Origin of the sequence: Polaromonas vacuolata (genome assembly GCF_012584515.1) — a bacterium.
Classification (GTDB): domain Bacteria; phylum Pseudomonadota; class Gammaproteobacteria; order Burkholderiales; family Burkholderiaceae_C; genus Polaromonas; species Polaromonas vacuolata.
On the sequence record NZ_CP051461.1, the window covers coordinates 537,672 to 653,014 of the forward strand.

103 protein-coding genes and 2 pseudogenes (2 of these 105 cut by a window edge) are annotated in these 115,343 nt (G+C 52.6%); 66 read left to right on the forward strand and 39 right to left on the reverse strand.

What is annotated here, in order from left to right:
* Together HC248_RS02580 and HC248_RS02585 are read right to left on the reverse strand one after the other, a co-directional pair.
* On the reverse strand, positions 1 to 221 hold the beginning of the coding sequence (locus tag HC248_RS02580) for a lytic transglycosylase domain-containing protein (protein WP_168921135.1). 421 nt of this gene lie to the left of the window's left edge; only the first 221 of its 642 coding nucleotides appear in the window; it begins with the start codon at positions 219 to 221; the stop codon falls past the left edge of the window.
* A gap of 42 nt (positions 222 to 263) precedes the next feature.
* Positions 264 to 2,012, reverse strand: coding sequence for a proline--tRNA ligase (locus HC248_RS02585; RefSeq protein ID WP_168921136.1), 1,749 nt, complete (start codon positions 2,010 to 2,012; stop codon positions 264 to 266).
* A 125-nt stretch (positions 2,013 to 2,137) separates the two neighbouring features.
* Between HC248_RS02585 and HC248_RS02590 the strand changes: the two genes are divergently transcribed.
* Entirely contained in the window at positions 2,138 to 2,815 is a 678-nt protein-coding gene (locus HC248_RS02590; RefSeq protein ID WP_168921137.1) for an RNA pyrophosphohydrolase, read from the forward strand.
* Positions 2,812 to 3,339 carry a CNP1-like family protein gene (locus tag HC248_RS02595; RefSeq protein WP_238342699.1) on the forward strand — a complete coding sequence of 176 codons (528 nt, stop codon included), beginning with the start codon at positions 2,812 to 2,814 and terminating at the stop codon, positions 3,337 to 3,339. Before HC248_RS02590 ends, HC248_RS02595 begins: the two co-directional genes overlap by 4 nt.
* 112 nt (positions 3,340 to 3,451) lie before the next feature.
* On the opposite strand, the gene proB is transcribed toward HC248_RS02595, so the two are convergent.
* The 4 genes from proB to rplU form a co-directional block, all read right to left on the reverse strand.
* Entirely contained in the window at positions 3,452 to 4,588 is a 1,137-nt protein-coding gene (gene proB, locus HC248_RS02600) for a glutamate 5-kinase (protein WP_168921138.1), read from the reverse strand.
* A 91-nt stretch (positions 4,589 to 4,679) separates the two neighbouring features.
* Positions 4,680 to 5,753: an Obg family GTPase CgtA gene (gene cgtA, locus HC248_RS02605; protein ID WP_168921139.1), complete on the reverse strand. Its 1,074-nt coding sequence runs from the start codon at positions 5,751 to 5,753 to the stop codon at positions 4,680 to 4,682.
* A 124-nt stretch (positions 5,754 to 5,877) separates the two neighbouring features.
* A complete protein-coding gene (gene rpmA / locus HC248_RS02610) occupies positions 5,878 to 6,135 on the reverse strand; it encodes a 50S ribosomal protein L27 (protein ID WP_168921140.1) in 258 nt (85 codons plus the stop codon).
* Between the two features lie 20 nt (positions 6,136 to 6,155).
* Positions 6,156 to 6,476 (reverse strand): 50S ribosomal protein L21, encoded by a 321-nt coding sequence (gene rplU / locus HC248_RS02615; protein ID WP_168921141.1) that lies wholly within the window; start codon positions 6,474 to 6,476, stop codon positions 6,156 to 6,158.
* A gap of 194 nt (positions 6,477 to 6,670) precedes the next feature.
* Between rplU and HC248_RS02620 the strand changes: the two genes are divergently transcribed.
* The 9 genes from HC248_RS02620 (at position 6,671) to HC248_RS02660 (ending at position 14,918) form a co-directional block, all read left to right on the forward strand.
* Positions 6,671 to 7,654 (forward strand): polyprenyl synthetase family protein, encoded by a 984-nt coding sequence (locus HC248_RS02620; protein WP_202882408.1) that lies wholly within the window; start codon positions 6,671 to 6,673, stop codon positions 7,652 to 7,654.
* A 261-nt stretch (positions 7,655 to 7,915) separates the two neighbouring features.
* On the forward strand, positions 7,916 to 9,649 hold the full coding sequence (pilB, locus tag HC248_RS02625) for a type IV-A pilus assembly ATPase PilB (RefSeq protein ID WP_168921142.1): 1,734 nt from the start codon (positions 7,916 to 7,918) through the stop codon (positions 9,647 to 9,649).
* 85 nt (positions 9,650 to 9,734) lie between these two features.
* Positions 9,735 to 10,952: a type II secretion system F family protein gene (locus HC248_RS02630; protein WP_168921143.1), complete on the forward strand. Its 1,218-nt coding sequence runs from the start codon at positions 9,735 to 9,737 to the stop codon at positions 10,950 to 10,952.
* A gap of 36 nt (positions 10,953 to 10,988) precedes the next feature.
* Entirely contained in the window at positions 10,989 to 11,900 is a 912-nt protein-coding gene (locus HC248_RS02635; protein WP_202882409.1) for a GNAT family N-acetyltransferase, read from the forward strand.
* 57 nt (positions 11,901 to 11,957) lie between these two features.
* Positions 11,958 to 12,848 (forward strand): prepilin peptidase, encoded by an 891-nt coding sequence (locus tag HC248_RS02640; RefSeq protein ID WP_168921144.1) that lies wholly within the window; start codon positions 11,958 to 11,960, stop codon positions 12,846 to 12,848.
* Between the two features lie 3 nt (positions 12,849 to 12,851).
* Positions 12,852 to 13,496, forward strand: a complete 645-nt coding sequence (coaE, locus tag HC248_RS02645) for a dephospho-CoA kinase (protein WP_168921145.1) — start codon at positions 12,852 to 12,854, stop codon at positions 13,494 to 13,496.
* A gap of 39 nt (positions 13,497 to 13,535) precedes the next feature.
* The gene (zapD, locus tag HC248_RS02650) at positions 13,536 to 14,291 is read left to right on the forward strand and encodes a cell division protein ZapD (RefSeq protein WP_168921146.1); all 756 of its coding nucleotides are present in this window, start codon (positions 13,536 to 13,538) and stop codon (positions 14,289 to 14,291) included.
* Positions 14,292 to 14,310: 19 nt separating this feature from the next.
* A complete protein-coding gene (locus HC248_RS02655) occupies positions 14,311 to 14,514 on the forward strand; it encodes a DNA gyrase inhibitor YacG (RefSeq protein ID WP_168921147.1) in 204 nt (67 codons plus the stop codon).
* Between the two features lie 104 nt (positions 14,515 to 14,618).
* Complete coding sequence (locus HC248_RS02660) at positions 14,619 to 14,918, forward strand: hypothetical protein (RefSeq protein ID WP_238342700.1); 300 nt, start codon at positions 14,619 to 14,621, stop codon at positions 14,916 to 14,918.
* A 77-nt stretch (positions 14,919 to 14,995) separates the two neighbouring features.
* On the opposite strand, the gene grxD is transcribed toward HC248_RS02660, so the two are convergent.
* From grxD to ugpB, 9 genes are all read right to left on the reverse strand, one after another.
* Entirely contained in the window at positions 14,996 to 15,319 is a 324-nt protein-coding gene (gene grxD, locus HC248_RS02665; RefSeq protein WP_168921148.1) for a Grx4 family monothiol glutaredoxin, read from the reverse strand.
* Between the two features lie 120 nt (positions 15,320 to 15,439).
* Complete coding sequence (prmC, locus tag HC248_RS02670) at positions 15,440 to 16,279, reverse strand: peptide chain release factor N(5)-glutamine methyltransferase (protein ID WP_168921149.1); 840 nt, start codon at positions 16,277 to 16,279, stop codon at positions 15,440 to 15,442.
* A gap of 3 nt (positions 16,280 to 16,282) precedes the next feature.
* Positions 16,283 to 17,401, reverse strand: coding sequence for a peptide chain release factor 1 (gene prfA, locus HC248_RS02675; protein ID WP_168921150.1), 1,119 nt, complete (start codon positions 17,399 to 17,401; stop codon positions 16,283 to 16,285).
* A 91-nt stretch (positions 17,402 to 17,492) separates the two neighbouring features.
* Positions 17,493 to 18,788, reverse strand: a complete 1,296-nt coding sequence (hemA, locus tag HC248_RS02680) for a glutamyl-tRNA reductase (protein WP_168921151.1) — start codon at positions 18,786 to 18,788, stop codon at positions 17,493 to 17,495.
* A gap of 386 nt (positions 18,789 to 19,174) precedes the next feature.
* Positions 19,175 to 19,918 carry a glycerophosphodiester phosphodiesterase gene (ugpQ, locus tag HC248_RS02685; RefSeq protein ID WP_168921152.1) on the reverse strand — a complete coding sequence of 248 codons (744 nt, stop codon included), beginning with the start codon at positions 19,916 to 19,918 and terminating at the stop codon, positions 19,175 to 19,177.
* Positions 19,915 to 20,940, reverse strand: coding sequence for a sn-glycerol-3-phosphate import ATP-binding protein UgpC (locus HC248_RS02690; protein WP_168921153.1), 1,026 nt, complete (start codon positions 20,938 to 20,940; stop codon positions 19,915 to 19,917). Before HC248_RS02690 ends, ugpQ begins: the two co-directional genes overlap by 4 nt.
* 18 nt (positions 20,941 to 20,958) lie before the next feature.
* On the reverse strand, positions 20,959 to 21,810 hold the full coding sequence (gene ugpE / locus HC248_RS02695; RefSeq protein ID WP_168921154.1) for a sn-glycerol-3-phosphate ABC transporter permease UgpE: 852 nt from the start codon (positions 21,808 to 21,810) through the stop codon (positions 20,959 to 20,961).
* Positions 21,811 to 21,834: 24 nt separating this feature from the next.
* Positions 21,835 to 22,722: a sn-glycerol-3-phosphate ABC transporter permease UgpA gene (ugpA, locus tag HC248_RS02700; RefSeq protein ID WP_168921155.1), complete on the reverse strand. Its 888-nt coding sequence runs from the start codon at positions 22,720 to 22,722 to the stop codon at positions 21,835 to 21,837.
* Positions 22,723 to 22,845: 123 nt separating this feature from the next.
* On the reverse strand, positions 22,846 to 24,159 hold the full coding sequence (gene ugpB, locus HC248_RS02705) for a sn-glycerol-3-phosphate ABC transporter substrate-binding protein UgpB (protein ID WP_168921156.1): 1,314 nt from the start codon (positions 24,157 to 24,159) through the stop codon (positions 22,846 to 22,848).
* A 241-nt stretch (positions 24,160 to 24,400) separates the two neighbouring features.
* Here ugpB and HC248_RS02710 point away from each other — a divergent pair, with 241 nt between their 5' ends.
* From HC248_RS02710 to HC248_RS02790, 17 genes are all read left to right on the forward strand, one after another.
* A complete protein-coding gene (locus tag HC248_RS02710) occupies positions 24,401 to 28,318 on the forward strand; it encodes a DUF3683 domain-containing protein (RefSeq protein WP_168923630.1) in 3,918 nt (1,305 codons plus the stop codon).
* Between the two features lie 27 nt (positions 28,319 to 28,345).
* Complete coding sequence (locus HC248_RS02715; protein ID WP_168921157.1) at positions 28,346 to 28,759, forward strand: gamma-butyrobetaine hydroxylase family protein; 414 nt, start codon at positions 28,346 to 28,348, stop codon at positions 28,757 to 28,759.
* A gap of 118 nt (positions 28,760 to 28,877) precedes the next feature.
* Positions 28,878 to 29,609, forward strand: coding sequence for a bifunctional demethylmenaquinone methyltransferase/2-methoxy-6-polyprenyl-1,4-benzoquinol methylase UbiE (gene ubiE / locus HC248_RS02720; protein WP_168921158.1), 732 nt, complete (start codon positions 28,878 to 28,880; stop codon positions 29,607 to 29,609).
* 70 nt (positions 29,610 to 29,679) lie between these two features.
* Positions 29,680 to 30,657 carry a Tim44 domain-containing protein gene (locus tag HC248_RS02725; RefSeq protein WP_420371995.1) on the forward strand — a complete coding sequence of 326 codons (978 nt, stop codon included), beginning with the start codon at positions 29,680 to 29,682 and terminating at the stop codon, positions 30,655 to 30,657.
* Positions 30,658 to 30,725: 68 nt separating this feature from the next.
* Positions 30,726 to 31,277: a hypothetical protein gene (locus HC248_RS02730; RefSeq protein ID WP_168921159.1), complete on the forward strand. Its 552-nt coding sequence runs from the start codon at positions 30,726 to 30,728 to the stop codon at positions 31,275 to 31,277.
* Positions 31,274 to 32,827 carry a ubiquinone biosynthesis regulatory protein kinase UbiB gene (gene ubiB / locus HC248_RS02735; protein ID WP_168921160.1) on the forward strand — a complete coding sequence of 518 codons (1,554 nt, stop codon included), beginning with the start codon at positions 31,274 to 31,276 and terminating at the stop codon, positions 32,825 to 32,827. Before HC248_RS02730 ends, ubiB begins: the two co-directional genes overlap by 4 nt.
* A 99-nt stretch (positions 32,828 to 32,926) precedes the next feature.
* Positions 32,927 to 33,295, forward strand: coding sequence for an FmdB family zinc ribbon protein (locus HC248_RS02740; protein WP_168921161.1), 369 nt, complete (start codon positions 32,927 to 32,929; stop codon positions 33,293 to 33,295).
* Positions 33,295 to 33,915, forward strand: coding sequence for a DUF502 domain-containing protein (locus tag HC248_RS02745; RefSeq protein ID WP_168921162.1), 621 nt, complete (start codon positions 33,295 to 33,297; stop codon positions 33,913 to 33,915). The genes HC248_RS02740 and HC248_RS02745 overlap by 1 nt, the downstream gene beginning before the upstream one ends.
* Before the next feature lie 99 nt (positions 33,916 to 34,014).
* Positions 34,015 to 35,817, forward strand: coding sequence for an aspartate--tRNA ligase (gene aspS, locus HC248_RS02750; protein ID WP_168921163.1), 1,803 nt, complete (start codon positions 34,015 to 34,017; stop codon positions 35,815 to 35,817).
* 58 nt (positions 35,818 to 35,875) lie between these two features.
* Complete coding sequence (gene clsB, locus HC248_RS02755) at positions 35,876 to 37,135, forward strand: cardiolipin synthase ClsB (RefSeq protein ID WP_168921164.1); 1,260 nt, start codon at positions 35,876 to 35,878, stop codon at positions 37,133 to 37,135.
* An 11-nt stretch (positions 37,136 to 37,146) separates the two neighbouring features.
* On the forward strand, positions 37,147 to 38,229 hold the full coding sequence (locus HC248_RS02760; protein ID WP_168921165.1) for a ligase-associated DNA damage response exonuclease: 1,083 nt from the start codon (positions 37,147 to 37,149) through the stop codon (positions 38,227 to 38,229).
* Positions 38,226 to 40,049, forward strand: a complete 1,824-nt coding sequence (locus HC248_RS02765) for an ATP-dependent DNA ligase (RefSeq protein ID WP_168921166.1) — start codon at positions 38,226 to 38,228, stop codon at positions 40,047 to 40,049. The genes HC248_RS02760 and HC248_RS02765 overlap by 4 nt, the downstream gene beginning before the upstream one ends.
* 48 nt (positions 40,050 to 40,097) lie before the next feature.
* Complete coding sequence (gene folE / locus HC248_RS02770; protein WP_168921167.1) at positions 40,098 to 40,826, forward strand: GTP cyclohydrolase I; 729 nt, start codon at positions 40,098 to 40,100, stop codon at positions 40,824 to 40,826.
* A 10-nt stretch (positions 40,827 to 40,836) separates the two neighbouring features.
* The gene (locus HC248_RS02775; protein ID WP_168921168.1) at positions 40,837 to 41,259 is read left to right on the forward strand and encodes a BLUF domain-containing protein; all 423 of its coding nucleotides are present in this window, start codon (positions 40,837 to 40,839) and stop codon (positions 41,257 to 41,259) included.
* A gap of 34 nt (positions 41,260 to 41,293) precedes the next feature.
* Positions 41,294 to 42,139 carry a DUF429 domain-containing protein gene (locus HC248_RS02780; RefSeq protein WP_168923632.1) on the forward strand — a complete coding sequence of 282 codons (846 nt, stop codon included), beginning with the start codon at positions 41,294 to 41,296 and terminating at the stop codon, positions 42,137 to 42,139.
* A 148-nt stretch (positions 42,140 to 42,287) separates the two neighbouring features.
* Positions 42,288 to 42,485, forward strand: coding sequence for a CsbD family protein (locus HC248_RS02785; RefSeq protein ID WP_168921169.1), 198 nt, complete (start codon positions 42,288 to 42,290; stop codon positions 42,483 to 42,485).
* Positions 42,486 to 42,548: 63 nt separating this feature from the next.
* Positions 42,549 to 43,028, forward strand: coding sequence for a BON domain-containing protein (locus HC248_RS02790; RefSeq protein ID WP_168921170.1), 480 nt, complete (start codon positions 42,549 to 42,551; stop codon positions 43,026 to 43,028).
* 95 nt (positions 43,029 to 43,123) lie between these two features.
* Here the strand turns inward: HC248_RS02790 and HC248_RS02795 are convergent, their stop codons facing one another.
* The 6 genes from HC248_RS02795 to HC248_RS02820 all read right to left on the reverse strand — a co-directional run bounded on the left by HC248_RS02795 (position 43,124) and on the right by HC248_RS02820 (position 46,776).
* Positions 43,124 to 43,438, reverse strand: coding sequence for a BON domain-containing protein (locus HC248_RS02795; protein ID WP_168921171.1), 315 nt, complete (start codon positions 43,436 to 43,438; stop codon positions 43,124 to 43,126).
* A gap of 155 nt (positions 43,439 to 43,593) precedes the next feature.
* Positions 43,594 to 44,079 (reverse strand): hypothetical protein, encoded by a 486-nt coding sequence (locus HC248_RS02800; protein WP_168921172.1) that lies wholly within the window; start codon positions 44,077 to 44,079, stop codon positions 43,594 to 43,596.
* 9 nt (positions 44,080 to 44,088) lie between these two features.
* A complete protein-coding gene (locus tag HC248_RS02805; protein WP_168921173.1) occupies positions 44,089 to 44,454 on the reverse strand; it encodes a hypothetical protein in 366 nt (121 codons plus the stop codon).
* Positions 44,455 to 44,590: 136 nt separating this feature from the next.
* Positions 44,591 to 44,980: a DUF883 C-terminal domain-containing protein gene (locus HC248_RS02810; RefSeq protein ID WP_168921174.1), complete on the reverse strand. Its 390-nt coding sequence runs from the start codon at positions 44,978 to 44,980 to the stop codon at positions 44,591 to 44,593.
* Between the two features lie 63 nt (positions 44,981 to 45,043).
* Entirely contained in the window at positions 45,044 to 45,208 is a 165-nt protein-coding gene (locus tag HC248_RS02815) for a DUF1328 domain-containing protein (protein ID WP_168921175.1), read from the reverse strand.
* A 224-nt stretch (positions 45,209 to 45,432) separates the two neighbouring features.
* Positions 45,433 to 46,776 (reverse strand): sensor histidine kinase, encoded by a 1,344-nt coding sequence (locus tag HC248_RS02820; protein ID WP_168921176.1) that lies wholly within the window; start codon positions 46,774 to 46,776, stop codon positions 45,433 to 45,435.
* A 148-nt stretch (positions 46,777 to 46,924) separates the two neighbouring features.
* Between HC248_RS02820 and HC248_RS02825 the strand changes: the two are divergent.
* Positions 46,925 to 47,557, forward strand: a pseudogene (locus HC248_RS02825) (response regulator).
* Positions 47,558 to 47,602: 45 nt separating this feature from the next.
* Here HC248_RS02825 and HC248_RS02830 read toward each other — a convergent pair.
* A complete protein-coding gene (locus tag HC248_RS02830) occupies positions 47,603 to 47,983 on the reverse strand; it encodes a response regulator transcription factor (protein ID WP_168921177.1) in 381 nt (126 codons plus the stop codon).
* Positions 47,984 to 48,281: 298 nt separating this feature from the next.
* Here HC248_RS02830 and HC248_RS02835 point away from each other — a divergent pair, with 298 nt between their 5' ends.
* Positions 48,282 to 50,267, forward strand: coding sequence for an AsmA family protein (locus HC248_RS02835; protein WP_168921178.1), 1,986 nt, complete (start codon positions 48,282 to 48,284; stop codon positions 50,265 to 50,267).
* 63 nt (positions 50,268 to 50,330) lie between these two features.
* On the opposite strand, the gene HC248_RS02840 is transcribed toward HC248_RS02835, so the two are convergent.
* The 3 genes from HC248_RS02840 to gpmA all read right to left on the reverse strand — a co-directional run bounded on the left by HC248_RS02840 (position 50,331) and on the right by gpmA (position 53,557).
* Positions 50,331 to 51,110, reverse strand: coding sequence for a HesA/MoeB/ThiF family protein (locus tag HC248_RS02840; RefSeq protein ID WP_168921179.1), 780 nt, complete (start codon positions 51,108 to 51,110; stop codon positions 50,331 to 50,333).
* A gap of 29 nt (positions 51,111 to 51,139) precedes the next feature.
* Entirely contained in the window at positions 51,140 to 52,579 is a 1,440-nt protein-coding gene (locus HC248_RS02845; RefSeq protein ID WP_168921180.1) for a S41 family peptidase, read from the reverse strand.
* 234 nt (positions 52,580 to 52,813) lie between these two features.
* On the reverse strand, positions 52,814 to 53,557 hold the full coding sequence (gpmA, locus tag HC248_RS02850; RefSeq protein ID WP_168921181.1) for a 2,3-diphosphoglycerate-dependent phosphoglycerate mutase: 744 nt from the start codon (positions 53,555 to 53,557) through the stop codon (positions 52,814 to 52,816).
* 127 nt (positions 53,558 to 53,684) lie between these two features.
* Here gpmA and HC248_RS02855 point away from each other — a divergent pair, with 127 nt between their 5' ends.
* From HC248_RS02855 to HC248_RS02870, 4 genes are all read left to right on the forward strand, one after another.
* Positions 53,685 to 54,095 (forward strand): rhodanese-like domain-containing protein, encoded by a 411-nt coding sequence (locus HC248_RS02855; RefSeq protein ID WP_168921182.1) that lies wholly within the window; start codon positions 53,685 to 53,687, stop codon positions 54,093 to 54,095.
* A gap of 161 nt (positions 54,096 to 54,256) precedes the next feature.
* On the forward strand, positions 54,257 to 54,514 hold the full coding sequence (grxC, locus tag HC248_RS02860; protein WP_168921183.1) for a glutaredoxin 3: 258 nt from the start codon (positions 54,257 to 54,259) through the stop codon (positions 54,512 to 54,514).
* A 142-nt stretch (positions 54,515 to 54,656) separates the two neighbouring features.
* Positions 54,657 to 55,124, forward strand: coding sequence for a protein-export chaperone SecB (gene secB, locus HC248_RS02865; protein ID WP_168921184.1), 468 nt, complete (start codon positions 54,657 to 54,659; stop codon positions 55,122 to 55,124).
* A gap of 18 nt (positions 55,125 to 55,142) precedes the next feature.
* Complete coding sequence (locus HC248_RS02870; protein ID WP_168921185.1) at positions 55,143 to 56,162, forward strand: NAD(P)H-dependent glycerol-3-phosphate dehydrogenase; 1,020 nt, start codon at positions 55,143 to 55,145, stop codon at positions 56,160 to 56,162.
* 62 nt (positions 56,163 to 56,224) lie between these two features.
* Here the strand turns inward: HC248_RS02870 and panC are convergent, their stop codons facing one another.
* From panC to metG, 5 genes are all read right to left on the reverse strand, one after another.
* The gene (panC, locus tag HC248_RS02875; protein ID WP_168921186.1) at positions 56,225 to 57,073 is read right to left on the reverse strand and encodes a pantoate--beta-alanine ligase; all 849 of its coding nucleotides are present in this window, start codon (positions 57,071 to 57,073) and stop codon (positions 56,225 to 56,227) included.
* Positions 57,074 to 57,210: 137 nt separating this feature from the next.
* Entirely contained in the window at positions 57,211 to 58,131 is a 921-nt protein-coding gene (panB, locus tag HC248_RS02880; RefSeq protein WP_168921187.1) for a 3-methyl-2-oxobutanoate hydroxymethyltransferase, read from the reverse strand.
* Between the two features lie 151 nt (positions 58,132 to 58,282).
* On the reverse strand, positions 58,283 to 59,116 hold the full coding sequence (locus HC248_RS02885) for a segregation and condensation protein A (protein ID WP_238342778.1): 834 nt from the start codon (positions 59,114 to 59,116) through the stop codon (positions 58,283 to 58,285).
* Between the two features lie 140 nt (positions 59,117 to 59,256).
* Entirely contained in the window at positions 59,257 to 59,487 is a 231-nt protein-coding gene (locus HC248_RS02890) for a DUF3460 family protein (RefSeq protein ID WP_168921189.1), read from the reverse strand.
* A gap of 148 nt (positions 59,488 to 59,635) precedes the next feature.
* Positions 59,636 to 61,750: a methionine--tRNA ligase gene (gene metG / locus HC248_RS02895; protein WP_168921190.1), complete on the reverse strand. Its 2,115-nt coding sequence runs from the start codon at positions 61,748 to 61,750 to the stop codon at positions 59,636 to 59,638.
* A gap of 259 nt (positions 61,751 to 62,009) precedes the next feature.
* On the opposite strand from metG, the gene apbC reads away from it, so the two are divergent.
* The 17 genes from apbC (at position 62,010) to HC248_RS02980 (ending at position 84,216) form a co-directional block, all read left to right on the forward strand.
* The gene (gene apbC / locus HC248_RS02900) at positions 62,010 to 63,101 is read left to right on the forward strand and encodes an iron-sulfur cluster carrier protein ApbC (RefSeq protein ID WP_168923633.1); all 1,092 of its coding nucleotides are present in this window, start codon (positions 62,010 to 62,012) and stop codon (positions 63,099 to 63,101) included.
* 207 nt (positions 63,102 to 63,308) lie between these two features.
* The gene (locus HC248_RS02905) at positions 63,309 to 64,937 is read left to right on the forward strand and encodes an OFA family MFS transporter (protein WP_168921191.1); all 1,629 of its coding nucleotides are present in this window, start codon (positions 63,309 to 63,311) and stop codon (positions 64,935 to 64,937) included.
* A gap of 87 nt (positions 64,938 to 65,024) precedes the next feature.
* Positions 65,025 to 66,836 carry an NADH-ubiquinone oxidoreductase-F iron-sulfur binding region domain-containing protein gene (locus tag HC248_RS02910; RefSeq protein WP_168921192.1) on the forward strand — a complete coding sequence of 604 codons (1,812 nt, stop codon included), beginning with the start codon at positions 65,025 to 65,027 and terminating at the stop codon, positions 66,834 to 66,836.
* A complete protein-coding gene (fdhF, locus tag HC248_RS02915; RefSeq protein ID WP_168921193.1) occupies positions 66,833 to 69,751 on the forward strand; it encodes a formate dehydrogenase subunit alpha in 2,919 nt (972 codons plus the stop codon). The genes HC248_RS02910 and fdhF overlap by 4 nt, the downstream gene beginning before the upstream one ends.
* Positions 69,752 to 69,975: 224 nt before the next feature.
* Positions 69,976 to 70,563 carry a DUF3305 domain-containing protein gene (locus HC248_RS02920; RefSeq protein ID WP_238342701.1) on the forward strand — a complete coding sequence of 196 codons (588 nt, stop codon included), beginning with the start codon at positions 69,976 to 69,978 and terminating at the stop codon, positions 70,561 to 70,563.
* The gene (locus HC248_RS02925) at positions 70,556 to 71,359 is read left to right on the forward strand and encodes a DUF3306 domain-containing protein (RefSeq protein WP_168921194.1); all 804 of its coding nucleotides are present in this window, start codon (positions 70,556 to 70,558) and stop codon (positions 71,357 to 71,359) included. Before HC248_RS02920 ends, HC248_RS02925 begins: the two co-directional genes overlap by 8 nt.
* Positions 71,289 to 73,424: a 4Fe-4S binding protein gene (locus tag HC248_RS02930; protein ID WP_238342702.1), complete on the forward strand. Its 2,136-nt coding sequence runs from the start codon at positions 71,289 to 71,291 to the stop codon at positions 73,422 to 73,424. The genes HC248_RS02925 and HC248_RS02930 overlap by 71 nt, the downstream gene beginning before the upstream one ends.
* A gap of 2 nt (positions 73,425 to 73,426) precedes the next feature.
* Complete coding sequence (locus HC248_RS02935; protein WP_168921195.1) at positions 73,427 to 74,047, forward strand: TorD/DmsD family molecular chaperone; 621 nt, start codon at positions 73,427 to 73,429, stop codon at positions 74,045 to 74,047.
* A 170-nt stretch (positions 74,048 to 74,217) separates the two neighbouring features.
* Positions 74,218 to 74,421 carry a formate dehydrogenase gene (locus HC248_RS02940; RefSeq protein WP_168921196.1) on the forward strand — a complete coding sequence of 68 codons (204 nt, stop codon included), beginning with the start codon at positions 74,218 to 74,220 and terminating at the stop codon, positions 74,419 to 74,421.
* Between the two features lie 70 nt (positions 74,422 to 74,491).
* Positions 74,492 to 77,479, forward strand: a complete 2,988-nt coding sequence (locus HC248_RS02945; RefSeq protein WP_168921197.1) for a formate dehydrogenase subunit alpha — start codon at positions 74,492 to 74,494, stop codon at positions 77,477 to 77,479.
* 89 nt (positions 77,480 to 77,568) lie between these two features.
* Complete coding sequence (fdh3B, locus tag HC248_RS02950) at positions 77,569 to 78,189, forward strand: formate dehydrogenase FDH3 subunit beta (RefSeq protein WP_168921198.1); 621 nt, start codon at positions 77,569 to 77,571, stop codon at positions 78,187 to 78,189.
* Positions 78,186 to 78,425 (forward strand): hypothetical protein, encoded by a 240-nt coding sequence (locus tag HC248_RS02955; protein WP_168921199.1) that lies wholly within the window; start codon positions 78,186 to 78,188, stop codon positions 78,423 to 78,425. The genes fdh3B and HC248_RS02955 overlap by 4 nt, the downstream gene beginning before the upstream one ends.
* 14 nt (positions 78,426 to 78,439) lie before the next feature.
* Positions 78,440 to 79,627 (forward strand): formate dehydrogenase subunit gamma, encoded by a 1,188-nt coding sequence (locus tag HC248_RS02960; RefSeq protein WP_168921200.1) that lies wholly within the window; start codon positions 78,440 to 78,442, stop codon positions 79,625 to 79,627.
* Between the two features lie 49 nt (positions 79,628 to 79,676).
* The gene (locus HC248_RS02965) at positions 79,677 to 80,057 is read left to right on the forward strand and encodes a hypothetical protein (protein ID WP_168921201.1); all 381 of its coding nucleotides are present in this window, start codon (positions 79,677 to 79,679) and stop codon (positions 80,055 to 80,057) included.
* A 63-nt stretch (positions 80,058 to 80,120) separates the two neighbouring features.
* Positions 80,121 to 81,032 carry a formate dehydrogenase accessory sulfurtransferase FdhD gene (locus tag HC248_RS02970; RefSeq protein ID WP_168921202.1) on the forward strand — a complete coding sequence of 304 codons (912 nt, stop codon included), beginning with the start codon at positions 80,121 to 80,123 and terminating at the stop codon, positions 81,030 to 81,032.
* Between the two features lie 135 nt (positions 81,033 to 81,167).
* Positions 81,168 to 83,756, forward strand: a complete 2,589-nt coding sequence (locus HC248_RS02975) for an ABC transporter permease (RefSeq protein ID WP_168921203.1) — start codon at positions 81,168 to 81,170, stop codon at positions 83,754 to 83,756.
* A 25-nt stretch (positions 83,757 to 83,781) separates the two neighbouring features.
* On the forward strand, positions 83,782 to 84,216 hold the full coding sequence (locus HC248_RS02980) for a group II truncated hemoglobin (RefSeq protein ID WP_168921204.1): 435 nt from the start codon (positions 83,782 to 83,784) through the stop codon (positions 84,214 to 84,216).
* Positions 84,217 to 84,418: 202 nt separating this feature from the next.
* Here the strand turns inward: HC248_RS02980 and HC248_RS02985 are convergent, their stop codons facing one another.
* Positions 84,419 to 85,021, reverse strand: coding sequence for a hypothetical protein (locus HC248_RS02985; protein WP_168921205.1), 603 nt, complete (start codon positions 85,019 to 85,021; stop codon positions 84,419 to 84,421).
* Complete coding sequence (locus HC248_RS02990; protein ID WP_168921206.1) at positions 85,011 to 85,643, reverse strand: HupE/UreJ family protein; 633 nt, start codon at positions 85,641 to 85,643, stop codon at positions 85,011 to 85,013. Before HC248_RS02990 ends, HC248_RS02985 begins: the two co-directional genes overlap by 11 nt.
* 883 nt (positions 85,644 to 86,526) lie before the next feature.
* Between HC248_RS02990 and HC248_RS02995 the strand changes: the two genes are divergently transcribed.
* Both HC248_RS02995 and HC248_RS03000 read left to right on the forward strand, forming a co-directional pair.
* Positions 86,527 to 87,507 carry an IS30 family transposase gene (locus HC248_RS02995; RefSeq protein ID WP_168920864.1) on the forward strand — a complete coding sequence of 327 codons (981 nt, stop codon included), beginning with the start codon at positions 86,527 to 86,529 and terminating at the stop codon, positions 87,505 to 87,507.
* Between the two features lie 600 nt (positions 87,508 to 88,107).
* A complete protein-coding gene (locus tag HC248_RS03000) occupies positions 88,108 to 88,746 on the forward strand; it encodes a glutathione S-transferase family protein (protein WP_168921207.1) in 639 nt (212 codons plus the stop codon).
* Positions 88,747 to 88,816: 70 nt separating this feature from the next.
* On the opposite strand, the gene HC248_RS03005 is transcribed toward HC248_RS03000, so the two are convergent.
* From HC248_RS03005 to HC248_RS03030, 6 genes are all read right to left on the reverse strand, one after another.
* Positions 88,817 to 92,008, reverse strand: coding sequence for a hypothetical protein (locus tag HC248_RS03005; RefSeq protein ID WP_168921208.1), 3,192 nt, complete (start codon positions 92,006 to 92,008; stop codon positions 88,817 to 88,819).
* Positions 92,009 to 92,644: 636 nt separating this feature from the next.
* Positions 92,645 to 94,102, reverse strand: coding sequence for a hypothetical protein (locus HC248_RS03010; protein ID WP_168921209.1), 1,458 nt, complete (start codon positions 94,100 to 94,102; stop codon positions 92,645 to 92,647).
* A gap of 84 nt (positions 94,103 to 94,186) precedes the next feature.
* Positions 94,187 to 94,705: a hypothetical protein gene (locus HC248_RS03015; protein ID WP_168921210.1), complete on the reverse strand. Its 519-nt coding sequence runs from the start codon at positions 94,703 to 94,705 to the stop codon at positions 94,187 to 94,189.
* A 1,123-nt stretch (positions 94,706 to 95,828) separates the two neighbouring features.
* The gene (locus HC248_RS03020) at positions 95,829 to 96,617 is read right to left on the reverse strand and encodes a class II aldolase/adducin family protein (RefSeq protein ID WP_168921211.1); all 789 of its coding nucleotides are present in this window, start codon (positions 96,615 to 96,617) and stop codon (positions 95,829 to 95,831) included.
* Positions 96,618 to 96,924: 307 nt separating this feature from the next.
* Entirely contained in the window at positions 96,925 to 97,947 is a 1,023-nt protein-coding gene (locus HC248_RS03025; protein WP_168921212.1) for a PDDEXK nuclease domain-containing protein, read from the reverse strand.
* A 248-nt stretch (positions 97,948 to 98,195) separates the two neighbouring features.
* Complete coding sequence (locus HC248_RS03030) at positions 98,196 to 99,218, reverse strand: hypothetical protein (RefSeq protein WP_168921213.1); 1,023 nt, start codon at positions 99,216 to 99,218, stop codon at positions 98,196 to 98,198.
* Between the two features lie 33 nt (positions 99,219 to 99,251).
* Here HC248_RS03030 and HC248_RS03035 point away from each other — a divergent pair, with 33 nt between their 5' ends.
* The 12 genes and pseudogenes from HC248_RS03035 to HC248_RS03090 all read left to right on the forward strand — a co-directional run bounded on the left by HC248_RS03035 (position 99,252) and on the right by HC248_RS03090 (position 110,956).
* Complete coding sequence (locus tag HC248_RS03035; RefSeq protein WP_168921214.1) at positions 99,252 to 100,508, forward strand: lipoprotein-releasing ABC transporter permease subunit; 1,257 nt, start codon at positions 99,252 to 99,254, stop codon at positions 100,506 to 100,508.
* Positions 100,501 to 101,196: a lipoprotein-releasing ABC transporter ATP-binding protein LolD gene (gene lolD, locus HC248_RS03040; RefSeq protein ID WP_168921215.1), complete on the forward strand. Its 696-nt coding sequence runs from the start codon at positions 100,501 to 100,503 to the stop codon at positions 101,194 to 101,196. Before HC248_RS03035 ends, lolD begins: the two co-directional genes overlap by 8 nt.
* Positions 101,197 to 101,333: 137 nt before the next feature.
* The gene (locus HC248_RS03045; protein WP_168921216.1) at positions 101,334 to 101,633 is read left to right on the forward strand and encodes a J domain-containing protein; all 300 of its coding nucleotides are present in this window, start codon (positions 101,334 to 101,336) and stop codon (positions 101,631 to 101,633) included.
* 19 nt (positions 101,634 to 101,652) lie between these two features.
* On the forward strand, positions 101,653 to 102,246 hold the full coding sequence (locus HC248_RS03050) for a hypothetical protein (protein ID WP_168921217.1): 594 nt from the start codon (positions 101,653 to 101,655) through the stop codon (positions 102,244 to 102,246).
* A gap of 13 nt (positions 102,247 to 102,259) precedes the next feature.
* On the forward strand, positions 102,260 to 103,015 hold the full coding sequence (locus HC248_RS03055) for a hypothetical protein (protein ID WP_168921218.1): 756 nt from the start codon (positions 102,260 to 102,262) through the stop codon (positions 103,013 to 103,015).
* A 14-nt stretch (positions 103,016 to 103,029) separates the two neighbouring features.
* Complete coding sequence (locus tag HC248_RS03060) at positions 103,030 to 104,346, forward strand: hypothetical protein (protein ID WP_238342703.1); 1,317 nt, start codon at positions 103,030 to 103,032, stop codon at positions 104,344 to 104,346.
* Between the two features lie 151 nt (positions 104,347 to 104,497).
* The gene (locus tag HC248_RS03065) at positions 104,498 to 105,358 is read left to right on the forward strand and encodes a TatD family hydrolase (RefSeq protein ID WP_168921219.1); all 861 of its coding nucleotides are present in this window, start codon (positions 104,498 to 104,500) and stop codon (positions 105,356 to 105,358) included.
* On the forward strand, positions 105,355 to 105,894 hold the full coding sequence (locus HC248_RS03070; RefSeq protein WP_238342704.1) for a DNA-deoxyinosine glycosylase: 540 nt from the start codon (positions 105,355 to 105,357) through the stop codon (positions 105,892 to 105,894). Before HC248_RS03065 ends, HC248_RS03070 begins: the two co-directional genes overlap by 4 nt.
* A 172-nt stretch (positions 105,895 to 106,066) precedes the next feature.
* Entirely contained in the window at positions 106,067 to 106,834 is a 768-nt protein-coding gene (locus HC248_RS03075) for a class I SAM-dependent methyltransferase (RefSeq protein WP_168921220.1), read from the forward strand.
* Positions 106,835 to 106,901: 67 nt separating this feature from the next.
* A pseudogene (gene tfpB / locus HC248_RS03080) lies at positions 106,902 to 108,714 on the forward strand (type IV pilus assembly ATPase TfpB).
* 229 nt (positions 108,715 to 108,943) lie between these two features.
* The gene (locus HC248_RS03085) at positions 108,944 to 109,432 is read left to right on the forward strand and encodes a tripartite tricarboxylate transporter TctB family protein (RefSeq protein ID WP_168921221.1); all 489 of its coding nucleotides are present in this window, start codon (positions 108,944 to 108,946) and stop codon (positions 109,430 to 109,432) included.
* A 12-nt stretch (positions 109,433 to 109,444) separates the two neighbouring features.
* Entirely contained in the window at positions 109,445 to 110,956 is a 1,512-nt protein-coding gene (locus tag HC248_RS03090) for a tripartite tricarboxylate transporter permease (RefSeq protein ID WP_168921222.1), read from the forward strand.
* A 273-nt stretch (positions 110,957 to 111,229) separates the two neighbouring features.
* Here HC248_RS03090 and HC248_RS03095 read toward each other — a convergent pair whose 3' ends face one another.
* Positions 111,230 to 114,109 carry a bifunctional diguanylate cyclase/phosphodiesterase gene (locus HC248_RS03095; RefSeq protein WP_168921223.1) on the reverse strand — a complete coding sequence of 960 codons (2,880 nt, stop codon included), beginning with the start codon at positions 114,107 to 114,109 and terminating at the stop codon, positions 111,230 to 111,232.
* A 270-nt stretch (positions 114,110 to 114,379) separates the two neighbouring features.
* Here HC248_RS03095 and HC248_RS03100 point away from each other — a divergent pair, with 270 nt between their 5' ends.
* Positions 114,380 to 115,343: the 5' portion of an IS30 family transposase gene (locus tag HC248_RS03100; RefSeq protein WP_168921224.1), read on the forward strand. 17 nt of this gene lie beyond the right edge of the window; only the first 964 of its 981 coding nucleotides appear in the window; the start codon lies at positions 114,380 to 114,382; the stop codon falls past the right edge of the window.

Sequence of the window (115,343 nt, forward strand, 5' to 3'; positions counted from 1 at the left end):
AGGTAATGAATACGCTCTTCGGTACTGCGAAACTCTGGGCTGGGCGGCACATGGTTGGCGACTGCCGCGCTAAGCGCTGTACGTACCGAGTCAATCAAAGGCTCTTCGAGTTGCCCACCAGCCTCTGCTTGGCTAATGAGCAGACTGGGGGCTAACAAGCTGGTGAAAGCCTGTAGACATTTTCTTCGTGAGAGCGTAGGTATAACGCGGTTCTGTTTCATTGGCCTTTGGATTTGATTAAAGTCACTCAATGCGCAAAACTTTTATGCCAGACCTAATTTGGTTTTAAGAAAAGCCAGCGCCTCGCCGCTGGCGATTTGGCTGGACGCGCTATCCCTACGGTGCTGATATTCAATATGACCATCTTTCAGCCCACGGTCGCCAATCGTCACACGGTGCGGTATGCCGATTAACTCCCAATCCGCAAACATGGCGCCTGGGCGCTCGTTACGGTCGTCCAGTATCACGTCCACACCTGCGGCTAGCAAGTCGGCGTAGAGCTGGTCTGATGCTGTTTTGACGTCGGGAAACCGGTCTGGGCTGATCGGGCACAGCACCACCGTGAACGGCGCAATCGCGTCGGGCCAGATGATGCCGCGCTCGTCATGGTTTTGTTCGATGGCCGCGGCGGGCAGGCGTGTGATGCCTATGCCGTAGCAGCCCATTTCAAAAAATTGCGGCTTGCCGTTATCGCCCAGAAACGTCGCGTTCATGGCGCGGCTGTATTTGGTACCCAGATAAAACACATGTCCAACTTCGATGCCGCGCTCAATGGCTAATTCGCCCTTGCCGTCGGGCGATGCGTCGCCCACTACTGCGTTGCGCAAGTCGGCTACCAATGCTGGCTCGGGCAGGTCGCGCCCCCAGTTCACGCCGGTCATGTGAAAGCCTTCTACGTTCGCCCCGCAGACCCAGTCAGCCATGACGGCGACGTCCCGGTCTACCAGCAATGTGACGGGTTTGAGCAGGTTGAACGGGCCTAGGTAGCCGGGCTTGCAACCGAAATGTTCTTCGATTTCGGTCAGGGTGGCAAAGCGAAAGCTTTTGTCCAAGCCGGGAATTTTTCCGACCTTGATCTCGTTCATGTCATGGTCACCGCGCAGCAGCAGCAGCCAGACGGTGGACTTGGCGATGCTGCCGTCTTCACCTAACTGGTCGGTCGCCAGAACTAAGGATTTGACGGTGGCTGACAACGGCATATCGAGTAGGGCGGCGACATCTGCGCAAGTCGATTTGTCTGGGGTTGCCGTTTTTGTCAAGGCTAAGCTCGGCTCAAGTCGGGGCTGGCTGGGCGCTAGCGCTTCGGCTTTTTCCATGTTCGCTGCGTAGTCGCTTTGCGGGCAGTAAACAATCGCGTCTTCACCGGTCGAAGCAATCACCTGAAACTCTTCGCTCAGGTCGCCGCCAATCGCGCCGCTGTCCGCCGCAACCGCGCGGTAACGCAAGCCAAAACGGTCAAAAATTCGGCGATAGGCTTGGGCCATGTTTTTGTAGCTGGCTTTGGCCGCTTCTGGACTCCGGTCAAAGCTGTAGGCGTCCTTCATGATGAATTCGCGCCCGCGCATCAGACCGAACCGTGGCCGACGTTCGTCGCGAAACTTGGTTTGTATTTGGTAGAAGTTTTTCGGCAGTTGTTTGTAGCTGCGAATGTCTTGGCGAATCACGTCGGTGATGACTTCTTCGCTGGTCGGTTGAACCACAAAGTCGCGTCCATGGCGGTCCTTGATGCGCAGTAGCTCTGGGCCCATTTGCTCAAACCGACCGGTTTCTTGCCACAACTCGGCGGGTTGAATCACCGGCATGCTCATCTCGATGGCACCGGCTTTGTTCATTTCTTCGCGAACAATCGCCTCGACTTTTCTCACCACCCGCAGGCCCATGGGCATGTAGTTATAAATGCCTGCGCCCAACTTTTTAATCATGCCGGCGCGCATCATCAGTTGGTGGCTGGCGATCTCAGCGTCTGCTGGGGCTTCCTTGAGGGTGGAGATAAAGAACTGTGAGGCTTTCATGGGCTTTTATTTCGGCTTTTATGCGGGGTTTGTGGGGCTACTGGCGATTGGCACAGTGCTGAGACGCGGATGAGTCCACTTCGCTGTGCATAATGGACTCAGTTTAAAAATTTTGAGGTTTGATTATGCTCGACCGGGACGGCTTTAGGCCCAACGTCGGCATCATCTTGCTCAACCAGAGAAGTCAGGTATTTTGGGGTAAACGCATACGTACTCACTCGTGGCAGTTTCCGCAGGGTGGCATTGATCGGGGCGAGCATCCCGAGCAAGCCATGTTCCGCGAGTTGCATGAAGAAGTCGGTCTGTTTCCGCAGCATGTTCACGTGCTGGCCAGAACCCGCGACTGGTTGCGTTATGAGGTGCCTGACCGGTTCATTCGCCGCGATGCGCGTGGACATTACAAAGGCCAGAAACAAATCTGGTTCTTACTGCAACTGGTCGGTCACGACTGGGACTTAAACCTGCGCGCGACGGATCATCCCGAGTTTGACGCTTGGCGCTGGAATGATTATTGGGTCCCGCTAGACGCAGTGGTTGAATTCAAACGTGGTGTGTATGAAATGGCCTTAACTGAGTTAGCGCGTTTCGTGCCGCGTGCGGATTTTCGACTAGACCTTCGACATAAACCGGCGCGCGACGGCTTGCCAACGCATTGTGGACCGAGCTTGGCGGTGGCTGCTGAACAGCACTTGCTGCGCAGCCGCATTGGTTCAGCTTTCGAGTTGCCGCCAGGCGCTACTTTTGACCCCGATCCGCAAACCAGTTTGGATGCGGAGATTCAGAATCAAATTAATAAATCATGATGTTTACACCTGGCTATAAGCCAATGTTCATTCTTGCCTTGCTCGTCGGCATGGCGCCTGCGCTGTATGCGGCTGAAATAGGCGAGAACCGATTTTCTGATGAGAAGGAGTGGAAAGAGTCCGAGGTGCCACCACCTCCTGCATTTGACCTGGCTAAGTTGCTGACTTTTCCCGGTTTTGTGAACTCTCCTTTTGTTTACGGCGTCGATCCAGCATCGGTTAATTTGTCACCTAGTGACGGCTTGGTGCGCTATGTGCTGGTGGCAAGTGTGCCGGGTGGGGCTAAAAACGTAATGTATGAGGCCATACGCTGCGCGACGGGAGAGTTCAAAACCTATGCCCGTCAGTTTTCCGACGGCGTGTGGCGTCAAAGCAGTGACCCGCAGTGGGAGTCTATGTTCGACGCGCCTTCCCGGCATGCGTTTTATTTTGCCCGCGCAGGTGCATGTGATTTGTCCTCGCCGCCCAGCTCGGTCAGGTCACTGGTTAACAAGCTCAAGAATCCAAGCGCTTTTCTTCGTTAATTAGCGGCATGAATGAGGTTTGCGAATGGGCTTTATGAAAGATACTTGGCTGACTCGATAACCGCACTGCTAGAGGCTTTCCTCACGCCGGTTAAAACGCGTTCATATAGCTTTAGCGCGTCAATACCAAATTAGTCCGATGCAACATTTCTGGCTCGGCAATATAGCCGAGTAACTTTTCAAATTCACTAGACGGCTTACGACAAATTAGTCTGGCTTCAGAGCTAGAGTAGTTGGCCAGTCCACGCGCGATTTCCGCGCCGCTCGCGTCTCTGACTGCGATCACATCGCCGCGGGAAAAATCACCCGATACGCGTGTCATGCCTATGGGTAGCAAACTCTTTCCTGCGTCGCGCAGCATGCTGGCCGCACCGTCGTCTACGCTGACCGAGCCGCGTAGCTGCAAGTGGTCGGCCATCCATTGTTTACGGGCTTGATTTTTTTGAGTTTGGGCTTGTAAAAATGTGCCTACAGCTTCGCCTTGGCTTAGGCGAATCAACGCCTGCGGCTCACGACCCCAGGCAATCACGGTAGAGGCGCCGGAGCCCGCTGCACGCTTGGCCGCCAGTATTTTGGTGATCATGCCGCCGCTGCCAATGCTAGAGCCCGCGCCGCCGGCCATGGCTTCTAGTGCAGGGTCACCCGCATTGGCTTGGTGCACAAAATAGGCGTTTGGGTCTTTGCGTGGATCGGCGCTAAAAAGGCCGCGTTGATCGGTCAATATGATTAGGGCGTCGGCTTCGACTAGGTTGGCCACTAAAGCGCCCAAGGTGTCGTTATCGCCAAATTTAATCTCGTCATTGACGACGGTATCGTTCTCGTTGATGACCGGCACTACGCCCAGCTGCAGCAAGGTGAGCAAGGTTGAGCGGGCATTCAAATAGCGCTCACGGTCAGCCAAGTCTGCATGGGTGAGTAGTACTTGGGCACTGCCTATGCCGTTTTCTCTGAGCTTGGTTTCGTACACCTGCGCCAAACCCATCTGACCGACGGCGGCAGCGGCTTGTAACTCGTGTATGGCTTTAGGCCTGACGGCCCAGCCCAAACGCTTCATGCCTTCGGCAATTGCACCGCTGCTGACCATTATGACTTCGCGCCCATCTTTGACCAAAGCTGCGAGTTGTTCGCACCATTGGCCGATCGCTGCGGCGTCTAGTCCACGGCCTTCATTGGTGACTAAGCTGGAGCCAACCTTGACGACGATGCGCTTGGCGTCGCGCAGCAGCAAAAAGGCATTTTTGTCTTGCATAGTCATCCGTGTGGTGGGCGTGAAAGAAGAAATCCAGGCGTCTTGCCGGTTGGTGCCGCGCCAGTAAGGCGCGGTCTTTAAGCTTCAAACTTTAGGCTTCGGGCGGCAGTTCAACAAAGCGTGGATCTATGTCTTCTTCTGGCTGCTCGCTGAGCTGAACTTTCTTCACATGTTGGTAAATCGTTTTGACCAGCAACTCGCAGCCTTCGCGTGTCAGTGCCGAGATCTCAAACACTGGACCTTTGAATTTAAAGCGCTTCACGAAGTCTTTGACCAGCGCTACGCGCTTGTCGTCGTCCACCATGTCAAGTTTATTGAGCACCAACCAGCGCGGCTTGTCGAACAAGGCTTCGTCGTATTTTTTTAGTTCGCCGACAATCGCTTTAGCTTGCGCGACTGGATCAACATTCTCGTCAAACGGAGCCATGTCCACCACATGCAGCAGCAAGCGTGTGCGCTGCAAATGGCGTAAGAATAAATGGCCTAAACCTGCGCCTTCAGACGCGCCTTCGATCAGGCCGGGCAAGTCGGCAACCACAAAACTTTGTTCTGGGGCGACGCGCACCACACCTAAGTTGGGGTGCAGCGTGGTGAATGGATAGTCAGCAATCCGCGGTCTGGCGTTGGAGACGGCGGAAATAAAAGTAGATTTGCCCGCATTAGGCATGCCCAGTAGACCAACGTCGGCCAGCACTTTAAGCTCTAACTTGAGACTTTTTCGCTCGCCTGGCCAGCCCGGTGTTTTGCTTCGCGGTGCGCGATTCGTTGAGCTCTTAAAGCGCAAATTACCGAAGCCGCCGTCGCCGCCTTTGGCGATCAGGACTTGCTCGCCTGGCACCAATAATTCAAACAAAGTTTCGCCGGTTTCAGCGTCTGTCAATATGCTGCCGACAGGCATTTTAAGGATGACATCGTCGCCTTTGGCGCCAAACATGTCCGAACCCATGCCGTGGCCGCCGTTGCGCGCGTCGTGGCGACGGGAGAAACGAAAGTCAACCAAGGTGTTGAGGTTGATGTCAGCGACCGCGTAGACGTGGCCACCACGTCCGCCATCGCCGCCGTTAGGGCCGCCGAATTCTTTGTACTTCTCGTGGCTAAACGAGACGCAACCTGCCCCACCATCGCCTGCTGCAATATCAATAAATGCTTCGTCTACAAATTTCATGGTGGGCTCGGTTGGGGTCTTGTGGGTTTTCTTTTGGCGAGTCCGCAAGGCAACTCGAAAAACCAATTTTACAAACTAAAAAGCCCCGACAGGTCGGGGCTTCGATGCCATCGAAGTGATCAGCTTACGCTGGTGTCACATTCACGGTGTGCTTGTTCAGCGAACCTTTGATGGCGAATGACACCGAGCCATGAACCAACGCATACAGCGTGTGGTCCTTGCCGATGCCAACATTCACGCCGGGGTGAAACCGGGTGCCGCGCTGGCGAACAATAATGCTGCCTGCATTGATAACTTCGCCGCCGAATTTCTTCACGCCGAGCATCTTGGGCTGTGAATCACGCCCATTTCGCGTAGAGCCGCCGCCTTTTTTCTGTGCCATTTTTCAATACTCCTTGGTACTTAAGCTGCAGCACCGGCAATAACGCCGATTTGCAGTTCAGTGTAGTTTTGACGGTGACCCTGGCGTTTTTGGTAATGTTTACGACGACGCATTTTGAAAATCGTCACTTTATCGTGTCTGCCCTGAGACAAGACAGTTACCGTAACAGTTGCACCTAGCACCAAGGGAGTTCCAACCGTGATTGAGCTGCCGATGCCGACAGCCAAAACCTGGTCAATAACAATCTCTTGGCCTACGTCCGCAGCAATCTGTTCTACTTTAATTTTTTCTCCAGTAGCAACTTTATATTGTTTGCCACCGGTTTTTATGACCGCGTACATGTAAGACCTCTTAAATTGAGTTTCTGCAGACGGATTTCCGCAGAGCCCAACATTCTAGCATGCACTTTGCCGCGTGTCGAATTTTGTATTCTCTCAGGGCTCCAAACTTGTCTTTGTAGGACTTGTTTCGCCCTCGGTTTGAGGCTGGGAGACCTTTCTATAATCCTGACTAAGCTCAATACCTGGACCTCCTTTTGTCTGCCAATTCAACAAGTACCGCCGCCGCACTCGCCCTTATTGCTGATGACATGCGCGGCGTGGACGCCGTCATAGAAATGCGCCTTCAGTCTGAAGTGCCGTTAGTCAGTCAGATTTCACACTACATCGTGGCCGCTGGCGGCAAACGCTTGCGGCCTTCTTTGATGCTTTTAATGTGCGGCGCGCTGGGTTACACCCATGAGCAGCGCTTTAATATTGCCGCGGTGATTGAGTTCATTCACACCGCTACCTTGCTTCACGACGATGTAGTTGATGAGTCAACTTTGCGGCGCGGCCGCGCTACAGCTAACGAGTCGTTTGGCAATCCTGCGAGCGTGCTGGTGGGCGACTTTTTATATTCACGGGCCTTTCAGATGATGGTTGATGCGGGCGACATGCGCATCATGCGTACGCTGGCAGAGGCCACCAACGTGATCGCTGAGGGCGAAGTGTTGCAGCTCATGAATATGCATGACGCAGACCTGTCCGAGGAGGCTTACCTGCGTGTGATTCGCTCTAAAACCGCGAAGTTGTTCGAGGCCAGTGCTAGGCTCGCCGCTTTATTGGCCAAGTCGTCCCCAGAAATCGAGCAAAGCTGTGCTGAGTTTGGCCAAGCACTGGGCACCGCCTTCCAAGTCATAGACGATGTGCTTGATTACGACGGCGACGTACCTGAGATGGGTAAAAATTTAGGCGACGATTTGCGCGAAGGTAAGGTGACCTTGCCGTTGATAGTGGCCATGCAACGCGGAACAGAGGCGGAGCGTAATTTGATTCGTCAAGCCATAGAAACCGGCGGTACCGAGCAGATGGCGCAGATTATTGCCATTGTGCAAAACACCGGTGCATTGCAAGCTACACGCGCCGCTGCTGCTTCTGAGGCTCAGCGCGCAATAAACGCGTTGGCCGGTTTGCCGCTAAACCCATACAGTCAAGGTTTGCATAGCTTGGCGTCGCAATTGTTGGCGCGTCGCTCATAAGATTTTCTCGGGCGCTTTGGCCTGCTGATTGTCTGCTCTGCTGTGTTCTATTTCTGCGGCTTCTATAGCCCTGCCACGCCTTAATGTGTTACGCTATTGTAAACTCTTTGCGGTTGCCATTTGACGCTTTTCGTCTCAATAAAACACAGTCTTTAGATTGTTGCGAATTTGAAATGATTAGCAAAACTGCATGAGTAGGTGTTTTAAATTTAAACATTTTGCAATATTGCCGCGGTATTTCTGGTTAAGATCCGCTTTTATATGGCCACTGCAGACTCTGCGATCAATGAAATTTCTTCCATGGCTTTGCCTGGTTTGGGCCGCGCACTGGTGGTGGCCGGGAAGATTGGTCAGCGCGCGGCGGAAGATATTTTTGCCAAAGCTAAAAACAGTCGCACCAGTTTTATCGCCGAGCTGACCGGATCAGGTGTTGTTTCCCCTTTCGATTTGGCGCACATCATGTCGCAGGCTTTTGCCGCGCCTTTGCTCGACCTTGATGCGGTAGACATCATGCGTTTGCCGCGGGATTTGCTGGATGCCAAAATCTGCCAGACTTACCGCATCGTTGTGCTGGGTAAGCGTAACAACCGCTTAATTGTGGCGACGGCCGATCCCTCCGACCAAGATGCCGCTGAAAAAATCAAATTTTCTACGCAGCTAGGCGTGGACTGGATTATTGCGGAGTACGACAAGCTCTCGCAAATGCTGGCGGCGTCTAGTGCTACCGCCACACAAGCAATGGACAAAATCATTGGTGATGATTTTGAATTTGATGAATCCACCATTGAAAGCATCACAGACACAACTGACCCTAGTGTGTCCGAAGTCGATGACGCTCCAGTGGTTAAGTTTTTGCAAAAAATGCTGCTTGATGCATTCAGTATGCGAGCTTCTGATTTGCATTTCGAACCGTTTGAACACAGCTATCGGGTCCGGTTTAGGGTTGATGGCGAACTGCGTGAAATTGCCTCGCCGCCGGTGGCGATTAAAGAAAAGCTGGCCGCTCGCATCAAGGTAATTTCTCGGCTAGATATCTCTGAAAAACGCGTGCCGCAAGACGGCAAGATGAAGTTGAAAATTGGGCCAGACCGGGTGATCGATTTTCGCGTCAGCTCCTTGCCCACTATGTTTGGCGAGAAAATCGTGATTCGTATTCTCGACCCTAGTAGCGCCAAACTAGGCATTGATGCGTTGGGCTACGAGCCGATTGAAAAAGCCCGTCTGCTGCAAGCGATCGGCCGACCCTACGGCATGGTGTTGGTCACCGGGCCGACGAGCTCGGGCAAAACGGTTTCGCTTTATACCTGCCTGAATATTTTGAATAAGCCGGGCGTGAATATTTCCACCGCAGAAGATCCGGCCGAGATCACCATGCCTGGCGTGAACCAAGTCAGCATGAATGAAAAAGCAGGCATGACATTTCCGGTTGCGCTCAAGGCATTTTTGCGCCAAGACCCAGACATCATCATGGTGGGCGAGATTCGCGACATCGAAACGGCAGACATTTCCATCAAGGCCGCGCAGACCGGTCACTTGGTGTTGTCAACTCTGCACACCAACGATGCGCCCACTACTTTGACGCGTATGCGCAATATGGGCATAGCGCCTTTTAATATCGCCTCTAGTGTGATTCTCATTACTGCTCAGAGACTGGCGCGTCGACTCTGCACCAACTGCAAGATGCCAACAGATATTCCGCGTCAAACCTTGCTCGAAGCGGGCTTTCAGGAAGACGATGTCGATGGCAGCTGGACACCTTACCGGCCGGTAGGTTGCTCTACGTGCAACAACGGCTACAAAGGGCGGTTTGGCATTTATCAGGTGATGCCTATCACTGAAGAAATTCAACGCATTATTTTGCGCGACGGCAGTGCACTTGAAATCGCCGCGCAGGCTGAATCTGAAGGTGTCAGAAGCTTGCGTCAGTCGGGCTTATACAAAGTCAAGCTTGGTATGACTTCGCTAGAAGAAATCTTAGGTTGTACCAATGTCTGAGGTTTTTGTAATGGCATGGCGTCAACACAGACCTTTCGTCTGAAGTTTTTTTGAATCAAAGTTCAGCGCTTAAACGGGGGTACACATGGCAACAGTTGCATCCAAGGGAATTCAAGAGTTTGTCTACGAATGGGAAGGCAAAGATCGTGCCGGTAAGCCTGTGCGGGGAGAAGTTCGTGCTGCCGGTGAGAACCAAGTCAAGGCGTCTTTGCGACGTCAAGGCGTGTTGGCGACTAAGATTAAAAAGCGCCGTATGCGCTCGGGGAAATCCATCCGGCCCAAGGATATTGCGATTTTCACGCGACAACTCGCCACCATGATGAAAGCCGGCGTGCCCTTGCTGCAGTCGTTTGATATCGTTGGCCGCGGCAATCCAAATGCCAGTGTGACCAAGCTGCTCAACGATATTCGCTCGGATGTTGAAACCGGTACCTCGCTAAGCGCGGCCTTTCGAAAATACCCACTGCATTTCAATTCCTTGTATTGCAATTTGGTCGAGGCCGGTGAGGCCGCTGGTATTTTGGATTCTTTGCTAGAGCGTCTAGCTGTTTACATGGAAAAAACTGAGGCCATCAAGTCCAAGATCAAGTCCGCGCTGATGTATCCAATCTCTGTGGTGCTGGTGGCTTTTGTGGTTGTGGCGGTAATCATGATTTTCGTCATACCAGCTTTTAAAAGTGTGTTTTCTTCGTTTGGCGCGGACCTGCCTGCGCCTACCTTGATGGTTATCGCCTTGAGTGAATTTTTTGTTGCCTACTGGTGGTTGATTTTTGGCGGCTTGGGTGGTGGCTTTTATTTTTTCATGCAGGCTTGGCGGCGTAGTCCCAAGATGCAAAGAGTCATGGATCGATTGGTGCTCAAGCTACCGGTGTTTGGCTCGCTGATTAATAAATCCTGCATCGCGCGCTGGACCCGTACGCTCTCGACTATGTTTGCCGCTGGCGTGCCTTTGGTCGAGGCGCTTGACTCGGTAGGCGGCGCTTCTGGTAATTCACTCTACGCTTACGCGACTGAAAAAATTCAGCAGGAAGTCTCTACTGGCACCAGCTTAACGGCGGCCATGTCGAATGCCAATTTGTTTCCGACCATGGTGTTACAGATGTGCGCGATTGGGGAAGAATCCGGATCGGTTGACCACATGCTGGGTAAAGCCGCCGACTTTTACGAGGCCGAGGTCGATGAAATGGTGGCCGGCTTGTCCAGTTTGATGGAACCCATCATCATCGTTTTTCTGGGCACAATAATTGGCGGCATTGTGGTTTCCATGTACTTGCCCATTTTTAAGCTCGGACAGGTTGTCTGAGTACGCATCTGGTTTTATTTTGCCAATTTGTTTGCTATGACAACGCCAGCTTCTTTTGATGATTGCCCGCTTCAGGCCTTGCCAGCTGACTTTGAACTTGCAGAGATGGCTCAGCATGAAACCCTCATTCTTGAGGCTTGGGCCGCGGCTGAAGGCTGGAACCCAGGCCTTAACGATTTGTCTTTGGCCTGGCGCGTTGCGCCTAATGCATTTATTGCGCTGCGCCATAAAAATGAACTGGTTGCGGGCGGCACTGTCATGGCTTATGACTCGGGCCAGTCAGGCTTTATGGGTTTATTTATTGTGCGCAAAGACTATCGTGCGCGTGGCTTGGGTGGCTTGCTTTGGCACTATCGTTTAAAAGTCTTGTGTCAGCGCCTTTTGCCTGATGCACCTATTGGCATGGACGGTGTGCTGGAGATGCTGCCGTTTTATCAGCGCGGCGGTTTTGTTTTTTCGCATTTTGACTGTCGTTATGAAGGCTTGGCTAAGCCTGACTCTGGCTCTGATTTTGTGGGTCACCTGCAAGCGCTGGCTCAAGTTCCCTTTGAGGTGTTGCTAGACTTTGATTCGCGTCATGTCGCGGGCCCACGCGAGACGTTTTTACGCGCTTGGGTGAATCAGCCCGGCAGCGTTGGTTTGGCGGACTATTCCGACCAGCAACTCAGGGGTTATGGGATGCTCAGAGCGTGCCGCCAGGGTTTTAAAATCGGCCCATTGTTTGCCGATTCGCTCGATACGGCAACAAAGCTTTTGTTCGCTTTGATGGCGCGCATTCCCGGTCAACCGTTGGCCTTAGACGTTCCCGATTGCAATCCGGCCGCTCTTGCTTTGGCTGAGCATGCTGGACTGCGCAAAACGTTTGCCTGCGCCAAGATGTATCACGGGTCTATGCCCGACTTGCTACAGCAGCAAGTTTTTGGCGTGACATCTTTTGAATTTGGTTGATGCTTAGGTGGAACGGTATAGTTTGCTCAGTGATTACTTTTCAATAGGTTAATGGCAATGGATTTAGTTTTTTTTCTTCAACTACACCGTGAAGTGTTCGCTGCTTTGGCTGGCGTTTTCGGCTTGATGGTGGGTAGTTTTCTTAATGTGGTGGTCTACCGTTTGCCCAAGATGATGGAGCGCCAGTGGCTGGATGAATGCACCGATATGCTGGCGTCTCAAGACGGCGCCGCGCCGCCGGCATCAGCAACACAGCCGCCCGTGCGTTTTGACTTGATATTGCCAGCTTCCCGCTGCTCTAGTTGTGGTCACACCATCACGTGGTACGAGAATATTCCGCTGCTTAGCTATCTTGCTCTGCGCGGTAAATGTGCGGCTTGCAAGACCTCTTATGGTCTGCGTTATCCCGCGGTTGAACTCGCTTGTGGTTTGCTGTTTGCCTTTTGTGCTTGGCGCTGGGGTGCGAGCTGGACGGCGCTGGTTTGGTGTGGATTTTCCGCCGCCTTGCTGACGCTGGCGCTGATTGACTGGGACACCACGCTGCTTCCCGACAGCATTAATATGCCGCTGCTCTGGGCTGGTTTGATTGCGGCTGCGCTGCAACTAAACCCCTTGACCCATTTAACTGATGCGTTGTGGGGCGCGGTCGCAGGTTATATGTCTTTGTGGCTGGTGTACTGGGCTTTTAAGCTCGTGACCGGTAAGGATGGTATGGGACAAGGTGACTTCAAACTTTTCGCCGCGTTAGGCGCTTGGTTTGGTTGGACAGCTTTGGTGCCCATCATCTTGATGTCCTCAGTGATAGGTTTGTTGATAGGTTTGGTCATGAAGTTTCGCAGTAATTTGCGTCCCGGCGGCTACATTCCTTTTGGTCCCTTTTTGGCTGGCGCTGGTTTTACTGCTTTGATTTTTGGTCCACAGGCGATTTTGCGCACGGTTGGGCTTTAAGCCATGACGACTACACGGCGGATTGGTCTGACAGGCGGCATAGGCAGCGGCAAAAGTACGGTGGCCCGCCTGCTAGGGCAAGCCGGTGCCGTGATAGTGGACGCTGATGCGGTGTCACGTGAGATGACACTGGCCGGCGGACTGGCCATGGCGGCAATCGAGCAAGCGTTCGGCTCAGCTTTTGTGGCGCCGGATGGGGCGATGGCGCGGGGCTTGATGCGCCAGTTAGTTTTTGAGCAGCCGTCTGCGCGGCTTAGGCTGCAAGCGATTATTCATCCCTTGGTCGGGCAAGAGACCGCGCGTCAGGCCGAGCAAGCTGTTGCTGCCGGCGCTCGTTGCGTGGTGTTTGACATCCCTTTGCTGGTGGAGTCTGAGCACTGGCGCGCAAGGCTAGATCAAGTGTTAGTCGTCGATTGCCGTGAGGAGACCCAGATCGCACGCGTGCTAGGGCGCGAAAAGGCACTGGCAAATAAAGCTGGGCTGGATAGCGCTGGGTGGGACCGCGCTATGGTCGAAAAAGTCATGGCCGGACAAGCGAGCCGGGCAACACGACTGGCTGCGGCTGATGCATCAATTTACAATGATGACTTGTCTTTGACGGATTTGGCTACGGTTGTGAGCCAGATATTGCCGCGCTTGGGGCTATGATGAAATGTCTTAAATTAATGATTCTGTAAAAAAAGCGCCGTGATCCTTTACGAGTACCCTTTAAACGAACGCATACGCACCTACCTCCGGCTCGAACATTTGTTTCGGCGCTTGGGAGAGCTGACAACGCGTGAGCATCCTGTTGATCACCAATACGCCATCATCACCATATTTGAGGTGGTGGATGTGGTCTCCCGGGCCGACCTTAAAACTGACGTTCTCAAAGACCTTGAGAAGCAGAAGTTCACACTCAACAGCTACCGCGGCAACCCAGCTATCGCTGAGACGGTTCTCGATGACTTCACGCGCCAGCTCGATGACTGCTTTACTTCTCTGAGTGCGCTGTCGGGCAAAGCCGGCCAGCAACTGATTGATAACGATTGGCTCATGAGCATACGTAGCCGGGTAGCTATACCAGGTGGCACTTGCGAGTTCGACTTGCCGGCCTACTATGCTTGGCAGCACTTGGCACCCGTACTGCGCCAACAAGACTTGCAGCGCTGGTGCGCGCCCTTGGTGCCCTTGGCCGAATCGGTTCGAATTTTGTTGCAGTTGCTACGCGACGCCGGTGTGGCACAAAAAGTCATGGCCCAAAACGGACAGTATCAGCAAAACTTGCCGCAAGGACGAAGTTTTCAGTTGCTACGTCTGCGTATCGATGCGGCTCAGGGTTTGATACCCGTCATCAGCGGCAATCGCCTGATCGCCTCTGTGCGGCTCATGCGCCAACAAGCCGATGACCGCCTGCATGCCAGCACAGAGGACGCCACGTTTGATTTGACGCTGTGTTCTTGACACCTAAGTATTGCGCGCCATGAAGCCCATAGAACACAAAAAAATTGTTGCTTGCCCCTGCTGCAAGGGCGAGAGCATTTATGCCCCGAGTAATTTATTCCGTCCGTTTTGCAGCGCGCGTTGCAAAAACATGGATCTCGGTGCGTGGGCTAGTGAGAGCTTTCGCTTAGCCACTGAGCCGCCTGTCGATGACGACGGACAAGGTGAGTCTAGGCTGCAGTAATTGGGTTGACCGACTAGCCAAGCCTAGGGCAAACTTGGCGCGCCGTGATTTATCTTGACGGCAAAGTCTCTTCAGCCCTTTGTCTTATCTGGAGATAGGCGCCCATGATTTCATTTATTGCTGCAAGCATCTTGTTCACTTTTTCTATGACGGCTGCCAGCGTTAAAGCTTTCGCTGCGCCGACTTTTGAAACCGCCATGGTCACAGCCACAACCGAGCCAGCCCTGGCTGAAGCGAAGAAAAAAACAGTCAGGAAAAAGGTCGCCAGCAAACTTAAATCCAAAGGTGGGAACACCCGGTTTGAGCGTGGCTCAGAAGAAACTGTGGCCGAGCGCAGTGCAAGGCTTAAACGCGAATGCAAGGGCCGCGTTAATGCTGGGGCTTGTGCCGGTTATACAGACTAAGTTGCAAGTTTTAAAACAAGCAAATTAGTCGATGGCAATAAATAAGCCCGCGCTTTTAAGTCCGGGCTTTTTTACCTTCAGGCCTCTGGCGTACCCAATACTTGCTGGAGTTCGCCGTTTTGGTACATCTCCATCATGATGTCAGAGCCGCCCACAAACTCACCCTTGACGTAAAGCTGGGGAATGGTTGGCCAGTTGCTGTATTCCTTAATGCCGTGGCGAATTTCTTCGTCTTCCAGCACGTTGACAGTAGCTGGTTTGGCTACGCCGCAGGCTTTGAGAACTTGAATCGCTTTGCCGGAAAAGCCGCATTGTGGGAACTGGGCAGTGCCCTTCATGAACAGCACGACGTCGCTGGATTTGACGATTTGGTCTATGCGTTGTTGGGTCTCTTGAGTCATGTGCTTGTCCTTTGAAAGTTTTGTCTGGCTTTTGATGTCGGCTAAGCCAGAGCTAGGTAAATAGAATCGATTAAACCGATTGCAATGTAATCATTATCGAGGGCTTTGTAAGGTCTTGTTTTACAACGGCCAACGGCCTCCGGAACAACGTGTAATTCCGGCTAGATCTTTGCGGCCTTGCACCTGCTCATAACCGCGTTGCACTAAGAGTGCCAGTACCCGCTCGGCTTGGTCGTAGCCGTGCTCTAGCAGCAGCCATCCACCCGGCGTCAGGCAGTCGGGCGCTTGTGCAATGATTTGCCTAATATCGTCCAGTCCGTCTTTTCCTGCGCTTAGCGCTTGACGCGGTTCATGCCTTAAGGCGCGCAAATGTGGGTCGGCGTCTTCGATATAAGGCGGGTTGCTCACAATCATCTCGAACTTATCCGTGATTTCCTCTAGCCAATTACTGCGCACGAATTGCAGACTTAAACCCAATTTGAGCGCATTGGCTTTTGCGACTTCTAGTGCGTCCACGCTGGCGTCTAGCGCAAACACTTCAATAGCTTTAAGACTGTGCGCAAGGGCCAGCGCGATCGCGCCGCTACCGGTTCCTAGGTCTATGATTTTGATGGACTTATCGTTACGCTGGGCGAGTAAATCCAGTGCCCATTCGACCAGCGTCTCAGTGTCTGGCCTAGGCACCAGCACGCGCGCATCGCATAGCAGCGCTAATCCAAAAAACTCTTTCTCGCCGACGATGTAGGCCAGTGGTTCGTCGTCTGCTCGGCGTTGGCAAAAGTCAGCATAGTTTTGCGCCGCCGCTGCGCTTAGGGTTTGATCGTCATGGGCTAGCAACCAAGCTCTTTCATGGCTCTGGCGGCCCAACGTATGCAGCAGTAATAACTGCGCGTCCAAGCGAGGCAAGCCTTGCGCTGTAGCCTGGTCCAAGGCTTGCATCAGGGTAAGTGACGGTGGCATGGCTTAGTTTTGTACCGTGCTTTCTAGCTCGGCAAGTTGTTCCGCGCCACGCGCGACTTGCAAGGCCGTCAGCACATCGCCCAAGTCGCCCTCCATGATGGTCAGCAGCTTGTACAGCGTCAGGTTGATGCGGTGATCTGTGAGCCGACCTTGCGGGAAGTTGTAGGTGCGGATTCGATCGCTGCGGTCGCCGCTGCCGACCAGACCTTTACGCATGGCTGCATCTTTGGCAGCGCGCTCGGCGCGGTCTTTCTCGACGATGCGGGCGGATAGTACCTGCAGTGCTTTGGCTTTGTTGCGGTGCTGGCTGCGGTCATCTTGGCATTCGGCGACTATGCCAGTTGGCAGGTGGGTGACGCGCACGGCAGAGTCGGTCTTGTTGATGTGCTGACCGCCGGCGCCGCTGGCCCGGTAGGTGTCTATGCGTAAATCGGCCGGATTAATCAGTATCGCCACTGCCTCGTCGGGCTCTGGTAAGACGGCTACAGTGCAGGCGCTGGTATGTATGCGTCCTTGGGTTTCGGTACTGGGTACGCGCTGCACACGGTGGCCGCCAGACTCAAACCTGAGCTTGCCGTAAACGCCCACGCCGTGCGCATCTGGGCTGCCGTCCACGCGCAGCACGACTTCTTTGTAGCCGCCTAATTCGCTGGCCGATTCACTGATGATCTCGCAGCGCCAGCCCATGCGTTCGGCATAACGGGTGTAGAGACGAAATAAGTCGCCTGCAAACAGGGCTGATTCGTCGCCACCGGTGCCGGCGCGAATTTCGATAAACGCCGGTCTGGCGTCGTCGGGGTCCTTGGGTATCAGCATCAGTTGCAGACCGTCATCGATGCTGGCAATGTCGGCTTTAGCCGCGGCGATTTCTTCTTCTGCCATTTGCGCCATCTCAGGATCGGCTTTGGCTTCTGCCAGCATTTCCTGCGCGCCGGCCAGATCAGCCTCGCGAGCGGTGAGCAGGCGGTATTGATCGGCCACCACGCTGGACTCGGCGTGTTCGCGTGTCAGCGATCTGAAGCGGTTTAAGTCGCTGACCACATCGCTGGCCGAGAGCAATGCATCGAGCTCGTGCAGGCGTAGCAGCGTGCGGTCTAGGGTTTGGCGTAGAAAAGGTTTCATGGCGGGCGGTGTCGAAGTGGCGGATCACAAGAAAAATCCGGTGTGTGCCGGACGCAATAAGGCAGGGCGGCAGGCAGTCCTGCACGCGGCGCTAATGTTGCTTGTCTTGTCCGCTAGTCAACGGCGCGTTGCGTAAAAATAGCCGCGAAACCGTTTGCGCTGTGGCGGCACGACTGTCAGCATCGCCGGTGTGCAGCTCGGCCATAGTGCCGTGCAACATTTTTTGCGTTAGCCCGCGGCTTAGCGCTTCGAGTACTGCTTCAACCGGCTCGCCTCTAGCCAGCATTTTTTTGGCGCGGGCAATTTCATGGTCGCGCCACTCTTCTGCTTGGGCGTTGATTTGCTGAATCAATGGCACAGTGCCGCGCTGGTCTAGCCAGTGCATGAAGTTTTGCACACCGGCGTCAATAATCACCTCGGCTTGAGCGACGGCTGCTTGGCGGCTGTCTTTGCCGCTTTGGACGACTTGGGCCAAGTCATCGACGGTGTAGAGGTAGATGTCGGGTAAATCCTTGACTTCGGGCTCTATGTCGCGCGGCACGGCCAAGTCGACCATGAACATCGGTTTGCGTTTACGCAGTTTGACGGCGCGCTCTACTGCCCCCAGACCAATGATTGGCAGTGTGCTGGCGGTGCAGCTAATGACCGCATCAAACTCGTGCAAGCGGCTGGGTAGATCAGCTAGACGCATGACTTGTGCGCCGAAACGCGCGGCAAGTAGCTCGCCGCGTTCCAGTGTGCGATTGGCTATCGTCATGGATTTGGGGTTTTTGGCGGCAAAGTGCGTAGCCGCCAGATCAATCATTTCGCCAGCACCGACAAACAAAACCTTGATGTCGCCCAAGTCTTCAAACAATTGACTGGCTAGCCGTACTGCGGCCGCGGCCATGCTGATGCTGTGCTCGCCGATTTCGGTACTGCTGCGTACTTCCTTGGCGACGGCAAAAGAGCGCTGAAACAACTGGTGCAGGGTTGACCCCATCGCGCCAGCGTCTTCGGCGGCGCGTACTGCATCTTTCATCTGGCCTAGGATTTGGGGCTCGCCGAGCACCATGGAGTCCAGTCCGCTGGCGACGCGAAAAGCGTGGCGTGCGGCTTGGTCACCTTTGAGTGCGTAGGTGTGTGAGCGTAGCAAGTCCGGTGATACGCCGCCGCTGTGGGCCAGCCACTCTAGGGTTTGCGCCACGTCTTCTGAGCTAGCTTGTTTGCCCGCGCAATAAATCTCGGTGCGGTTGCAGGTCGAGAGTATGGTGGCCTCGGTTTGGCGCGCCCAGGTCGAGCGTAAGCCTTTCAAAGTTGGCGCCATTTGCTCTACTGAAAAAGCAAATCGTCCACGCAAATCCAGCGGTGCGGTGTGATGGTTTAGCCCAAGGGCCCAGACTGACATTTGCTCATTATAAAATTGAAGTGCTGTTTGCGACGCCCAAAGCTTAAATCAGCCGTATAGTTTTTTTAAATCGTCCACAAACTTCTTGCATGACCGCTTATCTGCTTATCAATCACTTGCTTAATTTTCTGGCTCCAGTCGCGGCTCTCGCACTCATGGTGGTGTTGATGACAAGAATTTTTTACCGCAGCTCTAAACAGAAAAGACACGCAAAAATCGGTCCGGGCCGACAGCTGTTAATTGTTTTTGCTGTCAATTTGACATTTTTTACGGCCGGTTTACTGCTCTTTGGCAGCGACGCAAGAATGCTGAGCTACTTCGCGATGGCGCTAGGCTCGGCGGCTTGCTTGTGGCGTTTTGTTCGGGCTTGATAGAGCTTGTTAGGCTCAAACGGCGGGGTTAAACAAGTCCAGTCTGTCTGTGATGATGCCGTCTGTGCCAAGAGCTTGCAGCCGTATCACCACCGCTTGGTCGTTGACGGTGTAGCTCAAGGTCTTAAAGCCTGCGGCCTTGGCCTTGCCTACGCTGCTTTCGTCCCACAGCAGGTAGTTGCAAATCACCGCCACACAGCCCAGACGCTGGGCAAGCGCCACCCAATCCGGCGTGAGTTTATGCAGCAGCAATCCGCGCGGCAGCTGCGGCTGCGCCTTCTGTGCCGCTTCCAGTGAAGCGACTTGAAAAGAGGTGAGCAGCGGCGGCGTGACGGCGTTTTTCCATAGCGCAGCGGCGGCGTTGGCTACGGCGCTGCCGGTGATCGCTTCCAAGCCTGGCGACGGCTTGATCTCGATGTTGAGAAAAAAATCGTTTTTTAAACAGTATTGGGCTACGCCCTCAAAGCTAGGCAAGGCCTCGCCTTTGAAGGCTGGTGAGTGCCAGCTGCCCGCGTCTAGTTGAGACAAGGCCGCCCAATTTTGAGCGCGTGCCTCGCCGCTGCCGCTGCTGGTGCGCTCTAGCGTGCTGTCATGCAGCAAAAACAAAACATCGTCGGCGCTGAGTTTGACGTCGCATTCAAACATCTTGTAGCCCAGTGCGGCGCCGGCTTTAAAGGCTGCCAGTGTATTTTCTGGTGCTAACTTGCCGGCGCCGCGGTGGGCTATCCAGCGGGGGTAGGGCCAGTTTTTTGTCATCATGTTGAGATTCTCTGTCCGCTGCTGGAATCAAACCAGTGCAGTCTGTCGGTGCGTGGCGCTAAGTGCAGGGTTTGGCCGATTTCGGGCGCTTTTGAGACGCTCTCGTCAGTACGCACAGTCAGGCGTTCTTCACCTAAGCGGCAGTAAACCAAGCGCTCGGCGCCCAGCATTTCTACCGTCTCGACGATGGCCGGCCAGCCGCTGTTGGCAACTTGCAGATGTTCTGGCCGTATGCCGAGAATGGCGCCAGCCGGGCCGCCAAAGTCGGCGTTCGGCGCGGCGCTGAGTAAGTTCATCGGCGGTGAGCCCATAAAGCTGGCGACAAAGGTGGTGGCGGGCTGGTGGTAGACCTCCTCAGGCGTGCCGAACTGCTCCATGCGCCCGGCATTCATGACCATCATGCGCTGGGCCAGCGTCATGGCCTCGACTTGGTCATGGGTCACAAACAGCGAGGTAATGCCTAGCTCACGGTGCAGTTTTTGAATTTCAAGCCGGGTTTGCACACGCAGTTTGGCGTCAAGATTAGACAGCGGCTCGTCAAACAAAAACACCTGGGGCTGGCGCACTATGGCCCGACCCATGGCCACGCGCTGACGCTGACCGCCCGAAAGTTCTCGGGGCTTGCGCTCAAGCAGTGCGCTGAGTTCTAGGATTTGCGCTGCCTTGTCGACCCGCGCTTTGATCTCTATGGTCGGCAGTTTGGCAATCTTCAAACCATAGGCCATGTTTTCAAACACGCTCATGTGTGGATAGAGCGCGTAGTTCTGAAACACCATGGCAATGTCGCGCTTGGCGGGTTCCAAGTCGTTCACTTTTTTCCCGCCAATCAAGATGTTGCCTTCGGTGACTTCTTCTAGGCCTGCCACCATACGCAGCAGCGTGGATTTGCCGCAACCCGACGGGCCGACTATGACCACGAATTCGCCATCCTTTATATCTACGCTCACGCCGTGCAGCACCTGCACCTCGGTTTTTTTCGAGGCGTAGCGTTTGACAATTTTTTCCAGAGTAATCGATGACATAGCTTTGCTTTTTCTCACTTATTTTTCGGTGTCGACCAGGCCTTTGACAAACCAACGCTGCATCAATACCACCACTAATGTCGGTGGCAGCATGGCCAGAATCACGGTCGCCATGACGATGTTCCACTCGTTGCCGCCTTCGCCGCCGGCGATCATGCGTTTAATGCCAATGACTACCGGATACATGTCCTCGCTAGTAGTGGCCAGTAGCGGCCACAGATATTGATTCCAGCCATAAATGAACTGGATCACGAACAGCGCGGCAATCGTGGTCTTGGACAGGGGTAGCAAAATATCCCAGAAAAAACGCATAGGGCCAGCGCCATCCATGCGCGCGGCTTCCAGCATTTCCTCGGGCACGGTTAGAAAAAATTGGCGAAACAAAAAAGTTGCGGTGGCCGACGCAATCAGCGGAATCGTCAAACCTGAAAAACTGTTCAGCATGCCCAGATCGGCGACGACTTGGTAAGTCGGTCCAATCCGTACTTCCACTGGCAGCATCAAGGTGATGAAGATGGACCAGAAGAAAAAGCCTTTAAAGGGAAAGCGGAAGTAGACGATGGCAAACGCCGACAGCAGCGAAATCGAAATCTTGCCGAAGGCGATGATGAGGGCCGTGACCAGACTGACCCAAAGCATGCGGCCGACGGGTGCGTTCGAGCCGGCGCCGCCGCCGTTGCCTAACAGCGCGGCTTTATAGGTTTCCCAAAAGTGACTACCTGGCAGCAGCGTCATTGGTGTTTGCGCTACCTCTTGAGCGGTGTGAGTAGAGGCAATAAAGGCCAGGTAGACCGGAAAGGCCACCACCACAATGCCCAGTATCAGTAGCAAATGGACTAACAGGCCGAGTAAGGGACGGCGCTCAACCATGGTTGACTTTCGCTGCTGGCGTTTTCATGCGTAATTGACTTTCTTCTCAACGTAGCGGAACTGGAATACGGTTAGCGCAATAACTATGACCATTAAAACGACTGATTGCGCCGCCGAGCCGCCCAAGTCCATGGCTTTAAAGCCGTCGTAGTAAACCTTGTAGACCAGCGTAGAGGTGTCGCGCCCCGGCCCGCCGTGAGTGGTCGCGTCAATAATGGCGAAGGTATCAAAAAACGCGTAGACCAAGTTAATCACTAAGAGGAAAAACGTAGTCGGTGAGAGCAGTGGAAACTGAATGCTGGTAAAACGCTTCCACGGCCCGGCGCCGTCTATCGCGGCCGCTTCTATTAGCGACTTAGGGATAGATTGCAGGCCAGCGACAAAAAACAAAAAGTTGTAAGAGACCTGTTTCCATACCGCCGCCGAGACGATAAGTCCCATGGCGTGATTCGAGTTGAGCAGGTAGTCGGTCTGAAAGCCTATCGACTGGGCCAGCCAGTAAGACACTATGCCCAAGGACGGCGAGAACATAAAAATCCACAACACGCCAGCGACGGCGGGTGCTACTGCGTAAGGCACTATCAGCAGCGTGCGGTAAAACAGCGCGCCCTTGATGATGCGGTCGGCCAGAACCGCCAGCATTAAAGACACGCCAATTCCGATGGTTGCGACCAAGGTCGAGAAGACGGCGGTGGTTTTAAACGATTCAAGATAGCCGGAGTCTGAAAATAGCGCCTTGAAGTTATCCAAGCCTACCCACTCAGTAGACAGGCCGAACGGGTCTTGCAATTGAAAAGATTGCAGCAAGGCTTGGCCGGCTGGCCAGAAAAAAAACACCGTGATGATGCAAAACTGCGGCGCTAGCAGCAGCCAGGGCAGCCAGGTCGACTTGAACAGAACGCGCTTTTCCATGGTGCTAAAGCTACTCCGGCTGGATAAATAAAATAAAAAATGGGCAAGCAGCCGTGTTGTTTGCCACTTGCCTTGAACCTCGTGTTGTGTCCATGCCTTACCCATGCATGACCGCTGTCCGACTTATGACTTGTTGGCTTTTTCGAACTTTTCGAGTTGCTCGTTGCCGCGTCTGACCGCATCGTCCAGCGCCTGTTTTGGCTCTTTTTTGCCGGCCCAGATTTGTTCGGTTTCTTCGTCGATGATGGTGCGTATCTGTACGAAATTGCCCAAACGAATGCCGCGCGATTTGTCAGTGGTTTTACGAATCATCTGCTGCACGGCGACGTCGGTGCCTGGAAACTGCTTGTAATAACCAGACTTCTCGGTCAACTCATAGGCCGCAGTGGTGATGGGCAGATAACCCGTGCGCTTGTGGCTGGCTGACTGCACTTCTGGGCTGGAGAGGTATTTAAAGAACTGGGCCACGCCTTTGTATTCCGCCGGTTTTTTACCCGCCATTACCCAAAGACTGGCACCACCGATAGCCGTGTTTTGCGGTGCGCCGGCTACGTCTGGGTAGTAAGGCAAGGGTGCAAGGCCATAGGCAAATTTGGCATTTTTACTCACGTCGGCGTAAGAGCCGGATGAGCCGGTGAACATCGCGCATTCGCCAGAAACAAAGCTGGGTACTGAAACGCTGGCGCGACCTTTGTAGACAAACAAGCCCTGTTTAGACATGTTGGCAAGGTTTTCAAAGTGACGCAGATGCAGTGGCGAGTTAAAGGTCAGACGCGCGCTGTTGCCACCAAAACCGTTGTTTTGGGTCGCGAACAAGACGTTGTGCCAGGTCGAAAAACTCTCTAGCTGCACCCAGCTCATCCAGCTGGTGGTGTAAGGGCATTTGGAGCCAGACGCCTTGAGTTTGGCGGCGGCGGCTACCACTTCAGGCCAAGTGCTTGGCGCTTTGTTGGGGTCTAGGCCAGCAGCTTTAAAGGCGTCTTTGTTGTAGTAAAAAATCGTTGTCGAACTGTTGAACGGAAACGACAGCATCTGGCCGTTCGCTGCCGTGTAATAACCCGCAACCGCTGGCACGTAAGACTTGGGGTCAAAGGCGACGCCGCTTTCCTTCATGACTTCGGCAACCGGCTTGATTGCGCCCTTGGCGGCCATCATGGTGGCGGTGCCGACTTCAAATACTTGCAAAATATGTGGCGCATTGCCGGCCCGAAAGGCTGCCGTGGCAGTGGCCATGGACTCGTCGTAATTGCCCTTGAAGGTGGGCACGACTTTGTAGTCTTTTTGGCTGTCGTTGAACTGCTTGGCTTGGTCGTTAACCCATTCATTGAGCCCGCCCGTCATGGAGTGCCACCACTGAATCTCGGTCTGGGCCTGGCTGATGATGGGCAGGCACAAAGTGACGGCGGCTAGGGCCGTGGCGGCAAAACGGTTTTTCATGAAGGCTGTCTCCGAGGAAAAGTTGGATCAAGTTTACAAAAGTTAACCATCAAGTTTAGAGCGCGATTGTGACAGTCTTGCGCAAGCTTTACGCATTGGCGTTGTGGCGTGTATTTCCTCCTTTTTTTGAGGCAATACCCCTGCGCTTCTCGCCAGTTTTTTTCAAAGTAAAATGTTTCGCTCTTGCACAGAAGTGGTCGGGCATATTTTTGCGCTGGCCCAGCCATCCCAAAAAGCCACGATGAACGCACCCACCACACTCGAAGAATTAAATGTTTTTGCGCCCTATGCAGCACATGACGAAGTGCGCATTCGCGAAATCCCTTACAACTACACCTCTTTTTCTGATCGTGAAGTGGTCACCCGTCTACTGGGCGTACGCGCATGGGACTTGCTCAATGAGCTGCGTGGTGAGCGCCGCACTGGCCGCTCGGCGCGTATGTTGTACGAAGTCTTGGGCGACATTTGGGTAGTGCAGCGCAACCCTTACTTGCAAGACGATTTGTTAGATAACCCCAAGCGCCGCAAGTTGCTGGTCGAGGCTTTGCAACACCGTCTCGGCGAAGTCGAAAAACGTCGCACACCAGACATCGATATCCAACGCGATGCCATAGTTGTAGAACTACTGAATGCGGCCCGGGCTGCGGTTAGCCGCTTTTCTGACTCTTTTGAATCCATGGCTAAGTTGCGCCGCCAGACCGAGCGTCAACTGGGCAAACTCACGCTTAAAGACAACATCAAGTTTGATGGCTTGTCGCGCGTATCCCATGTCACTGACGCCACCGACTGGCGCGTCGAGTACCCGTTTGTTGTCCTCACCCCGGATACTGAAGTTGAGATGGCCGGTCTGGTCAAAGGCTGTATCGATTTAGGCTTGACCATAGTGCCACGCGGCGGCGGCACGGGTTACACCGGCGGCGCGATTCCATTGACTTGGAAATCAGCCGTCATCAACACCGAAAAACTCGAAGCCATGACCGAGGTTGAGATGGTTTCCCTGCCCGGTCTGGCCGAGCCAGTTGCCACTGTTTGGACCGAAGCCGGTGTGGTCACCCAGCGTGTGGCCGATGCGGCTGAGCGCGGCGGTTATGTGTTTGCGGTCGACCCCACCTCTGCCGAAGCCTCTTGCATAGGCGGCAATATCGCCATGAATGCGGGCGGTAAAAAGGCTGTGCTGTGGGGCACGGCGCTGGATAACTTGGCTTCTTGGCGCATGGTCACGCCAGATTCGCAGTGGCTGGAAGTCACGCGTATCAACCACAATCTGGGCAAGATTCATGATGCTGAAATGGCCAGTTTTGAGCTCAAGTACTTTGAGGCCGACGGCAAAAAACTGCTGCGCACCGAGCAGCTCGACATTCCCGGTAATCGCTTTCGTAAAGAAGGCTTGGGCAAAGACGTTACCGACAAATTTCTAAGCGGCTTGCCCGGGATTCAAAAAGAAGGCTGCGACGGCTTAATTACCAGCGCCCGCTGGATTGTTCACCGCATGCCGGTCCACACGCGCACGGTTTGCATGGAGTTTTTTGGCAATGCCAAAGACGCCGTGCCCAGCATTGTGGAGATCAAAGACTTTATGTTTGCCGAGCAAAAGCGCAGCCAAGCGCTGGGCTCGCCGGTATTGCTCGCCGGGCTAGAGCATTTAGACGACCGCTATCTTCGCGCTGTCGGCTACGCTACCAAATCCAAACGCGGTGGTCTGCCTAAGATGGTCTTGATTGGCGATATCGCCGGTGACGATGCTGACGCTGTGGCCAGAGCCACCAGCGAAGTGGTGCGAATTGCCAACTCCCGCAATGGCGAAGGCTTTATCGCTATCAGCCCTGAAGCGCGTAAAAAGTTCTGGCTAGACCGTAAGAAAACCGCCGCTATCTCGCGCCACACCAATGCCTTCAAGATAAATGAAGACGTGGTCATTCCCCTGCCGCGCATGGCTGAATACACCGATGGCATTGAGCGCATTAATATCGAATTGAGCCTGGCCAACAAGATCAAGCTTTGCGATGCGCTAGATACGTTTTTCCGCAAAGGCAATTTGCCACTCGGCAAAGCCGACGACGCGAATGAAATCGCCTCGCCTGAAGTCTTTGAAGACCGCGTCAGCCATGCGTTGACGCTGGTCGCCGGCGTGCGCACGCTTTGGGCTGGCTGGCTGCTAGACGTGGACAGCTTGTTCCCACAATTACAAGATCACTCGCTGCGCGCGAGCTGGAAGACGCAGCTGCGCGAGCCGCTGCAAGCGATTTTCACCGGCTCAGCCTTTGCGCCACTGCTGGCCGAATGCACGGCTATTCACAAACGCGTGCTCAAGGGTCGGGTTTGGGCGGCTCTGCACATGCATGCGGGTGACGGCAATGTGCATACCAATTTGCCGGTCAATAGCGATGACTACGAGATGCTTAAAAGCGCCCATGAAGCGGTGGCCCGAATCATGCAATTGGCCCGATCGCTAGACGGTGTGATTTCTGGTGAGCACGGCATTGGGATTACAAAATTAGAATTTTTGACCGATGCTGAACTGCAGCCGTTTGCCGACTACAAAGCTAGGATTGATCCAGAAGGTCGCTTTAACAAAGGCAAACTTTTGCGCGCCGCACCAGTCGCCGCGTCTGATGTTGCGGGCCCGCCCAAGCAATTGCTGTCCGATTTGACGAATGCTTACACGCCAAGTTTTGGCTTGATGGGTCATGAGTCGCTGATCATGCAGCAGTCCGATATTGGTGCGATTGCCGACAGCGTGAAAGATTGCCTGCGCTGCGGCAAGTGCAAGCCGGTTTGCGCCACCCACGTGCCGCGGGCGAATTTGCTTTACAGCCCGCGCAACAAAATTCTGGCCACCTCGCTCTTGGTCGAAGCGTTTCTTTATGAAGAGCAAACCAGACGCGGCGTGAGCATTAAGCACTGGCAAGAATTTGAAGATGTGGCCGATCACTGCACTGTCTGCCATAAATGTTTGACACCTTGTCCGGTGGATATTGACTTCGGTGAAGTCTCCATGAATATGCGTAATTTGCTGCGCAAAATGGGACAAAAGAGCTTTAGGCCGGGTAACGCAGTGGCCATGTTTTTCCTCAATGCCACGAATCCGCAGACGATTAAATTCATGCGCTCGGCCATGGTTGATGTGGGTTTCAAAGCCCAGCGTCTGGCCAATGATTTGCTACGCCGCGTTGCCCGCAAACAAACCTCCAAGCCCCGCGCCACTGTGGGTGCGGCGCCAATTAAAGAGCAGGTGATTCACTTCATCAATAAAAAAATGCCGGGTGGCTTACCGAAAAAGAGTGCGCGTGCGCTGCTAGACATCGAAGACAAAGACTACGTGCCCATCATCCGGAACCCCAAAACCACCACGTCTGAGACCGAAGCGGTGTTTTACTTCCCCGGCTGCGGCTCCGAGCGATTGTTCAGCCAAGTCGGCTTAGCCACTCAAGCCATGCTCTGGCATGCGGGTGTGCAAACGGTATTGCCGCCTGGCTATTTGTGCTGTGGCTATCCGCAGCGCGGCAGCGGTGAGTTTGATAAAGCCGACAAAATCATCACCGACAACCGAGTGCTGTTTCACCGTGTGGCGAACACGCTCAATTACTTGGACATTAAAACCGTGGTGGTCAGTTGCGGTACCTGTTATGACCAGTTGCAAAACTACGAGTTCGACAAGATATTTCCGGGCTGCCGCATCATAGACATCCATGAATACTTGCTGGAGAAAAACATCACCTTGAACACCGGTAAAGGCTATCTTTATCACGACCCTTGCCACAGTCCTATGAAACTGCAAGAGCCTATGAAGACAGTCAAAGCGCTGATGGGCGACAACATTCTCAAGAACGAAAGCTGCTGCGGCGAGTCCGGCACATTAGGTGTAACCCGACCTGATATCTCTACCCAAATCCGTTTTCGCAAGGAAGAAAAGCTGCTTGAAGGCGAAGCCAAGCTGCGCGCCAGCGGCGCTTTGGGTGAGCATGAAAACGTCAAAATTCTCACCAGCTGCCCTAGCTGTTTGCAAGGCTTGTCACGCTTTGGCGATGACATGAAAAACGGATTGCTAGAAGCTGACTACATCGTCGTCGAGATGGCTAATCAGATACTGGGCAAGGACTGGATGCCCGAGTACGTAGCCTCGGCCAATCGTGGCGGCATAGAACGTGTGCTGGTCTAAACCAGCAACTCAAGAAAGGTATTTTTTATGGCAGGTCTTAAAACCGATTCACCCACCCCAACCGCGCTGACGGTGCACAGCCAGTCGCGTCTTTTAGAAGTGGCGTTTTCTGATGGTATGGAATTTAAAATTCCGTTCGAGCTGATGCGCGTGTATTCGCCTTCAGCCGAAGTCCAGGGCCATGGCCCGGGCCAAGAAATTTTGCAGACTGGTAAGCGCGAAGTCGGTGTGGTGGCGTTAGAGCCCATAGGCAATTACGCGGTCAAGCCGGTTTTTTCTGATGGCCATGAAAGTGGGATTTTCTCTTGGGACTACCTCTACCATTTGGGCGCAAATCAGACCGAACTCTGGGCAGATTACACCGGCAGATTAAGCCAAGCCGGCGTCTCCCGCGATGCCCCTATGTCGGGTAAAAAAGGCGGGGCTTGCGCCAGTCACTAAGACTTACGCGGCGTAACAGTGAAAACTGTTGTTTTAACCGTTTAATTGCTTTCAATGCCCTGTCAAAACGAAGGGTTGTCGCCCTTGAAAATGGGCTTTCCAACTTAATATAAATCCCATGAGCAGTACACACTTTGGTTTTGAATCCGTCGACGAGCAGGACAAGGCGCGCCGCGTGCGCGGTGTGTTCGATTCCGTCGCGCCCAAGTACGACCTCATGAATGACTTAATGTCAGCCGGCATGCACCGTGCTTGGAAGGCCTATACCGTCATGGTGGCCAACGTCAAACCGGGTCAACGTGTGCTCGACATTGCGGGCGGCACTGGCGACTTGGCTATGGCGTTTGCGCCTTTGGTCGGCGCCACGGGTCAGGTGGTGCACACCGATATCAACCAAGCCATGCTTGGCGAAGGCCGCAACCGTCTGCTCGATGCCGGCTTAAGCCTGCCAACAGTGGCTTGTGATGCCGAGCATCTGCCATTTAAAGATGGCTATTTTGATCTGGTGACAGTCGCTTTTGGTTTGCGCAATATGACGCACAAGGACGGCGCGCTGGCAGAAATGAATCGCGTGATTAAGCCCGGCGGCAAGCTGCTGGTGCTGGAGTTTTCAAAAGTCGCCAAGCCACTGGAAAAGTTTTACGACTGGTATTCGTTCAAAGTGCTGCCGCGTTTGGGCAAGTTAGTGGCTAACGACGACAGCAGTTATCAGTATTTAGCCGAGTCGATTCGCATGCATCCGAGTCAGCAGGAATTAAAGGCCTTGATGCACACCGCTGGCTTTGGCCATGTGGACTATCACAACATGGCTGCTGGCGTAGTGGCTTTGCATGTCGGGATCAAGTGCTAAAAAGAAGTTTGCAGCTGAAAAATTAAACCTGCGGGGCGTGCAGCCCGCTATTGGAGACCAAATGACCTTAATGAAAAATTCTCGATTTATTGCTATGTTTTTTACTGCTTTGTTTGCTTTGACGCTGGTGTTTGCCAGCGCCAGTGCAGACGCAAGGCGCTTAGGCGGTGGCGGCTCCTTCGGCAAACAGTCGCCTAATGTGACGCGCCAAGCTGCGCCGCCAAGCAATACGGGTGCCGCTGGTGCAACCGCAGCGGCTGCACCACGCCGTCCCTTTGGCGCTATGTTGGGCGGTTTGGCTGCTGGTCTGGGCTTGGCTTGGTTAGCTTCGTCGCTGGGCTTGGGCGGTGCTTTCGGCCAAATCATCATGTTTGCTTTGTTGGCAGTGGCTGTGATGCTGCTGGTGAGTTTTGTGATGCGCAAAATCAGAGCTAATCAAGGCAATGGCAATGGCAACAACAGTGGCAATAGAAACGGCAATTACGCGTTTCAAAGCCCCGCCAATGCCAGTACGCCGCAATCTTACAAACCAGAAAACGTCGGTAACGACGCATCTGCCCGTCCTTGGGAAGGCGCTAACACCGCGTTTGATGCAAAAAATACGGCCGGTGCTGCCGGTGGTTCCATGATTGGTTCCGCTCTCGGTGGTTCACAAAACTGGGGTGTGCCGGCTGGTTTTGATGCCGATGGTTTTCTCAAAGCCTGCAAAGCTAACTTCATCACTTTGCAAGATTCTTGGGATAAGTCAGACCTCATCAGCTTGCGCGCCATGATGACTGACGACATGCTGAGCGAAATCAGAACCCAATTGACCGATCGCAGCTCGCACTCTGGTGCCGGTGCTAACAAGACTGACGTTGCCATGCTAGAGGCGCAATTGCTGGGCATTGAGGAACTCTCCGACAGCTATATGGCCAGCGTAGAGTTCTCTGGCATGATCCGCGAAGATGCCGCCGCCAGTGCGACGCCATTCCGTGAAGTCTGGAACATGACTAAAGCCAAAACCGGTGGTGGCTGGTTGGTCGCTGGTGTTCAAGCACTGCAATAAAAACCAATTAGCCTTCTATTGGCCCCGTTTCTAAGACGGCGCCATTTATCCGTCAAAATCGGGGTCGTATGAATACTACGACCCCGCTTTCATTTTTGCAGTCCCTCGCCAGCCGTCTCCAGCCACCCGCATGGGTGGTGGACGAGGCCCAACAGCGCTTGGTACTTTTTCTAAACCATGTCTTGATGCAGGAAAAACAAGCGCAAGAGCGCTTAGCGCGCAAAAAAGGAAGCGTCATCAAACTCAGTTGGGGTATGTTTGACGCTAGCCTTTTAATCACGCCTGCCGGACTTCTTGACCGTGCGGCGGCTGGCGCTAAACCCGACCTCAGCGTTGCCATTTCAGTCGACTCTCCCGCTACCTTGCTGCAGTCTGTGCTGGCTGGCAAGGCGCCGCCGGTGAAGATTGATGGCGATGTTCAGTTAGCAGCCGAGCTCGGCTGGCTGGCTGAAAACCTGCGCTGGGATGCAGAAGAAGACCTGTCCCGTCTACTCGGCGATGTGCCTGCACATGCACTGGCCGATGCCGGTCGCCGCTTGGCTGCTGGCCTGAAACAATTTCTCGCCTCCGGTCCTCTTTCTGCTAGCGGCGGTCGCGGCATGGAAAAGGCCTCTCAATGAGTCGTCTTTTTCGCGGTGTTTTCATTGTCTGGACAGTACTTCGCTTTGGACTTGATGAGTTGGTGTTGTCGGGCTTTGAAAAGCCTTGGATACGCCTTTTGCGCCGCATCGTCTCGACCGGCCGCAACCTGAGTGCACCGCGCGGTGAGCGGCTGCGCTTGGCGCTAGAAAGCTTAGGTCCTATTTTTGTGAAGTTTGGCCAAGTCATGTCAACCCGGCGTGATCTTTTGCCGCCTGATGTCGCGGATGAATTGATGCGGCTACAAGACCGCGTACCGCCGTTTGACTCCGGCGTTGCGGTGACCATCATAGAGAAATCTTTTGGTCGACCACTGGACCAAATTTTCGCTAGCTTTGACCACACGCCAATTGCCAGTGCGTCAATTGCACAAGTCCACTTTGCTGTCTTACCCGGTGGCCGCGAGGTGGCGGTCAAGGTGCTGCGGCCGAATATGCGGCCAGCGATCGAGAAAGACTTGGCGCTCATGGGCATGATGGCCGGTTGGGTCGAACGCTCATCTGCCGATGGCAAACGCCTCAAGCCACGCGAAGTGGTCGCTGAGTTTGACAAATATCTGCACGATGAACTCGACTTGCTGCGCGAAGCGGCCAACGCCGCCCAGTTGCGCCGCAACATGCAAGACTTGGATTTGGTCATGATTCCCGAGATGGTTTGGGATTTCTGCCGAACCGATGTGATGGTGATGCAGCGCATGAAGGGCGTGCCGATTAGCCAGATTCAGCGCCTGCGCGATGCTGGCGTTGACATGAAAAAACTCGCTGTCGACGGTGTCACGCTATTTTTCACACAAGTCTTTAGAGATGGTTTTTTTCATGCCGACATGCATCCCGGCAATATTCAGGTCAGCTTAGAACCCGCTACCTTTGGCCGTTATATCTCGCTGGACTTCGGCATTGTTGGTACGCTGACCGAGACCGATAAAGAGTATTTGGCGCAAAACTTCAGCGCCTTTTTCCGCCGCGACTATAAGCGCGTGGCCGAGCTGCACATTGAATCTGGCTGGGTTCCTCAGACTACCCGTGTCGATGAGTTAGAAGCGGCTATTCGCGCCTGCTGCGAGCCGTATTTTGATAGGCCTCTAAAAGAAATCTCGCTGGGCATGGTCTTGATGCGTTTGTTTCAAACCTCAAGGCGTTTTCATGTTGAGATACAGCCGCAGTTGGTGTTGTTGCAAAAAACCTTACTCAATATCGAAGGCTTGGGCCGCGACCTTGATCCCGATCTGGACTTGTGGAGCACGGCTAGACCGTTTCTTGAAAAGTGGATGCTAGACCAAGTCGGCCCCGCCAAATTGCTGGCTCAGCTCAAGGCCGAAGCGCCAGGTTACGCCAAGTTATTGCCGGCCTTGCCGCGGCTGCTGGCGGAGTTTCTCAAACAACGCCCGGACAACAACGCACGTGAGTTGCGTGCTTTGCTCGTCGAGCAAAAGCGCACCAATACACTGCTACAAAGTCTGGTCTACGGCGGGGTAGGTTTCCTGCTCGGCCTGCTGGCCATGCAGGTGTTGACGCGCGTGAGTATTTTCTGATCTGTCAGCCGGTGTTTTAGAAATACGCAAAGTCTATAATTTGCGTTTTGTCTCCGGCTGTTTTGCCCGGAGCCGCCCCTTTCAAAACCTTCAAGCCTTATGCCTATTTACGCTTACAAATGCGAGTCCTGCGGGCATGCCAAAGATGTGCTGCAGAAAATGTCAGATCCCCTGTTGACGGTTTGCCCTGAATGCGGCGAGTCAGCTTTTAAAAAGCAACTCACTTCAGCCGGTTTCCAGCTCAAAGGTTCGGGCTGGTATGTGACTGACTTTCGCGGCGACAAGCCGTCATCAGACGCTGGCGATACGTCCAAAACCGGTAAACCAGCCGACGCCGCTGCACCGGCTGCGGCTGCGCCCGCTAGCGTCGCAGCCAGTCCTACGACCAGCGCTGCGCCAAGTCCTGCCGCTGCACCGGCTGCATCCAGCTCGGTTTCCAGCACCGCTTCAAGCAAAGGCAGCAGCTGATGACAGCCATACGCAAGTGGCTGTTCGCCGGCTTGTTGGTGTTGGTGCCTTTGGCCATCACAGTCTGGGTGCTGAACTGGGTCGTGGTCACGCTAGACCAGACGCTGCAGATATTGCCGGGTAACTGGCATCCCGACAAACTGCTGGGCTTTCATATTCCTGGCTTTGGCGTTTTGCTGGCTTTGTTTATTGTGCTCACGATAGGCGCTATCGCGAGTAATTTTCTAGGCAAAAAGCTGGTTAGCGTTTGGGATTTGATGCTTAACCGCATACCTATTGTTCGCTCTATCTACTCCAGCGTTAAGCAGGTTTCTGACACGCTGTTTTCAGAAAATGGCAATGCCTTTCGCAAGGCTTTGCTAGTGCAGTGGCCGCGCGAAGGTGTCTGGACCATAGGTTTTCTGACGGGCGCCCCAGGCGGTGACGTGATTAACCACTTGGTCGGCGATTACATCAGCGTTTATGTGCCGACCACGCCGAACCCCACTGGCGGCTACTTCGTGATGCTCAAGCGCAGCGACTGCGTTGAGCTCAAGATGAGCGTTGATGAGGCGCTGACGTATGTGATTTCTATGGGCGTTGTAGTGCCCGGTAGTGGCGCTTTTTACAAGCCCAAATAGCGGTTCAGGCAACCGTTTTTCTTCCTCTCTCGGTCAGTCGCTTGCAATGACAAACGGCTGGCCAACTGTTTAACTTTTAATGTGAATCCAATTATGTCCATGGCTACTTCCAAAATGCGTTCCCACTACAGCGGTCTGGTGACCGAGGCCTTGATGGGCCAAAGCGTGAGCCTGTGCGGTTGGGTGAATCGTCGGCGTGACCATGGCGGTGTGATTTTTGTTGACCTGCGCGACCGTGAAGGCTATGTGCAAATCGTTTGCGATCCGGATCGCGCTGATACCTTTGCCGTTGCCGAAGGCGTGCGCAATGAGTTTTGTGTGCAGGTCAAAGGCATTGTGCGGGCCCGCCCCGAAGGCACGGTTAACGATGGTCTGAAAAGCGGCAAGATTGAAGTGCTGTGTCACGAGATGATTGTGCTCAACGCCAGCGTGACGCCGCCGTTTCAGCTCGATGACGACAACCTGTCTGAAACCACGCGTTTGACGCACCGCGTGCTCGACTTGCGCCGCCCCTACATGCAAAACAACCTGATGCTGCGCTACCGCGTGGCGATGGAGACGCGCAAGTTTCTCGACAGCAACGGTTTCATCGACATAGAAACACCCATGCTCACCAAGAGCACACCCGAAGGCGCGCGCGATTACTTAGTCCCAAGCCGCGTCAACGAAGGCAACTTTTTTGCCTTGCCGCAAAGCCCGCAATTGTTCAAACAGCTTTTGATGGTCGCCGGTTTTGACCGCTACTACCAAATCACCAAATGCTTTCGCGACGAAGACTTGCGCGCCGATCGCCAACCAGAATTCACGCAGATTGATATTGAGACGTCCTTCATGGGCGAGCAAGAAATCCGCGACATGTTCCAAGGCATGATTAGCAACATTTTCAAAACCGTGTTGACAACTGACTTGGGTGACTTCCCGGTCATGGCTTACGCCGACACCATGCACCGCTTCGGCTCGGATAAACCCGACCTGCGCGTGAGTCTTGAATTTACCGAACTCACCGACGTGATGGCCAGCGTTGACTTCAAAGTCTTTAGCACCCCAGCGACTACACCGGGTGGCCGTGTCGTCGGTCTGCGTGTGCCGGGCGGTGCCGAGATGACTCGCGGTGAGATCGACGGCTATACCGAATTCGTCAAGATTTACGGCGCCAAAGGCTTGGCTTGGATCAAGGTCAACGAAGTTGCCAAGGGCCGTGAGGGCTTGCAAAGCCCAGTCGTGAAAAACCTTAACGATGAAGCGATTGCCGAGATTTTGCTGCGCACTGGCGCGCAAAACGGCGACATTATTTTCTTTGGTGCCGACAAGGCCAAGGTGGTTAACGACAGCATTGGCGCGCTGCGCTTGAAAATTGGCCTGAGCCCGTTTGGCAAAAAGTCCGGCATCTTTACCGCCGGCTGGAAGCCACTTTGGGTGGTGGACTTCCCGATGTTCGAGCATGACGAAGCCAATCAGCGCTGGAGCGCGGTGCATCATCCCTTTACCGCGCCAAAAGACGGCCATGAGGACTGGATGGACACCGATCCCGGTAAGTGCATCGCTAAGGCTTACGACATGGTTCTCAATGGCTGGGAGTTGGGCGGCGGATCAGTACGTATTCACCAAGCTGCGGTGCAAAACAAAGTCTTTAGCGCGCTCAAAATTGGCCCGGACGAAGCGCAAGAAAAGTTTGGCTTCCTGCTCGATGCGCTGCAATACGGCGCACCACCGCACGGTGGTTTGGCTTTTGGTCTGGACCGCATCGTCACCATGATGACGGGCGCAGAGTCGATTCGCGACGTGATTGCTTTCCCCAAGACCCAGCGCGCTCAATGTTTGCTCACGCAAGCGCCAAGCCCGGTCGATGAGAAACAGTTGCGCGAATTGCATATCCGCCTGCGTAACCCGCAGCCAGAGTAAGCGTGGGCAGCACGCATTCGCTGCGTGTTGGCAGCACTTGAGTCATGCCGTTTGAGTCATGTCTTTAGCGCCGTCTTTGTCCAGCCCGCCCGAGCTTGAGTTGCTCCAAGGCGGGGAAGAATTTTTCCCGGCTCTGATCGCCGCGATAGACGGCGCTGCCCAGTGGGTCCAATTTGAGACCTATATTTTTGATTTGCACGGCGCAGGCGCACTGGTGGCAGAGTCTTTGATACGTGCTGCTAGCCGCGGCGTGACGGTACAGGTTTTAGTCGACGGCATCGGTACCGAGCCCATCAGTCAAGTCTGGCAAAAAAAGTTCAGCGCCAGCGGCATTGCGTGGTGTGTGTATTCGCCGTTGGCTGCTGGTTTGGGTGGTTTTGGGATTTTGGTGCCGGATCGTTGGCGTCGGCTGCACCGCAAACTTTGCGTGGTCGATCAACGGCTTTTGTTTTGCGGCGGCATTAATGTGCTGGACGATTTTTACGACCCTAATTATGGGGAGTTAGCGCATGCGCGCTTTGACTTTGCCCTCGCAGCAACTGGCCCGCTGGTAGCCGATGCGGTCGATGCCATGGCTTTGCTATGGTGGCGCGTACAGGCCGGCTATAGCGCACGCCAGCGGCATTTGAGTGCGGCCTGGGAGCGGGTTAAAGCCGCCGGCTATGGTGGCCGTGTGGATGCCTCTGCGTTATCGCCCGCCAAGCCCTCACGCGCAGGCCAGCGGCGTTTGGTGCCGCGGCCCGGCACCAAGGCCGTGCTGGTGCTGCGCGACAACCTTAGAAATCGCGGCAGCATAGAAAAAGCTTACCTGCGCGCCATCAACAACTCACGCCAAGAAATACTGATTGCGAATGCCTACTTTTTGCCCGGCGGCCGGCTAAGGCGTGCGCTGGTCAGAGCGGCCAAACGCGGCGTTAAGGTCACGCTGCTGCTGCAAGGACGCTACGAGTATTTCATGCAATACCATGCGGCCCGACCGGTATACGACAAGCTGCTCAGTGTTGGCATTGAACTGTATGAATATGAAAAAAGTTTTTTGCATGCCAAGGTCGCAGTGATCGACAGCCATTGGGCGACGGTGGGCTCGTCTAATCTTGATCCTTTGAGTTTGCTGCTCGCACGTGAGGCCAATGTGGTGGTTGAAGACGTGGCTTTTGCGACTGACTTGCGCACTCGGTTACTCGCCGCAATTGCCAGTCAAGGCCGGCGCATAGACGCTGTCACTTATTCCCAACGTCCACTTGGTCAACGCCTATTGGGCCGTATCGCTTACGCCTTGATGCGTTTAGCGATTTTCGTCACTGGTCAGCGTTATTAGGCGACTTTGACATGCAAGATTTGGTGATTCAAAGACCCGAGGGCTTGTATTGCCCGGCCGGTGATTTCTACATAGACCCGCACCGCAAGGTCGAGCGCGCTGTCATCACCCACGCGCATGCCGACCATGCGCGTACTGGACACGCTCATTACCTAGCGGCCACACCGTCCGAGGGTGTGCTGCGCGCGCGCTTGGGGCAGGGCGTAGCGCTACAGAGTCTGGACTACGGTGCGCAAATTAGTCACCACGGCGTTCGTGTGTCTTTGCACCCGGCCGGCCATGTGCTGGGCTCGGCTCAAGTGCGGCTTGAGCATCGCGGTCAAATTTGGGTGGTGAGCGGCGACTACAAGATAGCAGCTGACCCGACTTGTGCTGCATTTGAGTCGCAACGCTGCGATGTTTTCATCACTGAATCGACTTTTGGTCTACCGATTTACCGCTGGCAACCCGACGCCCAAGTGTTTGCTGGCATTAACGCTTGGTGGGCCGCTAACGCAGCGCAAAACCGCACCAGCGTTTTGCTCTGCTATAGCTTTGGCAAGGCGCAGCGGATTTTGAGCGGCGTCGATGCCTCAATAGCGCCCATCGTTGTGCATTGCGCGGTGCAAACTTTGAACCACGCCTACCGTGCCGCCGGTGTGAAGCTACCGGACACCCATTTGGCCAGCGGTAACCCGTCAGACATGAACCGCGCCTTGGTGTTATGTCCGCCGGGTGCGGCGGCGGGGCCGTGGCTAAAGCAGTTTGACCACCCCAGCATCGCCTTTGCCAGCGGCTGGATGCTGCTGCGCGGCGCTAAAAAGCGCGCCGGTTATGCGCAAGGTTTTGTGCTCAGCGATCATGCGGATTGGCCTGGTTTGATGACGGCAATTGAGGCCAGTGGCGCTAGCCGCATCATCGTCAACCACGGCAGTGTGCCAGTGCTGGTGCGCTATCTGAGTGAGCGCGGTCTAGACGCCCAAGCGTTTAAAAAAGAGGCCGGCGAGCGCGCCATGCATGACGAATCTGGGGACGCTGCTGGTCTTGGATTTTTTGATGCCGTCTCTGGTTCTGACTCGGGTGCTGCAGGCGATAGCCCAGAGGTCAAAGCATGAAGCTTTTCGCGCGCCTGTGTGAGGCGCTTGAAAGCCCGGCTAGCAGCGCCAAGCAGGCTGCGCTAGCCGACTACTTCGCCGCTGCTGAGCCCGCAGACGCGGCTTGGGCGGTTTATTTGTTAACCGGTGGCAAGCTGGGCAAACTGGTTGATTTGAAGTTGCTACGCGCGCTAGCTTGCCAGCAAGCGGGTATTGCCGACTGGCTGTTTGAGACTTGCTACCAGTCGGTCGGCGATTTGGCGGAAACCATTGCGCTGATTTTGCCGACTACGGCCTTTAGTTCTGAGTTGGCAGATGCGGGGCTGGCTTTTTGGATTCAAGCGCGTTTGCTGCCACTGCGCGGACTGCCGGATGCCGATGCAGCCAGCCGGCTCGCCAAAGACTGGCAAGCGCTGGACGTTCAAGGCCGCTGGCTGCTGCTCAAGCTCGCAAGCGGTGGCTTTCGCTGTGCTGCGAGTATTTTGGCGGTGCAACACGCGCTGGCGGCGCAGCACGGTCTTGATCCGGCTTTAATCGCCCAACGCATGCCGGCTTACCGGCAGGCTAAAAGTCTGCCGACGGCGGCGGCCTACTTGGAATTGGTTGCGCTGCCGGCATCCGTTCAAAACCCGGTTCACGCCGGTCAGCCCTATCCTTTCGCGACCAGCCACTCTTTGCCGATAGCGCAAGCTGTGCTGGCGCCGCAGTTGGATTTGAGCTTTGAGCCTGATTTAGGACTGGCACAACTTGGCCCGGTCAGCGATTGGCAGGCCGAATGGCAATATGCGGGATTGCGGGGCCAACTGGTTAAGCGCGGCGGTCAGGTCTGGCTGTGGTCAACCGGCGCGGCTTTAGTCAGCCAACATTTCCCTGAAATTATTGCGCTGGCCCATTGCCTACCTGATGGCACGGTATTGGATGGTGAGATATTGGCGTGGTCAGCAACACAAGACAAGCCAGCCAGCCGGCTATTGCTGCGCCAGCGTATGGGCCGTAAGACGCGAGGCAAAATCTCTGCCGAACCGGAGATGGTTTTTATGGCTTTTGACTTGCTTGAAGTCGCTGGTCGGGATTGGCGTCAGCAGTCCCAGCAAAGCCGCCGTCAGCAACTAGAGCAATTGCTGGTCGGCACGGCGATGCGTGTGTCTAAAGTACTGCCTGCCCATGACTGGGCTGGGCTGGATGCCATGCGCTGCGCTATTCGTGGGCGACCCCAAAACCAAGAAGAGGGCGAAAAAAGTGGCGAAGACGCATTGCTGGGCGTGAATGGGGTGAATGGTGTTGTGGGCGTTACCGGGCTAATCCTGAAAAATAAGCATATGGCCTACGCTACTGAGTCTTGGTGGCAGTGGCAGGCTCCGGCTATGTGCATCAATGGCGTGCTGGTTTATGCCCAAGCCAGCCAAGCCAGTCAATCCGGCGTTGGCTGCGACTACAGCTTTGCAGTCTGGAGCCGCGCGCCGCGTGACTCGGCTGAGGTGCAAAGTGTGCTTGACGCTATCACCCAAGGCCAGGCGCTGACCGGGCCGAATGCTTTGCAGCTACTGACGTTTACCAAGGTCAACACGGGCTTGAGCGCGACTGGCTTCAAGCAACTAGAACGCCTGATTCGCCAGACCACGGTCGCCAAGTTCGGCCCGGTACGCAGCCTTAGACCAAGCTTGGTTTGCGAGCTGGCTTTTGATTCTATTGATGCCAGTGCGCGCCACAAAAGCGGTGTTGTGCTGGAGGGCGCGCGGCTGCTGCGAATGCGACCTGAACTGGCGCTTTCACAGGCCGGACTATCCAGCGGTCTGACAGCGCTGTTAGAAGCGTCTGTAAGTCTTTCAAAAGTCCCTTGAGAGTTGCGGGGGAAGAATGTTATTGGGTCAGGCTGGTAATATCAGAAAATGCTTATGAAATCCGACACGCCCTTGCGTGAAACCACTGATGAAGGCGTTCCCGTATCTGTCAAGATTCGCGAACGCATCACCGCTTCTCGCAAGCGCTACAACGCCAATGACAACATTGCGCAATTCATTGAACCCGGAGAGCTCGATCACTTGCTCGACGAAGTCGAGGAAAAAATGAAAGGTGTATTGGCCAGCATGGTGATTGACACCGAAAATGACCACAACACCCAAAATACCGCGCGCCGGGTCGCCAAGATGTACCTGACAGAGGTCTTTAAAGGCCGTTACCTGCCAGTACCGGCGATTACCGAATTCCCGAATGCTGAGCATTTGAATGAGTTGATGATTGTTGGCCCCATCACCGTGCGCAGCGCCTGCTCACACCACTTTTGCCCGGTTATTGGCAAGATCTGGATTGGTGTGTTGCCTAATGAACACACGAATGTGATTGGTCTGTCTAAATACGCACGCCTAGCCGAATGGGTCATGGGTAGACCGCAGATTCAGGAAGAAGCGGTTGTGCAATTGGCCGACTTAATTCAAGATAAAACGTCTCCTGACGGTCTGGCCATCGTGATGGAAGCGAGTCACTTTTGCATGGGTTGGCGCGGTGTCAAGGACATGGAAAGCAAGATGATTAACTCCGTCATGCGCGGCGTGTTTCTTAAAGATCCCAATTTGCGGCGCGAATTCCTCGCGTTGCTGCCTAAAAACTCAAGCAACTGAAGAATTCATTATGTTAGTACGCCTTTTATACGCCAGCCGCCAGTCGGATCCGTCCACTTCGGCCACCGAGTCCATACTGTCCCAGTCGCGCAGCCACAACATGGCCAGCGGCATTACCGGCATTCTTTGCTACGGCGGCGACATCTTCTTGCAAGCCCTAGAAGGTGGACGCAAACAAGTGAGCGAGCTCTACGGCGTGATCCAAAAAGACCCGCGCCACAAGGACGTGGAACTACTGTTGTACGAGGAAATCACTGAGCGCCGCTTTGGCGGATGGACTATGGGCCAAGTCAATGTGGCCAAGCTCAATATGTCAGTGCTGCTCAAGTACTCCGAGACCCCTGAACTCAATCCGTATTCAGTGTCCGGCAAGGTCTCTCTGGCTTTACTGGAAGAGCTGATGGCGACCGCAGCCATCATTGGCCGCGCTTAAAAAGCCGGCTCTGGCCGGTCAGTCGCTGGCTAGTTTGCCGCCCACTGACAGGCCATCCCCAGACTTTTTATTGGGCTGTGATTTCTCCAGTAGCCCAACCCGCAGCAAACCCATAGTGCTGGCGCTGGGTCAGCAAAGCCAAGGCCGGGTACAGCTACAAAAACTGGAGTTTCTTCCGTCTCTACAAAGTTTCGAAGACTGGCTGGGCTTGCCGCAGCATTGGCTAGGCGCTTTTGATTTACCTTTTGGCTTGCCACGTGAACTGGTGCTTAATTTGGGCTGGCCCTCAGTCTGGGTTGAGCTCATCAAACATTACGAAAGCTTGAGCCGCGAAGAGATACGCAATGCTTTCGCCGGTTTTTGTGATGCCAGACCGGTAGGTGGAAAATTCGCCCATCGCGCCACCGATATTCCTGCAGGTTCTAGCCCTTCTATGAAATGGGTAAACCCGCCAGTTGCTTTTATGCTGCATGCCGGCGTGCCAAGGCTAGTCAAGATGGGCGTTCATTTACCCGGTCTTAAAGATGGTGATCTTCAGCGCGTCGCGCTAGAAGGTTATCCGGGTCTATTAGCCCGTGAGCTTATCGGCAGACGTTCTTACAAGAGCGATGACAAAGCCAAGCAAACGCCTGACCGCCTCATTGCCCGCAAGGACTTGATCACCGCTTTAGAGTATGGTCAAAGTCGTTTGGCGTTAAGGCTTAAGCTGACGCACGCTCAGCGCGATAGTTTGGTCGATGATGCCAAGGGCGATAGTTTGGATGCCGTGCTTTGTCTGATGCAAGCTGCTTGGGCAGAGCGCCAGCACCGGCAAGGAGCAAAGTGTTTTGGCCTACCCGCTGACGTCGATTCGCTTGAAGGCTGGGTCATTACAGCTTGAGATTCAAGGTTTTTACCAGTGCAGCGCAATGTCCTACGCACATGTCGGCGCTTGCTGACCATGGCTTACTTTGATAGCGGTTCCAATTAAAGATTAGGTCTAACGCAAGACCGGCTCTTTCAATTTTAAGCATTCAAGGAGTACTTCAATGAACAAAGATCAAGTGCAAGGTCGTGTTGACCAAGGGATAGGCAAACTCAAGGAGGCCGTTGGCAAGGCGGTTGGCAACGAAAGTCTGCGGGGCGAAGGCCTAGCCGATCAGGCTGAAGGTAAGCTCAAGTCTGGGCTGGCAGACACCAAGGAGTCCATTAAGGACAAAGCCAAAGATTTCATTGACAAACTTTGAGCAAGAGGCCCAGTTTTCGTTAGTTTTCTCGTATCACACCGTATTTTTTGAGGAAAATTTTCAATGCAATTGAAAACATCACGCCATCACCGTAACGCTTTGGCTTTGGCCGGCTCACTGTTAGCGCTAATGGCGCTGGGCGCATGCGGCAATCCTATTGATGACCAAGCTGTCGCTCGTCATACCGAGCAGGCTGCTAAGAAGGCCATTGACAAGAGCAAAGCGATGACCGAGCAGTCAATCGCTTATGCCAGTGGCCTCATGAGTAACGCGGCTCAAAAGGCGCAAGTAATGGGTGCTGAGGCCGCCATCGCAGCAGGCAAGGTAGTCGATGATGCCGTCATTACCACCATCATCAGTGCCGGCTTGGCCAAAGATGCGCAATTGAATAAAACCAAAATTGATGTCACGACTAGTGCTGGCGTTGTCACTTTGACAGGTTCATCGCCGAATGCCGAGCTGAAAAATAAAGCTGCCGAATTGGTTAAAAATACAATTGGTGTGAAGTCTGTTGACAATCAGTTGGTGCTTCAAAATAGTTAAAGCATAGCGGTGTGCTGACGAAAAAAAAGCGCTGTTTTTGACAGCGCTTTTTTTATGCTCAGCCGGCCTTAAGCGGGCTTCATGCAAACAGCGATTTAAGGACGGATAACAATGTTGTTCTGGATAGAACGAACATTTTTCACGCCGCGAGCAAGCATTTCTGCACGTTCTTTTTCGTTGCTGGATTTTGCAAAACCAGAAAGTTGCACCGTGCCATTGAGCGTTTCAACGCTGATAGCGTTCGCGCTAACCACGGTGTCTTGTACGAATTTAGCCTTCACGGTGGTGGTGATCGCTGCATCATCAACATATGCGCCAGCGGTTGATTGGCCGCGTTCGACGGCGCAACCGGCTGAAATAATGGTGATACCGGCAAGGGCTGCAAATGCAATAGCGCGTACGTATTTCATAATATTTCCTGATTAATTTTCTAACTTTTAGTGCGTGGGCCATTAAATGTTTGATCAGTGGCACTACACCAGTCAAACAGAAAAAATTAAGTCGTTGGTTTAATCAGTCTCTAGCGTGGCTTTTTTATGGTCACTAGTTTTTGGTATTGGCGTTTTCAGTCTGCTTGTTGCGTCGGATTATCTGCCGCATTAGTGTCCGACTGATTAGCTGTGGCGTTGTAAATACTTGAGGTCAATAGGGTCATGACTACGCTGGAGATATTCGATGAGCGCATCGCCGAGACCAGCAGTGCGCTTACAGAAACTAAACGCCAAGGTTTAATTAACACCGCTGCTGCGCCTACGCCAGCCGAGACAGCCAAGATTTTGAAGGGGTGTTCGGCCGCATAGATTTTGACCAACGGCTGAACCATGTCGTAAGCAATATTGGCCGGATGGTGATGCCACCAAACTTTGACGGTGTGCTTAAGAATGTCCCAATGACTTCTGCCTGAATTTGGCGCTTCGTAGGCATCATGTGCATCGTTGCTGTCATGGCTTTGCGGTCTGCCCAGGTCGTGGTTGCCGTTTTGCATATATCGAAGCATGGCTTGCCGGCTCAGTGCAAGCCGCTGTTGTGGGCTGATTTCTTGATGTTGCATAGTTAGCACTCAGGCGACTGAGCGCAAGGCAATCGCGTCGCTGGCGATCTGAGCTTTGAGGTCGGGAAAACGGTTTTGGCTGATTGGTTTTTTTGCGAACAAAAAGGCTGCGATGGCAAACACAAGTGCTAAGCCAGGCACTGCAATCAAGGCCCAGTGAAACTGTTGCAGCAGCATGCCCAGCATAAAGGCTATGCCTGCAAGGCTTATGAACACCATGATGGAAAGCACCGCTAACATCCAAGCCACGGCGCGCTGCATTAACTCCTGCCCTACCTCTGTCGCCTCTTCCTGAAACAGTGCGGCATAGGCCGCGACGTGATCGACGATTAAGTCAGGTCTCTGTATCAAGGTTGATACAAGTGGGTGCAGCATGGTTTTACCTTCGCTCTGATTTATCGTAATTAATGGCGTTTAAAGCGCATTAATGCTAACTGCGGTCAATTGAAATTGACGCGCAATTAGTAGCTGCTAAAAACTATTCGCAGCGCTTCATAGCGCTTCTTAGCGATTAGCGACGTTTACGACTTGCAGCAATCAGTAGCGCTACGCTGGCGCCGACTGCTGCGGCAATCAGCACAGAACGCAGCGGTTGCTCGGCAACATAGCGTGTGGTGGTTGCGGTGGCCCGGGAAAGAGACTGCTGTGCGCGTTCTTTGGCTTCAGACGCCATGTCTAGACTTTGGCGAGCCAAATGCTGAGCTTTCGAGGCGAGCATGTCAACGATGGGGTCTACCTGACCACGCAGTTCACGCACTTTATGCTCGGCTTTATCCAGTGCTACGTTGGCGTATTCGCGGGTGTTTTCCATGGCTTTTTCGGCGCCATGCAGCAAGTTTTCGGAGGCTTGGCGTACCGCTGGCATGCTGTCTTGGACGATTTTTGATGGATTGGTATTCATGGCTATTCCTTAAGTTGAGGTGGTTTAAAAGTTCAGAAGTGACGGGTCGAAGTGGCGTTTGTCTTAATGTTTCTTCATTAGACTAAACACAAAACCGACAATTGCTAAGACAGCAAATATAAAGAAAAGAATTTTTGCAATTTCGACTGCTCCGGCGGCTATGCCGCCAAAGCCAAAGAGCGCAGCAACTAAGGCGATGATAAAAAAAATAACTGAATAACGCAGCATCTTTAGCTCCTTAAGGGTTGGTTTTATGGCCCGGCCTGAGTTGGATTGCCTCCAAGACATCACACATATTCTAGACCCGCACATTGCGGAGGGTTCTCGGCTTTTACGCTGCGCCATTGTCAGCTCATCAGGTGAGCTTGTGTAGGAAATAGACGACAAATAGACGTGTCGTAATTGGAACATTACGACCAGTGTTGAATGAATAAATTGATAAACGCTGGTTGTTATGAGTGGTTTTTGGGCAGGACTGCGGAAATACACGTGCCCGCGTTTTGTGTGCTGCTGACTTTGAGCTTGCCGCCCGCTGCCTCCACACGGTGGCGCATGCCGTTTAAGCCATGACTGCCCGGACTGATGTCTTGTGGGTTGAAACCTTTGCCGTTGTCGCTAACTTCCACTGTGACCAGACTGCCGGTATTGAGTAGGCTAACTACTATTTCGCTGGCTTGCGCGTATTTGGTGATATTGGTTAAAGACTCTTGCACCAATCGGTAAACCGTGAGTTCGGCAGAGCTGCTTAGTTCGACGTTTTCGAGGTCTGTGGTGGTGGATAGGCCAGAGCTCTCCTCAAATTCGCGCGTCAAAATTTCCAACGAAGCCACCAATCCTAAATGCGACAGCGAGGACGGCCGCAGGTCTTCCACAATGCGGCGTTTGAGTGCTATGCCGCTATTAAGCGTACTGATTAAATGCGCAATACGCTCCGCCGCTTCTGGCAGGTTGTCGCCCAGTCTTGACTTGAGTCTGGCGACGTCAAGTTTGGCGGCGGTAAGTAGTGCGCCCAACTCGTCGTGCAACTCGCGAGCCAGATGGCCGCGTTCGTCTTCACGTACGTTTTGCAAGTGAGTGGCCAACTCTGCTAAGTTGGCGGTGCGCTCTCTAACTTGTAAATCGAGTTGGTCGCGTTCGCGCTTGAGCGACTCCTGCGCACGCACGCTGGTTTCGAACAATGCTTTGGTCTGCATGAGGTACATATAAAAAGCCAACAAGCCGCCCAGTGCTACCACCGCCACACCTAGGCGTGAAAACACCAAGGTTTTTTTGAATTGGATTTGCGCTGACTCCATTTTGTTTTGGTTGTTAGCGGCAATTGAGTCGGATTCTTGGCGTATGGATTGCATGTACTTCTTACCAACATCGGTGGTGAGAACAAATTTCCACACATCTTCATTGCCATCTTTTCGCATTCGCATACTCAAGTCCATTTCGGCCATTTTGCTGGCGATTTGGTTGGATAGAATGTTGAATTCAGCTCGCTGACTGGGGTAAGGCGCCAAGATTTGGCGCAGTTTTTCGAGCTGTTGGTTGATCTTGGCGGTAGACAACTGGTAGGGCATGAGATCGGCCGGGTCGCCCGTTAGTAAGTAACCGCGTTGACCCGATTCAGCGTCAAGAACCTGTTCTGTCAGCTTGTTAAGCAAGCTGCTTGTTTGCTGTGCCTCGTTGACGCTAGCGGCTGCATCCACTGATTGCTGAAAGCTGATTTCGTTGATGACGATAAGAGCGATTGCTACTAGCGCAGCCACTGGAAGGCTGATGACTAGTTTGGGAAGACTAAATTTCTTCATCACCTGCTCCGTTTGACACTTGTTTAATACTTGTTCAATTTATTTGTGAATAATAATGCACACATCATTAATTAAGATGACCGTTGAGGTCGTTAATGCTTGTTACATGTGCCTACTTTTCAGGCCAGTCAGATAGAAAGTTAGCAACATGATAAAAATCGGAATAGTTGATGATCACGCAATTGTGCGTTCGGGTTTGAGGCAATTTTTCTCGGATCAAGTTGATTTGCGCGTTGTGGGTGAAGCCGGTAGCGGGCGCGAGGCTATTGATTTAGTTCGCAACGTCGAGTTAGATATTTTGGTCATGGACCTGTCCATGCCCGGCCAAAGCGGCATAGACGCACTGGCCATGATACGTGCGAAGGCGCCTGACGTTGGCATATTAATTCTGAGTGGCTATCCAGAAGAGCACTACGCAGTGAACTTGATTCGTCAAGGTGCGAGTGGCTATCTGAACAAAGAGTGTGATCCGTCCGAAATCGTCGACGCGATTCGCGTGATTTCTTTGGGAAAGCGCTACATCACGGCATCAGTGGCTGAGTTGCTCGCCCAGCAGCTGAATCGTCCGCATGATGTTGCGGCCCACGAGCAATTGTCTGAGCGTGAGTTTTAGGTTTTCCTCAAGCTTGCCAAGGGCGAAACTGCGGGTGATATTGCTAAGGCTTTGTCCTTGAGCGTGAAGACGGTCAGTACTTACCGCACGCGAGTGATGGAAAAAATGAGTCTTGCTTCAAATAGCGATCTGACCTATTACGCACTTAAAAATAAGCTCATTGATTAATGAATTATTTGTTTGCGGCTGCAATCGATGCGCCGCAGACTGTCGTTATGGAGTGGCGCTTCTTTGTTGAATACAAAAATCTATCAGGCCTTCGATTTCATTGGATTTATCAAACACAGCATCCACACCCAGTTGAGCACAACGCTGGCGAATATCGGCGGTGGCGTAATTGCTAAGTACAACTACCTTTTGTTCGGGTTTGCGGTCGCGGCATGCCGCCAGTACACCTAAACCACTGCCTTGCTTTAAAAACAGGTCAATGATGGCCAGATTCCACTTGTTGCTACTGCTAGCCAGCCATGCACAGCCTTCGTTTTCAGTTTCGCAGGTGCCCACGGCCTCAATGTCCACTAGCTCTTCCAGAGTGGCAATCAAGTTTTCTCGAATCGTTGGATTGTCTTCGACAATATAGGTTTTTAATCTCACGGCAATGTCCAGAAAAAGGGCGAATTTTTTTAGCTAAAAATTAGTGCTCAGCAGCTAAAAATAATTATTAAGAATAAATATGAATATATCTTGTGATTGAGTCAAGTTGTGACAGCCGTACAACCCTCAAACTGTAGGAGCTCTCCTACGCAGCGAAAAATATCAGCTTATGCCTACATTTTCACAGGCAATTGACTGGTCATGGCAACCGGCCTGATCGGGCAAAGTAAGAATGCTTATTAATATTTGCACAATTCCTGTAGTGCGGAAATGAGCTATCAAACGAGTTTTTAAACGCATGATTAAATTTCGCTTTTTCAAGGCGCCGCGCTGGCTGATAGTTTCGCTGCTGTCTGCTCTTTCATTGCTGCTGGTGGTAGTGCTGACACTTTTGTTGTTCCCATGGGACCGACTGCGCGAGCCCCTTAACCGCTATGCCTCTGAGCAATTGGGTCGTCGCTTTGAAATTACGCGTCACCTCTCGGTCGACTTAGGCCGCAGCATCACTGTCAAGCTCGATGGTTTGGTCGTCGCCAACCCCGAGTGGGCGAAAAATCCATATTTGATCAAAGCTGAGTCTGCCGAATTCGAGATGCGCTTGTGGCCTTTGTTGCAAGGGCGTTTGGAGTTACCGCGTGTGCTGCTAACTCAGCCTGAAATAGGCTTGCAAATGCAAGCCGATGGAAGACGCACTTGGGCCTTGTCTAGCGATACCTCTGACGTCAGCGCAGTACCCAAGGTGGGCGCTTTGACTATTAGCCAGGGTTTGCTGACCTATATTGATTCGGCTAAAGGTGCGGACATCAGCGCCGAATTTTCACTCACGCCTGAGGACAACGCACTTTTACCACTACTTTATAAAGCAGACGGTAAATGGCATAACCAGCGTTTTAAAGCAACGGGTCGAAGCGGTGGTGTGCTGCAGCTGAGTCGAAATTTGCAGCAGCCATTTCCGCTAGAGATCAATGTCATTACCGCAAACACCCGACTTAAGGCCAAGGGCTCAGTCGCAAATTTAGCGGACTTCAGCGGGTTGATGACGTATTTTGAAATTGAAGGCCGTAACCTAGCTGAGCTTTATCAACTCAGCGGTGTGGTGCTGCCATCAACCCCCGCCTACAAACTCAAAGGCCAGCTGGTCAGACAAGGTAACCGCTGGACGGCGAGCCAAATCGATGGCTTGTTGGGGAGCTCCGATTTGTCGGGATCGCTTAGCTTTGATACCAGCGGATCGGTGGCGCGCTTGAGTGGCAAGCTGCAATCTAAATTGCTGGACTTTAGCGATCTAGCCCCCGTTGTTGGCTTGGCACCAAGCAAGACTAAGCCAAGTGCGACCAAGGGGAGCGTAAACACAAGGGCAGCTCCCGACCGATCCCAAGTCCGGGTGAGTCAGACCAAGCAAAACTCTGGCCGCAGGGTACTGCCCACCATCCCTTTAGACTTAGAGCGCCTCAAGGCTATGAATGCAGATGTGACCTATAACGCAGTAGCTATTCGTCACGTCAAACAGTTGCCTTTGGACAGCGGCACCGTGCATGTGCAACTGACTGACGGCGTGTTGCAACTCGATCCGCTGGCGCTGGGTGTCGCCGGCGGATTGCTCAGCGGGCGTATGACGATTGATGCGAACCAGACACCGGCAGTGTTTGATACCCACTTTGATGTGCGCGGACTCAAACTCAATCGATTGTTTCCAACACTCCAAAGCACCAAAAGCAGCTTGGGTAAAGTGACCGGTCAGATCAGTCTGGCGGGTAAGGGCAATACCGCCGCGTCTATGTTGGGATCAGCTTCTGGCAATTTGGCTTTGGTGGTGGGACGAGGTGAGTTGAGTAATATTTTGCTGGAGTTTATAGGCTTGGATGGCGGTGAAGTGATTAAGTTTTTGCTCAGGGGCGACCGCAATGTAATGCTGCGCTGCGCTGCCGTTGAGTTCTCGGTCAAGCAGGGCTTGATGACTAGCACCACGCTAATGCTCGACACGACAGATACCCTGATTACAGGCCGTGGCAGCGTCAATTTGGCGAATGAATCTCTGTATATGGTTTTTAATCCCGAACCCAAGGACGGTAGTATTTTGAGCCTGCGCTCGCCTCTTAAAATCGCTGGCAGTTTTGCTGCGCCAACAGTTGGCGTGGATAAGCTGGCGCTGGCCGGTCGCATTGGGTTGGCGATCGGGCTGGGTTTGATCAATCCGTTGTTGGCACTGGCTGCAACCGTAGAAACCGGGCCGGGTCAGGATGCCGATTGTCGGCAAGCCCTTAAAGCGGCGAGTAGGCAATAAGCGATCTATAGATGGACGTTAAACCGCTATTAATCTAAGTCACCATAAGTGCCTTGAGTCGCTCTAGGTCGTTACGCGTTTTGACGTTTCACTGTGTCCAGACCCGCACACCAAACAGTTCTGGTCTTTTGGGATTGTGAGTTCATTCCACGCCATATATCGGCCATCTAACATCAATAGTCGGCCAGTTAAAGGCTGGCCTACGTGGCACAGCAGTTTCAGTGCTTCTGCCGCTTGTACGCTGCCTATGATGCCCACTAGCGGCGCAAATACACCCATGCTGGCACAGCGCTCTTCAATAAATATTTCGGTTTGTGGAAACACGCAGGCGTAGCAAGGAGAGTCTGAGCGGCGCGGGTCATAGACTGAAACCTGACCGTCAAAGCGTATGGCTGCACCTGAGACTAAGGGCTTTCGATGCTTGACTGAGGCTTGGTTAATCAAGTGACGGGTGCTGAAGTTATCACTGCAGTCGAGCACCACATCGACTGTTGGCATGAGTTGGTCTAGTAGTGCGGCGTCGGCTCGCGAGGTCACGCAAACAACTTCAATGTCAGGATTTATGGCGGCGATTGCTTGGGCGATAGATTCGGCTTTAAGCTGGCCCACACCGGCGAGCTTGTGGGCAATTTGACGTTGCAAATTGGTCTCGTCAATCCGGTCATCGTCTATGACCGTAATACGGGCCACGCCGCTGCTGGCTAAGTACAGCGCTACCGGCGAGCCCAGTCCGCCGGCGCCAATGATGAGTGCATGTGATGCGAGCAGTTTTTGCTGACCTTCAATCCCCAACTCATCGAGAAGAATATGCCGCGAATAGCGCAGTAGTTGCGAGTCGTTCACGGCTTATCCGCGCCTATTGATTGCCACATTCAATTTTCTTTTTTCTCGTTCTTGTTTTCAATCAAGGTGCTTTTGCTAATCAGCACGGGTTTGCCCTTGAGCTGATTAATGGCCTGCATTAACGGGAAGTCTTTGTCGCTGCCGAGCTCTGGGGGACGACGTTGTTCCGGCGTTTTACGCGACTCAGCTTCTAGTCGCTTGAGGGCTTCATCGCGGGCTTTTTCACGGGCGACATTTTTAACTTCAGCGTCTTGACCGCTGCTTAGGTGGTTGCTGAGGTCGGCCTCGCGTGTGCGCAGCACAGCAAATGGGCTACCTTCTGCCGTTTCATCAACCCAAACATCGGGCACTATGCCTTTGGCCTGAATCGACTTGCCGCTAGGCGTGTAGTAGCGCGCTGTGGTCAGCTTGATCCCTGTGTCTGGACCTAGCGGACGCACGGTTTGCACCGAGCCTTTGCCAAACGTCTGGTTACCCATGATGGTGGCGCGATTGTGGTCTTGCAGTGCACCGGCGACGATCTCGCTAGCCGATGCCGAGCCTTCATTGACCAGCACCACGAGTGGCACAGTCTTGATCGCTGCGGGCAGGCGTTTGAGTGGATCTGCGCCACTGCGGCGTTGGTAAAACTCGGGCGAGGCTTTGTAGGTGAATTTACTTTCAGCTAATTGGCCATTGGTCGAGACCACCACCACATTTTCTGGCAAGAAAGCTGACGAGATTGCAACCGCGGCGTCAAGCAGACCGCCCGGATCATTGCGCAAATCAAGGACCAAGCCTTTGAGGTTGGGCTCTTGTTTGTAAATCGCTTCCATTTTGCTGGTGAAGTCTTCAACCGTACGGTCTTGGAATTGGCTCAAGCGAATCCAAGCGTAGCCGGGTTCAATGACTTTGCTGCGCACAGATTGGGTACGAATTTCTTCGCGGATTATGGAGACCGGAAAGGTACGACTCTCATCTTTTCTAAAGATCGTGAGCACCACTTTGCTCTTGGGTTCACCGCGCATTTTTTTGACCGCATCGTTGAGCGACAAACCTTTAACCGCGGTGTCGTCAATTTTTGTGATCAAGTCATTCGGCTTGAGACCCGCGCGATCAGCTGGCGAGCCTTCGATAGGAGAGACTACTTTGACCAAGCCGTCTTCTTGCGTGATCTCTATGCCCACGCCGACGAATCGGCCGCTAGTGCCTTCACGAAATTCTTTGAAAGACTTTTTGTCAAAATAAACCGAATGCGGGTCTAGGCTGGAGACCATGCCGGAGATAGCGTCGGTGATGAGTTTTTTCTCGTCCACTGGTTCTACATAATCAGTTTTGATCATGCCGAAAACCGCAGCGAGCTGCTGCAATTCTTCTAGCGGCAAGGGTGTCATCGCGCCGCGTGCGACGGCTTGCAATTGCACCGTGGTCAGTGCGCCTGAGATGACACCAATAGAAATCCAGCCTGCGATCTTGAGCTTTTGACCCATAAGAAATACCTTAAAAAAACCTTGCTAAGCCGCTTGCAGGAGCCGTGCGCTCCTCAACATCGAAGAAATATACACCTAGGACAAAGACCTCACTCTAGAGTTCCACAGGCTTGGCGCAGTGACTACGCAAAAGCCGGTAAATCTGTCTAGATATGTCTTTTTACAGCTGCTTTTACCGCAGCTTTACTTTTTTCATTTACCCGATGACCGGCTTGCCGCGTCAATTGTCTTTTCTCAAGCCTTGCCTTGCGCGCTAACCGCCGCTTCGGCCAATGCTATGGCTTGGCTGTCGCCTAAATAATAGTGGCGCAGAGGTTTTAGTTGCTCGTCAAGTTCATAGACTAAGGGTATGCCGTTTGGAATATTCAGGTTGACGATGTCTTCATCTGAGACCTGATCCAAATATTTAATAAGTGCACGTATTGAATTGCCGTGGGCAGCGACGACGATGCGTTTGCCCGCTTTAATTGCCGGTGCCATCGCCTCGTTCCAAAATGGCATCACGCGTTCAACCGTGTCCTTAAGACACTCGGTCAGCGGTACTTGGCCTGGCTTGAGTCTGGCGTAGCGGGGATTTTGAACTTCGATGTCGGCGCTGGCTTGGTCTAGGGGCGGCGGCGGGGTGTCGTAGCTGCGGCGCCAAACCAGAACTTGTGCATCGCCAAATTTTTTCGCTGTCTCGCCTTTGTTGAGGCCTTGCAAACCGCCGTAATGGCGCTCATTGAGGCGCCAGTTGTGCACTACCGGCAACCAGCTGCGGTCCATCTCGTCGAGCACATGCCACAGCGTTCGGGTGGCGCGCTTGAGAACGCTGGTGTAGGCAACATCAAAGTCATAACCTTGGTTTTTGAGTAGCTTGCCGGCATTTTTTGCCTGATTTACACCGGTCTCAGTGAGATCAACATCGACCCAACCAGTGAAGCGGTTTTCAAGATTCCAGGTCGATTCGCCATGGCGAATCAATACAAGTTTGTACATGGGTGAGGTATGCCCTTGAGTAGGGTTAAAAGAGTAAAAGACAAGATTAAAACACTGCGCTGGTAAATCAAGCGACGCCTCCATTCTAAAATCAGTTGTTTAGTGACAATCAATTCAAAGGTTTAAAGTGAAATTTCTGATCGATAACTGGATGCTTCTCTCAATAGCTCTGGCTTCTGGCGCCATGTTGCTCTGGCCTCTGTTGTCTAGCAGCCTTAACGCCGGCGCCTTGAGCGCTGGTGCTGCGGTGCAACTGATTAACCGTGAACGCGCAGTCGTGATCGATGTTAGCGAGCCTAGCGAATTTGCCGCTGGCCGAGTGGGTGGCTCTAAAAATGTACCGCTTGAGCAGTTCGAAGACAAACTACCTGCAGTGGTTAAAAACAAGGCTCTGCCTTTAATTTTGGTTTGCACCTCTGGCATACGTTCCAAACGCGCGCTGGCCATGGCTAAGAAACTCGGCTACGAGCAAGCTCAAGTGCTTGGTGGCGGACTGAAAGCATGGAAAGAGGCTAACCTACCACTTGATAAAGCCTAACACTTGCAGGCGCGGCTTGGAGATTTCCTCCTAGGCCGTTCGCTAGACACGGCAATTGCACACAATTACCAGCACCCAAACTTTTTAATTTCCTTAATTTCTTTGGCTTTTTTTGTGGCAAATCTGCAGGGCATCATGGCAAATTAGGATCAGAGTAATTTATGCAAACAGTCAAGATCTACACCACGGGCAGCTGCCCCTACTGCGTTCACGCCAAGCAGTTGCTCACGCAACGCGGCATTCAATTCGATGAGGTGCGGGTCGACTCACAACCTAGCGAGCGTCAGGTCATGATGGATTTATCCGGCCGCCGCTCGGTGCCGCAAATTTTCATCGGTAAAAACCACGTGGGTGGCTGCGACGATTTAGTCGCACTCGACGGCAGCGGCGGCTTAATGCCCATGCTCAACGCTGTTTAATACAGCCTTTTTTCAGCGGCCTAATTTAATCGCCCGCTCTTGCGAGCCTGAAACCAGTCATTCGGGGCTGTAATAATGCACCGTGTGCCGGGCTTTTCTCTTGGCCTTGCAAGCAATCAAAAACACAAACTGAAAGTATCCTATGGCTGAAGCTAATCTTGACCCCGTATTCCAAATTCAGCGCGTCTACCTCAAAGATTTGTCGCTAGAGCAGCCTAATTCCCCTGAAATCTTGCTCAATCAAGAGCAGCCAGCCGTTGATATTCAACTCGGCGTCGAAGCCGCCCCAGTCGCTGACGGCTTGTTCGAAGTTACCGTGACCGCCACCGTTCACGCAAAAATCGGTGAGAAGACAGTCTTCATGGTTGAAGCCAAACAAGCCGGTATTTTTGAAATTCGCAATCTGCCTTCCGAGCAAATGGGCGCTGTGATGGGTATTGCTTGCCCGCAAATCGTCTATCCCTACCTGCGCGGCAATGTTGCCGATATCGTTCAGCGCGGTGGTTTTCCGCCCGTGCATTTGGCCGAAATCAACTTCCAAGCCATGTACGACCAGCAGCAAGCTGAAGCCGCCGCAGCTAGCGACGCTGCGCCACAAATCCTTGTGTAATTCACGGGCCATGCCCGTATGAAAATTATTGTTCTTGGCGCCGGTGCTTGGGGTACGGCTCTCGCGCTGAGCGTGAGTGACAGACATCAAGTCACGCTCTGGGCGCGCAGCGCTGAACAACTCGCTGCGCTGCGCGCTGATCGCAGCAATTTGCGTTATCTGCCAGGCCCAGCGCTGCCGGCTGAGCTCAGGCTCAGTGGTGGGCCGTCTGAGCCTATTGCTGAGGCGATTGCTGGTCAGGACTTAATCGTCATGGCTACGCCGCTGTCTGCTGCGCGCAGCATGCTGCACAGCCTCAGAGACGCGACTGTGCCAGTTGCTTGGCTTAGCAAAGGCTTTGAGGCGCCGGTATCAAACATTCCCAACGCCAGACCTTTTGGTTTGATGGTGCATGAAATTCTCGCTCAGGTAGCGCCTAACTTACGCGCTGGCGTGCTCAGTGGACCTAGTTTTGCACTTGAAGTCGCACGTGGCCAGCCGACGGCTTTGGTGGCTGCCAGTGATTCCGCCGAAGTGCGCGATGCGCTGGTCAGCGCCTTTCACGGTCCCAATCTACGTGTCTACGCCAACGACGACATTATTGGTGCTGAAGTCGGTGGCGCGGTTAAAAACGTGCTGGCGATTGCTACCGGTTTATGCGATGGACTCCATCTTGGCTTGAACGCCAGAGCGGCGCTGATCACGCGTGGTTTGGCCGAAATGATGCGTTTGGGCGTGGCGCTTGGCGCCAGAGCTGAAACCTTCACGGGTTTGTCAGGCCTAGGCGACTTGGTGTTAACGGCAACCGGTGACTTAAGCCGCAACCGCAAGGTTGGATTGCAGTTGGCAGAGGGCAAGACGCTGGCCCAAGCGATCGAGTCGCTGGGTCATGTCGCGGAAGGTGTTTATTGCGCCCATACAGTGGTGCAACGTGCACGGCTGTTGGATTTAGATATGCCAATTTCCGAGGCCGTGGTTGAGCTGCTAGAAGGACGTGTTTCTGCGCATGACGTTGTGAGTTTGCTGATGGAGCGAGAGCCCAAAAACGAGATGGTCTAAGGGGTTTTGAGCCCGCATAACGCAGACGGCTAGTAACCGTTTGCGCTGTCGTTTAGACGTTTTTAAAACTCTAAATTGTCAATCAATCGGGTATTGCCTAACTTTGCTGCGCCCAGCACTACCAGTGGCTCTTGTGCCATCGGTGCTTGAGGCGCTAGCAAATCCGTACGACGCCGCACGGTGAGGTAGTCGGGTTTCCAGCCGCGTCTGGCCAAGGCCTGCATGGCTTGGGCTTCTAGCGCGGGTAGGTCGGGCGAGTCGCTGGCTCTAGCCGCTTGGCTCAGTGCGCGCAGGGCAATCGAGAGTTGCGCGGCTTCTTCGCGCTCGGCTTGGCTGAGGTAGCTGTTGCGCGACGATAAGGCTAAACCATCGCTGGCGCGCTGGGTCTCGCCAGCAAGGACTTCAATCGGCAGTGCAAACTGCGCAATCATGCGGCGCACCACCAGCACCTGTTGGTAATCTTTTTTACCAAAAGCGGCCACGCCGCCTGGCATACCGGCGAAGACGCAGGAAAAAAGTTTTAGCACAACAGTACTCACGCCTATGAAAAAGCCGGGTCTGAAATGGCCTTCAAGAATGTCACTCAAGTCTGTGGCTGGATGCACTTTATAAGTCTGAGGCTCTGGGTAAAGCTCTTTTTCGCGCGGCGCAAACAGTACGTTGCAACCGGCTTCCTCTAGTCTTTGGGCGTCTGCATCCAGTGTGCGTGGATAGCTGTCGAAATCTTCATTTGGCGCGAACTGCAGACGGTTCACAAAAATGCTGGACACCGTCACATCACCTAGCGGTTTAGCCTGTTTGACCAGCGCAATATGGCCATCATGCAAGTTTCCCATTGTGGGTACAAACGCGGGACGTTCAAAGCCCGCCAGATGCGCACGCAGCTCAGCGATGGTGTGGACTATATGCATTCATTTACCTTGAAAAATTGTTTCTTGTGTCCGCTGTGTAGAGCGCTAGGGGTGAGGCTTGCTGTCAAAAACCAAGCTGAATTATCAGGCGTAATTTTTTTGTTGAAAATCACCACTAAAACATTAGCCGTTGCGGCTTACCAAGCATGGGCTGCGTTATTCGGAAAGCTGCCGTTTTTAACCGCTGCAACATAGGCCTGCATGGCGCCACTGATGCTGCCGGAGTCCTGCATAAAGTTATGCACAAACTTTGGCATTTTGCCTAAGTTCATGCCCAACATGTCATGCAGCACCAACACCTGACCGGCCGTGCCATTGCCCGCGCCTATGCCTATCGTGGGGCAGTGATCTAGCTCTTGGGTAAGGGCTGCTGATAGATCTGCTGGCACCATTTCTAGCACCAGCATGGAGGCTCCGGCGTCTTGCAACGCGGCCGCTTGGCGCTTGAGTAAGCTGGCTGACTCATTGGTTTTGCCTTGTACTCTGTAGCCGCCCAAGGCGTGCACGGTTTGCGGCGTCAGGCCCAAGTGGGCGCAGACGGGAATGCCACGTTCGACCAAAAAGCGTACCGTCTCTTCGGTCCATCCACCGCCTTCAAGTTTGACCATGTGAGCCCCAGCCTGCATCAGCACTACGGCGCTGCGCAAAGCCTGCTCTTTTGATTCGTGATAGCTGCCAAAGGGTAAGTCGCCAATCAGCCAAGCCGTGCCGTTTGCGCGGCGCAAACCGTTGGCAACGCACTCAGTGTGGTGGCGCATGGTTTCTAAGCTCACGCCTACTGTGCTGCTCAGGCCTTGGCAGACCATGCCGAGGGAGTCGCCAACCAACAGACACTCAACGCCAGCTGCATCGGCAACCGCTGCAAAAGTCGCGTCATAGGCGGTGAGCATGGTGATTTTTTCGGCTTGCTTATGCATCTCGCGCAGCCGCGGCAGGCTAATTGGTTTGCGCGAAATCTGTGCGTTTGCGTTTGGTTGGCTGCCGTAGGGTGCTACTGAAACTGACGTATTTTGCGAGGATGGGGTGTTTTCTGGTGCGATGCTGGACGTTGAGGTCATAGTGCTCCGATGCAAAAAGTTAGGCGAAATCTAAACAAATTAGGCACGTATTTTTGGCCAATTGTGAGATGTCGATGATTTACTTGTGCTCAAGATGTAAGTGTCAAAGAGCTTAGCCGCAGTGTATTGCGCCAAGCTAAGTGCAATGCCTTTAAGACTCAGTGATCTGACTTGGGGGCTCTGAAAATGTTGTTGGCGTGTAGGCCAAGCGCACGTAAATAGGTGCAAAGGCTTCGGCTTGGGTCACGTCGAGCAAGCCTTCTTTAGACAGCTCTAGCAGCGCGATAAAGGTCACCACCAGCACCGGCATGCCGCGCGAAGTGTCAAACAGTTGTTCAAATTCAAGAAACTTTCGGCCTTGCAGTTTGCGCAGCACTATGCTCATGTGCTCGCGCACCGAGAGCTCTTCGCGCGAGATCACGTGGTGCTGAACTAGCTTGGCGCGCTTGATGATGTCGCTCCAAGCTTGCTGCAAGTCACCGACCCCAACGTCGGGAAAACGCGGCTGCAGCGCTTGCTCAATATGCACTTGGGCGCGCAGAAAGTCGCGGCCAAATTGCGGGATTTGATTCAGTTTTTGCGAGGCTAGTTTGATTTGCTCGTATTCCAGCAACCGGCGCACCAGCTCGGCACGCGGGTCTTCCGCCTCTTCGCCTTCAGCGACTTTTTTGGGCGGCAGCAGCATGCGCGACTTGATCTCAATGAGCATGGCGGCCATGAGCAAATATTCGGCGGCTAGCTCTAAATTTGTGCTGCGAATTTCCTCAACATAGCTGAGGTATTGGCGCGTCATCGCGGCCATGGGAATGTCGAGAATATTGAAGTTTTGCTTGCGTATCAGGTAGAGCAACAAGTCCAGTGGGCCTTCAAAGGCCTCTAGAAAAATTTGTAGCGCGTCCGGCGGAATGTAGAGATCGCGCGGCATGGCAAACAGTGGCTCGCCATACAGCCTGGCTAATGCGACTTGGTCGACCACCACTGGCATGCCCAGCTCAGCGCCGGCTTGCAGTTGGTCCGTCAGGGCCGGGGACTGGTTGACAGAAATCGGCATGCGCTCAATCCGTTGGTTGCTGTGGGGCGGGTGAGCTTGAAAAGGCCAAGCCGAATTAGTCTTGTCGGACTAATTTAGATAATGGGTTTTTTGCCAACGGCTGGCGTTTTATTGCTGTAGACGTAGGCTTGCTGCGCCACGCGTGCTTCGCTGTATTGGGCTTGCTCGGTGCGACTCAGGTCTTTGTCCCAAAGCAAGGCGCGGCCAGCGCGTTGCTCGGCCTCTAGGGTGGGGCGGTTGACCTTTAGCTGTTCAATGAACTGCGTGGCTTCTGAGGTGTAGTCGGGACGGCGAAATAGGGACATGAGTAGCGTCTGCCTGAAACAAATAATCGGATGATTTTACCGGCCACTGGCCTGCGCCGGGTTGAATCGTTTGTTAACGCCTGAGTTTCGCACTCAAAGTATTCAAAAGACATTGCTTTTGAATCTTTTAGTGCACGACTTTATGGTCTTAGCCCACCCGCATTCCGGGCTGGGCGCCGGCGACTGGTTCGAGCACATAAATCCCCGCATCGGTTTTTTCATCCGCATGACCGGCAGCCAGCACCATGCCTTCACTGATGCCAAACTTCATTTTGCGCGGCGCTAAATTAGCCACCATGACGGTGTGCTTGCCAATCAAGTCTTCGGGTTTATAGACGCTGGCAATGCCGCTAAAGACATTGCGCAGCCGGCCTTCGCCGGCGTCTAACGTCAAGCGCAGTAGCTTGACCGAGCCGGCAACGGCTTCGCAGTTGACGATTTTTGCGATGCGCAGGTCTATCTTGGCAAAGTCGTCAATCGTGATGGTCGGCGCTATGGCTTCGCCTCCGGGCAGTGCGTTGACTTGCGCCTCGGCGACCTCTGCATTCAGAGCAGTTGCTGCGGCAGGAATAGTTTCAAGCGCTGCGGGCGTTTCAAACAATGCTTCTAGTTGTTTGATATCGACGCGCTGCATCAAGTGCTTGTAGTCGCCAATCAGGTGGCCATTGCCTAAAGGCGTGTTTGCTTGTGCAAATGTTAGCGGCGCAATTTTTAAAAATACTTCGACTTGTTCGACTAAGCCTGGTAGCACCGGTTTTAGGTAAATACTGAGTATGCGAAAAGCCTCTATGCAGACCGTGCAGACGTCTTGCAGGCGTGCGTCCATATCGGCTTTTTTGGCTAACTCCCACGGCTTGTTCTGGTCTACGTAGGCATTGACTTGATCGGTCAGCAGCATGGTTTCGCGCAATGCTTTGGCAAATTCTCGCTTGTCATAAAGGTCAGCAATGGCGGCTTGCTGCGCGCGTAACTCGCCCAGTAGAGCGGCGCCATCGCCAGTGACTTCACCCAAACTGCCGGCAAAACGCTTGGCGATAAAACCGGCTGCGCGGCTGGCGATGTTGACGTATTTGCCAATCAGGTCGCTGTTAACCCGGGCCATAAAGTCGTCGGCATTAAAGTCTATGTCTTCATTGCGTGCGTTGAGTTTCGCCGCTAGGTAGTAGCGCAGCCACTCGGGGTTCATGCCCAGACTTAAGTATTTGAGCGGGTCTAATCCAGTACCGCGGCTTTTGCTCATTTTCTCGCCGTTGTTAACGGTTAAAAAGCCGTGCACAAAGATGTTGTCCGGTGTCTTGCGGCCGCTAAAGTGCAGCATCGCTGGCCAGAACAAGGTGTGAAAAGTGACGATGTCTTTGCCAATGAAGTGGTATTGCTCCAGCGCCGGGTCGGCCATGTAGTCGTCATAACTCTCGCCGCGCTTGTCGAGCAGGTTTTTCAGCGAGGCCAAGTAACCCACCGGCGCGTCCAGCCAGACATAAAAATACTTACCCGGTGCATCGGGGATTTCAATCCCAAAGTAGGGCGCATCGCGGCTAATGTCCCAGTCGCCCAAGCCTTCAGAGCTGCTGCCATCTTGGTTGCTGCGCACCGAGAACCATTCTTTGACCTTGTTGGCTACTTCGGGTTGCAGTTTGCCGTCTTGTGTCCAGGCTTGTAAAAACTCAACGCAGCGTGGGTCTGACAAGGTGAAGAAAAAGTGCTCTGAGCTTTTTAGCACCGGCACTGCACCGGTAAGCGCTGAATACGGGTTGATCAAATCGGTGGGCGCATAGACTGCGCCGCAGACTTCGCAATTGTCGCCATATTGGTCTTTGGCATTGCAGCGCGGGCATTGGCCTTTGATAAAGCGATCCGGCAAGAACATATTTTTTTCGGGATCGAAAAACTGCTCAATGGTTTTGCTGGCAATCAGCCCGGCTTTTTTTAAGTCGCGGTAAATTTGCTGGGCTAGGACATGGTTTTCTGGACCATCGGTGGAGTGCCAGTTATCAAAGGCAATGTGAAAGCCATCTAAATAAGGCTTGCGACCAGCGGCGATATCAGCCACAAACTGCTGCGGCGTGACGCCGGCTTTTTCAGCGGCAATCATGATGGGCGCGCCGTGGGCATCGTCGGCGCCGACGAAGTTCACCGCATGGCCCTGCATTTTTTGGAAACGCACCCAGATGTCGGCCTGTATGTATTCCATGATGTGGCCGATATGGAATTTTCCATTGGCATAAGGCAGGGCGGTAGTGACGAACAGGCGACGCTGGGACATGTGTGGGGCTTTATGGCTGAATGGCTTGAAGGGATCTTGAGAGGTGATTTTAAGTCGAGCTCTGCGCCAGCTGCGGCAAGCATGTCCCTAGACCCTTTCCGGGTGGGCTTTGGGCGTTAAAATTCTTGTTATATGACTGACTTCATGAGTGCTTCTCAAAGCACTTGTGGCCTTGATAAAAGCCTCTTTAGGCTGGCAAAGCCGGTCTAGCGCGCCTAGAAAACTATTCGGCCCAACCCCCACTTTCGGAGATAAAAAAATGGCTTTAGACCAACCAATCGTTTTGCAAGCCTTGCAAACAGTGCTAGACCCCAACACCGGCAAAGACTTTGTCAGCACCCGGGCGTTAAAAAACCTGCAAATCACCGGTGCTGATGTGTCGTTTGACGTCGAGCTGGCCTACCCCGCCAAAAGCCAAATAGCCGCGATTCGCCAAAGCCTTATCGTGGCCGCTAAGGGCGTCGCCGGCGTCGGCAATGTCTCTGTCAATGTGAGCTTTAAGATCGCCAGCCACAGCGTGCAGCGCGGCGTGCAGTTGCTGCCAAATGTTAAAAACATCATCGCCGTTGCGTCGGGCAAAGGTGGCGTGGGCAAAAGCACCACTGCGGTTAATTTGGCACTGGCACTGGCTGCCGAGGGCGCTAGCGTGGGTTTACTCGACGCCGATATTTACGGCCCTAGCCAGCCCATGATGATGGGTATTGAAGGCCGACCCGAAAGCGTGGACGGCAAGAACATGGAGCCGATGGAGAACTACGGCATTCAAGTGATGTCGATAGGCTTTTTGGTGGCTCAAGACGAAGCCATGATTTGGCGCGGCCCGATGGCCACTCAAGCGCTAGAGCAATTGCTGCGCCAGACCAATTGGAAAGATTTGGACTACCTGATCGTCGACATGCCGCCAGGCACCGGAGACATTCAACTCACCCTGAGCCAGCGCGTGCCGCTGACCGGTGCGGTGATCGTCACCACGCCGCAAGACATCGCGCTGCTTGACGCCAGAAAAGGCATCAAGATGTTCGAAAAAGTCGGTGTTCCGATTCTGGGCATTGTTGAGAATATGGCGGTCCACGTGTGCTCTAAGTGTGGTCACACAGAGCATATTTTTGGCGCAGACGGCGGTAAAAATATGGCCGCTGAATACAACATGGATCACCTAGGTGCGCTGCCATTAGATATGCAAATTCGACTCAACGCCGACAACGGTCGGCCGACTGTGGTGGCCGATCCAGACGGCAGCATTGCGGCAATTTACAAAGCTGTGGCGCGCAAATTAGCCATTACTGTGGCGGCAAAAGCCAAAGATTTTTCAGCTAAATTTCCTAGCATCACGATTTCTAAAAATACATAAGACATATTTTTAGTTCTTAAAAACTAGCCATTAAAAATTAGTCGTTATCGGCTAATTTTTTTGCCTAAATTTTTTTTTGTAAAACTTTAAAATTACTTCTTTAGATTTTTTTGAATTAATTTAGTTTGATTCGGTTTTGTCTTGAATGTTCTTACACAAACAATTCTTTTTCATAGATGATGATCCAACAAAAAAAAGGAGACATCTATGTCAGGAATTTTGGATAAAGAACACATCATTGCCGGGCCCGGCTTTAACCGCTGGCTGGTGCCACCGGCGGCGTTAGCGATTCATTTATGCATAGGCATGGCGTATGGATTCTCAGTTTTTTGGCTACCGCTGTCCAAAGCGCTAGGCGTTAAAGACGCGATTAAATGCGGCCCTGACATAGGTTTTTTCCAAGAACTTTTTAGCACTGGTTGCGACTGGAAAATCTCTACGTTGGGCTGGATGTACACCTTGTTTTTTGTGCTCTTGGGCACATCGGCGGCCACTTGGGGCGGTTGGCTTGAACGCGCTGGACCGCGCAAAGCCGGTGTAGTTGCCGCTTTTTGCTGGTGTGGCGGCATGCTGGTCTCGGCGCTCGGGGTTTATCTGCACCAGTTCTGGTTGATGCTGTTGGGCTCTGGCGTGATTGGCGGTATTGGTTTGGGACTGGGCTATATCTCGCCGGTATCTACCTTGATTAAATGGTTTCCGGATAAGCGCGGCATGGCTACCGGCATGGCCATCATGGGCTTTGGCGGCGGTGCCATGATTGGCTCACCTTTAGCCGCTGACCTGATGAAATACTTTGCCAGCCCGACTAGCGTGGGTGTGGTGCAGACTTTTGTGGTTATGGCTTTGCTTTATTTTGTCTTCATGATGGCCGGCGCTTTTGGTTACCGCGTGCCTGAAACGGGATGGAAACCAGCAGGCTGGACAGCCCCTGATGCAGCTGACAACGCCATGATTACCCAGCAACACGTGCATGTCAGCAAGGTCTGGGGCATTCCCCAGTTTTGGCTGATCTGGATGGTGTTGTGCATGAATGTGAGTGCCGGCATTGGCGTGATCGGCATGGCTTCGCCCATGCTGCAAGAAGTTTTTGGCGGCGCCTTAATTGGTGTGAACCAGAAATTTGGCGCGTTGGATAAAAGCCAGCTTGCCGCCATCGCAACCGTGGCCGCAGGCTTTACAGCGCTGCTCAGTTTATTCAATATTGGGGGACGATTTTTCTGGGCCAGTTTGTCTGACAAGCTAGGCCGCAAGCTCACCTATGTGGTGTTTTTTGTGCTTGGCGGTGCTTTGTATTTCAGCATTCCGGGCAGCGCTGCGGCTGGCAGCATTGTTTTATTCGTCGCCGCTTTTTGTGTCATTTTGAGTATGTACGGCGGCGGCTTTGCCACCGTACCGGCTTATCTTGCGGATATCTTTGGCACGCAAATGGTGGGCGCTATTCACGGCCGCTTGCTGACCGCTTGGGCGACGGCGGGCATTCTCGGCCCGGTGATTGTTAACTACATGCGCGAGTATCAAATCGGTCTGGGTTTGCCGCGAGAGCAAGTCTATAACCAGACCATGTTTATTTTGTCTGGCTTGCTGGTTGTGGGTTTGATCTGTAACGCACTGGTGCGACCACTCAACCCCAAGTGGTTTATGTCGGACGAAGAACTGGCACACGAAAAACGGCTGGCGCATGAAAAGGCCATTGCATCGCAAGTCACAGGCAGTGACTCAATCGGGCAAGATACAACTAGTTCTTCTCTTGTCGTTTTGGCTTGGTTGGCCGTTGGTCTACCGCTAGCTTGGGGCGTTTACCGAACCTTGCAAAGTGTTGCTAAATTCTTTGCTTGAGGCGAGAGCAGGGCATTGGTATTTTTATTTTTTGTTTTTTAAATGCAAGCTAGGCATACGGGTGCTAGCTTGCAATGTCAGGCCCATATGACTTCTCCTGAACCCCAAGCTGTATCCCCATTTAGCGTGATTGCGACAGTCGACGATTTACGCAAAAGTATTCGCCAAAAAAGCAAACTTAAAGGTCGGCAAAGTGACGACGTTTCAATCAGTGAGGTGCGCGACTTGATAGGCGATGCGCCTGCCGAAGGACACCCGCGCGATTTGCTGATTGAGTATTTGCATTTGCTCAACGACGCATGGCGCGGTCTGCACGACAGACATCTGGTGGCGCTGGCAAAAGAGATGAATATCCCTATGGCCGAGGTCTATGAGGTGGCGACTTTCTACCATCACTTTGAAGTGCTCAAAGGCGATGCCAAAGCCCCAGGCCTAACGGTTCGCGTTTGCAACGGTCTGCCTTGTGAGATGGCTGGCGCAGAAAATATTCTGGCGCGTTTGCCAGTCTTGCTGGGCAACCCTGATGTGCGTGTTATTGCCGCGCCTTGCATTGGCCGTTGCGATCAAGCGCCCGCCGTTGCCGTGCATCAAACTGTGATTGCATATGCCACGCCCGAGTTGGTGATGGCCGAAATAAAACAGCCAAATAAAAATTTGCCAGCATCAAGCGAGAAACTTAATTTTTCTGCCTCTGACTTCACTGAAAAAAGTTTGATCGTACCAAGCCATGGCGGCCCGGCAGACTATGTCGGGTATCAAGCCTATCGTGAGGCGGGTGGTTACTCGATCGCCGCCGCACTGGTGAACTGCGAGGAAGACAGCGACCCGGTATTAAAAGCCATGGAAGACTCAGGCTTGCGCGGTTTAGGCGGTGCGGGTTTTCCAGCTGGCCGAAAATGGCGCATCGTGCAGGCCTTCCCTGGTCCGCGCCTGATGGCGGTCAATATCGACGAGGGTGAGCCCGGCACTTTTAAAGACCGCAGTTACTTAGAGCGCGACCCACATCGTTTTCTCGAAGGCTTGTTAATTGCAGCGCAAGTCGTTGGCATTCGAACTTGCTACATCTATTTGCGCGATGAATACCATGACTGCCGCGCGATGTTGGAAAAAGAGCTTGAACTGCTGCGCGCTGATCCGCCTTGTGAATTGCCGCGCATAGAACTGCGCCGCGGCGCCGGCGCTTATATCTGCGGTGAAGAGTCGGCCATGATTGAAAGTTTGGAAGGCAAACGCGGATTGCCGCGTATGCGGCCTCCGTATATTGCTGAAGTCGGTTTGTTTGGTTTACCCACGCTAGAACACAACTTTGAAACTTTGTATTGGGTGCGCGATATTGTGGAAAAAGGCCCAGAGTGGTTTTCCAGTTTTGGTCGCAACGGCCGCAAAGGCTTGCGCAGTTTCAGCGTCAGTGGACGCGTCAAGCAGCCAGGCGTAAAGCTCGCGCCGGCTGGTATTACGGTGCAAGAATTGGTCGATGAATATTGCGGCGGTATGCAAGACGGTCACAATTTTTATGCCTATCTGCCCGGCGGTGCGTCGGGCGGTATTTTGCCCGCCAGCCTGAATCAAATCCCGCTCGACTTCGACACGCTGCAACCTTATGGCTGCTTTATTGGTTCGGCCGCTATTATTGTTTTGGGCCATCAAGACAAAGCCCGCGATGCCGCGCTCAATATGATGCGTTTTTTCGAACACGAGAGCTGCGGCCAATGCACGCCTTGCCGCGTTGGCACCAGCAAAGCGGCGCGCTTAATGCAAGCTGATGCGTGGGATAACGACACGCTAGACGACTTGAGCCAAGTTATGGTGGATGCGTCCATCTGCGGCCTAGGTCAGGCTGCGCCCAACCCTGTGCGCAGCATTCAAAAATATTTCCCGCATGAAATTGGAGTGCTATGAACGCGCCCGCACAAACCACCTCGCCAAGCGCACAGCGCGCAAAAGCGCTGCCGCCAATTAAACCGCAAGCGATTCATTTCACACTGGATGGCAACGCGATTACTGCTTTTGACGGCGAGAGTATTTTCAACGCCGCCAAACGCAGCGGTGTCGATATCCCACATCTTTGCTACAAGGATGGTTACCGCGCCGACGGTAATTGCCGCTCATGTGTTGTGGAGATCGATGGCGAGCGCACTTTGGCGCCGAGTTGCTGCCGCAACCCGACGACCGGCATGAAGGTGCAAACCAGTAGCGAGCGCGCGCTGAAAAGTCAAAAAATGGTGTTGGAGATGCTGCTCTCTGACATGCCTGACGTCGGCTATAAATGGAATGACGACAATGCCGAGCAAGACCTAAATGCAGCTGTCGGCCAACACGGCGAGCTAAGCGATTGGGCCGCCAAACTTTCAGTCACGGTGAGACCCGAACTCAAAGCCTTGCGCCGCGAGCAACCCAAGGCCGATTTTTCACACCCGGCTATGGCGGTTAATCTCGATGCTTGCATTCAATGCAACCGCTGTGTGCGTGCCTGCCGCGAAGAACAAGTTAACGACGTGATTGGCATGGCCATGCGCGGCGCGCACAGCGAGATTGTGTTCGACTTGGGCGACGACATGGGGGACAGCACTTGCGTCGCTTGCGGCGAATGCGTGCAAGCGTGTCCTACCGGTGCGCTCATGCCCAAGACGCTGGTGGGCAGTCAAATCGTGGATAAAAAAGTGGACTCGGTTTGTCCGTTTTGCGGTGTCGGCTGCTTGCTCACTTACAAGGTCAAAGACAACATCATCGTCGGCGTCGATGGCCGCGATGGCCCGGCTAATCACAGCCGCTTGTGCGTCAAAGGTCGCTACGGTTTTGACTATGCCAGCAGCCCGCAGCGACTGACGCGGCCCCTTATTCGCAAAGCCGGTGTGGGGAAAAACCCAGAAGATTTAATCAATCTCAACCGTGACACCGCAGACTGGTCGGCCGTGTTTCGGGAAGCCAGTTGGGAAGAAGCTTTGGCACTGACCGGCACTACGTTGGCGGGTTTGCGAGACACGCACGGCAAAAAAACATTGGCTGGTTTTGGTTCGGCCAAAGGCAGTAATGAAGAAGCTTATCTATTCCAAAAATTGGTGCGTACCGGTTTTGGCAGCAATAACGTAGACCACTGCACACGGTTGTGCCACGCTTCTAGCGTTGCCGCCTTGCTTGAAGGCGTGGGCTCTGGCGCGGTGAGCAATCAGGTCAACGATGTCGAGCATGCTGAGATGATTTTCGTGATTGGTTCCAACCCCACCGGTAACCACCCAGTGGCGGCAACTTGGATGAAAAACGCCGCCAAGCGCGGCGCGAAAATCGTGCTCGCCGACCCACGCGTGACCGATCTTGGAAAACATGCTTGGCGCGCTTTGCAATTCAAGGCTGACACTGACGTGGCCATGCTCAATGCACTGATTCACACCATCATTGATGAAGGTTTGGCTGACGTTGATTTCATTGCCAAACGCGCTAGTAATTACGAAGCGCTGCGTGAGAATGTCAAAGCCTATAGTCCCGAAGCCATGGCGCCGATTTGCGGCATACCGGCGCAAACTCTGCGTGAAGTGGCGCGTGAGTTCGCCAAGGCCAAGGGCGCGATGGTGCTCTGGGGAATGGGTATTAGCCAGCACGTGCACGGCACTGATAACGCACGCTGCCTGATTGCGCTGGTCACGGTGACCGGTCAAATCGGCAAGCCCGGCTCAGGTCTGCATCCGCTGCGGGGTCAGAACAATGTGCAAGGCGCTAGCGATGCGGGTTTAATTCCCATGATGTTCCCTAACTACCAGCGCGTGGACAATAAGTCTGCGCACCAGTGGTTTGAGAAATTTTGGGATACCAAGCTGGACGAAAAACCCGGCTACACGGTGGTCGAAATCATGCATAAAATTTTGGCGCCGGATAGCGATCCGCACAAAATTCGCGGCATGTACATCATGGGTGAAAATCCGGCCATGAGTGACCCCGACCTGAATCATGCGCGCCACGCATTGGTCAGTCTTGAACATCTGGTGGTGCAAGATATTTTCATGACCGAAACCGCTTGGTTAGCTGACGTCGTGCTGCCCGCTACTGCTTGGCCAGAAAAGACCGGCACTGTCAGCAACACCGACCGTATGCTGCAAATGGGCCACCAAGCCGTGCTGCCGCCGGGAGGCGCCAAACCTGATTTATGGATTATTCAGCAACTCGCACAGCGCATGGGTTTGAACTGGCATTACGCCGGTGCTAACGAGGGCGTAGCAGCGGTGTATGAAGAAATGCGTCAAGCCATGCACGGTGTGATTGCGGGCATTAGCTGGGAGCGATTAGAGCGCGAATCTAGCGTGACCTATCCCTGTATGAGTGCGGATGATCCCGGCCAACCCACGGTTTTCATAGACCGATTTGACACGCTGGACGGGCGCGTTAATTTAGTCCCTGCCGACATCATTCCAGCCGATGAAAGGCCAGACCAAGACTTTCCGTTTGTACTGATTACTGGCCGGCAACTTGAGCATTGGCACACCGGCAGCATGACGCGGCGCGCCAGCGTCTTAGATGCGATAGAGCCGATTGCCACAGCTTCGCTGTGCGGTGCGGACATGGCGACTTTCGGTCTTGAGACTGGTGATGTGATCACGATTACATCCCGCCGCGGCGAGGTCGCTATTCATGTGCGGCGCGACGACGGTACGCCGCAAGGCGCGGTGTTCATGCCTTTTGCCTATTACGAGGCAGCGGCTAATTTAATGACTAATTCAGCGCTTGATCCGTACGGGAAAATCCCTGAATTTAAATACTGCGCAGTATCGCTGCGGCGTGGCGGTCAGGCTGCTGTTTTGGGCGGTTATGGGCGTGAGACGTAATTTGCATATTTATATGTATGCATATTTGTGACGTTGTAAAGATCGAGAATTTTCGATTTCGTAATAATTTATAGTTATTGAAAAAGCAGGCGAGCCAAACGTCAAGGCCCGCCTGCCGCATCAAGTTTTATCAGTGCTGCAAGGCGCTTTTTTCTGCCGCCAAATCCACTCAATGATTGCCCACATTTGAATGCGGTCTTGTCTGACGGCATTACACTGCGCAAATGTCTGAGTTTTTGATGCACTCCCCCGATACCGATAGCAACGTACGCAGGCCTGGCCTGCGAGCAGCAGTTGTCATGCGCCGAGAATATATTGGTAACCAGTGGCAACCTTGGCGTTGGAATCTTTCTGATGTTGTTCCGAATGAAGCCGCGTTCGGTGACAAGCCTCGCTTGCTGATAAAAGACGAGCAGCAAGAGTGCTGGCTTCATCCCAATTTTTTAGTCGAATTGTCTTTGGGCGACGCTGAAGGCTACTACCTGAATGTGACGACTGATCATCCCTGTTTTTGGGTCGTCTGGCGCATGGAAGAAGAAGCCTTGCTGGCCGACGAGCCTTTGGCCGTGCCGCAAATCGTGACGTTAAGTTATCACGATGCTGGTCGTTGGCTAGATGCGCAAGAAAATGTAGAGCAAGTTGCAGCGCCTGCTGAGGTCGTTTTTTGGTTGAAAGATTTTGTAGCCCAACACCATGTACTAGAACCCAAGCGCCGTCAGCGGCCGCAAAGTTTTAAATCATTGCAAGACCGTTTTGGTAGTCCTGCCCGCGTGAGCACGGACAAGTTTCGCGGCGGTGGTGGTCGTGGCTGAGCGCGATCCCAGTCAAGACAGCGAAGCTAGCAGTGGTTTTTTAGGCCGCTGGGCAAGACGCAAAAATGATGTGCGACAAGGCCGGGAACCCGCGCCTGAAGCGCCGCAAAAAGTCATTACTGCAGTCGCTCCAGTGTCCGCAACCAGCGGAAAAAAATCCGCTGACCTTGCAGCCCAAACCGCGACTAATGAAAAGTCAAAAGCCTCTGAAGCGGTGGCGCCGGTTGAGGTTGTAAAGCCCGAGCCACTGACGCTGCAAGACGCTGAGCTACTCAATCGCGAGTCCGACTACACACCTTTCATGGCTCGCAGCGTGACGCCAGATGTGCGCAACGCCGCGATGAAAAAACTTTTTACCGATCCGCATTTCAATGTGATGGATGGTTTAGATATTTATATCGACGACTACTCGATTACCTCGCCCATGCCGGCTTCCATGCTGCGCCAGCTGGCCAGCACAAAGTTTCTCAATTTTTTTGCGGACGAGGAAGAAAGCGCCAAGCCACTCGCTTCAGAGCCAACGGCTATGAATCAAGAAATTGAAAAAATTGCACCGGCTACACCGTCAGAGCTGCCAAACAGGCACGACAATCTAGACCCGCTACCAGCTGTCCCGACGGCGGCAAGTACAGAATCTGGCGCAATCGCTACACCACTACCACCAGCTACCACAGCTCAACCGATAACAAGCCAGCACGGTCAACCCGATGCCAGCCAGACAGACCATGACAACCTTGATTTGCGATTGCAACCAGACCATGCCGCTACAGTCCAAAAGCTTGGGCACGGCACTTAATGAAAACCTGACGCTGCATTCGGCGCTATGCCGCCGCGAAGCACCAGCCTTTCAGGCGGCGATAAGGTCGGGACAAGAAGTTGTCGTGGCTTGCACCCAAGAAAAGCGTTTGTTCACCGAACTGGCTCAGCGCACGGAAGGCGCAACTTCGCCGATTCGCTTTGTGAACATACGCGAGACCGGCGGCTGGAGTCGGGACGCTGCAAAAGCCAGTCCCAAGCTGGCCGCACTTTTAGCCGCTGCGCACTTGCCCGAGGCTGAACCGGTTGCTACGGTGACTTACAAAAGCGCTGGCAGATTGTTAATAGTCGGTGCGTTAGATCAGGCTGAGCAAGTGGCCGCGCTGCTGTCCGATACGCTTGAAATAACTATTTTTGCGCAAGGCGTGTCCATGCCAGCGCAAATTGGTTTTCCTGAACAAGAGCGTAAATACCCAGTGCTGGGCGGTAGTGCTTTAAAGCTCAACGGTTGGCTGGGTGCTTTCGAGGCGTCTTGGAGTAAAGACAATCCCATCGATCTCGACCTGTGCACGCGCTGCAATGCTTGCGTTGAGGTTTGCCCTGAAGGTGCGATCGATCTGAGTTATCAAGTCGACGCTAACAAATGCAATTCAAACCGCGACTGCGTTGCCGTTTGCAAGGTCGCCGGTGCGATAGATTTTTCTCGCCCAGCGAAGCTAATGACAGAGTCTTTTGACTTGGTGTTAGACCTTGGTAAAAAACCATTGTTCACCTTGCATGCGCCGCCGCAAGGCTATTTTGCGATTGACGCCAGCGCCGGTTTGGCGTCTAGCGGCTTGCCCGCCACAATGCTCAAACTGCGCGACATGGTGGGCGAGTTTGAAAAGCCTAAGTTTTTTAATTACAAATCTAAAATTTGCGCGCATAGCCGAAATGAGAGCGTAGGCTGCAAGGCCTGTATAGACATCTGCTCGGCACAAGCCATTAGCAGCGACAAGCACCATAAGCAAATTGTGGTGAACCCGAATCTCTGCGTTGGCTGCGGTGCTTGCACTACGGTTTGTCCTACCGGCGCGCTGACCTATGCTTATCCGCGCGTGAGTGAACAAGGCGTTCGCGTCAAAACACTGCTGTCAACTTATGCCAAAGCCGGCGGCACGCAAGCCGTGTTGTTACTGCACAGCCAGACCGAAGGCCAGCAAGCAGTAGAAGCCTTGGGCCGCTCTGTCAAACTGAAAAAAACCTTGCGTGGCCTGCCCGCCAATGTGATTCCGCTGGCCTTGTGGCATAGCGCCAGCGCGGGTATTGATTTGTGGCTGAGCGCGATTGCGTTTGGTGCTGAGCAATTGGTGGTGTTGGTGACTGGCGAAGAAGCGCCTGACTACATCACCGCGCTAGAAGAGCAAATGCAAGTGGCGCAAACTTTGTTAAATGGAATGGGTTACAGCGGCGTGCATTTTCATTTGCTGCGCGCGCCAACTGGCGCTTCGCAATTAGCCAATTTAGATGCGGCACTGCAAACTTTAATTGCCAAACGTCCGGTTACTCCCGCCGTCGTTGCGCGCTTTGCCGTGGTGCAAGAAAAGCGCAGCACGCTGGATATGGCGATAGACCATTTCATGACGCAAGCGCCAATCACTTTGCCTGAAGCCATTGCGCTGCCGGCCAAAGGCTCGCCATTTGGTAGTCTCTTGGTTAACCGCGATACCTGCACACTTTGCTTGAGCTGTGTGAGTGCTTGCCCAGCATCTGCGCTGCAAGACAATCCCGAAATGCCGCAGCTCAAATTCATTGAGAAAAACTGTGTGCAGTGCGGCTTGTGCGCCACCACCTGTCCTGAAAACGCCATCACTTTGGTGCCGCGTTTATTGCTCACACCAGAGCGCAAGCAGCCCAGAGTGCTTAACGAGAGCCAACCCTATCACTGCATCCGCTGCGCTAAACCGTTTGGTACGCTGATGGCGATTGAATCCATGCTTGGCAAACTCGCAGGGCATGCGATGTTTCAAGGCGCTGCTGCGGATCGCTTAAAAATGTGCGGCGACTGCCGCGTTGTCGATTTGTATTCGGCTAATAACGAAATCAAAATAACGGACATACGCTGACTATGAACCAAGCTCAAATCTCCAGCGACACACTCGACGAAGAAACCGCACGCGCCGAAGTCTACGGTTTGTTGTCGGCGCTGTTTTACGCCGCGCCAAGTGCCGAGTTGCATGCCAGTTTAAAAGTGGCAGTCACCGAAACACCCGCGCCAGGCGCAGTGTTGCAAGACAGTTGGTCAGCCTTGATTGCTGCGGCCCGTACTTACAGTCAAGAAGATATTGCCCTGGAGTACAACGCGCTGTTTGGCGGCATGGGTAAGCCCGAGGTTTATCTGTATGGCTCGCATTACTTGAGCGGTTTTCTAAATGAAAAACCACTCGCTGCACTGCGCACTGATATTGCTGAGTTAGGTCTCGGGCGTGACGACACCACCATGTCGGAGACGGAAGATCACATCGCTTATGTCTGCGAAATCATGCGTTATTTAATTGCTGGCGACGATGTGGCCGTGGCAAATTTGAGTCGACAACGTGAATTCTTTTCACGTCACGTGCAGTCTTGGGTATCAATGATGTGCGAAGCGGTTATAAATCATCCGAAAGCTCGTTTTTATCGCGAACTTTCGGCTTTTACGCAGGTATTTGTGGCGGTTGAAGCGCAAGGTTTTGACATGTTGGTTTGAGAATTAATAATATTGACTTATTCGGTGTGGTGATAAGTGCACTTAGTATTTTCCCTCACTCATGTGTAGGACATTGACTTCACAACATGTCAAAATACTGACTTTCACGTAGAGTATGTAATGTTGTGCATAGGCACCTTTTTTTAGAATTCGATAGTTTGGAGATACATATGCAAGATCAGCAAAAACCTTCACGCAGGGGTTTCTTTTTTGGTGCTGCTGCCACAGGTGCTGCGGCGGCCGCGATAGTCGCTTTGCCGCGTCTGGCAACGCCTGAAGTTCAGGTTGAAGCCGTCATTGCACCGCCTGAAAACGGCGGCGGCTACAGGCTCTCAGAGCATGTTAAGAGTTATTACAAAACCGCCCGCCTCTGAAATTTTCAGCCGCTTTTTTACGCGTCTCATTTTTTAGTTTCCGGCCCCCATCATCCTTCACGGAGAGCACATGCTTCTCACGAAAAAATCCCCTTCTATCCTGCGTGATGTTGCCACTGGTCGCCCGACGACCGAAGCTTCTTCACGTTTTGTTCAAAGCCTCTCGCGTGGTTTGTCCAACGCCTTGCCCACCATGGACCGCCGCTTGTTTTTGCGTCGCTCTGGTTTAGGTATCGGCGTTGGCTTGGCCGCAACGCAACTTTCTCTGGTGAAAAAAGCGCAAGCTGCAACACCGGGTGAAGTCACTTCTACGCGCAACATTCAAGTCAAACGTACTGTTTGCACCCACTGCTCAGTGGGCTGTGCAGTTGATGCGGTTGTAGAAAACGGTATTTGGGTTCGCCAGAATCCAGTGTTTGATTCGCCGATTAATCTAGGCGCGCATTGCGCTAAGGGTGCGGCTCTTCGTGAGCACGGCCACGGTGAACACCGTCTGCGTTACCCGATGAAATTGATTAACGGCAAATATGAACGCATCAGCTGGGAAACCGCGCTGAGCGAAATCAGCAGCCGTATGCTGGACTTGCGCAAAGCCAGCGGTCCGGACTCTGTCTATATCGTTGGTTCATCTAAGCACAACAACGAGCAGTCGTATCTGCTGCGTAAATGGGCAAGTTTCTGGGGTAGTAATAATTGCGATCACCAGGCGCGTATCTGTCACTCCACCACGGTTGCTGGCGTTGCCAACACCTGGGGTTATGGCGCGATGACGAATTCGTTTAACGATATGCAAAACAGCAAGTGCGCGCTGTATATCGGCTCTAACGCAGCAGAAGCCCATCCAGTTAGCATGTTGCACATGCTGCATTCGAAAGAAACTGGCTGCAAAATGATTGTGGTCGATCCGCGTTTCACGCGCACCGCAGCCAAGGCCGATGAATACATCCGTCTGCGCTCTGGGTCAGACATTCCTTTCCTTTTTGGCATGCTTTATCACATCTTCAAAAACGGCTGGGAAGATAAAAAATACATCAACGATCGTGTCTACGGAATGGACAAGATCAAGGCCGAAGTATTAGCCAAATGGACGCCAGATAAAGTTGAAGAAGCTTGCGGCGTGCCAGAAGCACGGGTTTACATGGCTGCTGAGATGATGGCTAAAAATCGTCCATCAACAGTGGTTTGGTGTATGGGTCAGACTCAGCACACCACCGGTAATGCGATTGTTCGCGCCTCTTGCATTTTGCAGTTGGCACTGGGCAACATCGGTGTGTCGGGCGGCGGCACAAATATTTTCCGTGGACACGACAACGTGCAGGGCGCTACCGACGTCGGCCCTAATCCCGATTCGCTGCCAGGCTACTACGGTCTTGCAGAAGGCTCGTGGAAACATTTCTCCAAAGCATGGGGTGTTGATTTTGAATGGCTCAAAGGCCGTTACGCATCGCCCGCCATGATGAGCAAGCCCGGTATTACCGTGTCACGCTGGATTGATGGCGTGCTCGAGAAAAATGAATTCATAGATCAAGATTCCAATTTGCGCGGCGTCTTCTTCTGGGGTCATTCACCCAACTCTCAGACTCGTGGTCTGGAGATGAAGCGTGCGATGGATAAGCTCGATTTGTTGGTAGTGGTCGATCCCTATCCATCTGCAACAGCATCCATGGCCGCCATGCCAGGCAAGCCGGAAGATCTGAATCCGAATCGTGCGGTTTATCTGTTGCCGGCTGCGACGCAGTTTGAAACATCCGGCTCTGTGACGGCATCTAACCGTTCGTTGCAGTGGCGTGAAAAAGTCATTGAGCCGTTGTGGGAAAGCCGCACCGATCACATGATCATGTATCAGTTAGCTGAAAAGCTAGGCTTTGCTAAAGAGCTGGTCAAAAACGTCAAGATGCAAAAAGTCAAAGGCATGGACGAGCCGGTGCCAGAAGACATCTTGCGCGAGATTAATAAGAGCTGCTGGAGCATTGGCTACACCGGTCAAAGCCCAGAGCGTCTGAAGGCTCACATGCGCAGCATGCACCTGTTTGACGTTAAGACCTTGCGCTCTAAAGGCGGTAAAGACAAGCTCAGCGGCTACGACACAACCGGCGACTATTTCGGTCTGCCATGGCCATGTTATGGCACGCCAGAGCTCAAGCATCCTGGTACGCCAAACCTCTACGACACATCACGGCATGTGATGGATGGTGGCGGTAATTTCCGCGCTAACTTTGGTGTGGAAAAAGACGGCGTGAATCTGCTGGCTGAAGACGGTTCCCATTCAAAGGGCGCTGATATCACTACCGGCTACCCTGAGTTTGATCACTTGTTGATGAAAAAACTCGGCTGGTGGAACGAGCTGACTGACTCAGAAAAAGCGCTTGCTGATGGCAAGAACTGGAAGACTGATAACTCTGGCGGTATTCAACGCGTTGTCATGCAAAACCATGGCTGCTATCCGTTTGGTAATGCCAAGGCCCGTGCCGTGGTGTGGAATTTCCCCGATGCGATTCCGCAGCACCGCGAGCCACTGTATGGCAACCGTCCTGACATGATTGCTAAGTACCCAACCCACGAAGACAAGAAAACTTTCTGGCGTCTGCCGACTTTGTACAAGTCTTTGCAGGACAAAAACGTGGCCGACAAAGTGCACGAGAAGTTCCCGTTTGTGATGACTTCCGGTCGTTTGGTTGAGTACGAAGGCGGCGGCGAGGAAACTCGCTCCAACCCTTGGCTGGCCGAGCTGCAACAGGAAATGTTCATTGAGATCAACCCTAAGTCAGCGGCCGAAAAAGGCATTCGTAATGGCGATCGCGCTTGGGTCAGCACACCAACCGGTGCGCGTCTGAATGTGCAGGCAATGGTCACAGAACGCGTCGGTCCAGACACGGTCTTCATGCCATTCCACTTTTCTGGTCACTGGCAAGGCGCTGATATGTTGGCGTACTACCCGAAAGGCGCAGCGCCTCTCGTGCGCGGCGAAGCGATTAACACTGGCACTACTTACGGTTACGACGCCGTGACCATGATGCAAGAAACCAAGACTTCGGTCTGTAATTTCGAAAAAGCCTAAAACCGAAATCCGCCACCTCGAAAGAGGTGGTTTTCCTCGGAGAAATCTCTGCGGAAAAATGATCAAAATGCTCTTCGAGGAATAATAAAATGGCCAGAATGAAATTTGTTTGCGACGCAGAGCGTTGCATCGAGTGCAACGGTTGTGTGACCGCTTGCAAAAACGAACACGAAGTGCCTTGGGGCGTGAATCGTCGCCGCGTCGTCACGCTCAATGATGGCGTTGCCGGCGAGAAGTCGATCTCTGTAGCTTGCATGCACTGCAGCGATGCACCGTGCATGGCAGTGTGCCCAGTCAACTGTTTTTACCGCACCGACGAAGGTGTGGTTTTGCATGACAAAGACATTTGCATTGGTTGCGGTTACTGCTCTTACGCTTGCCCATTTGGTGCGCCACAGTTCCCGTCTACCGGTACTTTCGGTGTGCGCGGCAAGATGGATAAATGCACTTTCTGCGCTGGTGGCCCAGAGGCTAATGGCAGCGAAGAAGAGTTCGAAAAATATGGTCGTAACCGTTTGGCCGAAGGCAAGCTGCCAATCTGCGCCGAGATGTGTTCGACCAAAGCTTTGCTCGGTGGTGATGGCGACGTGATTGCCGACATCTTCCGTCAACGCGTGGTTCAGCGCGGCAAAGGTGCAGAGGTCTGGGGCTGGGGTACGGCTTACGGCTCTAAGCAAGCAGGTCAGCCACCACAGGGAGCTAAGTCATGAAAAAAACATTGATGCTAGCCGCTGCAATCGCCGTTGCAGCTGGCCTGGCAGGCTGCGAAAAGCCGCAGTCCTTAGTCACTTACAAGGGTGATGTTGCGGCTTATGAAGGTGCGCCTAACAGCCCGAATATGGCCCCTGGTTGGACGCCTGGTGATAAGACAAGCTGGGAGTCGGCTATGAAGGCTCGCATGCAGAACAGCCAGAACGAATACACCAAAATGATCACGGCTAAATAACGCCCGGAGGCCCTATGCAAAGTTTTCGTAACGTCGTATTTATAGCCGCCTTGGGCTTTGCTGGCTTGGCTTTTGCACAAGCGCCAGCCGCGCCTTCAACACCTGCTGCTCCGCTTGCCACGACTATTGGTGGCATTCAGAGTCAGAGTATTTATCAGGTCAGACCTGACGCGAGTCAAGAGCCTGGTTACGCCAACCAGACCAATGCTGAGCGTCATAAAGTGCAGCCTGGTAATAACGCACCTATCTGGCGTCAAGAAGGCGGCGGCATCACTGGGCTTAGCAGCCTGCCAGTCTCACAAGCACCGGAAGCCGGTAATTTGATACAGCGCTTTGTGCAGTATCCAGGTTCACGTTTGACGAATGCGGGTAGTGCTTGGCGTGAAGTGCGCAATCAGTGGTTGATTCCTTATGGCAGTGCGCTGCTGGGAATCACCGTGCTGGCATTGGCAATTTTCTTCTTTAGTCGCGGCACTATCATGACGCATGGTAAAGACACTGGCCGAAAAATTGAGCGTTTCACACCGTTTGAGCGTGCTGCACATTGGTCTAATGCGATTGCCTTTCTTGCCTTAGCTCTGTCCGGTATCTTCATGGCGTTTGGCAAATTCTTTTTGTTGCCGATTCTGGGTGGTGCTGTATTTGGTTGGATCACGTGGCTGCTTAAAACCATGCACAACTTTGCCGGTCCGGTGTTTGCCGTGTCCTTGGTGATTGTGTTTGTGACTTTCGTGCGCGACAACATTCCAGAAAAAGCCGACTTGAACTGGCTGCTTAAAGGCGGTGGTATGTTTGGTGGTGAAGAGCCTGCATCCCAGCGTTTCAACGCAGGTGAAAAAATAGTTTTTTGGAGCGGAGTGACTTTTCTCGGCCTGGTAGTGATTTCATCCGGATTCGTTCTGGACAAAATCTTGCCTTTCCTAGTCTATGAGCGTGCCACTATGCAAATTGCAAACATGATTCACCTAATCGCTACTGTCTTGATGATGTGCATGTTTACTGCTCACATTTATCTCGGCACGATTGGTATGCAAGGCGCTTACAAAGGCATGCGTTCAGGTTATGTTGACGAGACATGGGCTAAAGAGCATCACGCTACTTGGTTTGATGACGTCAAGGCCGGTCGTATTCCCGCACAGCGCAGCAAGCTGCCGTCCGAAAAGACTGCTGCAGTGCCGTTAAAGTCCAGCCCACAGGCGTAATGCCTAAAGCTCAAAAAGTTTTTAAAAAAGTTCCTAAGAAGTTCCACTCATGAAAAAAATCATTTTTGCGCTCAGCTTTGTTTGCGCTGCTTCGACTGTTTTGGCTAAGCTTCCTGCACCTAATGCTGAAGCAGTAGACAAAGCGGCAGCAGCAGCAGCAAAGGCCAGTTGGACCGGTAAGGCGGATGCTTTCTTGCTTTGCAAGTCGCAAAACAAAACCGCTGCAACTTATCTCAAATCCGCTCAAGGCAAAGGCATGACGCCAACGGATGCCGGTGCTTGTACCGATCCCGGTCCTTTCGTCTATACGCCACCGGTTAAGCCGTTAACGCTAGAAGCTGCTGGTGCGCACTCGTCTGCCGGTACGGCTGTCAGGCCAGCAACGCCGGCTGTGAAGCCAGCTGTTCCAACACCTGTCAAAAAGTCCTGATTTAGTTCAGCTTTCTTGTCTAGTCAGCGCAGGCAGATTAATTTTTACGTTAATCTGCCTGTCATGTCTTCCACATCTCTCACGTCCCCCACGTCCCCCACGACTCTATTGCAGCCCTCGCTGCCGCACCTGACTCAGGCCACTGCTCCCCTGACTTGTGCTATTCATGCCGTCAACGAGTACGGTGAATCTCTCTCCATCAATATCCCCGCTGAACGTCCCCTGACGGTTTATGTTGACAAGCGCGAGTTAGTCACTCTGATGACCTTGGGTGCTCACCCTGAATTATTGGTTTTAGGTTATTTGCGTAACCAGCGTTTAATTGCATCTGCGTTTGACGTCGAATCCATCACTGTCGATTGGGATGTCGGCGTTGCCGCTGTCAAGACCCATGGCGGGATTGCCGACTTGGAAGAAAAAACAGCCAAGCGCGTTGTCACCACAGGTTGCGGCCAAGGCAGCATGTTTGGTGGGTTAATGGACGAGGTCGATCAAATCCGTTTGCCACTAGACGCCAGCATTAGCCAAGCCCAGCTGTATGCCTTGGTCAACACCATTCGCTTAAAAGAGAGCACCTATAAATCGGCTGGCTCGGTGCATGCCTGCGCTCTGTTTGCGATGCTAGGCGGCGAGCCCTCCATGCTGCTGTTTATTGAAGATGTGGGTCGTCACAATGCCATCGACACACTGGCTGGTTGGCTCGCCATGCAGAACGATGAAGCGGTTCTTTCCGCTGACAAAATCTTCTACACCACCGGCCGCTTAACCAGCGAGATGGTGATTAAGTCAGCCCAGATGGGCGTGCCAATTGTGGTGTCCCGCAGCGGCATCACGCAAATGGGTCATCAGGTCGCTGAGCTGGTCGGATTGTGCGCGATTGGCCGAGCTACCAATAAACACTTTGTTTGCTATAGCCAGCGCGCTAGATTGCAACTAGAGCCTGCGCTGGCAGGCAACAAGCCGATACGCGACTAGTTTTGTGATGCTTGGCTGTTGGTCTACCCATACAGCTTTGTTCAAACAGTGTATTTGCGGCATTAGAGCCCTAGTGTGCTTGCCCTGCCTAACCCCACACCTTAATGCCCGGACGCTTTGCGCTATGGTCGAGTGATGAATTTTTTATTTTTGAAACTTGGTTGGCGTACGCTGGTTCGCGACTTACGTGCTGGCGAGCTGCGCTTGTTGATAGTCGCCGTGATGCTGGCGGTGGCGGCACTGACCGCAGTCGGTTTTTTTGCCGACCGTCTGAACGGTGGTTTACAACGCGATGCGCGCCAGTTGCTGGGCGGTGATGCGGTACTGCGCAGTGATGCGCCCGCACCGCCGGCCTTTTTAGACAAGGCGCGCGAGTTGGGTTTGAATACCGTCACCACAGTCACCTTTCCAACCATGGCCAGGGCCAGTGATGCCGATGGTGGTGGTGCCAAGCTAATTGCCTTCAAAGCCGTGCCACAGGGCTACCCTCTGCGCGGCAATATGCGTATTGCCAACACGTTGGCGGATACTGCTAACGCCACCAGTTTGGATGGCCAGACGACGCGCGAGATCCCCGCCCCCGGTACCGCCTGGGCTGATGCTTCTTTACTTGACAGTTTGGGTTTGAAAATCGGCCAGACGCTATTGATGGGCGATGCTAGCTTCACGCTCACTAAAGTGATTGTCCAAGAGCCCGATCGTGGCGCTGGTTTTATCAGCTTCTCGCCGCGCGTCATGGTCAACCAGACCGATCTGGCCTCTACCCGCTTGATACAGCCAGCTAGCCGCACCAATTACCGTTTAGCGGTAGCCGGTGCACCGCAAGCAGTAAAAGACTTTGTGCAATGGGCTGAGCTGGAGATTAAAAAACCTAGCGCTGAGGCAAGCGATCGCATCAGTGGCGGCTTGAGAATGGAGTCGCTAGAAAGCGGCAGTCCACAAATGAGCCAGACCTTGGGCCGCGCAGAGAAGTTTCTCAACCTAGTGGCACTGCTTTCGGCACTGCTTAGCGCAGTAGCTGTAGCGATTGTGGCGCGCGGCTTTGCGGCCAAACATTTAGACGATTGCGCTATGTTGCGCGTTCTCGGTCAGCCGCAGCGCACGATTGCGCTGGCCTATACCTTTGAGTTTGTATTGGCCGGTTTATTTGCCAGCGCGCTTGGCGTGTTAGTCGGTTTTGCCGTGCATTACGGCTTTGTCATGCTGCTCGCCGGCTTGGTCGAGACTGCGCTGCCCGCTGCGACTTGGTGGCCAGTCGCCTTTGGTATGGGCATGGGTATGACGCTACTGCTGGCATTTGGTTTGCCGCCCGTTTTGCAATTAGCCCAAGTGCCGCCGCTGCGCGTGATTCGTCGTGATCTGGGTCAACTCAGACCTGCTTCGCTAGCCGTGCTGAGCTTAGGCGTGATCGGTTTTGCGGTGCTCTTGCTGGCTGCGAGTAGCGATCTCAAGCTCGGTTTTATCGCCGTTGGTGGATTTGCTGCTGCGGTGTTGTTGTTTGCTGCTGCCAGCTATGTGGCGGTCAAACTCTTGCGTGCCAGTGTTAACGAAGTCACTGCACCGCGTTGGTTGGTGCTGGCAACGCGCCAGCTCTCAGCGCGGCCAGTGTATGCAGTAGTGCAGACCAGTGCGCTGGCCGTCGGCTTGCTGGCACTGATGTTGTTAGTGCTGCTGCGCACAGACTTAATCAGCAGTTGGCGTCAAGCCACACCGGCAGATGCACCGAATCGCTTTGTGATTAATATCCAACCCGAGCAGAGTGAGCCCTTTCAGCAAGCGCTAAAAGATGGCGGCGTGAACAAGTACGACTGGTATCCCATGATTCGCGGCCGTTTGGTGGCGATTAACGGCAAGCCAGTTTCTGCTGACGATTACGAGGACGACAGAGCGAAAAGACTGGTCGAGCGTGAATTTAATCTCTCCAACAGCACGGCTAAACCAGACAGCAACATCATCGTCGGTGGTCAGTGGAAGGAGGGCGAGAAAGATGCACTCAGCGTCGAGCAAGGCTTGGCTGAAACGCTGGGTTTGAAGTTAGGCGACAGCCTGCGCTTTGACATGGGCGGGCAGTTGAGTGACGCCAAAATTACCAGCCTGCGCAAGGTCGATTGGGGTTCGCTGCGGGTTAACTTTTTTGTCATGTACCCGGTTGCCAAGCTTGAGAACGTACCGGTCTCCTTCATCACTGCCTACCGTGCGCCAGAAGCGCCCGCTGCTGTCCCAGGCCAAGTCCCGACAGCGAGTTTTGACAACAAGTTGGTGCGAGCTTTTCCTAACATCACAAACGTTGACATGAGCAGCACGCTGGCTCAACTCCAGCGTGTGCTGGACCAAGTAATTCGTGCGGTGGAATTCTTGTTTGGCTTTACCTTAGCTGCTGGTCTGGTGGTTTTGTTTGCCGCCATTACCGCGACTCGAGAAGAGCGAGCCAGAGAGTTCGCCATCATGCGTGCAGTGGGTGCCCGCGCTTCACTGCTGCGCCAAGTGCAACGTGCTGAACTGGCCGGCGTTGGTTTACTGGCTGGTTTCTTGGCCTCAATCGTGGCTCTCGCAGTGGGTTGGGCGCTGGCGCGATATGTGTTTAACTTTAGCTGGACAGGTTCTTGGACAGTGCCACTGTTTGGCAGTCTGGCCGGCGCTGCGTTGGCGTTGGCTGCTGGCTGGTGGGGCCTGCGTTCAGTATTGAATACGCCGGTGATTGAAACCTTGCGTAAATCTCAATGACGCCAATGATGATGGAAATAAAGTTATGCAGATAGAAGAAAAACCAGCGGATAAGCCACCTTTTGAAACCCTATTTGCTTGGATTGGTGGCGAGGATAGAGTTAAAGCACTGGTCGAGCGCTTTTATGACTTAATGGATTTAGAGTCCAACTTCGCCGTATTGAGCGCCGCCCATGGCAATACGCTAGAGAATGCGCGCGAGCGTTTATTTTGGTTTTTATGCGGTTGGATGGGCGGCCCACAGCACTACACCGACCGCTTCGGTCATCCCATGCTGCGCATGCGGCACATGCCGCAGCAAACTGGCGGTGGCTCTATCGGTATCGCAGAGCGCGACCAGTGGCTAGCTTGTATGAACCAAGCCATGACGGAGACCGGTGTTGATGAGGTTTTACGCATCCGTTTGAACGCGTCTTTCTTTCAGACCGCAGACTGGATGCGCAATCGCGGTGGTGCTTAACCACGGCGGCGACTACTAGTTGAGAGGGGCATTGAAAGCATAATTTGCTCTCAAGCCGCTCATTCGATAATCCCTTTTTTACTCTGTGGCGCCAGTATGGCCATGGAGTTGGATCTGAAAAAGAGGCTTGGAGAAAATTATGCAAATTTTTCTCATGCTTTTAAGCGCTTGATTACGCGTGTGCTTTCATACCCGCAAAGCCTCAGACACGTACTGCCAATAGTGCAAGCGCACCCAAAAGAAACGCGACAGCCGCAACCCATGAACCCACTACCCGCCTAGCAATTGGGAGCAAGGTTTTCAAGCGTGCGTTGTGATTTAGATTTAGGTTGTTTGATACTGACAGCAGCCAAAAAGTAAAAATCATGACTGTGGCCGCCATGCCAGTTAATTCTTGCCAACGTGGTTGCTCCATGTCAGCGGCAAACCCGGCGGCTAGTCCGCCCAGTACTGCCAACAGCAAGGAAAATGCAGTTGATGGGCGCCAAGCAAAGACTGCGCTGAGACCGAGGATGACCACCGCAGCCGGCGCCACAACGTCAGGAATATGTGCAGAAAACGCGCTAGCTAGAACCGATGCTGTCGCAGCCAGAGCGGCAGCAAGCACTAATTCAGATTCGCGAGTACTGAAAATTACCAACGCCAGACCAATCAGTGCGGCCAGTGAAAGAGGCGAAGTCAGAAGGTGAGCGCTTGCGCTCCAGATGGATGTTTCAGCACCAAAATTGCCATGTGCCGACGCACTGGCGCAGTTTAAAAGCGCTGCGCCAGCCAGTAATGCAGTGACAAATGATTTACGCGACACCGGGCATACCTGCAAGAATCCATACGCCAGCAGCTGCAATCACGCCGCCGCTAGCGCGCAATACCTGTCCACCTCGCGGCAAGCCCTTGACTAAGCCGATAGCAATGCCGGCAAGGTGTAGCAGGCCTGTGGAGATGACAAAACCAGCAGCATAGGCGGCTGGCGCGGCGGTCTTGGGTAATTCAGTGCCATGCGCGTGACCGTGAAACACGCCAAAAACTGCCACGATACCCACTGCAATAACCATGGGTGCGCGCCACGCGCTAGCAATCGATAGGCCCAGAACAATCACGGATGCCGCGATGCCGACTTCGACAAAAGGCAGTGGTACTTGGGCAATGCCGAGCACCCCACCGACCACCATCAACATGGGAAACGCAACCGGTAATGCCCAAACCAGAGGTCTGCCCAAGGTGGCGCCCCAGATGCCAACCGCCACCATGGCGAGCAAATGGTCTAGGCCAGATAAAGGGTGAAGAAAGCCCGATATAAATCCGCCCGCTACGCCTTCACCCGAATGCGCATTCGCTGACGCTGCAAAACACAGCAGCAAAAGGCCAGCGTACGACTTGTAGCGAGAAAGCTTTTGGGGTGTAGGCGCTACATTTAAATGTTGAGTCATAGGATTTTCTAAGGTTATGAAAGTGCGCCCGTATGGTTGCCGACGACAAGCAGCTGATTGCACGGCAACGATAAAGCATGAGTGAAAAAACTTCTGAAAATATTACGCAGTGACATGTCGGATAGATTCAAAAAACGGTCTGATTTATCAAAATTTATATTATTAATATTCTGTTGTTGGGAATGATAAAAATATTTGCCGTTTTAATTTTTAGATTTTATTTATTGCTTTAATAAAATATTTATTAGGAAAATATCAGAAAAACATATAAATTTATTCATATTTTAATTTGTAAAAAGTTTTTTTACAAAACAGCTTAATAATTAAGCGTAAATTTTTTAAATAAACGTTTGGTTTGTCGTTTGAAAATAAGTTAACTGCCGTAGTTGAAATGCTGGTTAGTAGTAAAGCAACCGCAAGTAATTCACTGATAAATTTGACAGATATTTTTATTTTTTTAATTTTGATACTACATACAATTTTTTAATTGTAAATAAAGTTTAATATTGCATTAAAACTAAAAAAATAATGAGATTATTCCGTATTTCTCAGATTCTAAAAATAAGATTTATATCTTAAATAAATTAATATTTACGCGTAAATTATTGTTAATTTTATTAACCATAACTAACAGCGCCATACCTATTTTTTGGTTTGAAATAGCATGTAGTAAATGCGGATTAAAATTATTTAAAGCTTTCAAATAGCTGTCATATATTTAAGTGAATCCAATTTTTTAGATGCGTAAATACTAACCTTAATAAAGATGTGCTTTATCGTAACGCGGATTCAAGTCTGAAGTGCAACTTTGAAATTAACCGTACGGGTGGGTGAGATGTGAGAGCATCCAAGCTTCCCGACTACCAAGTCAAAGTTGCCCAGAATGATTTACACACACCTCACCCGTGACGAACGTTACCAGATTGCAATCCTCGTCAAAGCAAACTTCAATCAAAGTGAAATTGCAAAAATGATGGACCGTGATAAATCGAGCATCAGCCGTGAGTTGCGTCGTAACCGCGGTCTACGAGGCTATCGCCCTAAGCAGGCAAATGACAAAGCCCAAGAACGTAGACTTGCCTGCGCCAATAGTCCTAGAGTTGCTGACTCGACATGGGCTGTAGTGGAGGAAAAGTTGGCTGAGGCTTGGAGCCCCGAGCAAATCAGCGGCCACCTCGAAGCTAGCCACCAACCCGGTGTTAGCTATGAGAGCATTTACCAGTACATCTACGCTGACAAACGCGCGGGCGGCACCTTGCATAAAACACTGCGTTGCCAGAAGACGCGAAAAAAACGCAGCAGTGGCCGTGAACGGCGCGGCACCATCTCTCACCAGGTCTCAATAGAACTGCGACCCGACATCGTGCTTGAGCGTGCGCGCTTTGGCGACTGGGAGGCTGATCTGGTGATTGGTGCCGGGCAGAAGCAAGCACTAGTGACGATTAATGAGCGTGTCTCTCGCTATTCAATAATTTTCCACGTGCCATTCAAAACAGCGCAAGCCGTAGGGGACGCGTTAATCACTTTACTCAAACCGTTCGCTCATTGCGTGCACACTCTCACGACTGATAACGGCAAGGAATTTGCCCAGCATGAACGAATAGCTTCTGCGCTGAGTGCAGATTTCTTTTTCGCCCATCCATACGCCTCGTGGGAGCGTGGGGCGAACGAGAATATGAACGGTTTGATTCGCCAGTTTTTCCCAAAGGGGATGCGCTTTAATTGCATCACCGACGATGACATTGCTTTAGCGATGCACAGGCTCAATCATCGTCCTAGAAAATGTTTAGGGTATCGAACGCCGCATCAGGTTTTTATGGAACAGTTAGAGTCCTATCAGCATACGGTTGCACTTCAAGCTTGAATCCGCCTAAATTAAAAATTATCTCAAATACTATTTTTGGCTTAGTTTTTTATGTAGTGAATGCCTTTATTAAGCGTTTTTTCGAGGAAGTATTTGTATCGGGCTTGCCAAATTAGGTAAGAAATATCGGCGACTAGTGATTTCCCCTAGCGCGACCGTAGAGCGATTCTTCAATCGCCACGTGTCGTGGATGTTTTGGGTCAAGAAACACGGTGATCGGGCTGAGACCTTTACGTGTAGGCCTGCAGCGCTGCGTAAGCAAAAGAAATCTTTGAATAAATGTTGAGTTCTTCAACCGTTTTTCCAAAAGAGGTCTTTAAAGCGATTGACCGGATCGCCGCTAGTATTGAGTTTGGAATAACCACGAAAGATAAAAACTAAAGATAACCACGAAAGATAACGCCGGTAAGTTAGGCCTAAAACTTTCTCATTTCAGCATTGGTGTTGATTAAATCGAACGGGGACAAGCGATGTGACAAGCGATGTGACAGGTCTGTTGCTGATAGGCTCGATAGCGACGAGTAAATGTTAAATTCGGCCCACAGCATTTGCCGCCTCAGGCTCTGCCATGACCGACAGCACATTAACCAAGGAAACTACGTGACCATTCAGCTTTATGCCTTCGACACCCCTAACGGTCGCAAAATTAGCGTTGCCCTAGAAGAAATGGGTCTGCCCTATGAAGTGCAAGTAGTAGACATCGGCAAGGGCGAGCAAAACGCCCCGAACTTTCTAAAAATCAGCCCGAACAACAAGATTCCCGCCATCACCGATCCTGACGGTCCGGGCGGCCAGCCGATTAGCATTTTCGAGTCCGGCGCCATCTTGCATTACCTAGGCGAGAAGACCGGACAATTCTGGCCGCAAGACTTGCGCGCACGGGTCTCAGTGATGGAATGGTTGATGTTTCAAATGAGCGGCTTTGGCCCCATACCGGGTCAGGTGCATCACTTTATTGCGCTAGCCAACGAAGCCGATAAGCACTACGCGCTAGAGCGTTTTATGACCGAGAACCGCCGCCTGTACGGCGTCATGGACAAGCGCTTAGCCGAGAATATTTTTTTTGCCGGAGACGCAATTTCCATCGCCGACTTCGCCATCGTCAGCTGGGTCTGGAGGAACGCCCGTCACAAGGTTGACTTGGCCGATTTCCCGCATGTGCAGCGTTGGTACCAAGCAGTGATGGCGCGGCCTGCGGTGATGCGGGGTTTTGCGGTGGCGCTGAAACGCGGTGATTAAAACTGATGAATAGTAGGTTGAAATTAGCTTTTGGGCGGATGAGTAGCCATCAAAAATAATTCAAACAAATTTATTTAGATTCACTCTTGCTGTCGTATCGGCCATCGTCTTTAACAGCGGTACCAATCACCGTAGGCGGAAGAAACTGTCGTAATTGAAAAATAAGAATAGCGGCAAAATCCTCTGGTATTTCTTTTGCCGCAACTTGGTGATTAATGTGTGCGATTTCTGCGTAAATAAAATCACTCGTCATATGTGGACCAAAGTTTTGATAAAGAGAGAGGTATTGCTGGCGTTGCTCAGTCAGTGCGTAGATTTGCTCATCCGTAATATCGCCAAGAGTGTCGGGATTCGTAAAGACCGTGTGCGTATCGGTTTCGAATTCGCCTTTAAGCCAAGCCAGGATTTCTTTAAATTGAGTGGGATTTGCTTGCCCGTGATTGAGGATAAGTCCTATTACTTGCAGCTTGAAATCGCGTGAAGTATTCGGCATTAACTTCACCTTCGACAACTCTTCCTGTACTTCTTGAGGATAGAAATAAGCGTTGAGAATATAAATAATTTCTAAGAGTTGCAGCTTTTTTGGTGCTGATAAAACGGGGCTCCCGAGTACTGCAGATTTGTCATAAAAAGCGGCATCAAACACTAAGTGTATGTGTTGTCTATAAGGCGTTGGGTCAATACCTTCCGCCATGGGTGTGGACAATAGTTCGTCGCGCAGTGCTTCGATCCATCCTTGTGGGCGTCGCCAGATACCTATTCCACTCATCACTGCAGCTATAAACACAGCCATTTTTTGCGGTGAGGTGTTGGCTTGAACGATGCCTATTAGTAGCGCTAATTGATATGGCTCATGATAGTTAACTCGTTCACCCCACTGACGAAACGTGGCTATGGTGTGGCGCATAGAAATAGCTGGGATGGCCGCATTCAATGCGATCAGCGCTTGGCGGGTTCTGTGAGCGTCTCCTCGAATTTGTTCGAGTAAAAAACGGTTAGCTGTTAGTGCAACAGTTGGCCGCTGACTAACAGCCCACAGCTGCGCAAGTCGTGTCTGTAACAAAGGCCAAATTGCGATCTTGATGCATGGGTTACGTTGCCAAGTACTCAACAATTCAATGGCCGATCTGGCAACTTCTGGTTCCCCCGCAGTTGTTGCCGCAATGATGAGGCCTTCGTGCCCAGCCGTCCCCAAGGTGGCGCAGAGATCAGCTGCAATGCCGTAAGAGTTGTTGGCAGCTAGATTGCTCAACAAACCTAGGGCTTGCTCGGCCACTGCGGTTTGTGCGGGATTCGTTGCCGCGGCGACGACAGCGGAGCGCCCCCTGGCCCCCAAGGTGGCCCAGAGTTCAGGTGTCCTGATGTAAGAGTTGGCAGTTAGACAGGCCAACAAACACAGGGCTTCCTCGGCTACTCCTGGTTGCCCCAAGCTTGTTGCCGCGGTGACGACCGCTGCGCGCTCAGCCGCCCCCAAGGTGGCCCATAGTTCAGCTGCCCTGACGTCAGAGTTGGCAGTTAGATGGCCCAATAAATTCAGGGCTTGCTCGGCCACTGCGGGTTGTGCAAGGTTTGTTGCCGCGGCGACGACATCATCTGCGCGCCCAGCCGCCCCCATGATGGCCCAGAGTTCAGTTGCTCTGACGTCAGAGTTGGCAGCTAGATGGGCTAATAAACCCAGGGCTTCCTCGGCCACTCCTGGTTGATTCGCAGTCGTCGCTGCGGCAAGGACAGCTGCGCGCCCAGCCGCCCCCAAAGTGGTCCACAGTTTAGCGGTTCTGATTTCAGATCTGCTGGCTAGATTGGCCAATAAACCTAGGGCTTGTTCGGTCACTTCTGGACGCGGGGATGTCGTTGCCGCGGCGACGACATCTGCGTGTCCAGCGACCTCCAAGGTGGCCCAGAGTTCAGCCTTTCTGACTTCAGAGTTGGCAGTTAGATTGCGTAACAAACCCAGGGCTTGCTCAGCTATTGCTGGTTCTGCGGGATTCGTTGCCGCGGTCAAGACAGCTGTGCGCCCAGCGGCCGCTAAGGTGACCCATAGTTCATCTTTTCTGACGTCAGAGTAATCAGTCAGATTGCGCAACAAACCCAGGGCTTGCCTTGCCACTGCTGGTTGTGCGGGGTTCGTTGCAGCAGTGACGATAGCTACGCGTCCAGCCACTCCCAAGGTGGCCCATAGCTCAGCTTTCATTGCTGCAGATTCATCCGAAAGCTCAACCAATAAACGCAGAGCTATTGCAGTCATTCGCGGTTGGCCAGGAGTCGTTGCCGCAGTGACAACGCCAGCGCGTCCAGTCACACCCAAGATGGCCGATAGCGCAGCGGTCCGAGTTCTAGAGCCCTCCGCGAGAGTGACCAATAAACGCAGAGCCATGAGGCTCGTTCGTGTTGAACCCGTTGTCCACACGGCAGTGATGATATTCGCATGTCCAACCTCTCCCAAACTGGCCCAAAGTGCAGCTTTTCTAGCCTCAGAGCTCATCACTAGATTGACCAACAAAGCCATTGCAGCCGCTCTTTGCGGTCCCGGTGTTGTGGTCGCAGCGACGATCGCGGCGTAATCAGCCTCGTTTAAGCTGTCCCATAGTTCGGCTGTCCTGAGTTCGGAGCCATTGGTGAGATTCGCTAACAAGGCTATTGAAGCTGCACTCAACTGGCTTGAAGTGGTGGCTATTTTGACTATTGCAGAACGTTCAGCAAGTCCAAAATTCGCCCAAATAACATCTTTTCTGATGGCGGAATTTGCAGCAAGATTGACCAATAAATCTATTGCTTGCCGTGCCACTTTTGGCTGCTGGATAGTCGTTGCAGCGTTAATTACTTCAGATATTCGTCCCTTGAGTTCGCGATACACAGCAGCTTGTTCTTCTAGACTAATGCGCGAGCGATTGAGTAATTTTTCTAATTCTTCTGGATGAATCAGCGCGCCCTGATGGGCGTTAACTAAAGTCGAGGGGGAAGAACTAGCGCTGCTGATTATTCTGGTGAGACGGCTGGAGTTGCTAGAGTTGCTAGAGTTGCTAGAGCTACTAGATCTACTCGCTTTAGTCTCAGTGCACTCTACAGCGACTGGTGTGACTGCGTAGCTTGATAAGCTTTTTGGAGAACCGAGACTGCCTTGGTGTCTGGGTATCTGGCTTGCAAGGCTGATGCGGCCTGCAGAGTTGATCTGAACGACTGGGCCTGAAATGGGCGGAATCTTTCTGTCTAGTCCTTGTCGAGAAATGGGATTTATGACAGCCGTTGCATGTGAGGGATTCATGTGTCGTTACCGGTTGAAATGAATAACTGTTGAGCAATATGAATAGAAGATAGTTATTAAAAATAATTGATTAAATTTGATGATTTTTGCTGGCATTTATAGCGCTGATTGGCTAGGCGTGCAAGCACGAAAACGCTAGTGGTTTGGTTGTCAAGCAAAGACAAAAAATATTGTTGTACGCGTTGAGTACCGCGTCAGTGAATTAGTATTTTTGATGCCGTACAAAAAAATTAAACCGCGGTTTCAAGCTTGAGATGCAATTTTTAAATTAAACGGATGAGCGTTCGGGTGGGTTATCTGGTGATTGACGCAGAGCAAAAGCCAAGCGTTGGTGACGATTGATAACCTCGTTTGACGCCAGCTAATAATTGTCTACGTGTTGTTTAAAAAACGCATGCCTTGGGGGAGGCGCTTGTCAATTTTTTAAACTATTTGCATATTGCGTGCAAACACTAACGACTAACAACGTAAAAATTTTTACCAAATACAGATGCATCGTTTTTTTGACTTTGGCTACAAATTTATTTTTAGCCAGCCTATACCTTTTTTGCAAGCGTGGAGAAAATTAAAATACGAATAGTTTTATTCCTTTTCAAAGGCTATGCACTTCAAGTTCTCATTTTTTCATTAAAAAATCTATTTGGATTCACTCTTGCTATCGTATTGACCATCGTCTTCAACAGCGGCATCAATCACTGTAGTCGAAAGAAATTGTTGCAATTGATGGATGAGAATAGCGCCAAAATCCTCTGGCATTTCTTTTCCTAAAACTCGGTGCTCAATGAGTTTAATTTCTGCTTGAATAAAATCACGCGTCATATGTGGTCGAAAGTTTTGGTAAAGAGCGAGGTATTGATCGCGTTGTGCTGTCAGCGCGAGGATCTCCTCAAAATCAATATGAGCAGAAGTGTCTAGATTCGTAAAAACTGTGTGCTTATCTGTTTTGAATTCGCCTTTAAGCCAAGTCAGAATTGACTTAAATTGAAAGTGGCTTGGTTGCCCGTGATGGAGGATAAGTCCTATAGCTCCCAACTTTAGATTGCGTGAAATATTAGGTGTTGATAACACTCTCGATAAGTTTTCCTGTGTTATTTGAGCGCTTAGAAACGCTGGAGAAAGGTAAATAATTTCTAACAGTTGCAGCTTTTCTGTCTCAAATAAATCTTGGTTCCCGAGTACTGCGGATGTGTTGCCGCAAGCTGCGTCAAACCCTAAGCCTATAAGTTGTCTATAGGGTGTCGGATCAATACCTTCAGTCAAAGGTATGTCCAATAGTTGATTGCGTAGTGCTTCGCGCCATTCTGGTAGGCGTTGCCTGATATTTATTCCACTCATCACGACAGCCATCAACACAGCCATTTTTTGCGGTGTGGAGTTGGTTTGAACTATGCCTGTCAATAATGCGGTTCGCTCTAGATGATGGCGGCTAACTTGTGCACCCCACTCACGAAGCGAGGCTATGGTGTAGCGCATAGCAGTAGCTGGGATGTCTGCATTCAATGCGTTTAACGCTTGGCGGGTTCTTGGAGCGTTGCCTCGAATTTGTTGAAATAAAAACCTGCTGCCTGCTTGCTGATTATCTTGCCGCTGAGTAACGACCCACAACTGCGCAAGCCGCGGCTGCAACAAGGGCCAAATTGCGGTGTGGATGTGCGGAATTTTTTGCAATCTACGTAACAATTGAATGGCCATACTAGCGACTTCTGGTTCCCCCGCAGTTGTTGCCGTAATGATGAGACGTTCGCACCCAGCCGTCCCCAAGGTGGTCCAGAGTTCAGTTCCTATGACGTCAGAGTTGGTCGTTAGATTGCGCAACAAACCCAGTGCTTGCCAGGCCACTTCTGTTTGCGCAGCTGTCGTTGCCGCGGCAACGACAGCTGCGCGCCCAGCGTCCCCCAAGGTTGCCCATATTTCGACTTTTACGACTTTAGATTTGGCCGCTAGATTAGCCAATAAACTCAGGGCTTGCCCGGCCACTTCGGCTTGTGTGGGGTCGGTTGCCGTATTGACTACAGCTGCGCGCCCAGCGTGCCCTAATATTGCCCAGAGTTCAGTTGTTATAACGTCAGAGTCGGCGACTAGATTGATCAACAAACACAGGGCTTTCATGGCCTCTGCAGGTTCGTGGTTCGTGGCAACGGCGACGACAGTTTCGCGCCCAGCTGGCCCTAAAGTGGCCTAAATTTCAGCTACTCTGCCTTCTGCACTGTGAGCTAGATTGCTCAACAAACTCAGGGCTTGCCCGGCCAATTCTGCTTGTGCGGGGTGGGTTGCAGCGGTGACTATAGCTGCGCGCCCTACGGCCCCTAAGATGTCCCAGAGTTCAGCTACTCTGACGTAAGAGTAGCTCGTTAGATAGGTCAATAAAACCAGGCCTGGCCTGGCCACTGTTAGTTGTGTGGGGTTCGTTGCCGCAGCAACGACAGCTGCGCGCCCAGCGTGCCCCAAGGTGGCCCAGAGTTCAGCGGCCCTGACATCAGAGTTGATCGCTAGATTGCTTAACAAACGCAGGGCTTGCTCTGCCACTGCTGCTTGTGTGGGGTCGGTTGTAGTGGCGGCGTTAACTACTTCAGACAGTCGACCCTCAAGTTCGAGGTACACCGCAGCACTTTCTTCATCACCCATACGCGAGCGGTTGAGTAATTTTTCTAACTCATCTGGATTAATCTGTGTGCCTTGATTTGTATTTACTGACAAAGAGAGGGAAGAGCTAGCGCTGCTGATTGTTCTAGTGAGATGGCTGGAGCTACTAGAGCTACTCGCTTTTGTCTCAGCGCTTCCTAAGCCTACTGGTATTACTGTGTAGCTATATAAGCTTCGTCGAGGAATGAGGCTGGCTTGGTGCGTGGATATCTGGCTTGTAAGGCTGATCTGCCCTGCAGCGCTGACCTGAATGACTGGGCTTGAAACAGGCAGAATTTTTCTGTCTGATCCTTGATGAAAAGTAGAGCTGCCAGCAGTTATTTTGTGTGAGGGATTCATGTGTCAATGCCGATTGAAATGAATAACGTTTAAGTAATAGGAATAGAATTTATTTTAAAAATTCGATTAAATTTAGTGATTTTTGTTGGCGTTTATAGCGCTGATTGGCTACGCTTACAAGCACGAAAACACCAGTGGTTTGGTAGTCAAGAAAAGACTAAAAAATCTTGCTGTACGCACTGATTACTGCATCAGTGAAATAGAATTTTCGATGGCGTGTAAATACAAATTAAACTGTGAATTTAAGTTTGAATTGCAATTTTGTAATTAACTGATCGTATGGCTGACCTGGTGGTTGCCGTAGGCCACAAGCCAAGCGCTGGTGTCAGCGAATGACACCGCTTCACGCAACTCAATATGCCCATATACCCATATGCCATTTTAATAGCGCAGGCCGTAGGGGAGGCGTTAATCACTTTTCTAAAACTATTTGCACATTGCGTGCAAATATACATAAGTCACAACGGAAAAGTGTTTGCCCAATATAAACGCATCAATTTTTATTTGACTGAATTTTTTTTCATCTACTCAGATGCTTTGTGAAATCGTAGAGAAAATAAAATACGAATAATTTATTTCCTTAGTGTTTTTCAAAGTGCGTACACTTCGTTCGCACCAAGGATGCTGAGGCTGCTTTGGCGATGCATAGACGCAGTCATAGTCCCAGAAAATTTTTGGGATACATAACGTAGCAATTTTTTTTATGGAGTAGTTGCAACTGAATAATCAAACAGTTGCACTTCAAGCGTGAATCCATCCTTCAAGCTTGCACTTCAAGCGTGAATCTTCCAACGCATAAAACCCAGCCGGCGTTGGTGTCGCCAGCTGTTCCAGCGGCTTAGGCGTCGAAACCTGGACTCATGCGGTCAAGCCGCCGCAGCAGCGCAGGCCAAGCGAGAAAAGCGCCTTTGCCGCGGCGCACATCTTGCAATTGTTGCTTGGCTAGGCTGAGTATCGAAGGGTCAATCTCAATTAACTCTTTGTTGCCGGCCAAGGCGCGAACTTGAACCATGCAAGAGGCTTCAAAACGATGCATGGCTTGGAAGGCTTCGGCTACCGATTCGCCAACGGTTAAAAGGCCGTGGTTGCGCAACATTAAGAATTTGCTCTGACCTAGATTGGCGACTAAGCGCGGTTTTTCTGCTTCTCTTAATGCCAAGCCTTCGTAGTCGTGGTAGCTCAGAGAATGCAAAACTGAAAACGCAAACTGCGAGATGGGCAGCAAGCCTTCGCGCTGTGACGAGACCGCGACGCCATTGAGTGAATGCGTGTGCAACACGCAATGCGCATCGTGCCTAGCCGCATGAATACAGCTGTGAATCGTAAAACCGGCGGGGTTGACATCGAAAGGCGAGTCAGACACTTTGTTGCCTTGCAAGTCAATCTGCACCAAGCTTGACGCCGTGATTTCATCGAACATCAGCCCGTAGGGATTGATCAAAAAAGTGTCCGTTCCCGGCAGTTTGGCGGTGATGTGTGTGAACACCAAATCGTCCCAGCCGTAGAGCGCGACCAGTCGGTATGCGGCGGCTAAGTTAACCCGAATTTCCCATTCTTCCGGCGAGACTTGGGACTGGATGCTGGGGATGTTGAGTGCGCGATCTTGCGCAGCTGAGCTTGGGTTCATCGTTAAACAATCAGTGAGTTAGAGGGGCTAAAAATGGGTAGATCAATAGAGATAGGGCGGCAGTTTCCAAAAAAAAAGAGCTCAACACGCGGCTCTTCGCTTAGTCTGTGTCGGGTCTTGAAAATAGCGATGTTGCCAATTCGCTAGCCAGCAAACCAACTTAAACAGCTTGCTGTTTTACCTAAAAATAAAGCTATTTGAAAAATAGTTTTTATACTTATTAATTGTCAATTTTTCTAGGCGCTTGCGCATTGGGAATTACCCGGCAAGAACTGACTCAACACTGCTTAGGTACGCATTGAGAGCGTTAGTCTTGAGCCAACAACTCCGCCTCAATCTGCGCAATGCTGGGCAGATATTTCGCCACCTCGTCGGGTAGTTGCAGTTTGTATTCGGCAATGCCAATCGGCCCAGTCATGCCGCGCAAAGCATATTGCGCCACCACCCGGTGCTGCTGCTGACACAGCAACAAACCTAGGGTGGGTTTGTCTTCTTCGCTTTTGATTTTTTCGTCGACCAGTGTGATGTAAAAATTGAGCTGGCCCACTTGCTCAGGTTTGAAGTCTCCGGCTTTGAGTTCCACCACCAAAAATCGGTGCAAGCGGTAGTTGTAAAACAGCAAGTCTATGAAGAAGTCTTGGCCGTCCACTTCGACGGGAACTTGTCGGCCCACAAACGCAAAGCCTTCACCCATTTCCATCAACATTTTGGATACATGGCAGGTCATAGCGGACTCAATTTCGCGCTCATGCGCCTCGTTTGAAACGCCTAAAAAATCAAACAGATAAGGGTCTTTAATGGTTTGCTGCGCCAGTTCAGAGTCAGCGGCGGGCAGACGTTGCTCAAAGTTGGTGACGGCTTTGCCGGAGCGTTGCTGCAACTGTGTCGAGATGTGGTGCCACAACACATTGCGCGACCAGCCGTGCGCTATGGCTTTGGCGGCATACCACTGGCGCTCTTCGGCAGTTTTGAGCTTGGTTAGCAGTAGTAGGTTTTGGCCCCAGGGTAAATGTGCAACAGCCTGTTGCACAATTTCAAAATCTGGCCATTCCTCTGCAAAGCTGCGCATATAAAGCAGATTGCGGCGTGAAAAACCTTTCATCTTTGGAAAAGCCGCGGTCAAGTCCTTCGCCAACTGCTCAATAACCTTGGCACCCCAGCCTTGTGTCTGCTGGCGCTGCAAAATATCTTGGCCTATTTGCCAGTAGAGCAGGATTAATTCGCGATTCACGGACAGTGTGGCGCGTTGCTGAGCGGCCTGAATGCGCAGCTTTAATTCAGCCAACCAACTGCTGTATTGCGGCACGGGCAATAAGATGTTTTTACTCATCGCTAACTCCTGCGTGGTTTGCAAACGCCAGTCGTGAACTAAACGTTTGGAGGTCTCCCCTTAAATATCACTGGACGTTCATGCTGAACATTGCACCCTCGATGTCGAGGCTTATCTAAAAAAGTCTGACGATAAGTTGTTGAATGTGAAATGGCAACCAGGGTCAAGCGTACTAAGGTGCAAAAAAGTCACTCGCCCAAGCGGTTTAGTTAGCGTCTAAAAAGCAAGCTTTTCAAACAAATCAAAACTCACAAATCCCGCAGCAAAGCCAAAGCAGACGACGGCTTGAGCAAGCTGGCAAACTTCAGGCCTAGCGTGCGGCTGCGGCTTTCCAGTGTCACGAAGCTGCGCTCACCACACAGCGTTATCCGGATTTTCTCGCCTGTGTTTTGACGCGCCAGCAAATCTTTAATTTCGGTTTTATCCAGCGCTTGCCAAGCCTTTGCATAAGCTGCCCAGTCGCTAGCAAACACCGCCTCTGCCAAGGCGCGCGGTTGTATCAATCCGCTCGCTTGTGGCGTGGGTGCTTGCGCCAACATACCCGTGCCGCTAAGCCAAAACGAGTTAACTGGCGTTTGCCTTTGCTGGCTGCGCGCGTCATTCACCGCGTGGGTATAAAGCAGCATTTGCATTTCGTTTTGCAGCAGCTTGATTTTTTTAGCCGCCAGCGGCGCGCGTGGCTGGTCTTCGTTACCCGGTAGCCAAGTGTCTACGTTACGGCCCATCACCCGGTCTAGTGAGGCAGTTGGTAAGTCTTTGAGTAGTTCGCCTTCGGCCAGCCAGCAGTCGGGCGCGGCGTAGTGCAGGCTGATGCCTTCAGTGACAAAGTAGGGCTGCATGGCGGCCATAAATTCTTTTGACTGGGCCTCTTCCAAACCCAACGTAGCGGGGTTCGTCATGCTCGCATGTTCGCGGCCCATGGACCAATAACACGGCGTGATAAAGCCCCAGCCCTTGCCTAGGGTTTGGCTGCCCATAGCCGCCCAAGCTTGCTGCGCCGCCAGTGGAATCAAGCCATCTATCTGGTTGGGTGATGCGGCTTGCAGTCCGGCCAGCGCTTTCTCGTGTGGTGCGGACAAACTGAGCGCGCTACCTTGCGCGTCATCGCTAGGCGCTAGGGTTTGCATGCCTTGCAGCAGGCGCGATAAATTCTCTAGTCCTTCGGCTTTTGGCAAGCTTTGCAAGGCCTGCAGCGCTGCCTCGTCGCCGGCGGTGGCAAAGGCAATCAGGAGATGGGCGGCGTCTGGTGTTGGCGATGAAGTGTGAGGCATGGGGCTATTGTCCGGGATGCCACAATCGCGGCTATGCAAATCCCCTATGAACTTATTCTTGGCTGGCGTTATACGCGGGCCGGCCGGGCAACGCGGCGCAATGGTTTTATCTCGTTCATCTCTGGCGTGTCCATGCTGGGCATTGGACTGGGCGTGGCGGCCTTGATTATTGTGCTCAGCGTGATGAATGGTTTCCAAAAAGAAGTGCGCGACCGCATGCTGGGTGTGGTCTCCCACATCGAGGTGTTTGCGCCCAACGGCATGGCTTTGCCAGATGCACAAAAAACGCTGGCTCAAATACGCGCCAACCCTGAAGTGGTGGGTGCGGCTACCTTTATCTCGGCCCAAGCCTTGCTCGCGCGCGGCGAAGACATGAAGGGAACCCTGATTCGCGGCATAGACCCAGCCCTAGAAGGTCAGGTGACGGATTTGGCGTTGCAACTCAAGGACACGGCTTTTCCGCGCTTGATCAGCGGCCAGTTCGGTCTGATCCTGGGTAGTGAGTTGGCCCGCTCTATGGGTGTGCGTGAAGGCGATACTGTCACCTTAATTGCACCCAGCGGCCAAGTCACACCGGCAGGCGTGGTGCCGCGCCTAAAACAAATGAAGGTGGTGGGTACGTTTAATTCTGGCCACTATGAATACGACTCGGCGCTGGCCATGATGCATCAAGACGATGCCGCGGCCATATTCCGACTCGAAGGCCCGACCGGCATTCGCATCAAGCTGAAAGACTTGCACCGCGCACCTGAGGTGGCGCGCGAACTTGGCCGCACGCTGGAGGGGCGTTTCTTAATCCGCGACTGGACCCAGCAAAATAAAACTTGGTTCTCGGCGGTGCAGCTGGAAAAACGCATGATGTTCATCATCCTCACGCTGATCGTGGCGGTCGCCGCATTTAATTTGGTCAGCACATTGGTCATGACCGTGACCGACAAACGCGCTGACATCGCCATTTTGCGCACCTTGGGTGCCAGTCCTGCCAGCATCATGGGTATTTTCGTTGTGCAAGGCGCAATGGTGGGGGTGATTGGCACGCTGTCTGGCTTGCTCTTGGGGCTGGCCATCGCGGTCAATATTGACGTGATAGTGCCAGCGCTAGAAGCCTTGTTTCATGCCAGCTTTTTGCCCAAAGACATCTACCTCATCAGCGCCATGCCGAGTGAGCCGCAGTACAGCGACATCATGCCAATCGTCGTGATCGCCTTAATATTGTCATTTTTAGCCACTCTTTATCCCAGCTGGCGCGCCAGCCGCGTCAACCCGGCAGAGGCCTTGCGTTATGAATAATCCCCAAACTGAAGTGGTGCTAAAAGCCAGTGGTCTGAGCAAGCGCTTTGTCGAAGGCCGGCTGGATGTGACCGTGCTCAAGGGTGTAGACCTGAGTGTGCATGCCGGCGACACGCTAGCGATTGTCGGCACGTCCGGCTCCGGTAAAAGCACCTTGCTACACCTAATGGGTGGGTTGGATGCGCCGACTAGCGGCAAGGTCGTGCTCAAGGGCCAAGACTTAGCCGGTTTGACGCCGCAGCAACAAGGCCTGATGCGCAATCAGCACCTAGGCTTTATCTACCAATTTCACCATTTACTGCCCGAGTTCAGCGCCTTAGACAACGTCGCCATGCCGCTGTGGGTTAGGCGTATGCGGCCAGAGCTGGCCGCGCAAGTGGCGACAAAAATGCTCACCAGTGTTGGCCTTGAAGGGCGACTGCAACACAAGCCGGCAGAACTCTCTGGTGGCGAGCGCCAGCGCGTCGCGATTGCCCGGGCTTTGGTGAGTCAGCCAGCTTGCGTGCTGGCCGATGAGCCAACCGGTAATCTCGACCGAGCCACGGCTGACAGTGTGTTTGAGTTAATGCTAAAACTCGCCCGTGAGCAGGGCACTGCCTTCATCATGGTCACCCATGACGAGTCGCTTGCTGCGCGCTGCAGCCGACGCTTTAGACTAATCGAAGGTCAGTTGTCCGAGTGGCAGTGAGGCGGGGCTGGCATTTATCCGCATAAGCTGGTTGCCTGCGCTTGAAAAACCTTGTCGCAAGCCGCATTTCTGAGTACTTAGCATTTGATAAAATCCTCCTCCCCGTCAAACTTTGATCAACTGAGCATGCACTACCTGTGAGCGACCACTACACCACCCTGGGGCTAAACAGTTCCGCCACATTGGCCGATGTTAAAAAAGCATTTCGTCAGCAAGCATCCCTCTGGCATCCCGATAAAAACGCTGCACCAGAAGCCGCTGCACGCTTTCGTGCGCTGCAGCAAGCTTATGAAGTGCTAACTGACAACGACCAGCGTCAAGCCTATGATGAGAACCGGCGTCGCAACTTGCTCGACGATCCACAAGCGACCGCCAGCGAGATTTGGCAACATTATTTCGAGCGCGTGCTCGACCCCAGTAGCCGCTCTGCTACTTGACTAAAAAACTTAGACCGTTATGACAATTTCCCCATTTTTTGAAGACTTGCGTTCGGCCTATCAGTCCGAATTAGACGACTTGCGTTTTGATTCCGAAGGCGGTGATGTCTTGTCCGCGCGCTTGGCTGACAAGCGCGGTGAGCTCGATTTTTTAATCCAAATGATGCGTTTAAGCCCCGAAATGGTGGCCGTCATTTTCCACAAGGGTTTTAGCTTTCACGAGCCCGCCATGATGGATAACTTGATTGGTCACGCCGCCGACGAGTTGCCCGAGTGGGACGAGCTCAAAGCCGGCATTGGCCTGCAACCGTGGGCTGAAAAGTTAGCTAACGTCGTGCTCAAACAAGCCGATGGCGAGTGGTTTTTAAGCGTTGCCGCGGCCCTTGAATACATGAACGTCACGCCCGGCACGGCGCCGGTTCGCCAACACGATGAAGTCGAAGATGAAGAAGACGACTACCAAGACGAGGACGACGGCCAAGATGACGAGCAGTCAAGCGACCAACGCACCGGCACGCTGGACTCTGACGAAGACCTGGGCGACGACGCCAAAAGCCGCCGTGATAACGCCGACGATTGGATGAGCGACCAAGGCTTTGAGCGCAAAAACTAAGACGGAAAAAATCATGACCCAGAACCACCTCGCACTGATTGAAAAAACCCAAGCCTTGATCGCCGCTGGCGACATCGTCGCGGCCGAGTTTGCGCTGGTCGAATTGGCCGATGCAGAGGGTGATTCCGCCCTGATGGTGGTGTTGGCGCAATTGCCGGCCAAAGACATACTTGCGGTAATTCGTGAGTACGACAACTCCAAAGAATCGGTGATTAATCTGCTGGTCACGCCCGAGCAGTTTGCGCGTGCTGTCGTGATTGAAAAACAGTACAAAGATTTAACCCGCACGCATTTGCGCGGCATGGTGAATTCGATTATTTTTCGTGATGACGCTGACCCTGTTGCCTTTCTGAATGCGATTGGCGACCTTGAAGGCGGCAGTGATGCACTGGCCGATTACTTCTCTGATAAGTGGAGCCGCGTCGAAGCCTTTGCCCGCTGCGGCACCTTTGAGCCACTCGAAGACCATGGCGAGATGCTTTCGCAAACCGCCTTGCTGGGCTCGGCCTATGCTCGGGCAAAGCTTGAACACGATGAAGTCGCCGACCGCGATTGGATGGAGTTAGCTTGGCTGCTGCGCTACGAAATTCCGGATCTCTTTATTGAAATGCTAATGGTCTTGCGCGCCAAAGCCAGTGCCCACGAAGCCGCCACTGCCGGTGAAGAAGACTATGAAGAAGACGACGACGGCAAGGTCGAGACCGGCGACACCGATCGCGGCAAAGCCACGCCGAGTGCGCGCGAGTCGGATGAAGAGTCAGCGATTTGATCTCGAATAATTCAATGTCAAAACCCAAATCCGTATTGGCTAAAAATTCGTCCAACATTCCGGTTCAACTTACTGCCGATGAAGTCGTCAGCACCGCGCCTGAAATCGCGGTTTATGACGCGAGTGTGTTTTTTGAAAAAGCCCTGCGTTACGGCGTAGACCACGGCCTATTAAGCCGTGAAAAATTAGCTGAAATTTGTGAACAAGCGCCGCGCGGCATGGTTCAAATTGCACGCCATTTCGGCACTGAATTTTTGCGCCCAGAGCTTGAAACCGCCCGCCTGCGCATGGTTAATTTAGTCAGTATTTTTCTGGAAAGCAGTTGCAAGGGCGATCTGCGCTTAGCCGCAGAGGCGCTACGCGACAACTCATTTTTGTCCCGTTCCAAGGGCGGCTCAGACATGCTCAAAGCCATGATCGCCATGCCAGACCATATCGGCTTTGACAAGGATTTGCAGGGCGGTCAAGGTCTGGCCGAGTGGTCGCTTAAAAGCTTGGCTGACTATAGGGTTGAGCTGGCTTTGCGCACCGCTGCGCAGCAAAAAATACAAGCTGCTGTTTGGCTGGCAGAGCAACTCGGCACAGATGCCGACGATTTAGCGGGTCGAGAAAATCCCGAACTCAAAGACGCCGACGCCGTCATGCGCACGGCTTTACTGATGCAGGCCAGCGCTCAGACGGAGATGCCAGACTGGCCAGCGTTTGAAAAAATCATACTCGCGCTGCGTAAAAAATATGCCAGTGCTAGCGCTGCAAAAGCTGCGCGTAAACCGCTGGCTGATGCGCTGCAAGTACCAGCCCAATTACCTGCACACTTGCAGCCTGTTCTGGCGGCTTTAATACCGTCGGTACTAGCTGACTTACCTAGAATTCTCGATAGCTCTTTACCCGTTCGTGGACTTTTCTCTTATCTCGACAATGGCCAAACGCCGGCTTTTTTAGGCCGCTATTTTTGGCTAGAAGACACTATGAGTGAGATCGCTGATTTTGAGAAATCCGTCTCCAAAGCCTGGGATAAAGCTACCGGTGGCGACCAAGATGAAGCGGCCTTGTTGACATTGTTTTTATGTGTTTCTGCCGGCACTGCGGGTAAGACTGTGCTGACTGAAAAAGCTGCCGCAGCATTGGTGCGCAAAATACAAAAATCGGGTTTAAAGCCGGTGTTGGCAGAGCAATACATCACAGCCCACGCACCACCGCAATATCAGGATGACTACTTGCGTCTGTGGTCGGCGTTTGTCGATGAAGCCCAGCACACGCTTAAAAGTGATGCGGTTTTTGCACTGGAAGATTCGCTGGCTTTGCTGCGGCGAGAATGCCGTATCAAGTAAGTTTTTTTGATGTAAATTGAGTGCAGCGGACAATGCCTGCACATCTCAGTAATGCCTGCATTGCGTGGATTGGTTTAGTTTCTGTGCGAATATTGTTTTTCGTCCTAGCGCGAAATAGTGCAGGTTTTTTACCAACTCATAGCGGGTTCATATGGCTTTTTGGATAGACACGCATTGCCATTTCGACGCGGCTGAACTACGGGCTGACTTATCAGACATTCACGCTCGCGCGGCAAATAGCGGCGTGAGCCACTGCGTGATTCCCGCCGTTAATGTGGCTAACTTTTCGGCCGTGCGCGAGCTGGCGCATCAGTTCTCTTACAGCTACGCCTTAGGCATTCACCCGGTCTGTGTTCCTAGCGCTAGTGAAGCCGACTTAATCACTTTAGACCAAGCGCTCAGCACCCACCGCAGCGATCCGCGTTTGGTCGCAGTCGGAGAAATAGGACTGGATTTTTTTCTACCCACGTTGACAGCGCCGGCTATGCGCGAGCGGCAAGAGTTTTTTTACCGCGAACAATTGCGCCTAGCGCGCAAGTATTCGATGCCGGTGATTTTGCATGTGCGGCGCTCGTCCGATCGGCTACTTAAACATTTGCGTGATCTTGCCCCGGCCGCTGGTTGGAGCGGTATTGCACACGCGTTTAACGGCAGTGAGCAACAGGCCATGGCCTTTGTTGGCTTGGGTTTTAAACTCGGTTTTGGCGGCGCATTGACTTATGAGAGGGCCTTGCAACTGCGCAGGCTAGCCAGCGATTTGCCACTCAGCGCACTGGTGCTTGAGACTGATTCCCCCGACATCCCGCCGCACTGGCTGTATGTAGACGCCGCGCAGCGCCAACTCGGTCAAGCCCAAGGTCGTAACCAGCCCGCTGAGTTGCCGCGCATTGCGCAGCATTTGGCCGATTTACGCGGCATCACGCTTTTGGCTTTAGCCGAGGCCACTAGCGCTAATGCAGTGCAAGCCTTACCGGGGCTGGCTGCATTGCTGCGGCTGCCAGTTCAGGCGTGAGCACGCTTTTGCAGGCCTTGCCGCCGCTGCTATCGACCCAGACCAGAGTGTTGATTTTGGGTAGCTTTCCGGGCATTGCATCGCTTAAGGCACAGCAGTATTACGGTCATCCGCAAAATCAGTTTTGGAAAATTTTGCAGACCGTTTGGCCCGATGGCGCGCCCCAGCAGCATGCTCAAAGCTACGCTGCGCGCTGCGATTGGATGTTGTCTAAAGGTTTGGGTTTGTGGGATGTTTATGCCAGCTGTGAGCGTGAGGGCAGCTTGGACAGCAACATCCGTCATGCACAGCTCAATGACTTTGCCGCTCTGGCGCGCCACTGCCCGGATCTGCAAGCGGTGGCGCATAACGGCGCAGAGAGTTTTAAACACGCCAAATATGTGCAGCAGGTGATGGCTTCGCCAATGCAGGACAAGCCGGCGCTTGAATTTTGTCGCTTGCCTTCAACCAGTCCGGCCAACGCGGCTTGGCGCTTTGAGCGCAAGCTGCAGGTTTGGCGTGATTTATTTGTCCAGCACGGATTGGTAAAGCCTTAAAGCCGCAATACCTCAACACCGACTTTTCCTAGCAGAGCCAGCGAATCAATTTGACCTACGCTTGCTAGCTAATGTGTGCTGCAAAAAAATCGCGATGTAGCGAGTTTTTTTAACCAGCCCACAACAAACTTTTTTAAAAAAAGGATAAAAAAATCGGTGGCCTAATAGGCGCATGGCTAAAAAAGAAATCCCCGCTCTGATCCCTGAGCTACCTGAAGTTAATTTTTCTGATTACGCTGGTGTGCGTTACTTGCACCTCGGCTCACCTTGGGTTCAGGGCTCAATGTTGATTGATGAGCCGTTTGAAATTGAGCTTGAATATGTGCAACGCATGATGGCTGGCTTGCTGTTTATGAACCCCGCCGACGTGGCTAAAAAACACGCCATGCAATTAGGTTTGGGCTCGGCTGCGCTGACTAAGTTTTGCTATAAAAAACTGCGCATGAAAACCACTGCGATTGAAATCAACCCCCAAGTCATTGCCGCTTGCCGAGGCTGGTTTAAGTTGCCACGCGATGACTTGCGCCTAGCGGTGATTAACGCTGATGCCGCAACAGAAATCACCCAGCCTTGCCACTTACAAAGCGTGGATTTGCTGCATGTGGACGTCTACGACGACGAAGCCGCCGGCCCGGTGTTAGACAGCGAAGCTTTCTACCAAAGCTGTTATGACTTGCTGGCTGAGGACGGTGTGATGACGGTCAACTTGTTTGGCCGCGATTCAAGTTACGAGCAGTCGCTGGAATACATCGCCCAAGCTTTTGGACCGCAAGGGGTGTGGGCTTTTCGTCCCACCAAAGAAGGCAATACCGTGGTGTTAGCGCAGCGCGAGCCGACTCGGCCTGAGCGCGCCGAACTGCTGCTAAAAGCCGGCGAGATTGAGTCACGCTGGGGCTTGCCTGCGAAAAAATGGCTACGCCTTTTTAAACCGCTGGCCTGAGCGCTTAGTTCTAGCGGCTTCACAAAGCTAGTACAAACATAGTGTGAAGTTGGGGTACAGTGATTTGATGAATACAGTCCCCTCTGATCATTCTTTACCTCACCCGCTGCTCAATGCGAGTGAGCCCTACAGGGGTTTATTGGACTGGCGCATCTTGGTGCAATGGTTGGGCCAAGACGGCATCATCAGCCCCGCTGAAGCTGAACGCACCATTGCGCGCTGCGCACAAGTGCACAGCGCGCAGCCACCGCTCACGCGCTTAGCCAGTGTCAGCATGACGCGGCTCTCAGACGGAAAACCGCTAGATGTAGAAACTATTACCGAGTGGCTTGCTGGCCGCGCCGGTATGCGTTACTTGCGCATAGACCCGCTCAAGGTTGATGTCGGTAAAGTCGCCGACACCATGTCCGCCGTCTATGCCGAACGGCACAAGGTTTTACCGGTACAGGTGAATGCTAAAGAGGTGGTGATCGCCACCTCTGAGCCGTTTGTGACCGACTGGATTGAAGAGGTCGAGCGCCATTCCCGGCGCAGCGTGCGTTTGGTGTTGTCCAGTCCCGCGGAGATCGCCAAATTCACCGCTGAATTTTTCGCGCTAGCCCGTTCGGTCAAGGCCGCGCTCAAGTCAGGGGGAAATGCGGGCGCAGGTAGTTTTGAGCAACTCGTTGAGCTGGGAAAATCTAGCAAGCAAGCAACTAGACGCCAACGACCAAGGTGTGGTGCAGGTCGTCGACTGGCTTTGGCAATATGCGTTTGATCAACGCGCCAGTGACATACATCTAGAACCCAGACGCGACCAAGGCGTGATCCGTTTTCGCATAGACGGCGTGCTGCATCCGGTCTACCAGTTACCCATGGCGGTGCACAACGCCATGACGGCACGCATCAAATTGCTGGGGCGCATGGATGTGGTTGAAAAACGCCGGCCTCAGGACGGCCGCATCAAGACGCGTAACCCGCGGGGTGATGAAATTGAAATGCGCTTGTCGACCTTACCCACAGCCTTTGGCGAGAAGATGGTGATGCGTATTTTCGATCCCGACACTACCGCCCGCGACCTTGATGGACTGGGTTTTTCAGCCCACGATGCCCAGCGCTGGGAGCTATTGGTCAAGCGTTCTTACGGTATTGTTTTAGTCACTGGCCCGACCGGTTCAGGCAAGACCACTACGCTTTACTCAACCCTCAGGCGGCTGGCGACTGAAGCGGTTAATGTGAGCACGATCGAAGACCCGATCGAGATGATTGAGCCCTCTTTTAATCAAACCCAAGTTCAAGCACATCTTGATTTTGATTTTCCCGAGGGCTTGCGTGCGCTGATGCGACAAGATCCCGACATCATCATGGTCGGTGAGATTCGTGATCTGCAAACTGCCAACATGGCGGTGCAAGCGGCGTTGACCGGCCATCTGGTGTTTAGCACGCTGCACACCAATGACGCGCCGTCCGCTGTTTCGCGTTTGATGGAGTTAGGTGTTCCCTCTTATCTGATTAACGCGACGCTGCTGGGTGTTCTGGCTCAACGTTTGGTGCGCACGCTGTGTCAAGCCTGCAAGGCAAGAGACAACGGCCTCATGCCCGCAGAGCTGGCAGAAATAGTCAAGCCTTGGAAAATTAGCGGCGCTCATAGACCGTATAAAGCGCTTGGCTGTGTGGTTTGCCGCATGACGGGTTTTCGTGGACGGCTAGGGCTTTATGAGTTGCTGTCGGTGACCGAAGCGTTCAAGAAAAAAGTCACTCACGAGCCAGACATGCAGGCGCTGCGGCACCAGGCTTTAAGCGACGGCATGCGGCCCCTGCGCTTGGCCGGTGCGCTCAAGGTGGCCGAAGGTTTGACGACGATGGAAGAAGTGTTGGCGGCAACGCCGCCCATGGACTGAGCGGTTTACGTTTAAATTTTTCTTTATGGTTCGCGCACTAAAACTTTAACTGATCGGTATTGCGCTAACGCCGGCAAACTTAGTGGCTGTCAAACAGATTTTTCTCCGCGCCAGTTCTGCGCTATGCCATGAGCAAATACCCTGTGGTCCGCGTAAGTGAAAGCCACATGAAAGCTCCAGGCTTTGGCTCTCATAATTAAGTCATCATTCGTTGCACTGGAGAAAAACCGTGAAAATCAAAAGTCAAAAAGACTTTTTCTCAGGCCTGCTGTTCATGGGAATAGGCGTGGCGTTTGCTTTAGGCGCTACTAGCTACAACGTCGGCATTGCAGCCCGAATGGGGCCAGGTTATTTTCCTCTGATACTGGGCATTTTGATGGCGGTATTGGGCGCGGGCGTACTCTTTAAGTCGCTCACCATAGAAACACCTAGTGGCGACAAAATCGGCCGTTGGGCGTGGCGGCCACTGGTCTATATTATTTTGGCTAATTTGGTTTTTGGCGTGATGCTGGGCGGCCTGCCTAGTCTAAATATTCCGGCCATGGGCATGATTCTTGGCATCTATGCACTGACGTTTATCGCCAGCGTTGCAGAGCCCGGCTGGAAGGTCAAGAACACCTTTATTCTCGCCACCATTTTGGCTGTGGGCAGCTACATCGCATTTGTGGTTTTGCTGAAATTGCAGTTCGCCGTCTGGCCCACATTCATCACCGGTTAAGGTCTCAAAAAAATGGAACTTATTTCACACCTTTCGCTGGGCTTTAGCGTCGCTTTTACGCCCATCAATCTGCTTTACGCACTCATAGGTTGCATACTCGGCACGTTAATTGGCGTGCTGCCCGGTATTGGTCCGGTGGCCACTATTGCCATGCTGCTGCCGGCAACCTATGCGTTGCCGCCGGTCTCGGCTTTGATTATGTTGGCCGGTATTTATTACGGTGCGCAATACGGTGGCTCGACAACCGCTATTTTGGTTAATTTGCCGGGTGAATCGTCATCGGTCGTCACCTGTATCGATGGTTACCAAATGGCGCGCAAGGGCAGGGCTGGGCCGGCATTGGCCGCCGCCGGCTTGGGCTCGTTTTTTGCCGGTTGCGTGGGCACTTTGATTTTGGCTGCGTTCGCTCCGCCGCTGACTGAGCTGGCTTTTAAGTTTGGTCCTGCCGAGTATTTCTCACTCATGACCTTGGGCTTGATTGGTGCGGTGGTGCTGGCGTCTGGCTCGCTGCTCAAAGCCATTGCCATGATTGTGCTGGGCCTGTTGTTGGGCATAGTTGGTACTGACGTGAATTCCGGTGTGGCGCGCTTTAGCTTTGATATTCCAGAGCTCACCGACGGGATTGGTTTTGTCGTGATCGCCATGGGCGTTTTCGGCTACGGCGAAATCATTAGTAACTTGGCTCAGCCAGAAGATGAACGCGAAGTGTTCACTGCAAAAGTAGAAGGTCTGTGGCCTACCAAGCAAGACTTTAAAGACATGACACCTGCCGTCTTACGCGGTACTTTCTTGGGTTCGGCTCTAGGCATATTGCCCGGTGGTGGCGCGCTGCTGGCAGCGTTTGCGGCTTATGCCTTAGAGAAAAAAATCAAAATGAAACCGGGCGAAGTACCTTTTGGTAAGGGCAATATTCGTGGTGTTGCAGCACCTGAGTCGGCCAATAATGCCGGTGCACAGACTTCCTTTATTCCGCTGCTCACATTGGGTATTCCACCAAATGCTGTGATGGCGTTGATGGTGGGCGCTATGACTATTCACAACATACAACCTGGCCCGCAGGTGATGACTAGCAACCCAGAATTATTCTGGGGTCTGATTGCCTCCATGTGGATTGGCAATGCGATGCTGATTATTTTGAATCTGCCGCTGATTGGTATGTGGATAAAGCTTTTGACAGTTCCCTACCGCTACTTGTTTCCAGCGATTGTGCTGTTTTGTGCCATCGGTGTTTACTCGACCAACAACAACACTTTCGATATTTGGATGGTCGGCGCGTTTGGTGTGATTGGCTACTTGTTCGTCAAACTCGGTTGCGAGCCAGCACCCTTGCTGCTGGGTTTTATTCTTGGCCCCATGATGGAAGAAAACTTGCGCCGCACCTTGCTACTCTCACGCGGTGAGTGGAGTGTGTTTGTCACGCGTCCGCTGTCAGCCGGTCTGCTCGTCGCTGCCGTTTTGCTGCTGGCCATTGTGCTTTTGCCGTCAATCAAAAATAAGCGTGAAGAGGCTTTTGTTGAAGAGTAACCAATGAGTAATGCTTACGTAAAAAAACTGAACGTTAGCTCAAACGCATGTGCTTTTAGCTGACTATTTTAAAAAGCATCTGAGGGTGCTTTTTTCTATTGACCGTATCAGTACATTTTGAGATTGCGTTGACAAGTAAATTACAAAGCATGAACCGGCTATCAAATAGCGCTTACATCGTCCACTTATAGTCGGCTACTAGGCCCACTACATCACTTCATTCGGCAATGCCTAAGTCATACGAGTCACTGTTTTAGTGTGTTCTGGTAGCGCTTATAGCTTTACGTTTTTAAGCAGTAATGCAAAAAAATCTGGCGCTGTAACGGCTTTGGAATACAACCAGCCTTGAGCATAGTCACAGCCGTAGGCAGTGAGCAAGTCAAGCTGCGCTTGTGTTTCTACGCCTTCTGCGATTACTTTAAGTCCCAGCTTATGGGCCATGACGATAATCGCTTCGCACAAGACCTTATCGTCAGTTCCATCGACCAAGTTGTGAACAAACGATTGATCAACTTTAAGGTAATCAATATCAAATTTTTTCAGATAAGACAGTGATGAATAGCCGGTTCCAAAATCATCAATTGAAACTTCAATACCCGCATCGCGGAATAAATGAAGTTTGTCTGTGACATTGCTCTCTGCGTTGAGTAATATGCTTTCGGTGATTTCAATCGCTAGACTTTTTCCGGGCAGGCCTAATGCTTGCAGATGACGTATCCAATGCGCACCGACCTTTTCCCGATTTTGTCTGAGCTCTACGGGGGATACATTCACACTGATTTGAAATTCAGGCACTAACTGCTTTCTCCAACTGGCTAGCTCACGGGTGGCCTCATGAAAAACCCAGTCGTTAATATCATGAATAAGCCTGGACTCTTCGGCCAGCGGTATGAATTGCATGGGGCTAACCATCCCCAGCTCTGGGTGCTTCCAGCGCAATAGCGCTTCAGCTTTATAAATTTTCCCGGTCGCTATTTCTACGATAGGCTGGTAGTAAACCTCTAACTGATTGGCCGCCAAGGCATTGCGTAAATCTCTCATCATGCGCAGCCGGGTTTCTGCCGCTTCTTGCAAATCCTGGGTGAAACGGCTAAAGCGATTACCGCCCAAATTTTTCGCCACATACATTGCCTGATCGGCGTTTTTAATCAAAGTTTCCACATCCAGTGAATCGTCGGGATACAAGGTAATGCCCACGCTGGCTTGTACAAAGACCACGTCTTGCAGCAACTCAAACGGAGCGGCAAGTTGTTTAATAATATTTTGAGCGATATGTTCAGCGCTATTAATGTCCACTAGCTCGGACAAGATGACGGTGAATTCATCACCCCCAAGACGCGCAACCGTGTCTGATTCGCGAACGCATGTCGCAATTCGCCGCGCCGCTTCAACCAGCAACACATCGCCTTGCGCATGTCCCAACGCATCGTTGACTTCTTTAAAGCGGTCAAGGTCGAGCAGCAGCAAGGCCATTGGAAAACCAGAACGACGTGATTTTTTGATGGCCCGCTCTAGCCTGTCGTGAAACATATGACGGTTGGGTAGCCCGGTCAAAAGGTCGTAATTAGCCTGCTGCCAAATGAGCTTTTCGGACGCCTTTTTTTGCGTGATGTCAGAAGTCTGTGCGACATAGCGGTGTACTGAGCCGTCGTCGAGATAAATGGTGTTGACGGTAGTCCACTCAAGATAGGCTTCGCCATTTTTGCGCCAGTTCCATATCTCGCCCTGCCAATGCCCTGTTGCGTTGATCTCATCCCACATCGCTCGAAAAAACTTACGATCATGGTTGTTGGCCTTGTGTAGACTGCAGTTTCTGCCGACAGCGTCTTCCAGTGTGTAGCCCGTTACCTTGGTGTAAGCCGGATTGATACTGACGATAGCACCCGTGCTGTCGGCCACCGACATGGCTTCGCTGCTGTGCTGGTACATCAAGGCGGCTAACCGCAATTCTTCTTCGGCTTTTTTGCGCTCGACTATCTCTTCTTGCATGTAACTGGCTTGCACCAACGCTCGCCGGCGTTGCTTTGTAAATAGCCACATCAATGCCGACAACAGCACACTAAATATTGTGCCGAAGCCTAAAAATCGCAAAGGCTTGTTTTGATCAAAAGCGGCATGAAATGCAGGACGCGTTGTGAAATACAAGCTCCAAGTATGGCCAAACACAGTGATAGATTGGGTAAGCGCTAAACTATCAGACCGTGGTGCGTTGCGCATGTCTGGAATGCCGTTGTCGTCATAAAGTAGATTTTCAGCGGAGTATTGCGAATCCTCATATACCTCCATATTGATATCTGCTTTTACGCCGGTTTGCGCCTCATTGAGTATGCCGCCCATTAACTTGTCTAGTCTGAATGGGCTGTAGACATAACCTTGTAGATTGCTACGTCGCTCTTCAAGCGTAGCGCGCGGTTTGCCATTTTTATAAAACGGCAAATACATCAAGATACTTGCCTGCATTTTTTCACCGGACTCTTGCACAAGCGTCACTTTAGTACTGACAGCTGTGTTGCCAGTATCACGTGCGACTTCCATCGCTGCACGCCGTTTGGGTTCTGAAAACATGTCAAAACCAAAGGCGCGCTGGTTACGTAGGTTGAAGGGTTCAAGATAAATAATCGAAGTGTATTGATCACGCTCACCGGTTGGATAAATATCGTAATCAGGGAACCCTTCAGCTCGCATCTTGCGCTTATGTAGCTCTAGGTCTGCTGCTGGAATATGCACGGCATAACCAATGCCCTGTATGGCTGGGTAGTGCTCTTTAACATTCAGGCTAGCGATATAGTCTTGAAACTCAGAACGGGTAACCACATCCGATGCGGCTAACAGCCCGACACCACCGCGTAACACCTGTTCATAGGCTTGTACGCGTCTAAGAACGGCGTCAGATACTTTTGAGACACGGCTTTCAAGCTGAACTTGTTGCAGCCGCGCCAGGTCTTCTTGCGCGCTCCTCCAAACCAAAAATGTCAGCAGCAAGCTAATAAACAGAATGATCCAAGCCACTGGCCAGTTAAGAATCACCGCACTGATTTGCCTACTGATTGACTTTATCGCGCTGCGCATTTCGGCCGCTTTCCACAAGCAGATCAAGCCGGACGGGTTCGACTTGCGGGAAAAAAGTAATGCAATTTTTTTGCCTAAGGTCATAAATATTTTTTCAATCAGGCGTTTGACTAAGGCCTGAAAGTGCGGTCATTTCTAAACAGCTATTTTTTAAAGCGTAAGGGGAATGACTAAATTAAGTTTTGCTCCACGCGATTTTTACTGTTTTAAAAGGATTAATTAATCTTAATCATAACAATACTTGTTAAAAGTTCGCGGATTCAAGTCTGAAGTGCAACTTTGAAATTAACCGTACGGGTGGGTGAGATGTGAGAGCATCCAAGCTTCCCGACTACCAAGTCAAAGTTGCCCAGAATGATTTACACACACCTCACCCGTGACGAACGTTACCAGATTGCAATCCTCGTCAAAGCAAACTTCAATCAAAGTGAAATTGCAAAAATGATGGACCGTGATAAATCGAGCATCAGCCGTGAGTTGCGTCGTAACCGCGGTCTACGAGGCTATCGCCCTAAGCAGGCAAATGACAAAGCCCAAGAACGTAGACTTGCCTGCGCCAATAGTCCTAGAGTTGCTGACTCGACATGGGCTGTAGTGGAGGAAAAGTTGGCTGAGGCTTGGAGCCCCGAGCAAATCAGCGGCCACCTCGAAGCTAGCCACCAACCCGGTGTTAGCTATGAGAGCATTTACCAGTACATCTACGCTGACAAACGCGCGGGCGGCACCTTGCATAAAACACTGCGTTGCCAGAAGACGCGAAAAAAACGCAGCAGTGGCCGTGAACGGCGCGGCACCATCTCTCGCCAGGTCTCAATAGAACTGCGACCCGACATCGTGCTTGAGCGTGCGCGCTTTGGCGACTGGGAGGCTGATCTGGTGATTGGTGCCGGGCAGAAGCAAGCACTAGTGACGATTAATGAGCGTGTCTCTCGCTATTCAATAATTTTCCACGTGCCATTCAAAACAGCGCAAGCCGTAGGGGACGCGTTAATCACTTTACTCAAACCGTTCGCTCATTGCGTGCACACTCTCACGACTGATAACGGCAAGGAATTTGCCCAGCATGAACGAATAGCTTCTGCGCTGAGTGCAGATTTCTTTTTCGCCCATCCATACGCCTCGTGGGAGCGTGGGGCGAACGAGAATATGAACGGTTTGATTCGCCAGTTTTTCCCAAAGGGGATGCGCTTTAATTGCATCACCGACGATGACATTGCTTTAGCGATGCACAGGCTCAATCATCGTCCTAGAAAATGTTTAGGGTATCGAACGCCGCATCAGGTTTTTATGGAACAGTTAGAGTCCTATCAGCATACGG

Bases quoted from the DNA above. Each gene is read 5' to 3' on its own strand.
- HC248_RS02585 (WP_168921136.1), bottom strand. From the start codon at position 2,012: ATGAAAGCCTCACAGTTCTTTATCTCCACCCTCAAGGAAGCCCCAGCA.
- HC248_RS02590 (WP_168921137.1), top strand. From the start codon at position 2,138: ATGCTCGACCGGGACGGCTTTAGGCCCAACGTCGGCATCATCTTGCTC.
- HC248_RS02595 (WP_238342699.1), top strand. From the start codon at position 2,812: ATGATGTTTACACCTGGCTATAAGCCAATGTTCATTCTTGCCTTGCTC.
- proB (WP_168921138.1), bottom strand. From the start codon at position 4,588: ATGCAAGACAAAAATGCCTTTTTGCTGCTGCGCGACGCCAAGCGCATC.
- cgtA (WP_168921139.1), bottom strand. From the start codon at position 5,753: ATGAAATTTGTAGACGAAGCATTTATTGATATTGCAGCAGGCGATGGT.
- rpmA (WP_168921140.1), bottom strand. From the start codon at position 6,135: ATGGCACAGAAAAAAGGCGGCGGCTCTACGCGAAATGGGCGTGATTCA.
- rplU (WP_168921141.1), bottom strand. From the start codon at position 6,476: ATGTACGCGGTCATAAAAACCGGTGGCAAACAATATAAAGTTGCTACT.
- pilB (WP_168921142.1), top strand. From the start codon at position 7,916: ATGGCCACTGCAGACTCTGCGATCAATGAAATTTCTTCCATGGCTTTG.
- HC248_RS02630 (WP_168921143.1), top strand. From the start codon at position 9,735: ATGGCAACAGTTGCATCCAAGGGAATTCAAGAGTTTGTCTACGAATGG.
- HC248_RS02635 (WP_202882409.1), top strand. From the start codon at position 10,989: ATGACAACGCCAGCTTCTTTTGATGATTGCCCGCTTCAGGCCTTGCCA.
- HC248_RS02640 (WP_168921144.1), top strand. From the start codon at position 11,958: ATGGATTTAGTTTTTTTTCTTCAACTACACCGTGAAGTGTTCGCTGCT.
- coaE (WP_168921145.1), top strand. From the start codon at position 12,852: ATGACGACTACACGGCGGATTGGTCTGACAGGCGGCATAGGCAGCGGC.
- HC248_RS02655 (WP_168921147.1), top strand. From the start codon at position 14,311: ATGAAGCCCATAGAACACAAAAAAATTGTTGCTTGCCCCTGCTGCAAG.
- HC248_RS02660 (WP_238342700.1), top strand. From the start codon at position 14,619: ATGATTTCATTTATTGCTGCAAGCATCTTGTTCACTTTTTCTATGACG.
- grxD (WP_168921148.1), bottom strand. From the start codon at position 15,319: ATGACTCAAGAGACCCAACAACGCATAGACCAAATCGTCAAATCCAGC.
- prmC (WP_168921149.1), bottom strand. From the start codon at position 16,279: ATGCCACCGTCACTTACCCTGATGCAAGCCTTGGACCAGGCTACAGCG.
- prfA (WP_168921150.1), bottom strand. From the start codon at position 17,401: ATGAAACCTTTTCTACGCCAAACCCTAGACCGCACGCTGCTACGCCTG.
- hemA (WP_168921151.1), bottom strand. From the start codon at position 18,788: ATGTCAGTCTGGGCCCTTGGGCTAAACCATCACACCGCACCGCTGGAT.
- ugpQ (WP_168921152.1), bottom strand. From the start codon at position 19,918: ATGATGACAAAAAACTGGCCCTACCCCCGCTGGATAGCCCACCGCGGC.
- HC248_RS02690 (WP_168921153.1), bottom strand. From the start codon at position 20,940: ATGTCATCGATTACTCTGGAAAAAATTGTCAAACGCTACGCCTCGAAA.
- ugpE (WP_168921154.1), bottom strand. From the start codon at position 21,810: ATGGTTGAGCGCCGTCCCTTACTCGGCCTGTTAGTCCATTTGCTACTG.
- ugpA (WP_168921155.1), bottom strand. From the start codon at position 22,722: ATGGAAAAGCGCGTTCTGTTCAAGTCGACCTGGCTGCCCTGGCTGCTG.
- ugpB (WP_168921156.1), bottom strand. From the start codon at position 24,159: ATGAAAAACCGTTTTGCCGCCACGGCCCTAGCCGCCGTCACTTTGTGC.
- HC248_RS02710 (WP_168923630.1), top strand. From the start codon at position 24,401: ATGAACGCACCCACCACACTCGAAGAATTAAATGTTTTTGCGCCCTAT.
- HC248_RS02715 (WP_168921157.1), top strand. From the start codon at position 28,346: ATGGCAGGTCTTAAAACCGATTCACCCACCCCAACCGCGCTGACGGTG.
- ubiE (WP_168921158.1), top strand. From the start codon at position 28,878: ATGAGCAGTACACACTTTGGTTTTGAATCCGTCGACGAGCAGGACAAG.
- HC248_RS02725 (WP_420371995.1), top strand. From the start codon at position 29,680: ATGAAAAATTCTCGATTTATTGCTATGTTTTTTACTGCTTTGTTTGCT.
- HC248_RS02730 (WP_168921159.1), top strand. From the start codon at position 30,726: ATGAATACTACGACCCCGCTTTCATTTTTGCAGTCCCTCGCCAGCCGT.
- ubiB (WP_168921160.1), top strand. From the start codon at position 31,274: ATGAGTCGTCTTTTTCGCGGTGTTTTCATTGTCTGGACAGTACTTCGC.
- HC248_RS02740 (WP_168921161.1), top strand. From the start codon at position 32,927: ATGCCTATTTACGCTTACAAATGCGAGTCCTGCGGGCATGCCAAAGAT.
- HC248_RS02745 (WP_168921162.1), top strand. From the start codon at position 33,295: ATGACAGCCATACGCAAGTGGCTGTTCGCCGGCTTGTTGGTGTTGGTG.
- aspS (WP_168921163.1), top strand. From the start codon at position 34,015: ATGGCTACTTCCAAAATGCGTTCCCACTACAGCGGTCTGGTGACCGAG.
- clsB (WP_168921164.1), top strand. From the start codon at position 35,876: ATGTCTTTAGCGCCGTCTTTGTCCAGCCCGCCCGAGCTTGAGTTGCTC.
- HC248_RS02760 (WP_168921165.1), top strand. From the start codon at position 37,147: ATGCAAGATTTGGTGATTCAAAGACCCGAGGGCTTGTATTGCCCGGCC.
- HC248_RS02765 (WP_168921166.1), top strand. From the start codon at position 38,226: ATGAAGCTTTTCGCGCGCCTGTGTGAGGCGCTTGAAAGCCCGGCTAGC.
- folE (WP_168921167.1), top strand. From the start codon at position 40,098: ATGCTTATGAAATCCGACACGCCCTTGCGTGAAACCACTGATGAAGGC.
- HC248_RS02775 (WP_168921168.1), top strand. From the start codon at position 40,837: ATGTTAGTACGCCTTTTATACGCCAGCCGCCAGTCGGATCCGTCCACT.
- HC248_RS02785 (WP_168921169.1), top strand. From the start codon at position 42,288: ATGAACAAAGATCAAGTGCAAGGTCGTGTTGACCAAGGGATAGGCAAA.
- HC248_RS02790 (WP_168921170.1), top strand. From the start codon at position 42,549: ATGCAATTGAAAACATCACGCCATCACCGTAACGCTTTGGCTTTGGCC.
- HC248_RS02795 (WP_168921171.1), bottom strand. From the start codon at position 43,438: ATGAAATACGTACGCGCTATTGCATTTGCAGCCCTTGCCGGTATCACC.
- HC248_RS02800 (WP_168921172.1), bottom strand. From the start codon at position 44,079: ATGCAACATCAAGAAATCAGCCCACAACAGCGGCTTGCACTGAGCCGG.
- HC248_RS02805 (WP_168921173.1), bottom strand. From the start codon at position 44,454: ATGCTGCACCCACTTGTATCAACCTTGATACAGAGACCTGACTTAATC.
- HC248_RS02810 (WP_168921174.1), bottom strand. From the start codon at position 44,980: ATGAATACCAATCCATCAAAAATCGTCCAAGACAGCATGCCAGCGGTA.
- HC248_RS02815 (WP_168921175.1), bottom strand. From the start codon at position 45,208: ATGCTGCGTTATTCAGTTATTTTTTTTATCATCGCCTTAGTTGCTGCG.
- HC248_RS02820 (WP_168921176.1), bottom strand. From the start codon at position 46,776: ATGAAGAAATTTAGTCTTCCCAAACTAGTCATCAGCCTTCCAGTGGCT.
- HC248_RS02835 (WP_168921178.1), top strand. From the start codon at position 48,282: ATGATTAAATTTCGCTTTTTCAAGGCGCCGCGCTGGCTGATAGTTTCG.
- HC248_RS02845 (WP_168921180.1), bottom strand. From the start codon at position 52,579: ATGGGTCAAAAGCTCAAGATCGCAGGCTGGATTTCTATTGGTGTCATC.
- gpmA (WP_168921181.1), bottom strand. From the start codon at position 53,557: ATGTACAAACTTGTATTGATTCGCCATGGCGAATCGACCTGGAATCTT.
- grxC (WP_168921183.1), top strand. From the start codon at position 54,257: ATGCAAACAGTCAAGATCTACACCACGGGCAGCTGCCCCTACTGCGTT.
- secB (WP_168921184.1), top strand. From the start codon at position 54,657: ATGGCTGAAGCTAATCTTGACCCCGTATTCCAAATTCAGCGCGTCTAC.
- HC248_RS02870 (WP_168921185.1), top strand. From the start codon at position 55,143: ATGAAAATTATTGTTCTTGGCGCCGGTGCTTGGGGTACGGCTCTCGCG.
- panC (WP_168921186.1), bottom strand. From the start codon at position 57,073: ATGCATATAGTCCACACCATCGCTGAGCTGCGTGCGCATCTGGCGGGC.
- panB (WP_168921187.1), bottom strand. From the start codon at position 58,131: ATGACCTCAACGTCCAGCATCGCACCAGAAAACACCCCATCCTCGCAA.
- HC248_RS02885 (WP_238342778.1), bottom strand. From the start codon at position 59,116: ATGCCAGTGGTGGTCGACCAAGTCGCATTAGCCAGGCTGTATGGCGAG.
- HC248_RS02890 (WP_168921189.1), bottom strand. From the start codon at position 59,487: ATGTCCCTATTTCGCCGTCCCGACTACACCTCAGAAGCCACGCAGTTC.
- metG (WP_168921190.1), bottom strand. From the start codon at position 61,750: ATGTCCCAGCGTCGCCTGTTCGTCACTACCGCCCTGCCTTATGCCAAT.
- apbC (WP_168923633.1), top strand. From the start codon at position 62,010: ATGGCTTTAGACCAACCAATCGTTTTGCAAGCCTTGCAAACAGTGCTA.
- HC248_RS02905 (WP_168921191.1), top strand. From the start codon at position 63,309: ATGTCAGGAATTTTGGATAAAGAACACATCATTGCCGGGCCCGGCTTT.
- HC248_RS02910 (WP_168921192.1), top strand. From the start codon at position 65,025: ATGACTTCTCCTGAACCCCAAGCTGTATCCCCATTTAGCGTGATTGCG.
- fdhF (WP_168921193.1), top strand. From the start codon at position 66,833: ATGAACGCGCCCGCACAAACCACCTCGCCAAGCGCACAGCGCGCAAAA.
- HC248_RS02920 (WP_238342701.1), top strand. From the start codon at position 69,976: ATGTCTGAGTTTTTGATGCACTCCCCCGATACCGATAGCAACGTACGC.
- HC248_RS02930 (WP_238342702.1), top strand. From the start codon at position 71,289: ATGACAACCTTGATTTGCGATTGCAACCAGACCATGCCGCTACAGTCC.
- HC248_RS02935 (WP_168921195.1), top strand. From the start codon at position 73,427: ATGAACCAAGCTCAAATCTCCAGCGACACACTCGACGAAGAAACCGCA.
- HC248_RS02940 (WP_168921196.1), top strand. From the start codon at position 74,218: ATGCAAGATCAGCAAAAACCTTCACGCAGGGGTTTCTTTTTTGGTGCT.
- HC248_RS02945 (WP_168921197.1), top strand. From the start codon at position 74,492: ATGCTTCTCACGAAAAAATCCCCTTCTATCCTGCGTGATGTTGCCACT.
- fdh3B (WP_168921198.1), top strand. From the start codon at position 77,569: ATGGCCAGAATGAAATTTGTTTGCGACGCAGAGCGTTGCATCGAGTGC.
- HC248_RS02955 (WP_168921199.1), top strand. From the start codon at position 78,186: ATGAAAAAAACATTGATGCTAGCCGCTGCAATCGCCGTTGCAGCTGGC.
- HC248_RS02960 (WP_168921200.1), top strand. From the start codon at position 78,440: ATGCAAAGTTTTCGTAACGTCGTATTTATAGCCGCCTTGGGCTTTGCT.
- HC248_RS02965 (WP_168921201.1), top strand. From the start codon at position 79,677: ATGAAAAAAATCATTTTTGCGCTCAGCTTTGTTTGCGCTGCTTCGACT.
- HC248_RS02970 (WP_168921202.1), top strand. From the start codon at position 80,121: ATGTCTTCCACATCTCTCACGTCCCCCACGTCCCCCACGACTCTATTG.
- HC248_RS02975 (WP_168921203.1), top strand. From the start codon at position 81,168: ATGAATTTTTTATTTTTGAAACTTGGTTGGCGTACGCTGGTTCGCGAC.
- HC248_RS02980 (WP_168921204.1), top strand. From the start codon at position 83,782: ATGCAGATAGAAGAAAAACCAGCGGATAAGCCACCTTTTGAAACCCTA.
- HC248_RS02990 (WP_168921206.1), bottom strand. From the start codon at position 85,643: ATGACTCAACATTTAAATGTAGCGCCTACACCCCAAAAGCTTTCTCGC.
- HC248_RS02995 (WP_168920864.1), top strand. From the start codon at position 86,527: ATGATTTACACACACCTCACCCGTGACGAACGTTACCAGATTGCAATC.
- HC248_RS03005 (WP_168921208.1), bottom strand. From the start codon at position 92,008: ATGAATCCCTCACATGCAACGGCTGTCATAAATCCCATTTCTCGACAA.
- HC248_RS03020 (WP_168921211.1), bottom strand. From the start codon at position 96,617: ATGAACCCAAGCTCAGCTGCGCAAGATCGCGCACTCAACATCCCCAGC.
- HC248_RS03025 (WP_168921212.1), bottom strand. From the start codon at position 97,947: ATGAGTAAAAACATCTTATTGCCCGTGCCGCAATACAGCAGTTGGTTG.
- HC248_RS03030 (WP_168921213.1), bottom strand. From the start codon at position 99,218: ATGCCTCACACTTCATCGCCAACACCAGACGCCGCCCATCTCCTGATT.
- HC248_RS03035 (WP_168921214.1), top strand. From the start codon at position 99,252: ATGCAAATCCCCTATGAACTTATTCTTGGCTGGCGTTATACGCGGGCC.
- lolD (WP_168921215.1), top strand. From the start codon at position 100,501: ATGAATAATCCCCAAACTGAAGTGGTGCTAAAAGCCAGTGGTCTGAGC.
- HC248_RS03050 (WP_168921217.1), top strand. From the start codon at position 101,653: ATGACAATTTCCCCATTTTTTGAAGACTTGCGTTCGGCCTATCAGTCC.
- HC248_RS03055 (WP_168921218.1), top strand. From the start codon at position 102,260: ATGACCCAGAACCACCTCGCACTGATTGAAAAAACCCAAGCCTTGATC.
- HC248_RS03060 (WP_238342703.1), top strand. From the start codon at position 103,030: ATGTCAAAACCCAAATCCGTATTGGCTAAAAATTCGTCCAACATTCCG.
- HC248_RS03065 (WP_168921219.1), top strand. From the start codon at position 104,498: ATGGCTTTTTGGATAGACACGCATTGCCATTTCGACGCGGCTGAACTA.
- HC248_RS03075 (WP_168921220.1), top strand. From the start codon at position 106,067: ATGGCTAAAAAAGAAATCCCCGCTCTGATCCCTGAGCTACCTGAAGTT.
- HC248_RS03090 (WP_168921222.1), top strand. From the start codon at position 109,445: ATGGAACTTATTTCACACCTTTCGCTGGGCTTTAGCGTCGCTTTTACG.
- HC248_RS03095 (WP_168921223.1), bottom strand. From the start codon at position 114,109: ATGACCTTAGGCAAAAAAATTGCATTACTTTTTTCCCGCAAGTCGAAC.